This window comes from Rickettsia sp. Tenjiku01 (genome assembly GCF_001653015.1).
Taxonomy (GTDB): domain Bacteria; phylum Pseudomonadota; class Alphaproteobacteria; order Rickettsiales; family Rickettsiaceae; genus Rickettsia; species Rickettsia rickettsii.
This window is the reverse complement of sequence record NZ_BCMR01000008.1, coordinates 1-115,343: the sequence shown is the minus strand read 5'-3', so window position 1 is coordinate 115,343 and position 115,343 is coordinate 1. Positions and strand designations below refer to the sequence as shown.

Here is a 115,343-nt window from a genome sequence, read left to right as displayed (position 1 = left end):
ATATTTGGACGATTTACTCAGTATGTTCTGAATTGCTCCAACAATAATCGCTGCATATAGAAGATTAAAATCACCGAAACATTCTCCTATTTCTTCAATAAAAATTATAAAGATAAAAAACATCAAGCCGGTAATAGACAACATAATAGGAGTTAATAATGCAGAAATGAGCCAACCGAGTCTTCTAAGAATATTACTGCCTATTATCATGAAAGTAACGCATGATATCCCCATCCAAATATTAAACCTGCCCATAAAGTTAACATAGTCTATAGTGTTTGGATGTAATTCTTTTATTTTTGCTTTCCAAGGTCCTTCAACTATATTTATTAATAATCCATAACAGATTATTAATAAGGCAATACGACCTATATATTTTGAGTGAATTACTAATTTGATACTTTCAATTACCGAAAGTTTTGTTTGCATTTTAGCTGTAACTTTTTTTGCATCTAAAACATTTATGGAATCTGTTAAAATAAATCTATTTATTATTCTAAATAGAAGCATAGCAATTATTCCTGCAGTAACAATAATTGACATGATTGGCTGAAGCATTATAGCATTTCCGGCAGATGAATTAAAAGAATCTGGTAATAATTCTGAATCAATGACGTCCTGCCCGCTTGAGAAAAAGACAAGTACGTTGCCTGCTATTATAAGACCGATATTACCCACCATTCCAAGAACGGGATAGAATCTTTTAGCTTTAGAAGTATCAAAAATGTGATTGGCAAACTGCCAAAACATTAAGTTTATGATTACTGCACTCCATAATTCCGCGAAAATATACATCAGTGCATAACTCCATTGACTACCTATTTTAATAAACCATTTAAAATTAGGATATGAAGCAATTAATTTATTTATCATTTCATCATTAGGATGATAAATATCTTGATTTGGATAAATAATATAGGCAAATAATAAGAAAAATAGTAAAAAACTGCCGACTATAATGTAGAAAAGATATTCAAAATTTAAGTTATTACTAAGTTTAACATAAAGTACGGTAAAAATTACGCACGAGGGTAATACTAACCATAATTTTAAGAAGCTAATAATTTCAGCCCCCATAGAGGGTACTACTAAACTATCTTTGATAGATCTTAAAGCCCCAAAATTAAAAAGGATACATAACATCATTAAAGCCATAGGTATAAATAGCTTTAATTCTTTCCTTTCTATAGGCCACATTATTTCTTTAACTTTTTCAAAGAAAATTTTAGGCGGTAACATTTTTATTGTAACCTTACATATTAAAGTTAACTTTTAAATCTCTTAAGTGCTAAAGTCAATTAAAATAATTAATTTATACTACTCCAAGGTGTTATTTCTTTATATCGCCAATAATATTTTGTGATCTTATCTAATTTGTCCTGATTTGTCTTCCATAATTCCTGCTTATCGGTAATCCATGGCTTAGGTCCTGCATAGTGTAAAATGAAATAAGAAAAATAAGGGCTTTGAGTCTCAAAATATGTAAAACAGTTCCATCGCATCGATAAGATTTAATAAATCTTGGTTAGGAAAAGAAAAATCACATTTTGAATTTTGTAAAGTTTCTAAAAGCATATTTTTATCTTGCTTTTCTTGAATATTTTTTAAGTTTAAAAATACTACCCCGCTATTTTTATAAGAATGCGCTATATTTCTCTTACATTTTTTTGTCACTTTATGACTAATCTATGAGAGTTATTTGAAAACAGTGAACTTGAAAAAATACATATGGATTAATGATTATCAGTTAATTAATGTTCAAAATATTTCTGATGAAAAATTAAAAGAAAAAGCTTGGTCTGGAATCTTGCAGTTTTTTTAACATATCCACAAATGAGATTTATTATACACCTTGAATCAGATTAGGGAAAATGATAAAATAGAAATAGAAAAAATGCTTAAATCGCATTTAAACCCTGCATTAGGAGAAAACCTTATGAATAGCTTAGCTCATAGCTGGAAACAAGAAGGTATTGAAGAAGGTAGAAAAAAGAGAAAATTACTATGGCTAAAGAAATGAAAAAAGAAGGGCTTTCTTTAGAAACTATTATGAAAATAACAAAATTAGATAAGAAAGATATTGAGCAATTAAAATAACATTATTACATTACATGCCGCAAATAAACAGAAGACTCACATTTTTGCATATTAAGTCTATAGGAACTTAGAGCTAAAGGCATATATACTCGATCAACTTCAAAAATTGGCTATGTTGTCTCATAAGCTCTGCGGTGCTCACATATTAAGTATACGCTCCGCTCCTCGCCTTATAGACTCCTTGCTCTTTTTGAAGTTGATCTTCGTCTATCAATTCTTAATTTACTCGAAGTATATAAATTCATGTTAAATAACTCTCGTTTATGTATTATTTGGTTGTTTGGGCTTATTAGCGGTTTTAATCTAATGATTACCGGTAATACTTTAAATTATTGGCTTGCTACAGAAGATATAGCACTACAAACAATCGGTATATTATCATTCATAACGCTTCCCTACTCTATTAATTTCTTGTTAGCACCGATTTTTGATGCAGTGCAAATTAAATATTTAAACAAAATATTCGGTCATAGATTATCTTGGATTTGCTTAACTAGTAGTGCATTGATATTTCTTATATATATTTTCAGCTTTCTAGATCCTAGTACTAATCTAGTATTATTTGCTTTCACGGCTTTAATTATTTCTTTTTTTAGTGCTGCACAAGATACTATATTAAGTGCTTTAAGAACGGAAATAGTACCTAAAGAATCGCTTGGGTTTACTTCAGGAATATATATATTCGGTTATCGGGTCGGTATGCTTTTAGCCGGTTCTGGAGCTATTTATTTATCTATTTATTTAACATTTAATGAAATATATAAAATCTTTGCCGGTTTAGTATTTATTTATTTAATTTTATTGATTGTAGGAATTAAGTATTGTTATTTAAACGAGAACATACATATACAGATAATCAAGAATGATAAAAATAATCAAAATAAAAAAAACATAATAAATTTTATATATAATGCGTTAAAACCTATAGGTTCTGTTTATTTCATTATTCTTATATTAATTTTCCTAGTATTATATAGGTTACCGGATAACTTAATTAATGTTATGATTAATCCGTTTTTGCTTCATCTTGAGTATGATGCTTTTGAAATAGCAAGCGTTGGAAAGTTTTGTGGAGTTGTAGGAGCTATAATCGGTGGACTTGTCGGCGGGGTTATTATGAAACATAAAAATATATTAAATAGTATATTTTTATTTGGTATTATTCATGCTTTAGGACATATTTTGTTTATTTTTCTTGAAATAAACGGTAAAAATTCTTTATTATTATTTATTACGATAGGAATAGCAAGTATTACCGGCGGTATGACAATGACTGCTTATATCGCTTTTATTTCTGCACTCTGTCAAGGTAAATTTCGAGCTACTCAATATTCTTTTCTTTCATCGATGATGGGGATTTCGCGCTCAATTTTTCCTATAATTTCAGGCTATATGGTAGTAAATTTCGGTTGGCAAAATTTCTTTTTATTTACTACTATTATAACTATTCCGTCTTTATTAATTTTATTAAAAATAAAAACTAAATTACAATAACGAATGATATATATATTAAGTATAATATTTTTAATACCGTATTTTGCTATTTCTTCCATTATACCAAGTATTTTTATATTAAATCAAAGTGCAAAATATCGTAGCTTCAAAAAAGCTCTACCTAGTGTGATTGTTGCTTCGATTTCAATCATGATTTCTTCTTTATTTTTATGATTTGGTATATAGCAATACCTTTATTTACATGTTTATTTGTATATAGTTTTTATCATTGGCAATAATTGGTTATAATATTAGAAAATTAAATTGGGAGCAGTAACAATTTGGAGCATAGCTCTAGTATATAAAATGGCTATTTAAATGAATAATGATATATTAAGTGCTTTTTTACATGGCATCGTTTTAGCTCTCGGTTTAATAGTGCCGCTCGGAGTACAGAATATTTTTATATTCAATCAAGGAGCAACACAGCCAAAGTTTAGCAAGGCTTTACCTAGCATAATTGCAGCCTCAATATGTGATACTATGCTTATATGTATGGCAGTTCTTGGGATATCTTTGTTAATGCTTGAAATTTCTTGGTTAAAATTATCTATATTTATTGTTGGATTTATTTTCTTAATTTATATGGGATATAATACTTGGAATCAGCCGCCTATTGATCTTACAATGAATTCCGGGGCTTTTTCAGCTCAAAAACAAATTTTATTTGCTATATCGGTGTCAATATTAAATCCGCATGCAATTATGGATACGATTATAGTAATAGGTATTAGTGCTTTAAAGTATAGCGGTATTGCAAAAATTATATTTACCTTAACTTGCATACTTATATCTTGGATATGGTTTTTTTCTTTAGCAGTTGCAGGTTATAATATTAGAAAGCTAAATAAAAGTAGTACGATTTTAACTATAATTAATAAAATAGCTGCTATTATTATTTGGGCAGTTGCTTTTTATATTGGAGTACAAATATTGTATGAAATCGGTTTTATTAACTAGACATATTGAAGAAAATAATGAAACTATAAAGGAAATAAGTAAATATAATTTAGATTTACGTGATATTCATTGTCCTTTAATTAAATATAAAACTCTAGATTTTAATATCGATATTTTAGATAATTACTCACATATAATAATAACTAGTAAATATGCAGCAAGTATCTTAACCGGTCATAACTTAAAACAAGATATTTGGGTAGTAGGTAGTAAGTCAAAACGATTATTAGGCAAGAAAGTAATGTATACTGCTAAAAACGTGGAAGATTTGCTTAAGCATTTTCCTCCTGATTTATATGAGCAGACTATATATTTATCTTCAAATGAAATTACTAAAGATTTACCTAGCAAAATAGCTAGATATATCATTTATAATGTAGAATATTTGAATGAGCTGCCCGTATCTATTATAAAAGAATTTAAAAATAATATTGATTATATATTACTTTATTCTCAAAATAGTGCTAGGACTTTAGTAAAATTATTACTGCAAAATAATTTACTAGAGTACTTACAAGATAGTTTAGTTGTAGCCATAAGTTTGAAAGTTGCAAATATAGTTAGACCTTTTATAAAAAATGTGGTTTATTGTGATGATCAAAACCTTAACGATATAATCAAGTTATTATCTGAAAATGCACAAATTCGATAGTTTATTTAAAAGCAAAAACATCTTTTTTATAGCAATAGTAATATTTGTCTTATCTTCTTTTACTCTTTATCATAATAGATCCGATATTTTAAAACTGTTTAAAAGTGAAAATAAGGATTTAAGCCAAATTCCTGATCAAGTAGTAGAAAATAAAGAAAATACTACCCTGGAAGAAAAGGCAGCAGCTCCTCTATTATCTACCAAGTCGCTTTTAAATTACGTAAGTTCTTTAAAGTTTCCTGAAGCACCGACTAATGTAGTAGAACCAAAATTAGAAACTGTAGTCAATTCAGCTTCATTCGGATACAAGGCACAAGGAGCGAAGCCTATAACTAATAGGAGAGCGACGAGTGATGAGGTATGGGTATCACTTGACTATATTAATTACTTATTAAATGTAAATCTATTAGTATATAATTTCGTGCAAGATAAGGATTATAGTAAAGAACTAAGAATAGTAAAATCCCGCATGCTGCCTCAAGATATAAGGAATATTTTAAATAACTTAGAAGCATATAATAATTATCTTTTTTCTAAATCAAGTAGTACGGAAGTAATTTTTCCTACCAACCATAAGTGGCTGGAGAAGTTTATCAAAATTGAAAAAAAACCTTCTGCTATGATGATAAAAGAACAAGATAAACCTCTAATTTTAGAGAACTTAAACTATCTAATCGATTGTCTTTATTCAGAAAAATTTATACAGGAGTTTGTAAATAAAGATGTTTAGGTTATTATTAATATGTGCTACTTTTTTACTGCTTTATTTCGGGTTTACTTTTATAGAGAGCTTTGATTCAAAAGTTTTTATTAGTTTATATGATTATAATATAGAGACTACCTTGTTCTTTAGTCTTATTTTAGGCCTTTTATTACTAATTTCTTGTTTTATTGTCATTAGATTTCTAATATTAATTATCGATTTACCATCTAAAATACATAATATTTTTAGTAAACGAAAAATTAATCATGATAGATATGCTTTAATTTTAGCTTTTGCCGAATATATTATGAATAATAAAGCTAAATCTGCTTCTATTGCTCGCAAAAATTTATCTTCTGAAGATCTAACAGATTCACAAGAATTCCATAATTTAATCTTAGCCGTAACTGAAGAGGATGTAGATAGAAAAATTTCCTATTTTCAAAAACTTATTACATCTAAAGAATTTGTTTTTTACGGTAGCAAAAATCTAGCAAAACTTTATTATGATAAATCTTTTTATAAGAAAGCAGAAAATTACGCAACAAAGGCTTATAATTTCAATGAACTTGATCTTGACAATTTAATTACTTTAATGCGTTGTTATGCTAGAGTTTCTCTATGGACGAAATTTATTTTTATAACGAATAAGCTCGCAAAATTTCATAAACATGAGTCTATGCCGGAAATTGCTGAGTATTATTTATTAGCAGCGAAGCAAGAAGTAGAAAGTAATAATACGGCTAATGCTATAGATTATTTGGCAACGGCTGTAGATTTAAATTTTTATAACGACGCATTACTAGAATTTTACTTTAATTTAAATAATAAGCTTAATGTTAATAGAAAGATCAAAATATTAAAAGATGCTTTTCGTATTATCCCTTCTTTAAAATTAGTGCAGCTATTTAAAAAATTTACTTCTCTATCAGATAGACAAATTTATGAAGAATTAATTCAAGAGTTAGATGCTAAAAAAGATGAAATATTAATTTTAGCAATAGAAGCTTATTTAGAATTGTAGACATTGTGATATAGATTCTTTTATGTTATTCCCACGAGGTATTGTTGCGTGGTGATAAAAAAATTCTGTAAATCAGAATTTTTACTGGATTGCTTCGTCAATTGCTACGCAATTTCCTCGCTATGACGACTTGGGTACCTGCAACAATGCCTGCTCGCAATGACGGATAAGCCGAACCACACAACAAAAACTAATATAAAAATAATTTCTTTGGGTGCTTACTAATTTCTTCATTTACATTATTATTATGGTGATGATAATTAGATTGAATTGTTATTAAATAAGCATTTATTGCTTTAGAAAATTCTTCAGTTTTATAACGAAAGAAATGGTCAGCTCCATTGATAATTTTATAATCAACTTTAATATGGGATTGTTGCTTAGATAATCTATTTGCTAGGTCTTTTACATCATCTGCCGATACTATACTATCATTATCTCCCTGTAATATAAACCCTGGAATAGGACAAGGTGAGAGGAATGAGAAGTCATATTTATGAATTGTATTAACCGGCGGTGAAATAGCAATAAAATGATTTATTTCCGGACGTCGCATTACAAGTTGCATAGCTATCCATGCTCCGAAAGAAAATCCTAATATCAGATTAGACTGAGCATTTGGGTTATTCTGCTGTAACCAGTCGAGAGCTGCCCCCGCATCAACCACTTCACCAACTCCGTTATCAAATTTACCTTGTGATCCCCCTACTCCTCTAAAATTAATACGTAAGACGGTATAACCGTTATCTGCTAAAATTTTATAGGCATTATAAACTACTTTATTATTCATATTACCCTCATATAAAGGATGAGGATGAAGCACTAATGCAATAGGGGCATTAGGCGCGGTAGCTTTTGCATATCTTCCTTCAATTCGTCCTTCCGGGCCGTTAAAATAAATTTGTGGCATAATTATTCATAATATTTAATTTGTTCGATATGATATTTTACCACTTTTTCTTATTAGTGCAACTATTCTGAATTAAAATATGAGTGTATTGACGCATGCCGCCATATATACTAAAATGTAGTCAAATCAGTTGGATGTAATTACAAGAGCGAGAAGTGCAGCTTATAGATAATAGGAGAGCGACGAGAGACGATGTAAGTGAATTCAAATCATTTGACTATAGCGGATAATAATAACTGAATGGAGCTATATTATGCAGTAGATATTAGATTACGCGTTTCATAAACTTGAAGCAGCAGAAATATTTAAGCAAATGGGGATGACTATGTCAGAAGCCATGATGATATTTTTCTAACTCAATGTATAAATAGCGGCGGTTTGCCTTTCAAACCACATATTAAGATTCCTAATGACAAGACTATAAAAACTTTTGAGACAGATCAGCAAATTGGTTTAACTATCTCAAATAATACAAAAGAAATATTTAATAAGTTAGGCACCTAATTTGTATCATCATTACAAACGACTAAAAACCTTGTTGTACGACTTCTATGTCATTCCCGCGAAAGTGGGAGTCTAGAAAGGATCACCTTAATACTAGTATAAAAATTACAGATTATTGACAAAATAAACCTAAAAAAACAAGTTTTTTATAGGTTTTGCTGGATTCCCGGTTTCGCGGGAATGACATATAAAGATTATCTAAGAAAATACTGCTCGCTCCACTGCATCTACGCTATGTTGCACTAAATCCTTAGCAATTTCTTTAGTAATCATCTTTTTTAGACCGTTTTTAAGTTCTTGTCTAACACATCCAAGCATTTGCGGTTCTGCTACAATAATCAATTCCTTATATTTAGCTTGATCAGCAGTAGTTACTTTCTCTAAATGTTTAATAACGCTCCTTGCTGCTTCTTTATGTGCTATATCTTTTAGCGAAGTATGCGGCTCAAACAACGAAGCCGGTGTAGATTTATTTTGATAAAGGCTTTGTCTTTTTTCTCTATGGTGGTGATGCTCCTCTAAATCCAAAGATAATTTTAAAGGTGTATTAGTAGTAATTTTAACTCCTTGAGCGTCGTAAAGCATCATTTGCTTACTATCGATAACCGCAATTAATTTTAACGCTGTTGTCCTTACCATAAATACCTCCATAAGAACTAAGTTGTAATTTTATGATAATACTAATTATTTTTAAAACCTAATATTAATTTAATAATTTTTGCTTTTCACTGTTAATAATTTGCTCAACCTTGTCATTAAGTATACGTACGTCTGTTTGCTCTATTTCTTCTTTTTCTATTACACCTATAATCTTTATCTTTATAGTTCCAGGTTGCTTAAACCAAAAACCTCTAGGCCAAAATAAACCGGCATTATGAGCTATCATCACAATTGGAACTTTAGTAATTGAAGCAAGCTTTACGGCACTTGGTTTAAATTTTACCGTTCTATCAGGCGGAACTTTAGTTGATTCCGGAAATATTATTAACCATAATCCTTCTTTTATTTTTTCCTGACCTTCTCTTAAAATCTGAGCAACCGAGCTATTAGTACCACGGTCAACCGCAATAGGTTTAACCATCCGAAGTCCCCAACCAAGCAGGGGTATATTAAATAATTCACGCTTTAATACCCAAGAATGTTTAGGAATAATCAGTTGCATAAACATTTGATCCCAAAAGGATTGGTGATTAGACACGACGATTGAACTAGTCTTCGGTAATTTCTCAAGCCCCTCTACTTCATATTTTAAACCGCAACAAATTTTTGCAAGCCACACAAAAGCATAAGAAAAGATAATGGCAATTCTATATCTTATTTGATAGTTGACATTGAAAAATGTTACGGGTATGTAACATATAAGAAAAAAAATAAATGTAAATAACGATAATAATCCGTAAAATGATAAAATTCTTAAACGCCACAGCATAATTATTAAGATAATGATATTAATTAAAATGGTATTTATAACATAATTTTACAATGAGTAAAATAAAAAGGTATTAAATGAAAAAAACTGTTCTTTCCGGTGTGCAAGCAACCGGTTCTTTACATCTCGGTAACTATCTTGGTGCAATTAAAAACTGGGTTAAAATGCAGGATGAATATAATTGTTTTTTCTTCTTAGCAGATTTACATGCTATCACAGTTGATATTAAGCCATCAGAACTTAACAATTCAATTATGGAGGTGCTTGCTGTTTATTTAGCAGCAGGGCTTAACCCCGACAAAGTAACGATTTTTGCCCAAAGTATGGTGAAAGAGCATACTGAACTTGCTTGGCTACTAAATTGCGTTACACCGCTTGGATGGTTAAAGCGCATGACGCAATTTAAAGATAAAGCAGGTAGCGATCAAGAAAAGGCTTGTCTTGGGTTATTTTCCTATCCGGTACTTATGGCAGCGGATATCTTAATATATAAAGCCGATATAGTGCCTGTAGGTGAGGATCAGAAGCAGCATTTAGAGCTAACAAGAGATATTGCAGGGGTAATAAATAGAAAATTTAACAAAGAAATTCTAAAAGTTCCTGAGGTTTTAATTAGTGAAACAGGCACAAGAATCATGAGCTTACGGGATGGATTAAAGAAAATGAGTAAATCTGATATTTCGGATTTTTCCCGTATCAATTTAAAAGACGATAACGATCTTATTCATCAAAAAATAAAAAAAGCCAAAACCGATCATTTAAGTTTTGTTAGCTATGATCAAGAAACAAGACCGGAAATTAGTAATTTATTAGATATTTATAGCAGTTTATCCGAAGAAAGCTTGGAAAAAATAATCGGTAATTATCAAAACCAAGGTTTCGCAAAATTTAAAGAAGATTTGGCAGAAATTATTATTACAAATCTACAACCGATACGTGATAAATATTTAGAATTAATGAATGATAAAGAATATTTATTAAAAATACTGCACAAAGGAGCAGAAAAAGCAAGAATTAGAGCTTCTGAAACGGTTAATGAAGTGAAAGAACAATTCGGCTTTGTAATTTAGATGCATATATTGCAAGATTTCCCTTGAAATATATAATATTATTTGGTATGAATCTTCTTGGATAGGTGGCCGAGTGGTTTAAGGCACTAGTCTTGAAAACTGGCGTACGGGTAACCGTACCGTGGGTTCGAATCCCACCCTATCCGCCAGCTCAGTTTATAGTATAATACCCTTTTATTTGCTTTATAGTGTTTAGTATATTTATCTAGTAACATCCTAATCATTTTTTGATAAGGCACATGTGCAGTTGTTGCTTCTGATTTAAAAAATTCTACGCTCTCTTTACTTAAAGAAATGGTTACTTTTACTGAATCATCTTTTAATAAAAGTTCTCTAGGATATGGTAAGAAATCTTTTACTATTTTTACTTCCCCTATTTCCCCATCAGTGTATTTTATTCTCTTGCTCATAAATTCTCTTGCCTTTACGCCAGTATCCTGCTCCAAAAATTCTTATATGATTACCTCGGAACATAAAACGGACTGTTAAATATTACCATCAACTTTACCTAAACAAAAATATCTTTTTTCTGTAACACTATATGGTCTACATCTTGAAGGCTTATCCTTTTGATATCTAGAAAAGCTTTTTGAGCTTCATACAAGCTTACGTTATGCTACCAATATTAAGTTTATTTTTTTCTTCATCCCATTCAAAAGAAGAATGCATTTTTAGCCTTTCATCGATTAATTTAATAATACTTAGCTCTATACTAAATGTCCATATATGTAATTTAAAATCACTATCTTTACTAAATTCTAATAGACCTTCTAAATGATTTTTTTGTATAGAAGAAGCAATTTTAACTTCAAATGCATCATTATTTTGAAATATAAAATCAACCTCATATCCTTCTTTAGTACGCCAATAAAATAATTCATCTCTTTTGTCGTTTAAATATTTATAAGCTATTAATTCTAAGAATACATAATGCTCAAAAGATTTACCAGCATCAAACCCTGTCATTTCCTGATATTCATATTGCCTTAGGTAATTTGCTAAGTGTGGTATCAAAAAGGTAAAATTTAGGCATTTCCGTAATAATTTGCCTTTTACTAAGTGATCTATACGGATAAAGATGATATCCTAAATACATATCTTCTAATATTTCAAGATATGTTCTAACGGTTTTTGCATCAACACCGCAATCTCTTGCTATATTACTATAATTTATCATCTCATCGTTTGAAATGCCTATAATCTCTAGAAACCTTGCAAGTGCTTCGCGTTTTCTTAAATTTGCTTCACAAACTGTACTTCAGGTAAAATATAGTCATATAAATAGGACGCAAGATATTTATGAATCTTTTTTGATGCAATATAATGATCAGGTATTAGTCCATGATTAAAAATTTTATGCCAATCAAGCTCTTTTATCTCAGAATAGCATAGAGCAGCAAAAACATATATCTCCAAACTCTTCTGCCAAGTAAATTGCTACCTGTTGATTTTAAGCGCCTAGTACTGGAGCCGCAAAGGATAAATTGTAAAGATTTATTAGATTCTATTAAATAATGAACCTTATCTAACAGTAAGGGAATTTTTTGTACCTCATCAATAATAATAGTTGAGATGCCGTCTTTTGACTTAAACTCTTCTCTTAAACGTTCAGGATTTTGAAAGTAAACTTTATAGATATCAGCTTGTAATAAATCTATATATATCCGGAAAACGTTGTTTCAGATATGTTGACTTACCAGTTTTACGTGCTTCCCACAAAAAACAGGACTGTCCTTATAATATCTTGCAAATTTAGATATTTTAGGAGTATATTCCCTAAATATCTATTTATCTAGTTGATTTAAGAGGTTATCTGTAAATAAATTGTAATTAGCAAGTAAAGAGCTTTTTTAGCAAAAATTGATAAGATTTTTGATAGGGTGTTATTCATAATCGATTAAAATTATTTACAGATAGCTTCCAACATCATTTTAGCGGCTTTTATGCCTGCTTCTGTTGAAGTTTTTATATTGGTAGTTTCGGTATGGAAAGTTATTTTACTGCCATCAAGGTTACCGAGCATAAAATTGGTTTGTATATTAGACATCTTCCCAAACTCTACTTCTAGGGGTAATTTGTACGTCAATCCGGTACTCGCATCTATGCAATTGCTTTTGTACGCTGCGGTGGCAAGTGCTTCTGTGTTTCCTTCAAATACCTCCCTATAAGCGAGTTTGGAAAGATGTCTAGGATTTGCATCTAGATATTGTGAATAAGCAGCAATCGGGGTGCGGCAATTAGCATCTAGATACTCTAAAAATGCTCTTTCGGGTTTTATGAGTTCAAAAGTGGGAAGATGATTAATTTGGTTGCATATCTCAAGCATAGCATTATCATCTTTTCTAATCTCAACTGCAATGACTCCCTGCCCTATACACGGTAACATCTGTGAATACTCTATCAAATGGCAATACTCCGGATTAAACACCTCTAACCTTTTAAGACCTGTATATGCTAAAATTGTTGCGTCAACTTCGCCGGTCATTAGCTTTTTTATTCTTGAATCAACATTCCCTCTAAAAACCGTTACCTTTAAATCCGGTCTTATTTTTTGGATAAATGCTTTTCTTCGTACTGCCGAGCTACCTATTACGGCATTTTGCGGCAGCTCTTCTATAGATTTATATTTTAGACAAACAAAAACATCTCTGGGGTCTTCACGCTCTAAAACAGCAGCTATTACTAGCGGTTCAGGTATTCTACCCGGTACATCTTTTAAAGAATGAACAGCTAAGTCAATTTTTTTATCAAGCAAGGCTTGCTCTATTTCCTTTAAAAATAAAGCTTTACCGCCTATATCGTATAATGGTTTATTTTGGATTAAATCCCCGCTAGTAATAATCGGCACTATTTCACAATTGATATCAGGAAAAAATTGTTTGATTTGTTGAATAACTAAATTAGTGTGTATTAAAGCAAGTGGACTTTTTCTTGTACCTATTCTGATAGAATTTGTCATTTGTTTTCTACTATTTCAAAAGGGCTAGTAAAACTTAAAACATTACTGTTTATAATTACTTCATGATTCATAATAACTGGATGATTTACTTCTCCATGCCCTATGCCTACTGCTTTATAAGTGCCAATATTTTGAATATGATTTAAACAAAAACTTTTTATAGCTTGTTCTACAAACTCATCTCCTTTAGTAAAATCACCAAAGATTATTGCCTTTATGCATTCAAATATACCGGTATTTTTTAATTGAACTAGATTACGATGTACGGCATAGGCTTTTTCATTAACGTCTTCAAGCAATAGAATTTTATTGTCATCTCCGTGAAAACGGGGATCCAGTATTATTTTTTCTGGATTCCCGCTTCTGCGGGAATGACCTAAAGAAGCATAGGAATGAGAATGAATTTGCACACCAGTACTAATCAATTTAGTTAAAACCGTTAAATTCCCGCCTGTTATTGTACCTGTTATATTTTCCTCACTAATTTTCTTTATAGGTATAAGTTGTATTTCACTCTTTTCTCCTTTAAGAACATTTATTATAGGCATAATATCCTGATTGGTAGGCGGTAGTAACGAAGTTAACACTGAACCGTGAATAGTTGGGATATTATAATGGTTATTTAGTAATAAATGCAAAACGGTAATATCGCTATAGCCTATCAGGACTTTATCCCCTTTTTGTTCTATATTAAAACAATCTTCTACAAATTCACTGCATCCATATCCGCTGCGAAAAGCCCAAATTATTTTAACCTGTTCATTTTCCATAGCTTCTTTAAACATTCTCAACCTTTCCTCTTTAGAAGCAGCGAAAAAAGGCAATGCATCACCTGAAAAAATCTTATCATCTACTAAAGTTTTAAAACCATGCAACGCTAGTATTTTAATAGCTTCCTTTAATTTATCTTGTGCATCTAGACAGCTTGATGCCGGTGCTATTATTGATATAAAATCTCGTTGTTTATTAAAAATAATTTTTTTCATAATAATGTCATACCGTGGCCCTGCCACGGTATCCGATAAAAATGTTAAAAAATGCGTGTTATAAGTTGTTTTTTGGATACCGTGGCGGGGCACGGTATGACAGCAAACAGTACTGTATTCCTGTGATCAACGGAATGACATTTTCAATTACAAAGGCATCGTAAAAATCAAAGTAGTCTTTCCCTGTTTATCGTTTTCACTCCTCTACCTCCTGCCGTACGTGTTTTAGAGCTTACGACAAATACACCGAATATACTTTGCAATTCCTCTTTCAATACTCCTATTCCATCGTCTTTTATACTATAAAACAAGATATTATTTTCTTGCATGTGTAGATCAATTTTTATTATTCCCTCACTACAATAGCTGATAGCATTTATTATTAGATTATCGAATGTGTGTTTAATATAATGAGGATCACAGTTAAAATTGAAAAGAATATAATTATATTCTTTTCAATATCAGATACAAAATTTAAGATTTTGCTGTTTAGATATAATTTTTTACATATTTTAATCCTTTCATGTAGCAATTCGCTTAAGTTTATATCTTTTTTATTGAGTTCATCATTAAGACTGGATAATTTTGAAAAATCTAGAATATTATTTATCAAGCTATTTAATTTAATAGAGCTTTTAGCTATAATCTCTACTGCATTGCGATGCTGATCTTCATTAAATTTATCATAATTAGCTCATAAGGTTTCACCAAAGCTAATAATACCGGTTAGCGGCGTATTGATTTCATGGTTTATATTACGTAAGAACTCATGTTTCAAATCAAGTAACTTCTCTAATTCCTGCTCTCTATAATTAACTCTATTACATAAAGGAGTATTTTTTAGGTTAACTAATTTTTCTTGCTCCTGCCTTGGTTTTAAGCATACTATTAAAATTAAAAGGCTACTAAATAAGGTTAGAAATATACTACTTTAAATTGAAAATTATCTATGCTAATTAATAACTTCTCATCCATAAAATATTTATAAAACTCTATACTAGCAAACGTAACGGTCATAAGTAGTAAAGTAGCTTGCCACCTGAATATCGTTGCAATTATAAGTAAGTTAATTATCGAACACATTAATTGCAATTGATCAAAACTACTTGATATAACAAGTAAACTACCGAAAAATATTAATATAACGAAAGTAGCCACAAACCAAGATAAAGATATAATATAATTCTTTTGAAACTTTAAAGACCATAAAGGATAAGTAATTAATATTGCAGCAGTTATAAGTGTGGTATGGTAAATAATATTATATATCTCCAAACGGTTCATTATTCTGCTACCTGATGTGGTATATAAAGATGAGAACATCGATATTAAAATAAATATACCGACATAACTATAAGTAATTTCTTGATTTGGTAGGATACTTTCCCAATATTTAAAGATGTTAAAATTCTTAAGATCACGAAATAAAGTCAAACCTTTTCTTTCGCTCTCTTGCCTGATTATTTTAACGGTTAGCGGCTCTTTTAAAGAACTAAACCCTCCGGGTTGCTTTAAAATATAATGGCTTCCAAGGAAAAAGAGTAAATTTACAATAGTTGCGGGTAGTATCGGATAAATACCTAGAACTGCTCTTAAAGAAAATATTTGCCACAATATAATAGTTAATATTGCAGTAATCATACCGATAAAAAAACTTTTGGCACTTGATTTACCGTATATTAACAAAATTAACGTCAAAGTGATTAGCGGTAAATAGATGCTAGTCAATAATAAAAATAGATTTATTAAATCTTTAGTGTAGAGCGATATAATAAAACCTATTAATCCTATAGTAATTGCGGTTATATAATTATAATTTAATGAAGCTTTTTTAATGATGTCATTAGTAAAAGTTACCACTGCAACGTTAATATAAGAGTTCGTACTTGCGATTATCATTGCCATAATAACGCCGACTATTAACCCCTTAAATCCTATATAACTTTTAATGATCCGTAAAAACAATTCATTGGTGTTAACTACCGGATCTTGAGACAATAATAATATTGCAATCCAAATGAATAAAACAGATAAAAAAAGACAAATAACTGCCGAAATAAAAAATGTTCGTGATATTTGCCTTGTGTCTTTTGCCATCAATATTCTTTGAAAAATTGAAGGACCAAGTGACGGAATCACAAAATATATAAAAATATTTAAAGAAATCCAAAATTTAGGACTAGTATAGTGAAACAATCCTTGTAAATCAGTAAGACGAGTTTGTACATTTGAGTCTATAACTATATGCGGATCGCTAAAAACATTCCATACGACAATTCCTATTACTGGAATAATTGCACTATAAGTAAAAAACTGTACGGCTTCGGTAAAAGTAACCGATTTTACACCGCCAAAAGCAGAATAGCTTATTATTACAGTGGCAATACATAAATCTATGTAAAAATTTGAAATGTTAAAGAATAGCTGTAATATTAAACTTGCTACGTGGAATTGCATGGCAATCCTACCTATAGACATTAATATACTAACTATCGACGTAAGAATACGAACTTTGTTACCATACGCTTCCCCTATTATTTCTGCTGCCGATAAGCTACCCCAAAAATTCTCAAAACGAGGAGCTATAAAGTCACTAATTAATAACCAACTAACAACGCTACCGAATATACTAGGTAATAAGTACAATAATCCATCCGGATATATTCTTGAATTATCGATTAAAAAAGTACTAGTACCGATCCAAGTAGCAATAAGAGTTGTGACTATTGTACCTGTAGAAAAATTCCTTGTTCCTATCGCATATTCGCAAATATTTTTTATATTTAGAAGTCCAACTAGCAAATTAATCGCTAAAAAGCTAGTAAAAATAAGGAGATCTATATTTGGCATAGAGTGAAGTTATAGGGATTTTCTATGCAAATAATAATAAAGATAAAAAAAGAAACAAACAATATTTTTGTGGAGTTAAAAAAGTATGTCATTCCTACGAATACACATGGGTGTCATAAGACTCGATGTCATTCCCGCGTAGGCGGGAATCCAGTACTTCAAAACTTTTTAAAAGATTTTTTTAAAGCTCGCTTTATGCTGAAATTCCTGCTTCTGCAGGCATTAAACGAGCCATGCAATAAGGCCGCTTTTAGCTAGGAATGACATACAAGACTCATTTTTATTCATAAAGATTAAACTTCTACTGCCCTGACCTAATGATGCTACAGTATAATCGTTATTATACCAAGTTGTGTACTCATCAAGTGCATTATGACAATCATTGTCATCAACTATAGCTGTTTTTTGCTCTTCTAATACATCTGCTGCAGTGTTTATTACCTACCATCTTGATACTTGGACCAAACGGCGGCTTGTTTTCTTTATTTAATAATACTTTTAGAGTTGGCAGTTTTGGGTTGCTAGCATTATACTTTTGAATTGTTTAAAAATAATCTATGGCTAGGAGTAGCTGTATCTTGAGTACAGTGAAGATTTACATTACCGCCATTTTTTATTAAAGTTTCTACGATTTTAGTAGCGTTATAATCGCTATACCAATCAAGTGGTGTTTTACCACTCTTATCATAGAACTTTACATCAAGTTTTGTATGCATATTTTTATGCATTTTTCTAAGAATGCGGCTCCAAATTCACCGAACCATGCTATTGCATTAGAATTCAATTGATCCATAATGTTAGGATTAAATCCTTGCTGTTTTACTATTTTTTCTATTATAGGCTCAGCTAAAGATTTCAGTTCTTTAAAATTGTTGATTAACAATGTTTTTTCTTGACCGGATGTTTTTGCAATATCTTGTTTAATAGAGTCAGGGATGAGGATCATTTTGTTTAATATCTGTACAGCAATATTTTCTAAAACATTTTTAACATTCTGATCTTATTGTTGAGGTATGAAACTACAAAGAGCTTCAAAAATATTAAGTTTGTTGTTAACATTAGTTCTGTTTAATATAGCCGGTATTAATTGTATGTTTCCTGAAGTTAATAATTGAAAAGGTGTATACATAAAAGTCTCCAATTTATATTAATTTTTTATAAAAAATACCATGAAATATGGTTTGTGTCTTTTGCATCTACTTATAATTATTAAAAAATTAACTATTATTTAATACCAAGGTGCGAGAGATAAGTTGATTTTAATCCCTTTAACGGTAACATCAGCTTCTTTATCGGCAAGATATTTTTCTTCTCTGATTAAGGCGATTGCTTTATTGTGATAACTTGAGCATATTACGCCGATTTTATTGTTATCTGCGAGTATTTCTTCATCTTTAACTAATGAAGATAAATCTTCATCTGCTGTAATTTTATATATCTTTCTTCTTATAACTCCTTGATATTTAGCCCTTGAAATCAGTTCCTGCCCGACATAACAACCTTTATCAAAACTAATTGCATTTAACTCCTCAGCACCATACATATTTGGAATAGATTTATCTGTGATTAAATCTTCCACACCATCTATTATTGCAAAATTATATTTATCTTCTAGGTATATTGGATTCCCGTTTTCGCGGGGAGATGTTGTTGAGGGGGGCGGTTCCCCCTCTGTCACCCTGTGGCTTGACCACGGGGTCCAGTCTTTTTTAATTATTGTCTGGATACCGCACAGCGGTATGACATCGAGCTTATTTAGTGAGCGGAAACCAAGCTTAGCATAACGAGGATCACGAACCGTAATTAGCGAGTCTATATCTAATTTTTGAAGTGAGTAGATAACTTTATATTCGTCACTACAATCTATTACTTGTATTTTTGAGCGAAATTTATAGAAGTTTAAATACTCTATCAAAGCAGCTTTATTACTTTTATCAATATCAAGGTAAATTTCCTCAGGGTTATGAACATACACGAAAAAATCAAATAAATATCTTCCTTGATTATTAAGCAAATAAGTATAGCAATAATTATAGTCAATTGATTTGGACTCGCCTACTGCGTTACTCGTCGTCTCGCCTATTATTATAGGCTTCGCTCCTCGCTCCTTGTATCCGAATTCAACTGAATTGACTATACTCTTACAAATATCGTTAGTAATGAGATTTTGTAGGAACTTTACGGAATCGAAACCTATTATTTTGATAACTTCTCTATTACTTAATATTTCATACATAATTATAATATTATTGACTTTATAGGTTCCTAACTACTATACTCTAAATTTATATAAATTAAACTTAATAATCATGAGATGTTCATCTTACTGTACTTCTTCCGAATATAAGATGAGTGATCTAGTTACTAATTTAAAAAAGATTGGTCTTGAACCTCAACATTTTGATGATGTTTTATATATTCGGAAAGAGATAAATAAAGATTCTGATTTTATAGAGATATTTTTCTTTCCGTTTGGTTGTGTAACTATTTGGGGCGGCGATGAAATTCAAGAAAAAATAGTTTTAAGCGATACTGATTTAGTACCAGTAAATAAGCTTAAAGAGCTGGTATCCGATTATATTTATTTTGAATATAATACGGAAGTCAAGAAAACATTTATTGATGAAGAAAAAAATAAAATAATCTTAGCAGATAAATCAGTTTTTGTTAAACTTTCTATTTCCCATGCTCTTGCACAATCGGTTAAACTTAGCGTTCTTGAGCAATCTGTTAGTAACTTGATTGTTCAGACAACCCCTATACAACAGGAACTAGCTAGAACCGGTAGCGTATCGCTTTCTAAAAAGGAGATATTACAGCAAATAGGTATATTATTTAACGAGCGTTATTCAATCAGTTTGCATAGCGATATATTCGATACTCCAGAATTTTTTTGGCGTCGTCCGAGTTATGAGCCTCTATATCTCATGACAGCAGAGTTTCAAGACATAGAAATACGGCAAAATATAATGAATCATCGTCTTAATATGATTCACGAGCTTTTAGACATTCTTTCAAACGATCTTAATTATAAACATTCCACCAAACTTGAGTGGATTATTATTATTTTAATCGGTCTTGAAGTGGTTCTGTCGTTATCTCATACTAATCTTTTCTTAAAAATTATCGGAGCTTTATAAATAGCTTCTATGCAAATTATCGATAATCAAAAAACATTAGAAGAATTTTGTAACCGGTTAGCAAATAAGGCATGCTTAAGCATAGATACGGAATTTGAGCGTCGCTATACTTATTATGCTCAGCTTAGTATAATTCAAGTTAAAGCAGAAGAATATTGCGGAATAATTGATGCATTAAGCAATTTAGATCTGAATATTTTTAATAAGCTGCTTGCAGATAATAATATTACTAAAATATTTCATGCTCCTCGTGAAGATTTAGAGATTTTCTATAATTTATTTAAAACACTACCTGTTAATGTTTTTGATATACAAATTGCAGCAAATATTTGCGGATTCGGTAAACAGCTAAGCTATGATGACCTTTGCTATAAGCTAATCGGTATTATTATCGATAAAACCTACCAAAAATCTAATTGGCTAAAACGCCCTATTACTAGTGATATGTTAAATTATGCAATGTTAGACGTGGAGTATTTGTATAAGATATATAAAGAGTTAAATAATATAATTGTTAGAAATAATTTAACTAATAAATATCAAACTACTCTTAGTGCTTTATTAGATGTTAGAAATTATAAGGTTGAGCCGAAAGATGCTTGGAAAAAAATAAAATATGGAAGTGATGATAAGAGTTTTAATCACAAAATTCAAATGCTTGCAGCTTATCGTGAAGAGAATGCACAAACTATAAATATTCCTCGTAAGCATTTTATTTTAGATGAAGATTTAATAAAGCTTAGTAAATACCCGCCATTGAATCACAAGGATTTTAAAAATCTAAATTTAAAAAGCAAATATTTACACAAACAAAAATATAAAGATGAAATAATAAGTTTGTGTCATAACTTATAAGAAAAAAGCTATAAATCGAATAACTTGTAGCCTATTATGAATAGAAAAAAATTAGCCAACTAATGTAACTTGTATCTCACTATCTTGTACTACTTTGACATATTCGTTGTATACATCATCAGGCAAGTTACTAAATGCCTGGGCTATGATAAGTGTCCCTACTCCTACTAATGCTAATTGAAAGCAAATAGCTCCAGTCTGAGTATCGCCGGATATTTGTCCTGTTTCTAGCCAATCTCCAACTGCTTGTGCAAAAAAAGCAAAAGGTACACCGATCAATACGACAATTTTTTTATTATATCAACCATTTTACCCTAAGTTGATTTTTATCAAAAAAATATAAATTAATATTTTATACAATAAAAAAGTTAAGGTTATTATACCGAAATCATAAATTTAAGCTTACAATCATGAGATTCAATCAGAAAATTATCTATTAATTGTTCTTTTAAACAAACTCCGGCGGTTAATATATTTCGGTTATTATTAAGATATCGGTCAAAATGTCCTTGGCCGTATCCAAGTCTATAACCCTCCTTACTAAACGCAAGTCCTGGGATAATAACTAACTCAGGAATAAAAAAATCATTATTTATAGGTTCATAGGTTTTAAAAGCCCCTAAAGCCAATTGATCGTTATAATGATAAGAACAATATTTTATCTCATTTTTTATGATTTTCGGTAGGAAGAATCTTATTTCAGGATGTAAGTTTGTTATTTCAAGTAAGTTAATTTCGTATTTTAGAGGAAAGTAAAGTCCTACTGTCTTTACTTTTAACTCCTGTAATAACCAGCTAATTTTATTGATTAGAGAGTTTTTGACTAAATCGGAATTAATCTTATCTTGGTTTTTTATTAAAAATTCTTTGAAATAAAGACGCAGCTCTTGTTTGGTCATAAATATCCTTAAATTCGTCATTGCGAGCGACTGAAGGCCTTGTGGTATGGCTCACTTCATCTCTGTCATCCCACGACTTGTTCGTGGGATCTAGTTAAAAATACTAATAATATTAGTATATTGAGTGGTTTTACTAGATACCGTGGTCAAGCCACGGTATGACACACCGAACTGGTTTTTCAAGCCATGCAACAACGCCGCGACTGAAAGGAGCGTGGCAATCTCATAAAGCAGGACGCTTGAGATTGCTTTGTTAAAACTTACAGTTTTTCCTTGCAATGACGTAGAAATATATCACATATTAATAGTCCTCTTATCTACACTAAGTGCTGCCTCTTTTATAGCCTCGCTTAAAGTTGGGTGAGCGTGGCAGGTTCTTGCTATATCTTCTGAAGCTGCTCCGAATTCCATATAAGCCGTAAGCGCGGCAATTAATGTACCTGCATCAGCTCCTATAATATGAGCTCCTAAAACCCTATCGGTTTTACTATCGGCAAGGATCTTAACCATACCTTCCGTACTACCGATTGCTCTTGCTCTACTATTTGCTAAAAACGGAAACTTACCGACTTTATAATTAATGCCTTTTTCTTTTAGCTGTTCTTCCGTTTCACCGACGCTTGCTACTTCAGGATAAGTATATATTACGCTTGGAATTAAGTTATAGTTAACATGTCCTGCCTGCCCTGCCATAATTTCTACGGCAGCTACAGCCTCTTCCTCGGCTTTATGAGCAAGCATAGCTCCTTTTACCACATCACCGACTGCATAAATATTTGCAATTGCTGTTTGGAACCGGTCATTAATCTCAATGCTACCTTGCTTATCCGTAATAATACCGACAGACTCAAGTCCTAGATTTTGCGTATAGGCTTTTCTGCCTACCGCCATCAACACAACATCGCTTGTTACTACTGAACTCTTACCGTCCTCCTCTATTGTCAGATTTACTTTTCCTGACTTTACTTCAGCAGATAGCACTTTAGTATTCAGTTTAAACTCTATACCTTGTTTTTGCTGTAGTTTCATAAATTGTGTAGCAATTTCTTTATCAAGCATAGGTACAATGCTCGGTGCATACTCAATAACCGTTACTTTAGCTCCCAAACGACGCCAAACTGAACCAAGTTCTAAGCCTATATACCCTCCGCCGACTACTATTAAGTTCTCAGGTACTTTAGAAAGTTTCAAAGCACCGGTAGATGAAACAATAAATTCTTCGTCTATTTTGATATTCGGTATTTCTATGACGCTGGAACCTGTAGTAATTAGGATATTTTTGGCTTTAATTTGCTCTTTATTTATTTCAACGATATTACTAGAGCTAATTTTAGCTTCACCTTTTATCCTAGTAACTTTGTTTTTGACAAAGAGACTTTCTATACCTTTTGTAAGATCAAGCACTACTTTATCTTTATTAGCTAGCATTTTTTGTAAGTCTAGTTTTACATCCGCAGTAATACCTATATTCTCAAAATGTTTTAGAGCTGCTTCATATTTTTCGGAAGAATTAAGTAAAGCTTTCGATGGTATGCATCCTATATTTAAACAAGTGCCGCCAAGAGTATCGCTTTTCTCAATACACGCTACTTTCATACCAAGTTGAGCAGCCCTAATACTGCCTGTATAACCGGCTGGACCGCTCCCTATTACCACTAAATCAAATTCTTGCATATTTTGTTTGACCTTAATAAATTGTTGGATCGTCATTGCAAGCAGCCATAGGCTGCGTGGCAATCTTGTCAAATATCCTGAGATTGCTTTTGTCAATTACTTACATAATTTCCTCGCAATGATGTAATACTGCTAAAAATACACCACTATCACCTTTATAACAACTTTAATCTTATACTATTCTTATTTGGTGAAGCAATAAAACTAATTAAATTAATATTATCTTCAAAGCCGTTTGTATAATTTTGTAGTAAAGAAAACATCTTTTTAGAAATAGCATAATTATGACTAGCATTTAGTGAATTTGCCTCACCTATATTTTTTATTTCTCTCATTAAAGCTAAAGGATTATCAAATTTTAGCTCTATATTTTCATAGTCAACAATTACTTCGGCAAATCTTGCTTGCGAAAATAAAATCGGAACATGATCAAAATGAATAAAAGGAGCAATATGAGGAGAGTGTTTAAAATCACTTGCTATTTCGGCATCTATTAAGGATTTACGTAAATTCTTTAAGCTATTTCCTCCGACAAAATTACCGATAAAAATACCGTCAGACTTTAAAAAAATTCTTATATTAGATAAAAAGCGTTGTACATCATTTATCCAGTGTAACCCTAATGAATAAATAATTAAATCAAAAGAGTCTTTTGGCAATGCTAAATCTTCATCATCGATTAATAATTTATGATTATGCTCAAAAGAATCAAGCAATAAAGGTGACATATCTGTTACGGTAATATCGGCACTTCGATAAGCATTTTTTAGTAAGCTCGTAAGATAACCGCATTTAGCCGATATTTCTAGAATATCCGAAAAATCCTGATCAATCATCCCTAATCGACTTATTATATCATTAGCTGCATGCTTGATAAATAAGCTGTTACTTATCGCCTCTACTGCATTATTTCGGTGATTTTTTAGCTTTAGTCTGTTGAATATATACTCCTCTCCTATCTTGAATTTTCTCTCCTAAAATTGTTGGTGGCGGTCGAGAAATAAAACCCCCTAAAAATCTCCTAGCAAACTATTTTGAACAAGTTCTCTCTGTCTTGCAGTGCGAATATCATCCCCTTTAACTCTATCTAGCCCTTCAAAATTCTCCTGAATATCTACAATTATAGGTTTCGTATTGTTATTATTAGGTGATAAAGGTTCTAAACTCAACAGGCTTTTTTCTGTAGGATTTAAATCCGAAGTTAGATCAAAATGCTCTAAGTAGACAGGTTTTAGTTGTTTATCATTACTAGAAACTTTTTTGCTTTCTATCGCTGAAACATTGCTCTCGGTCTTATTAGATTCTCCTAGAGATTTATAACTACTTATACACAACAATACTAATATAAATTTCTTTAACATAAATAACCCTGTATATTAACAGTTAATATAAATTAAATAATATATGCATCAAGTACTGAAATAAATTAAGGGAATTATATACTTGTATAACCTATATTTGCTTTTTATTTACCCAAGATGTAAATTCAGACATACTAAACACTTCTATTAAATTACTGCCAGTTTGATCCTTGAAGCATTTCAAGGCTTCTTTTTTATATCCATCACCATCAATTATTATTATAGTATCATAAATTCCTTGTTTTTTTATGTTTAGCATAAGATAAGTATATTTTTCATCAACCGATCCTCCTGATTGTTGCCACTTAGATTCTATAACTAGGCAATTAGGGTGACGTTCTGGATGATATAATATAAAATCGCATTTCCATTTAGTATCATAAATATTTTTGCCAACTTCAAACTGTCTAGTATAAATAGGCTGCTTAAGGATCCTAGCTGCACTAAATCTTTTATTAGCTACAAAACAATATCCTTCTCTTTTTTTAGTCGATCATGTATACAAATCTCAAGTTCGTTTCCAGTTTTATTAGCTTGTAAAATTGCAATTTGTTTTACCATTGTACTAATAATTTCTTATTAAAACTTCATTAGCTCCTTGCCTACTGTCGGATTTACAATTTATGCTTCTTGGTGCATTTACTATATCTATAATAAAAAACTTGTATAAGTTCTTTATAAAATCGCTATCTGAATTTGAAATAAAATATACACCTTTCTTATTTAATGCTCTGCATTTTTCATAAAGCTTAACCTGATCTGCCTCTGTAAAGCCAAGCTTTTATATTTTGTAAATGAAGTATTATTAATAGGTTGATATGGCGGGCCTATATAAACGAAATCTTTAGGCTTAGGCGAAATATTGCTGAAATCCTGATATATTATTTCAGCATTTTGTAAAGCTTTACTACACGCAAGTATGTTATCCTTATCAAGAATATTAGGATTCATATAAGCTCCCATCGGGACGTTGCACTCTCCTTTGCTATTTACTCTATAAAGACCATTATAACAAGTCTTGTTAAGGTATATGAAACGTGTTGCTATCTCAATAGGGTTATCGCTATTTGCGTTCTTTCTAACAGCATAGTAATAATCTTGAGAGTGATTAGCTTTATGCTTAGCTAACAGCTCAATTAATGCTCGAGCTTCATCCTTAACTGCCTTGTATGAAATCTAAGTTTATATCTGATATAATAATAGCTTTGTCTGGAACGAGTGCAAAAAAAATGCTCCTCCTAAAGGCTCATAATGATTATTGTAACTAACAGGTAAGCGTAAGCACAACTCTTTGATCAGGCTTCTTTTTCCCCTGCCCATTTTATAAATGGTTTAGGGATTTTGTCTTCTGCAATCTCTGGAGCATTAATTTTTAACGGAGCTTGACCTATCATTGCTAAAACCTCATTATAAAGATAATTCTCCGTTTTTAACTACTTTGAGTTTCATACCGACCTACCAAGGCTTTATAAGATAAATAATTACCTATATTTAAAAGTATAGCATTAAACATATTGCTTACATTATAGTTTTTATGGTTGCACCTAAATACAAACGCGTTTAAATATCTCTCTCTATGTGTTTTTTGCTAATAGAATAAGAGTCCGATTATACCACGCTTAAACAACGCCCAAAAGCTTTCTATCGTGTTTGTGGACACAGATTATCTTATATATTTATCTAAGTCGTGATTTATATATTCATGATTATATAATTTTTCTAATACCTTGTAAGCTCCCCATTCATCAGATAAAATAGTTGAGCCTATTAGAATATTATTTATTGCAATTTTTTCTATGGTCTTTGAATTAACCTTTGTTATAACTTGAGCCTTACCGTTACCGTTTCTCTCTATCATGCCGATTACAACGGTTTTTGTCTTTGTGCTGCAACCTTGTGTACTTTTAGTTTTTTTATTTTGATGTTTGTTCTTTTCTTTACCACCAATATACGTCTCATCTATTTCTACAGTGCTTTTTAAAGGAATACTAAAACTTTCTAGTTTAGTCACTTCTCTAATCCTATGAAGCATAAACCATGCAGTTGTTTGGGTAACATTAATATCTCTTGAAAGCTGTAACGATGATAAACTTTTTTTTGCGTAGTAACTTGCAAAACTGCTGTAAACCATTTCTTTAAAGAAATCTTACTATTTTCAAAAATTGTGCCGACTTTGATACTAAAACGCTTTTTACATGCCGAACATTTGTGATTCGTTCCATCCGCATAATGAAAAATCTTTTGGTTGCCGCAATACGGACAATAAGCTCCGTTAGCCCAACGTATATCAGTAAAATAATTATGCACTTTTGTTCAGTAGGTAATTTTTCGAATAAATCAACAATACTAACACAACAATTTAGGTTATACAAGATATATAGTTGCCTTAATTAATTATTTCTAAAGATATTATCTTCGTATTTTTTTCTATAATATATTTTGTAATTCTCACTTCTTATATCATTAAACCACTGGTCTTGTTGTTTTTTAATATAATAATTTAGGGAATTAGATTTACTTTTACTAGTTTGAAAATTATCTTCACAAAATTTAAAAAAACCTGATATTAAAGTTTCTACTCCATTAGTCTCAGATTTTTTCTCAAGAAATTGCATAGAAAAATTAGTAGGATTATTATGTTTTAAATAAAATTGTTTATATTTCTCACGAATTTTATTTTCTTTTTTTATTTGTTGTTCTGAAAAAGATAATTTTTCCTCTAATAATTTATGAATTGCGGTACAATCGCTCCAAGGTAATTCTATTATTAATTGCTCTTCCTGATATTCAAAATTATCTTGAATATTGTTAAAATCGGCATTTACTTTTACCGCACTTACTAATATTAAAAAACATGTCATTAATTTAATATTCATAGAATTAATTAATTTTAGCAGGAACCGGTATCATAATACTACTTCTGTATCTTTTATTGCCACTAAAAAGTGATTTTTTTTGAACTTTGTTATTATTTACTGGAATTGTATCTTCTAAAGCCCCTTCATTATTATTTAGATAACTATGTAAGGATGCTTTATAAAGAGCCATATTACTTGCTATTTTAACTACATCTTGTTTATATTTAAACCCTAAAGAATGTGTAGCCGAATGATAATGAGCTATCGCCTTGTGCCAGCTCCCTAGCTGATCATATTTTGAACGCAAAAATTCTGCACCGTAACGAATGTTATTATTTGGATCAAATGCCTGTTCAAGGGAATTAAAAGCCCCTAAATGATGCCTTAAGTTAATCTGCATGCATCCGACATCAATACTCTCTCGCCCTTTTATAAGCTCTACTCTAACAAAACTTACGGCTTCTCTTTTTGTGTTAAAATAATAGCCTTTTCCTTCAACATTTACTGTCCAAGGCCATACTACTCTAATTTTACGGGTTGTATGTTTTTTCCCCGATTCTTTTAAAGCTATTGAATGTAACGTATTAGATGGGATATTAAATTTTTTCTCAAAGTAAGGAAAAAGTTTTGAACATTTAAAGGATTCAGCTATTTCAGGATCGGCAATAGCCGACTTAGAGAAGAGGATAAAGGATAATAATAGGAGTAGTATGGTTTTAACGTCATTGAGAGGAAAATTACGGAGTAATTGACGAAGCAGTCCAGTAAAAAATTCTGATTTACAGAATTTTTTTATTGTTTTGCTGGATTTCCATGCTCCTTGTAGTCGTTCGCAATGACAATTTTGGCATAATTCCCAAACCATACCGGCAACGCTAAAATAACTTGAGTTACAATAAGATAAACTAGCCTACCATAACTTATCTTATGAAGCAAGGGAAGTAATAGCATTTAAGAGGTGTAAGGATTTAATCTAAATCCCAAGCAGCATCATTAGTGTTTTGAGGATTACCTAATATATCGGGTACCATATCCAACAAATTATTAATATCGCCTCCTGTCGCTTGCAAAAGATTACGTACTTGTGTTACAAAGTCTTCAACAGTGCTACCTTGAGCATCTTGAGGATTAGTAGTCCCATCTAAAGCTTGAACTCCGGCATTAATTAATGTTACTAAATCCTTAGCTTGCATACCTAAAATAGTATCTTCTGTACCGCTCTCTCCTCTATTAGAACTAGTAGAAGGTTGTATATGTGGTATTGCCTCTCTGTTAGCGTGAGCAGTTGCTTGATGAACCAAAGCTGCAAGTTGTTGATCGTTAAGATTATTTTGTTCCTTTGACATTTCTGGAGATATAGTAGAATTATCCTCAGATAGATCAATTAGATCTTTTTCTTGCAATATAGAGCTTGTATCCACACTATAGCTTAAAGCTTGTAACATTGAAAAATCATCATCTTTAATTACGCTTTCATACCATTTTTTATATTCGTTAGCTGCATGTTTTGCATTTTCATTATTTTTATAATTATTTGGAATAGCGTATAAGCCGTATTCTCCTTTATCTGCTTCGTCTATTATGATTTTAGCTATCTTCAGTTCATCTATACTTAAGTCAATATTTTGTTTCACTTTGTTTAAAAGAAGTTTCAGTATCTGATCGCCTTGTGCTGCCCCTTTATTATTTTCCCAGCCTCTTATTAAACTACAATAATCTATACCTGATGTTTTAGCATGCTCTAATACTGCTTTTATAGCTTTCCATTGATTATTAGCTTTTGCATTTTCACCTTGCTGCTCATCTTTAATAGCATTCTCAGCCCATTTAGCAAGTTGAGCATATGATGCTAGCTCCCCTACTGCATTAAATATGGATACATGTTTACCTGGATAATCTATCAATCTACTTTTGTAATTATTTCAGATAGACAAATTTTTGAACTAATTTCGGTAATTCAACAAGAAATTCATCATAACATGGTTTGTTTAAACTCCATTCTCTTCCATTTTGCTTGATTTCATTTATAGTTTCTTGAGTAAAGTTATATAATGAATATTTATTCATAATTTGATCCCTTTGTAATTATTGGTTAAATTTATAGTTAAAAACCACGAAGCATGGTATTAAAAATGCTTTAAATTGTTAGGTCCTGTACACTTTTGATTAATGATTATAATTTTGAGATATTTTTTAGCAAAAATTAATAAGATTTTTGCAGAAAAAGTGATGCATATTTCAAAAAAATCTTATAATTTGCAACTAAAAATGGCCATAATTATGATTATTCTATTACAAGAGTACAGAACCTAATTGACTGATTAAATAAAAATGTTTATTATCAATCCAAATTAAATGTAAAAGTATATTTTATGAAAGTTGTTAGCTCATTAAAATCGTTAAAAAAACGTGATAAAGGTTGTCAGATCGTTAAAAGAAGAGGCAAAATTTTTGTAATAAATAAAAAGAATAAAAGATTTAAAGCCAAACAAGGTTAATTAATCGTTTTTGGAGAAAAAAAATATACTCGATGAACTTGAAAAATTAGCTACGTCGTCTTTGTAAGTCCTCGGGTGCTGAGTGTTTATTATATGCTCTGCTCCTCGGTTTGCAGACTCCTTGCTCTTTTTTCAGTTGATCTTTGTATATTACTTTTCATTTTACTTCAGAGTATATAATACTTCTTTTGAAAGAAAAGAAATAAATATGGCCGGTCATTCAAAGTTCAAAAATATTCAGCATCGTAAAGGGGCTCAAGATAAAAAAAGAGCAAAAGTTTTCACTAAATTAATTCGTGAAATAGTTACTGCAGCTAAAACCGGTTCTTCTAATAACCCTGAAAATAATCCACGTCTTAGAAATGCTTTAACCGCTGCACGTAGTCAAAATCTCCCTAAAGAAAGAATAGATAAAGCTATTAATAGTGCTAATGATTCTTCTAATAACGAAAATTATACGGAAATTAGATATGAAGGTTATGCACCGAATGGTATTGCTATAATAGTTGAAGCTTTAACCGATAATAAAAACCGCACTGCTGCAGAAGTACGCTCTAGTTTTACTAAATATGGTGGGAGTTTAGGCGAAACCGGTAGTGTCAATTATTTATTCAACCATTGCGGAGTTATTCAGTATCCAATAAATATAGCATCTAATGAAGATGTTTTAGAGGCAGTCATAGAAGCCGGGGGGCATGATATGATATCCGATGATACCACCCATATAATCTATACGGATATTGAAAATTTCTCTAAAGTTCTAGAATTTTTAACTGGCAAATACGGCATACCTGAAGATTCGTATATAGGCTGGATCCCATTAAATACAATAATTATAGATGATAAGGAAAAAGCTGAAAAATTACTAAAGCTTGTGGAAGTTTTAGAAGAAAGCGATGATGTGCAAAGAGTTTTTGGGAATTATGAGTTCTCTGATGATGTTTACGCAATAATACAAGGAGAACCATGACTTATAACGATGCAAATTATCAAATAATTATTTTAGCAGCCGGTAAAGGTACTAGAATGGAGTCCGATTTACCGAAAGTAATGCATAAAGTCGGTGAAGTTCCAATGCTTGAAACGGTATTAAAGAATTCGCTTAACGTTACAAATGATGTAATTATAGTGTATTCAGAAGAACTTAAAAAACATTTAACGCCCTATGAAAATATGTGTCGCTTTGTACTGCAAGAAGAACCTAAAGGCACAGCTCATGCTACTTATGCAGCAATAGATTTAATTAATAAAAATAAAACAATATTAGTTTTATACGCTGATCATCCTCTTATTACTCCAAAACTTATGCATGAATTAATAGCTTATTTAAGCCTTACTAATTCTGCATTAGTGACTTTAAGCTTTGAGAGAGCAAATCCGGTTCAATATGGGAGAATAGCTACTGATAAAAATGGTGAATTTTTAGAGATAATCGAACATAAAAATGCAAGCGCAGAAGAGAAAAACATAAAGCTTTGTAATTCAGGTATTATGGCTTTCAGTAGCGAAATTTTAAATAAATACTTACCTTTATTTGCTACTAATACTAACGGTCATAAGGAAGTTTATTTAACTGAAATAGTAAAAATATGTAAAAATCATGGTGAAAAAGTTTCATATTTATTATCTACTGATCATGATTTAATTGTTGGTGTTAATACTAAAAATGAGCTAGAAGAAGCTAATAATATTTTTTCTCAGAATAAGTCTTAGCTTTGTCGTATGGATCTCCGAGTCGTCATTGCAAGCGACTAAAGGCTTTGTGGCATAGATTGTTTTATGCCATTCCCGCGAGAAAGCGGGAATCCAGTAAAACCTATAAAAAACTTGTTTTGATAGGTTTATTTTTTGGGATCCTCGCTTCCGCTGGGATGATATCGAGTAGGCTTTTTACTCTATGCAACAACATCAATACCTTGTGAGAATGACATAGGAAGCCATACAGGCAATGCTAAAAATGTGGGAGAGATGGCCGAGCGGTTTAAGGCGCACGCCTGGAAAGCGTGTTCACGGCAACGTGTCGGGGGTTCGAATCCCCCTCTCTCCGCCAACTCAGTTTATGTTATACTCGCATGATTTCAAGAATTGAATTTGTTATCAAATGGTGAGTGTGTACAGTTTATACTTAATAAGTGAGTACGTGAATTCATGCAGATAACAAAGAGCAATTCTTAAAAGCAGCAGAGTATGTTATGCTCGTTTATTTTCTTTATAATACTTAGTATATTTATCTAGTAAAGACACATGTGCAGTTGTTGCTTCTGATTTAAAAAATTCTACGCTCTCTTTACTTAAAGAAATGGTTACTTTTACTGAATCATCTTTTAATAAAAGTTCTCTAGGGTGCGGCAAGAAATCTTTTACTATTTTTACTTCCCCTATTTCCCCATCAGTGTATTTTATTCTCTTGCTCATAAATTCTCTTACCTTTGCGCCAGTATCCTGCTCTAACAATTCTTATATGATTATCTCGGAACGTAAAACGGACTGTTAAAATATTACCATCAACTTTACCTAAACAAAAATATCTTTTTTCTGTAATACTAACTTACCACGCTCTAGTCTGGACAGTTAGCCAATTTTTATAGTTTATCGAACCGGCAAGCCAAATAGTAACCAAGGTTTCTACTGTCGAGTATTTAAAAGTTTCATATGCATTTGTTATTACATTTATAAAGTCTAAAAGCTTTTTACAAAGCTTGTCGTCTACTAATTACCTCATATTGATAGTCTTTTAATTTCTATTTTTACTTTTATAATAAAAATAGTTGATTTATATTATTTTTTTATTACAGCTGTAATTTTATAAGTTACAATTATATACCTAAGAATCAATTAATTTATATTAAGTTATGGCTCATAAAGATTTATCACATTTAACAGAAGAACAAATCAAAGATTTAATAAAACGTTATTATAACTATGAGAAAATAGCTAATTTATTAGAAGAATTTAATGTTAATGTATCTCCCAATAGTTTAGTTAGTTTATTTCCGCTTGTTACGCATCATAAATTATTCTGTAAATACTGCCGAGATACAAATTTAGTTATTAAGCTAAAGAGTAGAAATTATTATAGCTATGTTTATGGAGCAATGAGTTTTGCTCTATTGGGTCCTATATGTAATCATAACAAGAACTCTAGTTGTTCATGTGATAATTGTAAGAAATCTATAAAACAGCAAAAACACACTGAAGAAAAAGCAAAAAGACGTATTTTAATAGATACATTTTTGTATAAAAAAGCTCCGCCAATTGAAGAATTAACTCTAAAAGATGCTTTATATTTATTAAGTGTAGTAGAACATTCTGCTTCTGAAGACCTTGAATTTGTAAAGCCATATTTAAAAGGATATTCTGTACTGAGTTTAGCACCAGACAAAAATTTAAATGATCATATTGTAGGACATCTAGGTCGTAGAGACTTTGTATTAATTAATCCTTTAACAAACAGTCTTGATACCTTCAAATTCAATCAAGAAAAAGCATTAACAGACTATTATCCAAACAAAGTTTTATGGGATCTTTTGCCTAATATGGATATTGAAGAAAAAAAAAGAATATTTAAATTCTGTGCGAAATATAGTTAAAGGTGCATGGTCTTCATCATGGCAAAAAGAAGTCAGTGATATATGGCATCAAATTGCTAAATATGAATATATTATATCTCATTGAAAGACGATGAATATGATGCAGATAACATCGTTAGTATAATTATAAATAATATACATAAAAAAGTAAGTAAAGCACTTGAGGAGAAGTGGACAATAAAAAATTCTAAAATAGAGTATTGCCGTTTACAAAGTACAGTTAGCTCTACTTTTTTTGATTTGTTTTTAGGAATAAGGGATGAATATTTTGAGCGTATTATGCCACTTGAGTAAATAATAAATTTCTTAAAAATCTTAAAGAGATCATATTTGAGTGATAGTTTAATTCGTTGTATATCCTTTTAATTCTTCTGTAAAAATATTCCAATCCTCTTGCCCGTCTTCTAAACTAAGCGGCGATGGTAAAATCATTCTCGGCTTAATGGGACAATACGAGAGCTTAAACCCCCATTTGATACCGTTTATAACTTTTATTGTTTTATGCTCATGATCAATTTTAATGGCATAAACGTGACCGATCCAGTAAGATAAAGGTTTAGAGAAAAGTGTGTAGTACCATAAAGGAGAATCATAAAAATCTTGTTCTAAAGTGTAAAATGGGTAATTGAGTTTTATATCACCGTCTATAAACTCTTGTAATTCCTTATCCGAGCAAATCAGTGCGAACTATGTGAAGCCAAGTATTATGTTTTGCATCTGTTGTAGTATGAATAATAGGGAAAGATGGATTAAAACAGTCTTTTTCAGCATTTGGGGTATAGGAAATATTAAATGCTATTCCCATAGAATTAACCTGTAGGCTTTTATGAGCATTTTTATATAAACAAATTCCTATATCATCAGCTACTTCATTATTTACGTCGGGATTATGCCAATGCAAAGCAAAATTTACTCCGCATAAAGTAAGTAAAAATATACTAAGAAAGATTATTAATTTAAGAATGCTTTTAGGGTTAAACATTTTTAGTTATCTCTTTTGCTGCTTTCCAAAGCTTCAGCATAAATTCTACGGATTGTCCTTGCAGAGTTGACAGGTTATGCTTTTTGGTAAGCATTTTTATTGCTCTCATACGTTTTTCAAATTTTTCATTTGTCTTGCTAAGCGTTGTCTCAACATCCACCCCTGAAAAAATACACAACGAAATTGCCGTATGGAGCAAAGCCCCTATTGCTTCTTGTACTCTTTCCGGTGGTTCGGCATATCAATAGCTTCTTTTATCTCTCTCTACATTCATCTATTGCCTGCTCTAAAATCATCTCATGATCCGGCCAATCAAAACCATAGCCCCGTGCGTCTTGCTCAAACAGAATTAAATTTTGTAGAGGATTTTTAGATTCTAGATTCATTAACCATATACACCATATTAAATTCATAGTTTTGTGGCTTTAAATTAAATAATGGTTTAAAACCGCAAGCTTCATTTTATATTTACCGAATCCTTGGTTTTGATAAGGCCTATCTACTGCAAGTGACCTTAGTGCCAATTCATTTTCATTGAAAAATTCTATATGAACCGTTGCAACGATTTTAACTCTTTTATATAACACAAAATGATAATGATTCTCTGCCGTTATAGTTGGATGGTTAGAATCATATTTTACGTTTATAGTATTAAAAATTTGTTCAGCGCGTATGCGATGGTATTCTTTCCACTCGCTATAATGTGTGCAACGCATAAGCCTATTGAATTAAAGTAAATGACGAAATAGCAGGTTTTATATTGCTTAATAAGGTTGGAACGCATTATAAAATCGATTGGAATATGGGGTTTTATTATAGCAAGATTTCAAAATATAAGGAGTTGGTATGCAAGTAGCTAAGCAAATTTGGCAAATGCATAAAAGATTATGGGAAGTTGCGGTTATTCCTGAAAATAAGCCGGCATTAATATTTTGGCGGAAAGTCATTAACGAATTTACCAAAGGTAATTTATCTTGAGGAAATTAAACTTGTCCAAATGAGTGATTATAAGACCGAAAGAGTTATTTGTGAATTTGGTGCCAATATATTATGAATATAAATTTTACTACAACCTAATCTCTGCTTTTGCTAAATCTTTTAAAGTGCGTGATCCGGTGCATAGCATGGTAATTTTAAGCTGCTCGATTATCAATTGTATCTCTTCGGAAAGCAAGCTTTCAGAAGTATCTGCCGCTTTTAAAAATTGACCGGCAAGTCCAAAAATATTAGCTCCTATACGAATTGCTTTTGCACCGTCAATGCCGGATTTTAACCCGCCACTGGTAATAATCGGAATATCTTTTGAAACTTCCCGCACCATTTTTAGAGAATCTAAAGTCGGGATTCCCCAGTTAATAAAGCTACTAGCTATACGGTTTTGTAACGAATTTGTAGCACGATAAGCCTCTACTTGACTCCAAGATGTCCCACCGCTCCCTGCAATATCAAGAACCTTAACCCCTGCGTCAATAAGACTCTCAGCAACTTTTTTAGATAAACCGTATCCTACTTCCTTAACAATTACCGGAATAGAGAGGTAATTAACCACTGCTCTTATCTTAGGTAACAGCTTTTCCCAGTTTCTATTACCTTCCGGCTGAGTCAGTTCCTGTAACACGTTTAAGTGTAAAATTAAGGCATCGGCTTTAATAGCATCCACTAAATACTGACATTCTTTAGGTGTCACTCCGTAATTAAGCTGTACTGCACCGATATTGGCTAGTAAAGGGATATCGGGAGCTATATGCCTTACTGCAAATGTCTTGATTGTATCCGGTTCCGTTAACAAAACCCGCATAGAGCCAAGCCCCATAGCAATACCGGCTTTTTGAGCGACCTGTGCAAGTCTATAGTTAATCTCTCTAGCTCTAGTCGTGCCTCCGGTCATACTAGAAATTAGGATAGGTGCTTGTAAAGATTTTCCGAGGAAAGTAGTAGTTGTATTTACACTATCGTAGTTAATTTCCGGTAATGCATTGTGAATAAAGTGAATAGATTCAAAACCGCTTTTAAGTGTAGATTCAATGTTTTTCGTAAGATTAATTTCAATATGGTCTTGCTTTCTTTCTATATCTAAATTCTGATCTTTTAGCATTTTCTCACTAATTCCTTTTACACTTAATCTATATTAATATATCTAGGTTCTGTGAAGATTTCTAATTGATTTTTTATTTTGAAGTATTTTTTAGCGAAAATTAATAAGATTTTTGAAGGAATAGTTATTCATGTTTCAAAAAAACTTATAATTTGCAGCAAAAAAGAGTCATAATTATGATTATTCTATTAAATGTCCACAGAACCTAAGCATTAAAGAAATAATCAAGTGCTGCAAGTTTTGAAGGTAAGTTTATTAATGGGTCTGAACGCTCAAAATCATAAGCATTGTAAAGGAGTACAGTCTGCTTCTATAATGTAAGCGTGTATATTTTTAGGCTCATTATTTTCTAGCTTATACCCTATAACATAGCTTGAGTATTTTTGTTCGATCAATTCTAAACTCCATTCTATATCCTTATCCCACCATAGTTTTATATGTGGCATTTCTAGCCATTTTAAAAAAAGCAAAACATGAGAAGTAGAAAGTGGGGTAAAGCTTATGTTAATATATTTCTTATCATTAAATAATTTCCTTTAAAATGCCCCGCTTTGAGCTTTATATTCTCCGACCTGTTGTAATACCAATTAATTTAATTTCTGATAATTGTGTAATTACTTTATGCATTTTATAGCCTCTTATTAATTCACTAAGCAAGTTAAAACTAATCTAAAAAGGAATTATGATAAGATTTGAATATTATCTAACTTTTTTTGAAAAGCAAAAAGTCCTTAGTTTATGATATGTTTACTGTGTGAAGTATTTATAAATTGAAAGAGCAATAAGACATGGTGGAGCCAGGGGGAGTCGAACCCCCGACCTTTTGAATGCCATTCAAACACTCTACCAACTGAGCTATGACCCCAATATAGTCAATTGATTTGGACTCGCCTGCATCGTCATTCGTCGTTCTCCTATTAGTTAGGCTTAACTCCTCGCTTCTGGTGTGCAAATCCCACTGACTTGACTATAACAAATTAATTCTCTTATACTATAATAATAAAACTAAATCTATAAAATTTAATCTTTATTTTACTAACAATGCCATAGCATCTCTGGAAGACATTATATTATCTACTAATCCAAATTGTTTTGCTTCTTCCGGTGACATGAAATTATCACGTTCCATACTTTTTTCGATATGTTTTAACTCTTGTTCAGTATGTTTACTATACAATTCGTTAAGTAACCTTTTGATTTTTAGGGTTTCTTGAGCGTGGATTTCTATATCGGTAGCTTGCCCTTTATAACCTCCTGATGGTTGATGGATCATAATACGACTGTGAGGTAAACTATAACGCATCCCCTTCTCGCCCCCGCACAGTAAAAGTGAACCCATAGAACAAGCTTGACCTATGCATAATGTAGCCACTTTAGGTTTTATATATTGCATTGTGTCATAAATCGCAAGACCTGCGGTTACAACTCCTCCGGGGGAATTGATATACATATATATATCTTTTTTAGGATTTTCTGCTTCAAGAAACAATAATTGTGCAACAATTAAGTTTGCCATATGATCTTCAACAGTACTACATACAAAGATTATACGTTCTTTTAGCAATCTTGAATATATATCATAAGCACGTTCACCGCGTGATGTTGGTTCAATTACTATCGGTACATACGACATTAATATTTTCTCCTGAAATTGATTAATTAAATAGTTTGTTGTCATTACGAGGAGGTTATTTTAATAACCGACGTGGCAATCTCATGAAGTAGCATAGAACTCCTGAGATTGCTTCGTTGAAACTTACAGTTTCTCCTCGCAATGACTTATAGATTATTACTTCTTATCTTCTAAAGCATTAGCAAGTATATCTCCCATATTGGTAGTATTATCACTAGAACCATATTCTTTGAGAGCTTTTTGACGTTCTGCTATTTTATGAGCTTTTACCGATAATAAAATTCTACCGGTTGATTTCTCGATAGAAACAACTTTTGCTTCTATTTCTTTGTCTATTTGAAACATTTCAGGCTTCTGCTCGTCTTTTTCATCCGATAGTTCAGTTCTTTTAATAAAACCTGCTACTTTATCGTTTAATAATACTTCGAGTCCCTCATCTTTAATTTCTGTTATAAGGGCTTTAACTATGGTGCCTTTTTTATATTCATCACTGATTTCTTGATATGGATTCGGCGACAATTGTTTTATACCTAAACTAACTTGTTCTTTTTCAATATTAATGGCTAGAACTTTGCATTCTATTTCGTCACCTTTTTTGTATGATTTTAATAGATCCGTTCCTTTATCTTCCCAGCTAATATCACCTTCATGAATCATGCCGTCCATATTATTACCGAGTGCAACAAAAATACCGAAATCCGTAATATTTCTAATCGGTGCTTTAATTATAGTACCGACAGGATTATTTTCAGCGAACTTTGTTAAAGGATTTTCTTGGCATTGTTTAATACTTAAAGAAACACGATGCTTTTCAGTATCGACCTCTAAAACTACGAATTCTACTTCTTGCCCTATAGTTAGCGTTTTTCTAGGATTTTGATTAGATTTTAACCAACTAATTTCGCTTGAATGAACAAGTCCTTCAAGCCCGTCTTTTAATTCTATAAATACGCCGTAATCAGCAAAATTTGTAACTTTACCGGTCATTTGTTTACCGACGGGAAATTCTTCTTTAATTGCTTCCCATGGGTTAGAATCAAGTTGTTTTATACCGAGTGATATTCTTTTGGTTTTTTCATCAAACTTAATAACCATTACTTTAACCTTTTGGTTAAAGTCTAACACTTCTGAAGGATGGTTAACTCTGCCCCAAGAAATATCGGTTAAATGTAATAAACCGTCAACACTTCCAAGATCGATAAACGCACCGTAATCAGTAATATTTTTTACGGTTCCTTCTAATACCATGCCTTCTTTAATTTTAGATAGCATCTCATCTCTAGCTTCGGAACGTGATTCTTCTAAAATAGCTCTTCTTGAAACTACTATATTACCAAGCTTTTTATCCATACTTAAAATTTTAAACGGTTGCTTGATATTCATTATAGAAGTAGGATCTTTAATAGGTCTAACGTCAACTTGGCTTCCCGGTAAGAATGCTACTACACCAGATAAATCCACGGTAAAGCCTCCTTTTACACGACCGAAAATCGTACCGTCGACAAATTCACCCTTGGAACACATGATTTCTAGTTGTCCCCATAATTCTTCTTTAACTGCTTTTTCACGGCTCAATATTGTTCTGCCGTTACGTCCTTCAATTTTCTCGATGAAAACTTCAACTACGTCCCCAACTTCAGGTAAAGCTAAAAATTCAGACTTAGGTATTCTACCTTCATTTTTTAATCCAACGTCAACAATAATTATATCGTTTTTTATTTCGATTACTTGACCTTTAACTACCGTTTTTTCTTTTATATGACTTGTATCAACAGTTTCAAGCATTTTAGAGAAATCTTCTGCAAATTCGTGATTCATTGCTGCAAGTTGTGGAACAAATCGTTGTTTTAGTTTTATTGACATATTCTTCTCGTAATATTAGCTAAAGTGCCTAGACTAATAAAATTTTTTTGAAAGGTTAATAAAATTGGATGCTCTTGCATGGCTAGTATGTCATTCCCGCGTAGGCGGGAATCCAGAAAAAGCGAAATTGAGCTTTTAATATTAAAATTCAGTGTGTTTTTACCTTTTAGTTACTCTGCATTCCCGCCTACGCGGGAATGACATACTAGCCATGCAATAACGCCATCAAATGGAATAAAATAACCTAGCACTTTTTCAAGTTATTTTATTCTTTATATAATTTGTTACTTCTTCTACGACTTCCATAGCCGAAAGCTTTGAAGTATCGATAATTAAAGCATCTGAAGCCGGTAATAACGGTGCAGCTTTTCGCTCTTTATCTCTTTTATCTCGCAAAATTATTTGCCGTAAAATCTCATCGAGTATACATGTTTTTCCTTTTGCTTGCAACTGCTTATATCGTCTTTCAGCCCTAATTTGAGGATTTGCGGTTATAAAAATCTTTAAATCGGCGTCAGGTGCAACAACGGTGCCTATATCCCTACCCTCCATAATCATTCTAGGTGTTGTTTTTACTAGATTAATCAGGTATTTGTTTAGATTATTTCTAATTTCACTTATTACGGCAATTTGCGATGCTATATTTCCTATATTCTCATTCTCTAAGTCAAAATTATTGTCGAGTTTTAATTCTTTAGATAAAGCAATTACCGCATCTATATCAGTGACATCTACTTTTTGACTAATACAGTCAAACGCAAGTTGCCTATAAACAATACTTGACTGAAAATATTTAAGAGAAAATTGCTTGGCCAGTATTAAACCGATAGTCCCTTTACCTGAAGCAGCAGGACCGTCAAGAGCAATAGTGAAATTTTGAGAAATATCAAAGGCTTTAGTTTTTAAATCCACCATAAAATTATAGACTAAATAATAAAATATTATAAATAATGGAAATAAAGCTTGAAATCTAGTACATTAATGAATTTTTAAAAAAAACAAGGGTTAAAAACTACATATAGATTTAGTAGTACACCCTATGATGGGGTAATCAACAAATTAATTTTTTGATTTACAGCTTTAGCGTATTTTTGAAGGCTTAAAAAATTAGGAATATGATGTCCGCTTTCCATTCTTGCTATTTGCGCTTGAGAATTAGACATTTTTTTAGCAACATCCGCCTGAGTCATATTAGATGCAAGATGAACCTTTATTAAAGTGCTTGCTATCTCAAATTCCATTTTTCGTTCTTCATAAGCTTTTTTTACTTCGGGGTTTGATTTTTAGGAGTTTTTTCTGTTTTTTTAATAAATGTATGCAATATAACTATTTTTTATCAATATAATCTTTTTAACATATAACTTGAACTAATCAATTGACACTTATCTTAAGTGTAAATATTATAAGGTCCATAATTCTAAAGCCAAAACTACATAAAGATTAAACAAATTATAAGGGTGATTAGCTCAGTTGGTTAGAGCATTACGTTGACATCGTAAAGGTCGGTGGTTCGAGCCCACTATCACTCACCATTCTCCATTTTTCGGTATTGCTACAAAGGTATCAAACGGCGAACGCAGCATAAAGCAGAGGCTTTTCAGTGTTCAAAGAAGGTTAGAGAATATCAATGAGATAGGATAAAATTTATAAATCTTCGGTAGGGCAAATCTCCAAATGGTGACCGTTAATAAATACTTCAGCTTCTTTAGGGTTGGTCTCATAATCAAAATTTATTAATAACTCGTGTCTTGTGTTTTCATAAATTTTATCCGTTAATATACGTTTACCGGCGTTAATTTTTATTTCAACAGTATTCTCCTTCAAAAATTTAACTCCATTTATTCCATATGGATAATGTATTATTCCTTTCTCCATAGCTTTCTCAAACCGTAGCAGTAAAGAATCAACAGCTTTCTTTATTTTTTCATCAATAATACTATAACAATCTTGACCTTTATATTTACCTATATAAGTAGCTTCAGTATTTTTAATATACCCTTTCTCTGGAATATTCCATGAAGTGATATAATGAGTAATTTTATGACTTAATATATGAAGCTGTTGTTTTTTTTAAGCTGATAATACTGATGAATTTTTTTGCATCATATTGCTTAAATAATTGATCTAAATCCTCTGCGTCATTAACCTCTCCAAAATCATTTGTAAAAATTTCTTCTTGTTTTTCCTTACTTAATTGGTTTGCATATTCCTTAGCTTTATTTATGTCATTATTAAGTAAAGCAGCATTTATTCCAATTTCTAAAGTTTCTTCATTTTGAGGTGCATCTTCTAAAACTTTCTCTACATTTTGTAAAACGTTTTGAGAATTTTTAGAAACAAATTCTTTTGCATCTTCTGCCATTAGCGAGATGCTGGCACCATTAAGGACTTCTGTTATTTCTTCTTTTTTTAATGTATTTGTGCATTATAAATTATAGAATATGGATCAGGAAAAGCTGCTAAAGTAGATAAATTTAAACTTTTATAAATAGCAGTTGTTAGGAATGTTATTTAATATATTACGTGCTATATCCAATTGTTTTGTATAAATGGCAACCGAAAGTACAAGTAACTCATCAGTATTATTGACATCAGTTTTTTAAATTATTGTATTTAAATACTTTGCTAAACGTATTTTTTGTGCAATTTTTCTCTCATCTCTCATCTGAAAGAGCATTATATTTAGCAGTATATTTATAAAGCGCCAAACTTTGAACGTGGTAAGGTAATAAATTTTTAGAATTCATTGTCTCTAATTTTTCATTGGTGATATTATTTAAGTCTCGACCTAATTTTAGTAAAGCTTTAAGACTACCTTCAGGCATCTTATTTAGTAAATTTTCTATATTTTTTGAATCAGAGTGATAACCATAGATAGTCCATAAATTATATATGATTTCTTCCTCTTCAGGTAACCTATCTATTGCACTATTATAATATTTTATAGCTAGTTCTAACTGACCAGTTTTATAATAAATAACCCCTAAGTTATACTGACACCAACCTATATATCTTTGGCATTTACTTGATCATCTATAGTGATATTGCTAAGTGCTGCCGTAAGCAATTTTTTAGCTTCATCTAAGTGATTATTATTAATTAATATGGTAGAGCGCGTATATTGTAATAATACCTTATATGAGGCGTTAAATCTTTAATAATTTTATCTCCATACTCCATGATATAAACTGATTGACTAACTCAAATAAAGTATTGGTATAAGCTTTATGAATTTGAAATTCGTATTTTGACAATATATCTATAAATAATTTTTCTGCTACTTCCACATGGTTATTCATTATACTGCAATGTATAGCAGTGATCATCCCTTGAAGTTGAAGAAAACTATTTATAAAATAAATAGTTTTGGGTTCTTTATTTACAATAGGAGTACTATAAGTTTTGGGGCTTATAAAAATGCTAATTTCTTTATTCGCTTTTAATGCAACATAGATATTGGCTTAAGGCTTCTTTCAGTACTTTATGTTCTTGAATATATCAAATAAAGTTTTTAGTGTGTTAAGTGTTAGGCTTGTTACTTGTGGAATACCCAATTTTTTTGTTGTTTTGCTATCTAAAGAGTTTAAAAGAGTTGTTGCTATTTCTGCACTAGCATCTATAGAACTTTTTACATTTTTTAATGGTTCTATTCATTCCCCCGCTACAAAGCCTTTTGTGATTTAAACTCTATTATTTTATTTTATGACTATGCTATAGGATTAAATTTTGAGACTGCTAAAGATTTAGGATTTTTTATCATAATAAATACTTATTAATAAATAGGCATTTATTATAAAGTAAACCCACTATTTTGTAAAGAAAATACTAATTTTTAATTAAAGTTAATAACTTAAAGCATTTCTATTGGTATTTCACCCCTACTATGTTAACTCTTAATAAACACCAATTCGTTATCGGATGAGTGTTTAGTACTAAATGCATAACCTCAATATGAGAAATTCTTAAGTAGCTCAGGTGAGTCAATTAGGTTGTTAGCAATAACCTTGACCATCGCCCCTCGAGCTTTTTTAGCATTTATACCGATTGTTGATAATTTACCGTTCCTAGTTTCTTTAAAATGAACGTTAACTAATTGATATTTAAGTTTATTACAGATGAATATTCTTGTGATGCTAGGTTGAGTAAATATTTATTTGCCTGTTTAGCAAGAATTTTATTAATATAATTAGTGACTTCATCTTGCCAAAAGTTTGTTAAATTTATTTCATTTAATTTTGTTGCCATTTCTAATCTATAGTATCTAGCGGTTTTAAGACTCCGTAAAGTCCTGATATAATAAGCAAATGTGATTGCAAGAAATTTAATGCATGATTAGTTAATTTCTCTATATGTATATTATTAAAAACATCTCCTGCATAAGCAAAAATAGCCGCTTTACTCTCTTGATTATCAAAATCCTTAAATCTTTCTTTATTTACATGTGCAAGTTTTGCACTTATATTCATTATTTTCGATAATTGATTCTCAGAATAGCGTTGGAGTGTAGAAAGTAGTTGATTAGTTAACGTAAGGAACATTGGAATCGTCAGCTCCGTCTTGGGAGCTAACTTCTCGAAATTTAGAGTTTTAGCAGAAGAAATAATAGCAAGCATTTCTATCTAGCCGGAGTACTCGGAAGAGATGAAGTAGTGCTAGCGATATTTCTGTTAGTACTATCGATTGTTTGCATAATTGCATAGCTTGGATCACAGTCAAGCTCTACTACTTCTTTGGGTTTCGTAGTTTTTGGACCGGTACAGCCAATTAAAGCTATAGAAGCAAATAAAATTATTAAATACCTTATCATAAATACCCTGTTTTAATTTTACACTTAAGATAGCTGCCTATTATTATAATGTCAAGTGAGAGGAAAATTTTATTACCCTACCCTATAACCTTTCAGTAATAGTCTAAAGATTCTTCATAATATTTTAATTCTGCATAATTTAAATTAGGTTCATCTTTGCTTCTTTCTATTTCGGGTTCAGGTTTAAGCTGATCATAATTTTTTCTAGTTTTTAAATAATATTCTAAAGTTTCTTCATATTCCCATCTAGGTAGAGGGTGATTATCAGATTCTTTTTCTAAATATATCATTATTGATTATGTTTTTTCCTTTAAAGATTCATTACATAATTCTTCAACAATAGGATAATATTCTTTACTTATTCAGATACTAAAGGCATGATTGTTGGTGTACTATCATTTAAGTAATTATATAATGCTTCAAAAAAAGAATCATATTTCCCATTACCTATAATATCGTGATATATAAAAGAGTCTATATTAAGTGCTTGAATAATCAGCTTCCCATCTATCGATAATATTTTTTTGAAGAGTTCTAAATCTTCAGTATGAAGAGCCATGGAAATTTACTCCTTAAATAAATTTTTAGGCATTCTGTAATAAACCGTATTATAGAATTTTTCGCTTTCAGGAAATTTGCGTTTGCGGATAGAGAAATTACCGAAATTTCTGATTTCGATACGCTTTTGTTTTTTAAGAGATTCGTTTAAATAATCTAAAATTAAATCTACTGAATCTTTAACATCTTCTTTAGAAAGATAATTCAGCTTATCATGTATTTTATCTATTAAATAATTCTTAGTAATCATTATTAAAAAATCGCTTTGATTCCGTTAAAACTATTTTTAAAAAAACTAGGTGCTATACTATCAAAATCTTCAAGTATTATGTCCATTAATTTTGGTTTTGGTTTTAATTGATAATCTTTAACTAGTAGATTAACATTAATTTTCTGAACTTCCTGTAACCATTTTAATGCAGTATCTTCCGAGCCTATGGCATCCACAAGCTTTAACTTTAAAGCCTGACGACCTGAATATACTCGTCCGTCTGCGAGCTTTTTTACTTCTTCTATAGGAAGATTACGCCTCTCTGAAACAAGTTCAAGGAAGAAATTATAAGTATCTTCTATATTTTCCATAATGGCTACCCGCACTGCTTCCGTCAGTTTTTCGGTAGGATTTGGGACAGCTTTTAATTCACCCGATTTGAAATTATTAAACTTAATCCCCAATTTTTGAGCAAGCTCCGTTACCTCGGCTGTTTGTAGTATTACACCGATTGAACCCGTAATAGTTCCGTTATGGCTGATAATATAATCACCTCCAAGAGAGATTAAATAACCGCCGCTTGCAGCCATTGTTCCCATAACTATCACTACCGGCTTTTTTGCGGATATTTTACGCAGAATATTATAAATTTTTTCAGCGCCGACTACCGTACCGCCGGGAGAATTTACGTTAACTATTAACGCTTTAATATGAGAATCATCGATTATTTTTTTGAGTTTTTTGTCACGCTTTTCGTCTTCAAGAATTATTTCGTCTATTAATACGGAAGCTATATAGTCTTCATTACTATTAATAGGTAACACCTCTTTTGGAGCAAAATCTTTACCGACTAGTAAGAATACGATCGCAATTAAAATAATAGCTGCTAGCTTCCAAATTAACAAACGAGATTTTATTTGTCTTCTTTCAATTAAATAATCAGGTGTTATACTCATGATCTTATATACTTTTTTAGAATACTAAATACAGACCTATACTATGGACAGGCGTGAGGAGCAAAGCCTATAATATAATTAGGTGAGCCGACGCACAACGAAGCACAATATAGGTATCAATTGACTATAGACCGTTCTTAGGACGTTCAGGACTCTTCATCATCTCAAAAAACTCACCGTTAGTTTTAGTATTTTCAAGTTTTTTGAGTAAAAATTCTATTGCTTCACTGCTACCCATTGGATCGATAATACGACGAAGAACCCACATTTTATTTAATATTATTTTATCTACTAATAAATCTTCTTTTCTAGTGCCTGATCTAGTTATATCAATAGCCGGATAAATACGCTTATCGGCAATCTTACGATCTAGAACTATCTCGGAATTACCTGTACCTTTAAACTCCTCAAAAATTACCTCATCCATACGAGAACCGGTTTCAATTAAAGCCGTACCGATTATAGTAAGCGAACCGCCGTTTTCAATATTTCTTGCTGCTCCGAAAAATCTTTTAGGTCTCTGAAGAGCATTAGCATCAACACCGCCCGTTAATACTTTACCTGATGACGGCACTACGGTATTATAAGCACGAGCTAAACGTGTTATCGCATCTACTAAAATTACCACATCTTTTTTATGTTCTACTAAACGCTTTGCTTTTTTGATAACCATTTCTGCAAGCTGCACGTGCCTACTTGCCGGTTCATCGAAAGTAGAGCTAACAACCTCCCCACGCACGGAACGTTGCATATCGGTTACTTCTTCAGGTCTTTCGTCTATTAACAGTACTATTAAAAATACTTCCGGATTATTGGTTGTAATTGCATGTGCTATATTTTGTAATAATACGGTTTTACCTGTACGAGGCGGTGCTACTATTAATGCACGTTGTCCTTTACCCATAGGGGCCACAAGTTCAATAACCCGTGTACTAAAATCCTTATTATCTTTACTATTATTTTCAAGTTCTAATCCTAATTTTTCATCAGGATATAAGGGGGTTAAATTATCAAAATGAACACGATGATAAGCTTTAGAAGGGTCTTCAAAATTTACTCTATTGACTTTCAGTAAAGCAAAATAACGTTCTCCGGCTTTTGGAGCTCTGATCTGACCTTCTACAGTATCACCGGTACGCAAACCAAAGCGACGAATCTGACTAGGAGAAATATAAATATCATCAGGGCCTGCTAAGTAGTTTACTTCCGGCGAACGTAAAAAACCAAATCCGTCAGGTAGTACTTCAAGTACCCCCTCTCCCACTATTAAAACTCCCTGCTCTACGGATTTTTTCAAAATTGCAAAAACTAATTCTTGTTTAAGTAATGAATTAATATTTTCAATTTTTAATTCTTCTGCTTGAGCTTGTAGTTCCTCCGGTAATTTACGTTTTAATTGTTTTAAATTAATAATATTACCGTTCTCTGCAAAATTATTATAATTGTTATTGGATTCGGTATTGTTAAGTTCTGCTGTGGATTCTTTATTAGTTGTGTTCATTATTTTATTATTAATAGATTATAATTGAAAAGTTGAGTTAGCAATCAAGTTTAAAGGTAAGTAATATACTTTTTAAGTTAGGAATCAAATTAGATTTTTAGAAAGTTTTATTTATTCTTGCGGTTTAAAGAATTATTTATCTTGTTAGCTTATAAGAGCTGGCTATGTATGTAAAAGCATACTAACAACGTTAATAGCACATTGTCAACCCAAATCGTCATTGCGAGCAGGTAATCGGTAAATGGTCATTGCGAGAAAATTACGAAGCAATCTTGGGAGTTTATTATTATTGCATGAGATTGCTGCACAGCTTACGGCTGCATAGCTCATGACGCCCCTGGTAACCTCTTCTCGCAATGACGGATGAATCAATCCACGTAACTCTAGCAATCCTTTGATTTTAACAATAACACATTTGTATTAAGTAATGGCATGCATACGTTTTTAACTTCATTTAATAAGGCCTCATTGCTTATTTCTTGGTTTAATTCGTTGCGTACCGCATCAAATATTTCTCTTAAACTTTTCTCTTCTACCATATATTTAAAAATATATTTAGTGCTTCTAAATATCGACATTGAGATATTAACATTATTTAATATCCCATTATTAATAGTAAAATTAATAACATTATTTACTACTGAAGGATTAGATTCCAAATGCTCATAAATTTGTTTAGCAAAATTGGCAATATTATGGAAGTACGGTATATTATCAAGGTCATCAAGAGAGGCTACACTATCTTTTTGATTTGATACGTAAAATGAATGTTTAATAATATTACCGGTAAGTATTTCGGAAATTGCTTCTCTAGTTACTTTATCCATCTTTTTAACTTTTTGTAGAAGTGAAAAATCTTTTATATAATTTTCCGGTCTTAATAACATTTTCTCTAAAGGATCAAGATAATCAACAAAATTTAAGCTTGCTTTTTCTACGAATTCATATAACTCAGGAACGGAATAGGCTCTATCCTGTTTGTGCAGGAACATATCATAAACTCCGACATCACCGAAATTTTGGTAATCTGAAAATAACTCCCAACCTCTTTTATACCAGTTAGTAGCAGGCAAATTATCTAGAATTAGCTTCCCGTTCATTACTTCTTCGATACGGCTTTTAGTATCTTTATTTATCATTTTCATTAAATCCTGAATTTGATAAACACCGGTACGTCCGTATTTAGCATATACCATTAAACCCATACCGCCGGTCGGCTTTAAAGAATCTTTTAAAGTTTTTAAACCTTCATCAGGATTTGCTAAATGATGAAGCACGCCGGTACAATTTATATAATCGAATTTTCCAAGTTTTAGATTAGGTATATTTAATATTGAATCATTAATCCATTTAATATTTTTAAGACCTCGTACTTCTGCACGTTTTTGTGCTACTTCCATGCTAGGCTTGCTGAAATCTAGATATATTATTTCGGCATTTTTATCTTTTAACTGCTCGGCAAGATAAATAGTCGAATCACCGGTGCCGCCGCCTGCTATTAAGCATCTAAAATTATTATTAAAATTTTCTTTTCCTTGATATAGAAAATGGTTTAATGCTCCTAAGAACTCACCGCATGTTGCAAGTAAATATTCTTTTTCTTGATTTGGGTCTCTGAAAGGATAAGGATAATCTTGATAATGCTCTTGTACTTCTGCTAAATCTTTAGCAATTGTAGTATTTTTTGTTTTCTTTAAATTTCTCATAAATTATTATTTTTTAAGTTGTTATTATATATACTTAGTCTATCTACTCTTTTAGAAGAATATCTTTTATAATTAATTGAATAGTATAATTATCTTGCCAATTATTAGTTTTTAACGTTCCTATTGCGGCAATATTTTTTGCTTTAGGGCTTAATAAAACATCTTCAAATGCAGTTCCTACCGAATTAAAAGCAATAGCAGATAAGGCTTTATTACCAAAGCCTCGCTTATTTGGAACAAGCATACATTTAATATGCTTACTTCCAACGATATCCGCTTTTAATACAAATAAATCATCAAATTTAAATATAGGCTCATGATTTCCTTGACCGAAAGGCTCTAAAGTGTTTAATTCCTCCATTAAAGGGAAATTCACACTATTAACCGTTAAATCAATATCATATTCCGCATGCTTATAATTTTCTAGTTTAGTTATACTAATTCTAAAAGCATTATTAAAAAAATTCTGCAATTCTTGTAATTTTTCAGCCGTTACGGTAAAACCTGCCGCCATAGCATGACCTCCGCCTGCTATTAGCAAATCTTTGCTTTTAGCATTGATAATTTCAGCACCAAAATCAATACCTAAAATAGAACGGCATGAAGCTTTACCAATCCCGTCATTTAAAGCTATAACTGCCACCGGCTTATCAAATTTTTCTTTTAATTTGCCGGCAACGATTCCTATAACGCCTGGATGCCATCCTTCTTTTACGATAAATAATAAACTACTATCTTGTTGTGTCAAAGCAATGTCCATCGCTTCTTCTATCATTAATAACTCAATTACTTTACGCTCATTATTGTGTTTTTCAAGTTCTTTAGCTAATGTATTTGCTTCATTAGAACAACTAGTAGATAGGAGATGAGCCCCTAAACTTGACTTTCCTACTCTACCGCCTGCATTGATACGCGGACCTAGAATAAACCCTAAATGATAACATTTTGGTATTTCATACAGCCCTGCCATATCATATAATGTTTTAATCCCTATATTTTGCCTTTGTTGCATTACTTTCAATCCGCTTGCAACAAATGCACGATTTAAGCCTGTTAGTTTCATCATATCGCAAACAGTACCAAGAGCCACTAAATCTAGATACTGCATTAGATTAGGCTGCAGCATTGTTTGCGTGAAATAATTTTGCTTCTTTAAATTCGATAATATTGCAGTTGCAAATAAGAAAGCAACTCCTACGGCTGCCAAATGTTTATATTCGCTTTTTTCATCAATACGATTTGGATTTACTATAGCTACTGCATCCGGTAATATTTCCGTAGCTATATGATGATCGATTACTATAACATCAAGGTTAACGTCTTTTGCGTATTTTAGGGCTTCATGTGCCATAGCACCGCAATCAACCGTAATTAATAATTCTGTGCCGTTATCTTTAATTTTTTGCATAGCAAAAGGAGTTGGACCGTATCCTTCAGCTATACGATCAGGAACATAAATATCACATAGTATCTTTAAATCTCTAAAAATATTTTTAAGTAAAGCGGCTGAAGTAGCACCGTCTACATCATAATCGGCAAAGATACATATTTTTTGGTTATTTAAAATAGCTGTAATGGTTCTATCTACAGCCTTTTCCATATCAAGTAGATGAAAAGGATCAGGTAATAAATTTTTGATTTTCGGTCTCAAGAAATTTTCTACTTCCTCTAGATTATTTACTCTTAATGATACTATCCTAGCAAGTAAATCACTAATTTTGAAACTACGACATAACTCGGTGACTATATCTTCGTTAATCAGTTTCTGCTGCCAGATTTTACCGTTTATAGATGCTTGTGGTTTCATTTGTTTATTAGGCTGTATTTTTGCTGTATATCTCCAAAAGTTTTTTAGCTTCATCATCTGCAATTAACGCTTCAACAAACTCATCTAATTGTCCGTTTTTAACTACTTCGTCTATCTTATAAAGTGTTAAGTTGATTCTATGGTCGGATACTCTTCCCTGTGGGAAATTATAAGTACGTATCCGCTCCGAACGATCTCCCGAACCTACCTGCTCTCTTCTGCTATCGGCTCTTTCTTGTTCCTTTTTACGTCGTTCTTCTTCATAAATTCTAGCACGTAGAATTTTTAACGCCTTTGCTTTATTTTTATGCTGTGACTTCTCATCTTGCAAGGCTACGGTAATACCGGTAGGGATATGAGTGATACGTACGGCAGAATCGGTAGTATTAACGTGCTGTCCACCAGCCCCTGAAGCTCTATAAGTATCGATTCTTAAGTCTTTATCTTCAATTTTAATATCAACCTCTTCAGCCTCAGGAAGTACTGCAACCGTTGCTGCCGAAGTATGAATACGTCCTTGTGATTCCGTTTCCGGTACCCTCTGTACTCTATGAACGCCTGACTCAAATTTGAGCTTAGAGAATACATCTTTGCCTTTTATTGACGCCGATGCTTCTTTATAACCGCCTATTCCGGTATCGGAAATTGCTAATATCTCAAAACGCCATCCTTTTAACTCAGCATATCTTTGATACATATTAAAAAGTACGGCAGCAAAAAGTGCCGCTTCTTCTCCGCCGCTTCCTGCTCTAACTTCAATAATAGCACTTTTACTATCCGCATCATCTTTTGGTAATAAAGCAATTTTTACGGCTCTTTCAAGTTTTGGTAACGAATTTTCAAGAGTGTATATTTCGTCTTCAATCATTTCTAAAGTGGCATTATCAAGTCCCACTTCTAGCTTAAAATTATTTGCTTCTTCAAGCTCAGATTTAGCCTTATTATATTCTTTAATTTTTGCTACAACATCTTCAAGTTCTGCATATTCTTTAGATGCATTAACAAACTCGTCTCCCATAATGCCGGAAGATAGTTTGTTGCCTAAATTTTCGTATTTGTCTAAAATTTTTGCTAAATTATCTAAAAAACGCATGTTATTTTATTGTGATTTGTTTATGGGTGAGATTTCAACGTTATTATGAGAAGCAACTGAAAATTGCGACGAAGCAATCTCAGGATATTTGACGAGATTGCCACGCAGCCTATGGCTGCTCGTAATGACAACTTATATCAACATCAAAGCGGGACTCTCTATAAACTTTTTAAATGCTGCCAAGAACTCAGCACCGACTGCTCCGTCTACTACTCGGTGATCGGCAGAAAGAGTTACGTCCATAATTGCTGCTATAGTTATTTGATCATTCTTGACTATAGCACGTTTTGCACTAGCTCCGACGCCCATTATACAACTTTGCGGTGGGTTAATTATAGCATTGAAATTCTTAATACCGTACATACCGAGGTTAGAAATGGTAAACCCTCCGCCCTGAAATTCTTCAGGGGTTAATTTATTATCTTTTGCTTTCTTTATTAATGCTTTCATTTCACAAGATAGTTCTAGAATGTTTTTTTGATTGGCATTTTTAACTATCGGTGTAACAAGCCCGTTCTCAATCGCTACCGCTACTGAAATATCGACATTATTGTAATATCTAATTGCATCTTCTCCCCAGCTAGCATTGGCATTTGGCACTTCTTGTAAAGCTTTGGCTACTGCTAAAATAATAAAATCATTAACCGATATCCTTGTTGATTTATCTTCAGAAAAAGATTTATTAATGTCTTCTCTTATATCTAACAATTTATCGACATTACATTCTATAGATAAATAAAAATGTGGAACTGTTTGTTTAGATTCAAGCAGACGCTTGGCTATAATCTTGCGGATATTATTATTTGGGACTAAACGATATTCTTCAGGATTTCTGCTAACTATTTTATTATGAGCAGTGCTAGGAGTATATGATAAGATATCTTGTTTGACTATTCTACCGTGTGGACCGCTACCTTTCACGCTCTCAAACCTAATATTTCCCATTTTTGCAAGTCTTTTTGCAAGCGGTGAGGCGAATATTTTACTAGCATCATGTTTTATAACTGTTACCTGTTCTTCTACATTAGCTATATTCTCGTGGGGTTTCGGAAGATTAGCATCTGTTTTCGGTAACGGTGATACACTATTATTTTTTGCAATAAACGCATCAATGTCTGTTTTTTCTTCTCCCTCTTCACTTAACACGGCAATTAAAGAGTTAACAGATACATTTTGACTATTTTGTGGGATAACTATTTTGGCCAGTATACCTTCGTCTACTGCTTCTAATTCCATCGTTGCTTTATCGGTTTCAATTTCAGCAATTACTTCTCCAGGATTAACTTTGTCCCCTTCTTTTTTTAACCACCTAGCTAGATTTCCTTCCGTCATAGTTGGAGATAAAGCAGGCATTAAAATTTTAATTGGCATAACTTATTTAGATTTGACCTTTTATTGTTGTTATTACACGTCATTGCGAGGAGAGGCCAAGCCTCGACGCGGCAACCTCATGCAACAGTAACATTCCTGAGATTGCCACACCTCTCTACGTTCGCGCGCAATGACGATTTGAGTAGCTATTGCACCTTAATATCAGGGCTAACGATCATTATCATCTGTTTACCTTCCATTTTAGCATGCTGATCGATTTTAACGAGTCCTTCGAGCCCTACTTCTATACGTTTAAATAGTTCTTGACCGACCTCTTTATGAAGAATCTCTCGTCCCTTAAACCATAAAGAAATTTTTACTTTATCTCCGTCTTTTAAAAATTCTTTTATTTTTCTTAACTTAGTTTCAAAATCACCTATACTAATATTAGGTTTAAATTTCATTTCTTTAAGTACGACGATTTTTTGTTTTTTGCGTGCTTCATGCAAACGTTTTTTGCTTTCGTACTTAAACTTACCAAAATCTAGAATTTTACAGACAGGGGGTACAGCATTCGGTGATATCTCGACTAAGTCAAGACCGACTCTTTCCGCCATATCTAATGCTTCTCTAATATTTACGACACCGTGCATTGCGCCATTTTCGCCTACTAAACGCACTTCTTTAGCTCTGATTTCTCTATTAGCCTTAGGAAAATTATTTTTAGAAATAAAATGTCTCCGTATTATGTTTATAAATAAATATATATTGCATTTAACTTATTTTATTTAAAATTACAAGTAAATACAATATTTTATCTTTAATTTTATTTAGAAAGTTTTAAAAAAAATTGAAACTACAAGACAAATTCCAAATATTAATAAACAGATTCGTGTTAATTTAGCGACTCTTGCCTGTATTTTCAAGTTTTTTAGGTCTATAGCATGCTTATGAGCTTGCTCTTGTTGTGCCATATGCATTAATGCCTGTAAAGTACCGGGATAAATACTCTCATACTCACTGATTAAATCAATTGGCGGTAATATATGTTCAAATTTTTTACGGTAAAAATTATTATCAGGTTCGTTTACACTAAAAGTCTTAGCATAACCTTTATTTAATCTATTATTTTTGTTAAAAAAACGTTTAGTCTCTTTCATATCCCTGTTTTATTTTTTGAAATGTATATAATATATTACTTTCAACTATTTTAAAATAATCAATTAATTGCGTTTCTTTTTTTTGCTGTTGTTTGGAGCTTTTCATATTTATTATATTCTGTAGCTCTGCATATACTAGTTTTATAAAACTTTGTTTCATTGATTATACTAAATTTATAAAATCTGTTTTTGGTATTAGCGGTTCGCCCCTAAAATTTATAGCATTATTAAATTTATTGCAACAGGTTATAAAATTTTTATCACATCCGGCAGTAATTTTTACTGCCTCGGCATCTTTAACATAATCCGGTATAATATCCTCTAATATAATCAAATCACCGAAATTGCTTAGAACTTTACTGTTAAAACGATTTTGCTGAATATAATTTGACCGCCGTTATAATAGCCGTTTTCTTTATCTAAATCCAGTATTCTTAAACTGTCCTTGAGCATTTCTTTAACCTTATACATGCCACTATATAAAGCTTTATCTATTTTACATTGACTATCTCCGAAAACTGCTCTACATGCTTTACTATATCGATTAATTATAGTCTGATTATATTTTACCGTTTCGGATTTTAAATGTATTTAAAAGTTAAAATCGTATTTTGTATATAAAGTGCAATAATCATGATCGCTATTTGTTAAGTTTAATTCCTCACCGCTAGCTCGCTTAATTTGAAAACAATAAACAAAATTCGTAAGCTTTGTAATTACCTCTTCAATCGCAATACTCATATAATCACCTCCACTAACTCTATGTTGTATCACGCTATAGAACCGTCATTACAATAAGAATATTCAAAACTATCTATACTAAATCTAACTGCTACGTCCAAAGTAAAATCAGCAGTTAAAATTACATCTTGACCTAAGGGACTTGGTAAGGTCACTATACCATCGTTGTAATCTACAATGCCCATAGTTCTTACATTATTAATGTATAGAATGACACTATTATTAACCGGTTTAGTGATAACTCTCGTAAGGAGCAATAGGATCGCCATATACCTTCCTTAGCTGAAATTTATTTAAATTACCGTCCCCTTTAGCAATAACTTCGTTAATTCCTCTATAATCTGCATCATTCCTAAATCTCAAAGCACCATTACTTCCACATCTTGCTTTAAAAAAGCTATTAAATTGCTCAAATTCCGTACTGCTTAACCTTGCATTTTTGATTAAATATTTCTGACTCGTTAATTGCGAAAGGATCTTCACTATTTTGCTGTTGACATATTTCAATAGTTTTTACGTGAGTAACAACACTTGGTTTGAGAAATTTTTCATTAATATTTACTGACAATAAGGAGGTATTTATACATTGTTCATGCTTAAGTTCTCTTCCGACTAAGACCATAATATCTTTAAATTGTGTTATATTTATATTTTGAAGTTCATAATTAGGCATTTTTTATTACTTCGTCATATAATTCTACTAAACCTTCACATGCGTTATTATTACACGTAAATAGTGTACATTTAAAAGCTTTTTCAATTTTATAAAATCTTGCATTAATGTACGAATGTTATTAGAAGAAAGTTTTTTAAATTCGTTTAATTGCTCATATGCATTTATTAAAAATGCTTGAGACAGATAACTTGGGTTGTTATTCTCTTGGGGCATATATTTATTACCTTGTTAAATTGGAGCTTAAGTAGAAGTTAACAAAAATTAAATCTACAATTTAAATTTAGTAATATTTTTGCTAAAAAAAAGTTCGGCAGTGGAAAAAGAGATTATTTTTTTGGACGGTAGTTGCAATATTATTCTGCCGGTATTATCGATATCTTTAAAAAGACCGGTTACTATATCATTTTGATATTTAACGCTAATATTTTCATATAACTTATAAGCATGTTCTAACCATTTTTTTCTAATAAAAGGAAAACCGTTATTATGCCAAATTTGATAATATTCTTCAAAATTTTCTATTAATATCTCAAGTAAAGCTTGCGGTTCTATAGGTGGTAGATTTTCGCTTATTAAGCTAGTAGTAGGCTGGTCGATATTATCAGGGTGATAGGTAATATTAATGCCGATACCGATAATAAGGTAATAATTATTTTCTACTTTAACAGATTCAAGAAGTATACCGGCAATTTTCCGACTGTTAATTAATACATCATTGGGCCATTTTAGTTGTATAATGTTATTTTCGTTCCTTATGTCATTCCCGCTTTCGCGGGAATGACATAGAGAACTATGGGAGTGACATAAAGAGGTTATACTCTCATAAACGCTCAGTGCCGTAACAAAAGATAATTGCGGCAATAATTCTAGCTCTTTATCAGGCTTTATTAGTAAACTTACATGTAAGTTACCTGACCTAGACTGCCAGTTTTTGCCGCTTCTACCACGTCCATTAGTTTGAGATTTGGCAAGTACTGCATAGTTTGAATCAACTTTAGCATTCTGAGCCATTTTCATAGCCTCAGAGTTTGTACTGTCTAGTTTGTCAAAAACAATTAGTTTAAATTTACCGATATTCATTTTTTTTTGAGTAGCCGTCATTGCGAGAAAAGGCGAGCTTTGTTGCATGGCTTGAAAAACCCGCTCGATGTCATTCCCGCTTTCGCAGGAATGACATAAAAACACCTAACTCGCCCCCTACTGACATGACTTGTAGCTACACTATGTTTGCTTTGAATTTTTGGTGCTTCGCTTTTACTCTTAGTTATAAAGCTTTCTAAATCTTGTTTAGTAAATTTAAACTTAGCAATATTTTCATCAAAGGTTTTAGTTTTATCAAATCTTACATCTTTATTTTTATCTATTCCAAGTACCTCAATGACACTATCTTTTATTTTACTTGAAGCAGCAGTATCATTTAAGGTATACAATAAAACGTTCAATGAGTTTGTATCGGCTTTTAGTGTATTATTACGACTAGTTGCAGCAATAATTACATATTCTTTAAGCTTTGCATTTAATTCTTTTGCGTTTAATGCTCCGGTTTTACAAAATGATAATAACATCTTTGCTTTATCATCATGATTTTCAATAACTCCTTCTTGCCATTTAGAAGTATTATTTTCTTTTGACTGAATAAACATTTCTAACAATTTAGTGCCAAATGTTTTATGTAGATTTTTAGTATCATAAACTTCATAAACATTTAGTAGAAATTTTTGATGGTCAAATATTTTATCTGCTTCTTTGCCAAGGTCATGATTATTCAAATGTTCTCTAGTTTGACAATATCCTTTAATATGCAAATAATTAGAATATTTTTGTGCATCTTTGAAATCCAAAGTATCTATTCCGGCAGTATCTAAAACAGCAGTGTTTAAAGCATTTTCACGTAACTGTTCATTAGTTGCTCTTAGAGTTTCAGTATATTTAAATTTTCCTCCTACTTTTGCAAGTGTCTTAAATAATATATCAGCTAAAAACTTTACAGATATCACTTGGGCTTTCAAATTTTTTTGCATTTACACTAAATATAATATTTGCATCAGCTTCCATACCCGTACCAAAAGCAATAGCTAGAGTTCTACCTTGTTTTTTAGCTAAGGTAATCTCCTCCATATTATCAGTTATTGCTTTTGTATCAAATTCCAGTTCATTGCCTTTAAAATATTTTGTCGGTATATTATCTCTATATCCGCCGTCTATATATTTTGTACTGTCAATTTCTACCGGCTTAAAAACAAGCGGTATAGAAGCAGAAGCACAGCAAGCTAAAGTAATTTCAACATTTGGCGTATCAAAGCTATTGAAAATAGTTAGTTCACTTGTCTCTTGCTGAGTTGCCATAATTACTAAATCTTTATACTGCACTGGATTGTATTTTCGCAGTAACGCTATATCCTTAAAATATATTTTACCGTCTTTTGGTTGTATCTTTCTCTTAATTCATCAAGCGCTTTATCATATTTAACATTTACTATATATCTGAGCTCTGTAAAAAATTTCCTATATTTTCTTTAATAACAAGTTCTAATAGAGCATATAAAGGTTTACCGTCTTTATTTAACTGTACTATATCCGTAGAAAATCCTTTTTTTCCAAGTAAAGTTTGCAGATTTGTATTTTTAGAAATTTCTTCAAATCGCTCAGGCGGGTGTCCCAAGAGCTACCACTGTGGCAGTTATAGCACCAGCGGAAGAACCTGCGACCGCCTTGACATTATCTAAAATACCAGCTTTTTTTGCTGTCTCATAAGCTCCGGAATATATTACTCCCTTAGCTCCGCCACTAAAAGCTATATATTCGATAGGAGCTTTCTGTGCTTGCTCTAACTCCTGCAATGTTTTTGTTTGATTGCTAGAAGATTGTTGAATTTTTTTAGGTCTTTTAACTCCTCTAATATATCAGATTGCTCATTAACTACAGGAGTTTGTGACTCTTGCTTCAGATTATTAATAATAGGATGTTTTCTTACCTTTATATCAGCCATAGTTTTATTTTATTAAGTTATCTTCTACAAACTTCCAGTTAATCATATGCTTAATAAATATGTCAACATAATCAGGTCGTTTGTTACGATAATCAATATAATAAGCATGTTCCCATACATCACATGCAAGAAGCGGCTTCATACCGTGTGCTATAGGTGTACCGGCATTAGCGGTTTTTATAATTTGTAACCTATTATCGTGATATACAAGCCATGCCCAGCCGCTACCGAATTGCCCTACTGCCTCTTGCTTAAACTGTTCGCAAAACTCTTCAAAACTACCGAAATCTTTATTAATTTGTTCTAATATTTTACCGCTTGGCTTACCTCCGCCCTGCGGCTTTATTGAATGCCAAAAAAAGGTATGATTCCATATTTGGGCTGCGTTATTAAAAATAGCCGCATTTGAGTTTTGTGATGACCATTCTATTATTTCTTCTAAATCTTTTTTTTGTAATGCTTCTTTATCTTTGAGTAAATTGTTTAGATTTTGTACATAAGTATTATGATGCTTACCATGATGATAATCAAAAGTCTCGAGAGTAAAATGTGGTTTAAAACTTTCTTTCTCATAAGGTAAATCAGGTAAGATAAAAGGATATGAGGTTTGATTAGATTTGTTGCAATAGGTCATGTTATTTTCTCCTATGTTGGTTTTTATATATTTATAATAGCGGGAATCAATACGTCATTGCGAGGAAAAATTGAAAATTTTGACGAAGCAATCTCAGGAGTCCTACTTTATGAGATTGCCACGCTCCTTGCAGTTGCTTGCAATGACGATTTAGTATCCACGCAGACATGACATCATAGTAACTTATAAAAATCGGAAGCTAAATAAAGCGATCCGGTTATTATAATATTTGCTTTATTATCGCCGTTTATCTTCTTTATATCACTAATCGCTTCTTCGAGTGAGTCACTTTCGCTAAAATCAATACCACTCTTTCTGCCTTCCAAATTTATTGTTTCTGCACTATGACTTAGCGGTTCGGATAAAACTTTAACGCCGTAACCTTTAATTGTCAAATCCTTAAAGTAAGAGCAAAATTCCTCAATATTCCTATTTTTAGTCATACCGAGTATTAAATATATCGATGATTTTAAATTATCACGCATCCAATTTGCCAAAACTTGAGCTCCGCTATTATTGTGAGCTACGTCTATCCAAATTTGAACATTATCACCTATTAATTTAGAATATTTTTTCGGTTCTATTTTTTCGATTCTAGCAGGCCAAATAGTATTTTGTAATCCTTTAGCAATAACCTCATTATTAATATTAAATTGTTTGTTAATAAGGCTTATTAAGGCAATAACGCTTGCAGCATTTATTAATTGATGATCACCAAGTAGCGAAGGAGTCGGAAACTCATAGGTAAAATTTCGTGATGAATAAATAAATCCGTTGTCCGTCTTTTTAATACCGAAATCATATTCATAACAGAAACTCGGTACTTCTAACTCTTCAGCCTTGGCAAATAATGTTTCATAAACTTCCAAAACTTGCATACTTATAACGCAAGGAACGCAAGACTTCATAATACCAGCTTTCTCAACTGCTATTAGGGGTAATGTATTACCCAGCATATGCATATGATCATATGAAATAGGTGTAATTAAAGTAATTAACGGTTGTTCTACTATATTTGTTGCGTCTAACCGACCGCCTAGTCCCGTCTCTAAAATTAATATATCGGCTTTTGTTTTCTCAAATGCTAGAAACGCTGCTGCCGTAGTACCTTCAAAGAAGCTAGGTTCAATATTAAATTTTTCGCTTGCTATCCTCACCTGCTCACAAACCTGCCATAATTCATTATCCGAGATTTTCTCACCTGCTACTACGATTCGTTCATTAAATTCTAATAAATGAGGAGATGTATAGCAATGTACCTTATAACCGGCAAGCGTAAAGATGCTTTTAAGCATAGCACTACTTGAACCTTTACCGTTTGTACCTGCTATATGTATGACGGGAGGAAGCCTTAAATGAGAGTTACCTAAGGCTCTTAAAAGTCTTGCTATATTTTCAAGATCATATTTAATGTTATTTTTCCAGGTCGGCACCGGAAAATGCGGCATTAGCATTGTTATTGATTTTTTTCATGAATGATAGAGTTATACCATATTTGTTGTCAACTTAAAGATCGATGCCATTCCTGCAAAGGTGGTGTTTTTGCATGGCTCGAAAAACCTACTCGGTGTCATTCCCGCACAATCGGGAATCCAGGGTAAAGCGAGATAAATCAAGCTTTTAGAAAGCTTAAAAGTAGCGGATTCCCGTTTGCGCGGAAATGACATCGAAACTTTAGATCAACTGTTTTTAGGCAATACTGCAGTTCATCGAGTTTTTGGTTTTACTGCATTGATAAGTCCAATTAATAATACTGATTTAATTATTCCCGGTATTATAAAAGGTAATACGCCGCCGTAAAAGGCACCGCTTACTCCTAAGAGTGTAGAGAGCCACATCCAGCCTAAACTCATAATAATTATATTACCGATCAAACATAAAGATATCTGATTTAACCATTGATTAGAAGTAAAAATTTTATCTTTTAAGCTAACCATAACATATACGGCAATTACAAAACCTGCTAGATATCCTCCGGTAGGACCGAATAATATTCGTACACCGCTGGAAAATTCTCCGAACACAGGGATTCCCATTGCTCCAAGAGTTATGAAAGATAATATTGTTAAAGGTGCGGTAGTCTTATTATATGTAAGTCCGATGAATATCACTGCAACGGTTTGCAATGAAATAAATATAGGCTTTATAGGTATTACTATTTGTGAACAAATAGTAAGTAATGCCACTCCTAAAACTATTTCTATTGCTTGCCTTGTGGTTAACGGTAGTGAGATTGAATTAAGTTGCATAAAATTACCGCATGATTTATTTTTAAGTAATTACACTAAATAGAATTATATAATGTCCTTGTCAAGAATATAAAAATGAAAATAAAAATTTATAATGATCTAGGAGTTTCAAAAGAAAGTATTAAGCATTGCGTGCATACCTTAAGACTTTATGCTCCAAAGTATAACGTAGATTATATTACTGCACAAGAAATTATACACGAAAAGTGGGTTCAAAACACCTTATTACTTATTTTACTCGGTGGAAGAGATTTATACTATGTACAAAAATTGCAAGGCAAAGGAAATGCTAATATAAAGAATTATATTAAAAACGGTGGTAATTTTCTTGGGATATGTGCAGGCAGTTACTACAGCGGTAACTATGTAGAATTCGCTAAAGGAACAAATATAGAGGTTATAAGTAAAAGAGAATTAAAGATTTTCAATGGAACGGTTAGAGGACCATTGCTTGCTCCTTATTATTACAACTCACATAAAGGAGCAAGAGCCGCTTATCTCAAAATAAATCCAACACTTAATTTAAATATTAAGAATTGTTATGCTTTTTATAATGGCGGTGGATATTTTATTGATGCAGAAAATACCAAAGATACTGAAATAATAGCAAGTTATGAGGATTCTCAGGCTGCAATAATAAAATGTACTTACGGCGACGGGACAGCTATTTTAAGTGGAGTTCATCTTGAATATGAGCCTGCACTCATAAAAAATCAATCTCTTAATAAGATTCATAAAATACTAAAAGCTCATGATACGGAAAGAATCAAATTATTAAATTATATATTAGACTTCTTTGGAAACACGCTTATAGAGAGGAATTTGTAGGAAACACGCAGCACAACAGAACCGCAGCGTACGTAGAAGTACGTGAGAAGGATGCGAGCAGCGAATTGACGCACAAATTACCTCTAGAAGTAGAGTTGCCGAAGAAGTCTATTCAAAAATCTAAATCTGTATAATAGTTTGGAGGGGTAAAGCCAGGGATTCTATCTTGTAGTAATAACCTAAAAGCTGGTCTTGATTTAATTAGTGAATACCAATGTTTGATAAGCGTCCATTTATCCCAATAAATCTCACCGAAATAATCGAGTACCGATAAGTGACAACTTGCGGCAATATCGGCAATAGTTAGTGAATCCGATACAAGATAACTTCTTTTTTCTAGTAAAGAAGTTATATATTCTAAGTGATAATTTAAATTCTTTTTTGCAACACGTAAAAACTCGGTTCGTGGGCTGCTCATTTTAGCAATTGATCTTATAACTTTTTCATCGATAATAATCTTAGTCACTTCACGATAAAATTTATCGTTAAACCAAAAGAATAATCGTCTAATTTCGCAACAAATATCAATATCTTCATCTAAAAAATTAAAATTCGGATATTTGCTATTAAGATATTCAACAAAAGGATAAATACCTACCACAAATAAGCCGTATGATTCTGCTAAAATAGGTAAAGTTCCGGCAGGATTTATGTTTAAGAAATCTTTATTGAATTGCCAATAATCTTCTTTAATCGTAGTAAATTCTATATCTAATTCTTTTAAGAAGACACGGGCTTGTCTTGAAAGAGGACAAATAGGATTATGATATAACTTTTTCATTAAATTGTGTTACAGTCCTAGTCATTCCGCGACTTGATCGCAGGATCTATCAATATTTGTTAAGCTATTTTCTAAGCTCCCGCGATCAAGTCGCGGGATGACAATAAGGTCTATAAGCCGGATTCTGTATGAATATAAATTCATTGCAGTTATTTATCTAGGATAAACGTTACCGTTTACCTCAAGCGATCTACCCGCATTACAAGCCGGCTAGAGATAACCCGGGAACTTGATAAGTTCTGTAACGCCTATTTGATCTTGCTCTTGGTGGGGTTTACCATGCGTAATTTGTTACCAACTTACCGGTACGCTCTTACCGTACCTTTTCACCCTTACCAAAAATACTTGATCAACTGCAAAAATTGGCTGCGTCATTTCACAAGTACTACGGTACTCACGTATTAAGTATACGCTCCGTTCCTCGTCTTGTGAACTCCTAGCTCTTTTTGAAGTTGATCTTCGTATTCATACTTGGCGGTGTATTTTCTGTGGTACTGTCCCTAAAGTAATAATACTCTGCCGGAGGTTAACCGGCACCATACCTCTATAGAGTCCGGACTTTCCTCGTGATCTATAGCTTTGCTATATCATCACGCAACTGCACGACCATTTAGTATTATGGTCAATTTTCTTAAATTAGTCAATAACATTTAGAATAAGTTCAATTAACTTATTAGGTTCTGTGAAGGTTTCTAATTGATTTGCTATTTTGAGATATTTTTTAGCGAAAATTAATAAGATTTTTTTAATTTGACTTTTGTACACAGAATATAATTAAATTAATAAGTATAATAACAATTTAAAATTTCAACTATTTTATTAAAGATATTCTTAATTTAACGTTGCTACTATTTTTTTCATACTGTATAAATATGTATTTAATGCTTCTAAACACATAAATTGTTAGCAAATTTTGATATATGATATGAAAAAATTAATTTATTATTTTGGCAGTAATGGTAGTGATGGAAACGCTAGCATGAAAAATATACTTGGTAACAAAGGTGCTGGTCTTGCCGAAATGTCCAACCTAAAACTACCTATTCCTGATGGTTTTACAATAACTACAGAGCTATGTAATTATTTTTATACCCACAATAATAACTTTCCTAAAAACTTTCAAAGCGACTTAAAAAAAGCTATCACTGAACTTGAAATAATTACCGGTAAAATTTTCGGCAGTACAAGCAATCCTTTATTGTTATCGGTGCGTTCGGGCTCTACGATTTCAATGCCTGGAATGATGGATACTATCCTTAATCTTGGAATGAATAACGAAGTATGTAATGCTCTTGCGGATTCCTGCGGTGATAAACGATTTGCTCTTGATAGTTACAAAAGATTTTTAGAAATGTACGGTTCAACGGTATTATCTATACCTAGTGATCTATTTGAACAAATTTACGAAAAGCACAAGATGCAAGCCGATATTCATAAAGATAGAGATATTACCGTAGAATTATTAGAAAAAATTATTGATGATTTCAAACGGTTGCATATTAAGTATACTAAGCAACTAATTAATGATCCTTATGAACAGTTAGAATCGGCAATTAAAGCGGTGCTACATTCTTGGATGAGTAATAGAGCGGTTATATATAGAAAAATCAATAATATTTCGGAGGATTTCGGTACGGCTATTAATATCCAAGCAATGGTTTTCGGTAATTTAGGTAAAACTTCAGCTACGGGAGTTGCTTTTACTAGATCACCTTCTACAGGAGAAAAAAAGCTCTTTGGAGAGTTTTTAATAAATGCTCAAGGTGAAGACATAGTATCGGGAACTAGAACACCCATGCCTATTATTGCAAATGATTCAAATTCTATGCAAGCAATGATGCCGGAAGTGTTTAAGGAGTTATCACAAATTGCACAAAAGCTTGAAGCACATTACTTAGATATGCAGGATATAGAATTCACTATAGAAAATAATAAGCTATATATTTTGCAAACACGTACTGCAAAAAGAACAGCCATCGCTGCTATTAATATTGCCGTACAAATGGTAGAAGAAAAGCTTATTTCTAAAGAACAAGCCTTAATGCGAATCGATCCGGAATCATTAAATCAATTATTACATACAAGAATTGATTACAGTAAGGGGCTTACTTCTATTGCTGAGGGGCTACCTGCTTCTCCTGGGGCTGCAACAGGTATTGCAGTATTCTCACCTTATGATGCTGAAAAATTATCTCATCATCATAAAGTAATTTTAGTACGCCATGATACTAGTCCTGAGGATATTAACGGAATGCATGTTTCTTCAGGTATTTTAACTATTAGAGGGGGAATGACTTCACATGCTGCAGTTGTGGCAAGAGGTATGGGGAAGCCTTGTGTTTGCGGTACAAGTAATTTATCTATAGATGAGAAAAAGCAAATATTAACAGCAGGCGACATAGTTATTAAACAAGGTGATATTATAACGATTGACGGAGGTAGTGGTAAAATCTTCTTAGGTGAAATGCCGTTAATTCAACCTACTTTCAGTGAGGAATCAAAATTAATTTTAGATTGGGCAGACGAGATTAGTAGCTTAAAAGTTCGTGCAAATGCTGAAACAGTTAACGATGCTTTAGTATCTGTAAAGTTTGGAGCTCAAGGTGTAGGTTTATGTCGTAGCGAACATATGTTTTTTGATAAAAATAAAATTCCTTTAGTAAGAGACATGATTATTGCTCCTGATATAGAACGGAGAAAGCTTGCTGTGCAGAAATTATTACCTCTGCAAACTGAGGATTTTAAAGCTTTATTCAGAGTAATGAAAGATAAACCGGTAAATATTAGATTACTTGATCCGCCGTTACATGAGTTTTTACCTACCACCGAAGAAGATAAAAAGAATTTGGCCAATAGCTTAAATCTACCTTTATCCATGATTAATCAACGTCTTCATGCTATGCATGAAGTAAATCCTATGCTCGGTCACCGTGGATGTAGACTTGGTATATGTTCGCCGGAAATTTACCAAATGCAAATTGAAGCAATTTTTACAGCTATTTTTGAGCTACATAAAAAAGAACATATAGAATGTAACTTAGAATTAATGATCCCTTTAATTAGCAATGTATGTGAAATAAAAAAGCTTAAAATGGATATTTATGCGGTAATAGAGGAATTAGAGCAACGTTATAGATATAAGTTTTCCTTTACGCTCGGTACTATGATAGAACTACCCAGGGCAGCACTCGGCAGTAAGAAAATAGCTAAGGAAGTTGACTATTTTAGTTTTGGTACTAATGATTTAACTCAGACTACATATGGAATTTCTAGAGATGATATTGCATCTTTTCTTCCATATTATTTAGAAGAAAAGATTTTTGAATCCGATCCATTTACTACTCTCGATGAAGAAGGAGTAGGAGAATTAATTGAAATTGCTATAAAACGCGGAAAAAGCAGTAATGCTAATTTGAAACTCGGAGCTTGCGGAGAACATGCAGGGAACCCTGCCTCTATAGAATTTTTTCATAGAATGAATTTAAACTATATTTCTTGTTCTCCATACCGGATCCCTATAGCAAGAATCGCCGCAGCACAAGCTAAAATTAAACACGGGTGATAAAGGCGTTGTTGCGAGCGGGTATTGGATACCTATAGTACCGGACATTTTCGTTCTATATCATTTCCGCGTGGCCTTGTTGCGTGAATCAATTTCACCTCTGTCATCCCGTGGCTTGACCACGGGATCCAGTTAAAAATACTAAAATTATTAGTATTTTTTATTGTTTTTTGGACCCCGTGGTTAAGCCACAGGGTGACACAGTGGGTTTTACCGGTTCACGCAATGACCAAAAAATTATTTACAAATTAATATGATCATAATACCAATATTAAGCATTTTTGGGTTTTCATCTTTTTTTGCCAAATATTTCAAAACAAAATTGACTTTCGCTATTCCCATAACAATCAGCATATTAGTACCGATTTTATATTGTTTTGCTATGTTAAAGCTATTACCGGCTGCAACATATATATATTATTTCATCGGTATATTTTTAGCTTTCATGTCATTCCTGCATTTTATAGGCGTTGTTGTAGGGGGTGGCTCCGCTCCTGTCATCCCGCAACTTGATCGCGGGATCCAGTTAAAAATGTTTAGTATTTTTAAGTTATATTTTTGGATACCGTGGTCAAACCACGGTATGACACCGCACGCATTTCTTGATCTACGCAATAATACCTTGTTCATGTCATTTCTGTGGAAGCAGGAATCTAGAAAAAATATAATTGAAATCATTGTATTTACTTTATTGATTCTTTTGTTTTTTCTTTATACCAGAGATGCATCGCTGCATTCTTATGATGATTTCTCACATTGGGGAATATTTACTAAAGAATTGTTATATTTCGGTGTTTTTGAAAATCAGTCTTCGTTAACTTCCATTATTACTACTCATGCCCATTATCCAAGAGGAGCTGCCGTTTATCATTATTTTATGCTGCTACTTTCAGGTTATTCGGACGGTAACGTCTTATTTGCTCATTTCTTATTACATTTAGCATTTCTAGCTCCTTTAGCCGCAAATAAGAAATTGTGGCAAACCGGAATGTTGTTTTCACTTTTACTTTGCGGCGTAGTATTATATACGACCGGAATTCGTTCAATATATAACGATAGTACTATTGGCTTAATGTTCGGAGCTATTTTTGCAATTTATATCCTTGCAAAAGACAAGAAAAAAGCATTATTGCTTATTTTACCTATTACGATATTACTTGCCTCTTTCCGAGAAATTGGAACATGGCTTGCTAGTTTTGCTTCGATAATTCTTATAGCTCATAATACAATTTTTTATAAAAAGCCTAAAAAATCAAGTGATTATATTACGTATCTGATGTTACTTACTTTACCTATTTTGTGTAATTTTATTTGGATGAGTTATTTTAAAAACACCCATGATTTTTTTGACAGATGCGAACATAGTTTTAGCAATTTAGTATATATTGCTGAAAATTTTAATGAACAGCATAGATCATTATTACTAAATTACGGTAAATTTCTCTTGTTATTCTTATTAAAAGAAGGAAGTTTAGTTGTATATACTATTTGTATAGCCGCATGGTACGGAATTCGTAAATATAAACCGGATTTGCTGAAAGAATATAAATTTTTCCTGATAAGTACATTTGCGTGTTTTATAATTTTTGCTTTGTGGCGGTTATATTTATATTTCTTTAACTTTAGTTATGAAGAGGCAATGAGAGGGGCATCGTTACTTCGATATCTTGGATGTTATGTTATAGCTATCGGAATGATTGCAGCTTCGTATGTTAAAAATAGTATTTTCTTACACAAGCAAAGTAATAAAGAGTTATTTATATTCCTTCTGCTTCTTGCTGTTTCTACGTTTTCCGTAGTAAAAAATATACTAAGAATCAAACACTTAAACTTAGAACAAAAGAATTTTATCCAGCAAACAACAGAAGTTAAAAAGCTATTGGAGCAAGGCAATAAAATTGAATTTAACTTTAGCGGTAAGAAAGATAATTTACAATGTTATATATTAAATTATAATCTAGTACCGTATTTAGGTAAGAAATCCTTACAAGAATGCATAAAAGCTCCTAAAGAAGCGATTATAGAAACAAAGGAAGAAGCGGTATACGCTCCTTTTAAATAGCGTTGAGGATTTGTTGCACAGCTCCTATGTCATTCCTGTGTGGCCTTGTTGTGTAGATATTACCCCATCATTGCGAGCAGTTGTAGTACTTGCGTGGCAATCTCATAAAATAATAACAGACTTCTGAGATTGCTTCATCAATTGCTATGCAATTTCCGTAGCTCAGATGGGAAAGCTGATTCACGCAACAACATCACGCGAGAATAACATAAAACCAATATAGATTTTAACAATTATGGATATAAAATATAATTTAGCTGCCGCTTACCGAATAATGGCGTATTTATCGCTGGATGATCATACTTATACGCATCTATCCGCAAGACCTAAAAATGCCGTTTTCTACTATATTTATCCTTTTGGACTAAGATTTGAAGAAGTAACTACAGAGAATCTTTTAAAAGTTAGTTTAGACGGACAAATTTTAGAAGGAGAAGAATATCAATATAATAAAACCGGTTACTTTATTCATGGTAGTATTTATAAAACACGCCCTGATATTTCTGCTATTTTTCATTATCATACTCCTGCAGCTATTGCCGTTTCTGCTTTAAAATGCGGGCTTTTACCGATCAGTCAATGGGCATTACATTTTTACGACAGAATATCATATCATAATTATAATTCTCTAGTACTAGATGCCGACAAACAGAGTAGTAGACTTGTTACTGACCTCAAACAGAATTATGTGATGTTACTTCGTAATCACGGTGCTATTACCTGCGGAAAAACTATTCATGAAGCTATGTTTTATACTTACCATTTAGAACAAGCGTGTAAAACGCAATGCCTACTAAATTCTACAAAAAAACAAGAGCTTATAATCCCTTCCGTAGAAATATGTAAGCAGACGGTAAAAGACTTATTATCGTTTGAAGAAGATTTAGGCAAACGTGACTGGGCAGCCTGGCTACGACTTGTGAAGATGTGATCACAATACTACGACCCCAGCGGCTTTACTTGTTTGTTTTACGGATTTATTGTTGCTTATTGGTAAACCCCACAGCGTAATACTAGCTCTAAATAACTAGCATCATAAAGTGTTAATCCATATTGTACGGCTAAATCCATTGTCTCAAACCAATATATGTTCCAATGTTATTTGATCAATTTTGATGTAAAGATCCTTTAAAGTATAAATTGCTTGGTGACGTTGATTTGCAGTAAGACGTTTTGCACGCTCTGCACCTAATAATACATTTCCAAGCTCAAGTCCCCAAATAGCAGGGACAATTGCTCCTTCTGTTATGGTGTTATCTAGTATATCCAAGCTTGCTACTTCATCAGGCATAAGCCATGATAAAGCAATTGAAGAATCTAAAACAAAAGAGACCATTTTTTACTTCTTACCCTCATTTTTGTAATTTAGCCATACTTTTAAACCCGATGGTTGTAAATTAATTTCTTTTGCAAGTTTTCGAAGTCTAAGAGCTGCAATCTTTGCTATTTCAATATTATTATGAGAATCAATAGGAACAATTTTTGCAGCAGCTTTTCCTCTTTTAGTAATTAAAATTTCTTCACCTTTACTAACTCGGTCTAATAAATGTCTAATGCCTACAACCGCTACCGTGAATATGTGGAGGATGGAGTTTTATATGCTTTAGCATCTTTTTAAGTAGTGTATCACGCTTAAGTTTTGATAAATAATCTAAGAAAGTTTTGCCGTTTAAATAATCTATTTCATGCTGAATTACAGTTGCTAAAAAGCCTTCTGCTGCTAGTTCTTGCTTATTACCGTTATAATCAAGATATTTTACCTTGATTGCTTTTGATCGTGTAATAGATGCTTCAATGCCTGGAAACGATAAAGAACCCTCAATAAAAGTTTGTTTTTCTTCTGAAAAATAAGTTATGTCCGGATTAATAAAAACTATAGGCGATGATTTATTATTTTCATGTAGGTCAACTACCGCTATACGCTTTAATATTCCTACCATATTAGCACCCAAGCCCACTGCCCTTTCTATATGTAAATTCTGAAGCATTTTATCGACAATAGTACGAATATTATCATCAACAATGTCTATATATTCTGCTTGTTTTTTAAAAATATCGTTTGGTGCATAAACTATTTGATAGTAAGGTTTATCTTGATTCATTAATATACTCCGATAAATGAAGAGTTATTTTTGCATTGCTAAATAAAGATCGATATCGTTATTGCGAGCGAGCATTGTTGCGTAGACCGGTTTTCCCGTCATTACAAGGAAATTACAAAGTAATTGACGAAGCAATCCAGTAAAAAATTCTCATTTACAGAATTTTTTAATTATTTTCTAGATTGCCACGCAGCCTACGGCTGCTCACAATGATGACTCAGTGTCCATGCAACAACACCTCCTTGCAATGGTGTAGCTTTTTCACACCATCAATATTTATTTAGCAATACCATTATTTCATTACGATAGCTGATAATATATTCTGATTATAAGGTTCTTGCAAATGATATGAGCGTCTTTTACTTGGATATTTTAACGGATTTGTGTAAGTATCTTCAGCAATATTTTTTATATCTTTGACGCCTGCTTCTTTAAGTTTTAACTCTACAAACGCCGGTAAATCAAACATATAATGATTTTCTTTTATAGAGTTTATAAAAAACTGTTTATTGTTAATATCCTTACTTAAGAAAGCTTTATAATATTCATCATCAACTTCATATGAACTTTGAGCTATAGCAGGACCTATCACTGCTATTAAATTCTTTGCTCCTTTTTCTGTTATTTTAGTAACTATCTTACTAATAATATTATTTATACTTCCTTTCCAACCTGCATGTGCCGCTCCGATTATTTTACCGTCGCCGCTTGCAAGTAATACCGGTACACAATCTGCTGATTGTACCGCTAATACTAAATTTTTCTTAGTTGTAATGCTGCCATCTGCTTCAGGTACGGCAATTATGGACTCATCAGCATTAACAATTTGATTGCCATGTACTTGGTTTAAAATTAAAATATCTTGTGCTTTAAAATAAGTAGTAATAGATTTTTTATTTTCAACTATTTCTGTTTCATTTATAGAGTTATTGTTTTTTATATATCTATGACTAGAATTATTGAATGTTTTATCAAAAATTTTATAATAAACTGATCCGTTTATTAATCCTTCCATGAAAATATCCCATATTAATTATAATAATTTTATTAATACTTTATCCGGTCGTTTACAAAAAAATAAACAGCTAGAAAAAATAATAGCACAATTTCATCAAGACTATAACCTAATCCCTATTATTGGCGTAGAAATAGAGTTTTATTTAAGTCACAATATTGATATAGCTAAATTTGAAATACTTTCAAGAAAATACTTAGCTAGATTTAACATTGCTAAAATAAAAAAAGAAAAAGGCAATAACCAATTTGAAATAGATCTTCCCCCTTCTGTAAACTTAATACAATATATAAAAAATATATTAGAGGTTAAAACTATTTTAAAAAAAATGGCACAGCAGTTAAACGGTTATATAGATTTTTCGCCTAAGCCGTTTTTGGATGATTATGGTAATAGTATGCATTTTCATATTAATTTTAATTCCGAGTTCAATGATGATTATATAATTTTAGCAGCACAAGGGCTATGTCACTATATGTTAGACACCCTACTCGCTTTTATGCCTACTACTCTAGATTATTCACGGATAAATAAAAAATTTATGGCCCCTACGCATATATCGTACGGTGGAAATAATAGAAGCGTAGCCGTACGCACTCCAAATGCTTTGCCCAAACGTTTAGAACATCGCTTATCTTCCCCCGAAACCGATCCATATATAGCAATTTTTACTATTTTAAAGTCAATATTGTTGGCTTTAAAATCTCCAAGTTCGCTCCAAACAATAGAAAAAATTTATGGGAATGCTTTCGATTCACAATATAATTTAACTCCATTACCGACATCATCTCAGGCGAGCTTTATGTTATTTAAACCGGATTTTTTTAAATAATTTGTATTTTGTTCACAAAACCTAAAAACTAAACAATAATTGTTTTTTACAACTAAAATAAAGATTGATATAAAATATTAAATATAAAACTGCCGAAATTGTTTCAATTAAGTATTTTATTTTTTTGATGAAGTGCTTTAAGCTGCACTTCACTCTATATTTTCATAATTTTTCATTAGATAATTAAATTCCGCACCATAGATAAATATCATATTTATAATATAGAAGAATATTAATGTAACTATTATACTACCAAGTGAACCATACATTAGATTTAATTGATTATAGTAGACTATATAAGTTGAAAGCAAATAGCCGCTTATTATCCATAATATCACAGTTAATAAAGCCCCTGGAAATACATCAATAAAATTTAGTTTTATATTAGGTAATATATAATACAAAGATGAGGCACCTAAAAATAATAAAATTAAAATTAAAAAATATCTTATAAAATTTAAAATGATCTTATATTTTTCAATGGTCTCTAATATTATCGGAATTTTTGTAAATAATATTGGAATCACCACTAAAAGAAACATAGTAAAGGTAATCAAGGCACTAATTATAAGAAACTGTATAATACTAAGTAATCTTCTTCTTATATAATGGGGTGGAGATTTTATTTGATATACACGATTTAAAATAGTCCTTAAACATTCTACAAAAGAAGAAGCAGTCCAAATACTGCCTACTATGGCAAGATTCATTAAACTTTGAGGAGGAGCACTTAGTAATTCGCGTATTCTTTTTTCTATTGATTCCGTTGCTTGTTCCGGAAGACTCTCTAGAAAAATTTGTATAAAATTTTGACCAAGTTCTGAAGCTCCTAAAAAGCTTGTTAAAGCTAATAAGAATACTAGGAAAGGGAAAATAGATAAAAGTATCATGAATGACATATATCCCGAATGTTCAACGCCATCATCTTCTATTGTTCTAAATAAGGCTACGTAAAGACAATTAAAAATTTTTCTCATTATAAAAGCTAAGTTGTTATTATTAATTTTATATTTAATCTTAAATAAGTTCGCTGTAAATAATTAATTTATAATTAAAATGAAACTATACTTTATCCTTGATTTGCAATATTAATATAGAAATGAAATTTTTTCCTTGCATTAATTTTATATTTTTCTATAATGATGCACCAAAATTTTACAGTAAATAAGTTTTTAAAACATAAGGTATTCATATTTTAAAAATAATTTTAAAGTTCTTATGATATTTTTATTTGATAAGAAATAATTTTATTCTTTAATAATTATTTACCAAATGATTACAAAAAACTTAAAAAATGTTATTTTATAGTTGCCTATAATATTAATTTATGGTATTATTTCTACTTACACTTGGATAAGTTTAACGGTATTAAATTATTAATAACCACATGTTTTATAATAATATAGGATAATATCATTTTTGTTCAAAGAAAATTTTTAAATATAGATATAATTAGTAACCAAGGAGAGGATAATGGGTAGAAAAAACGATATTATACAAAAAATCGATAGTTTTATCGGCAAGAAAATTTATTCTTTAAGACTCGCTAAGGGGTTGTCTCGTCAACAACTGGCTGAAGTAATTGATGTTACGCATCAACAATTACAAAAATACGAAAAAGCAATTAATAGAATTTCTGTAGGAAGGCTAGTACTAATCGCAGAAGCTTTAGATAGGAATATTGATTATTTCTTTGAAGGTTTAGAAGAAGCTAATAAACCGCAGCCCGTACATACTCAACATCAACGTATGTGCATTGAAGTTTCAAGAAATTTTATGAAAATTAATAGCACAGAAGAACAACAAGCCGTTAATAATTTAGTAAAATGTTTAGCTGGCAAGAAAAACTAAAAACTAATGCATAACGGTAAGCTGCTATCCTGATTACGTTGTGATATAATTTATATCCTCCCCGCAGAAGCGGGAATAACATTGCTTGCCTTGATAATATACAGAATACAAATATTGATCAGCGTTGTGGAGGGGAAGACTCTCTTTTAATAGGTGTTGATTTATTTAAATTTTCCGACTGAATGATATCTCTTGCATTCATTAATGCTCCCATAATTTTTATATTCCCTTTGATATTAACTCTATCTCTTCCTACTACCATTTTAGCTTTTTCAATATCTGGATTATCTTTACTTATAGGTTTTAATTTAGACTTTCCTGATACTACCCTTACATCTTCCGTTTTAACACTAGGGTTTTCAATTGCTTCTGCTCGTTTTTGTTCTTGTAATAACTTATCTATAGCTTGTAAACGTACCTCTTTAGATAAAGTTTTATCATCAATTAAATTAGCTTTAATGAAACTTTGCTGTTCTTCAGTAGAAGATTTAGTACCAAATGCCTTTACCAGCTCATCTACTTTTTTTATTGATTCCTCTTTTTTTTCTTCAAGAGTTTTAAGGTTACCATTTGGAGAAAGCATAGTACGAAAATTATTGACTTTCTCAACTGCAAGCTTAGAGATATTATTTAATATACTAGAAGTTTCTTGTACAATTCTTTCTTCTGCCGACACTACCGGGTCTTTAGATTTTTCTAATGCTTCTATAACAGGATTAACAGCGTTAATTACTTCTCGAGCTTTGTTATATATATCATCGTGAGGCTTGTGTTCTTCTATATTCTGTCCTTTTAACCCTTCAGTTAAATTTTGAGTGTCTCTATCTAAAGCTGCCTCACTCGCTGCATCTTTAGCTTTTTTAAGTGCCTCTTTCTCAGAGTCATTAATATTACTATTATCGATCCCGCTAGAAACTGCCTTAGTTATTTCAGGACCTCCTTTGCCTTCATAAATACCGTCTACTAACCCTTTAGTCATTAGCTCTCTATCAGGTAAATTGGTCTGACTTTCTGCAATACCTTTTTCCGCTGATGCCATAATAAGTGCTTTATTAGGTAAGGATAAAGAGGTATCACTATGAGTAGCTATAGTCTCGCCTATCCCTTTAACAATCGCTGCTTTGTCTTGAGCTTCAAGCGAGCTTCCTGCAACTATGTTAGTAATTTCTTGAATTATTTCGCCTTTTACTTCTGCTGTAGCCGGACCATCTAAAACATTAGACGTAATGGCTTGTATGTTTGTTGTTTTTAATTCAGTATTACTTAGAGGATCAAACAAAATATCATTTACTTTTTTTATTGTATCTTTTTTAGTTTGTTCTGCCGTAATCTTATCTAAATACTGCTGCATCAATTGTTGTTGTGCCAGACTGAGAACTTGGGCTTCTACACCTTTCTTTAATACAGAACCTAATAATTTTTGTTTTGCCGCATTGCTTAATTCAGAGACATTAACCTTATCACCTACTGCTATAAGCATTGTATCTTCAGTAGAAAGGTTACTTGTTATTACAATATCCTTAATACCATCAATTGTTGCAGCTCTACTTGCATCATCTTTAAGACTTAAACCGACGTCTACTGCCTTTTCTAACATCTGCTGTTTTTGCTTCGGCTCAAGATTCTCTGAATTTAAAACGATAGCTACTGTAGCTTCAAGCATTTTTGATTTTTCTAGGTCTGGGGTATTCTGATCATTTTTTATGGTTTCTAATACTGCATTGACTCCAGCTACTTTTGCATCCGGTTTGAGGTTTTTATTATTGACCGTATTTTCAGCTAAAGCAATGATATTAGCCTGCTTTTCCGCAATATCACTTTTCTCATTATTAAGAATTGCCGTGGCTGCTTCTTTAATTAAATCAATTTGTTTATTGCTATCAATTTCTTTTGTTAAACCTGTATTTACATAATTTAATAAATCTTGCATGCTGCCTGATAAAGCCGTAGCTGCATTAAGAAGATTTGGATTCACTTGTTGCGACTGTGGCATTTGTGAAGTCTCAGGTTGCAGTGGTTGGTTAGTAGGAGTAATTGGTGGTACTTGTTGTTTATACTGAGGTGGTTCAACCGATGAACTTGTTGTTTGCTGTGGAGTTATTAGCGGTTGTTCCTTACTTTGTCCTTGTCCTATTATAATATCTTCAGCTTGCGATAAATCAACGCTCTGCCCTTGATTTAGTTCTACCTCCTTCATCATTTCTTTATATTTACCGCGTGTTACCGCAAGTGTATAAATTTCTCCACCATGCTCTATATAAGCTATTGCGTCATCTCCGGTTCCGGCAAATTTTAAAGGTTTTGGTGAGCTTATTTCTTTAAGTTGAGGTTTACCATTTGGTCCTTCTTCGTAGTGGGCAGTGAAATATACGGCTTTATCTTTGAAGGGCTTTGTGCCATCAGCTTTTAATGCTACCATCGATAAATGCATTGACCCATCGGCTTTATCAAGTTTTATAGGAAAATCTATTTCCCTATATGAGCTGATCTGAACCTGAGTACCGTCTTGTTTAGCTAAAGTAAAAGGCTTAGTTTTAACAGTTGTTTCATTTAAGGTACAGAGTTCATCACCTGCATCATTTTTAACTACTGTTGCTCTAAGATCGCTTGCACTTACGTGATTTTCCCACTGTACCGGTTTAAATCCACCAGGGTATCCACTAGCGGCACTAAATGTATTATGCACATTTTTATAGCCGGCTATTTCTATTGATTCTAATTTCTTTTTAAGCTCAGGATTTTCTAAAGCCTTATCAATAAATGCTCTATTAGCCGGATTACCGAAAAAAGTACTTAATGTTTTATCTTTTTCTTCTTCTATTTCTTTTCTTTTTTGTTCAGCTAAATCACGGTCTGTAAGGGCTGCCAGGTCTTTTAATATTTGTTCTATTAAATTATCTTTTTGCGGTTGTATAATTGTTTCTCTTACAGCCTTGGTTATTGGGTCTGATGTCTGACTGTCAGGAGAGATATTGTCCGATAAAGCACTAATTGAAGGGGTAGATTGAGCAGAAGATGCAGAAGTAACGATAAAACCATCGTCAGCTTCTAGTTCTGGGGTTGTAGTTTGAGATAAAAATTCTTTTTGCTCTTGTTCTAATGTTTGCTTTTGTGCTTCTGTATATTCCTTATTTGCTAAAGGATCAAATTCACTTGTATCTAGGTTACCGTCTTTACTCATAAAACCTCTCATTTAACCAAAAATTAATTAGCATAAACTGTAAGTGATGCGTAGTCAAGCCGATATTGTTACATTGATCTTTACCCTCTATGTCATTCCCGCCTAGGCGGGAATGACATAACATATCCTTTTTCACAGTTTGAGTTATACTGTCAAAGATAGTATATAGAGATTTTAGTAATATCAAGAAAAAACTAATATTATTGAGAAAATTTAATAGAATTTTTATATTCTTTATTGAGTGCTTTAGTTGCCCAAAGCCAGGTTAAGCAAGTAATTATAAATATAATCATTAAACAGATGGAAATAGATTGATAACTAGCGGAAGGTAATATTATAAATACCAATGATTGTAAAAATGCACTACCAGATTTACCGAGTTTTGTACCTATCACGTCGGCAGCAGCTTTGCCTTTTATTTTTATTTCCGGATCTAAAGGAACATAGGCCATTTCTTTTGTGGAATCAAATAAGGTATATTTGCTTGATTTACTAAGCACATTTTGAATAGCACCTATTGTTATAGCAATTAAAGCAGGATCGGTTAGAATAAAATTTGCTATTATTAAGCCGGCAAATCTTTCAAAATTATTAACGGCAAAAAATAATATACCGGTAATAAAAACTATTAAAGGGGTGATAACAGCCGCCGTAAACCAGCCAAGTCTTCTAACTATATTTGAGCCAAGTACGACAAATAAAATAGTAAATACTCCGGTATAGCTCAAATAACTTCCTATAAAGGCTGCATATTCGGTTGGAGTTTTATAAATTTTAGTAGCTGCTGCTTTCCAAGGACCTTCTACTAAATTAATGGCAATGCCATAGCAGATAAGCAAAGTTGCAATTAATCTAATATGTCTTGACGATAGAAGCATCTGAAAACTTTCGACAATAGTCATAGATTTTTTCTTTGCTTTAAACCTGAGTAACGCCATATGCTCTTTGTCTAGTACTTTATGATTAAGCAACCAAAAAGTTTTAATGGCTATTATTCCTAAAATTAATACTATAGTTAGTATAATTTGTATAGAAAGTGTATGAAAAGACGATTGCAATGCAAATTTATTAGTTACGTAATCATTAATATTACTTAGATTTTCTAAAAACTGCCCTGCTAAATAAATACCTGTTTGACTAAGTAAACCGAATAACGGATAAAATCTTTTAGATTCTTCTACTGTAGTAATATTATTAACAAACTGCCAAAAAAGTAATGCGAAAACTACGTTTGGCCATAATTCGGCTATTATATAAAATAACGAAAAACACCATTTTGATAAAAGCAATATAAACCATTTTAAATTAGGTAAACTTGCCGTTAAATTTTGAACGGTTACAGGACTGAAATGCAGCATTTCATGATTTGGGAAAATAACGTAAGCAAAAAGAGCAAAGAATGTTAAAAATATTGATATAATAAGATAAAATATATTTTCTGCTTTCATCTTATTAACAAGCTTTACATATATAGCAGTCATTAAAAAAGCTGACGGCATCACTCCCCAAAACTTCAAAAACGAGATAATCTCGGCACCGATCATAGTAGTAACAATACTATCTTTTAAAGCTCTGATTAGATTTTGGATAAATAAAATACAGAACATTAATAAAGTGATGAATAAAAATTTAGAAACTTCATGGCGTTTTATAGGCCAGATATAATCGGTAAGTTTAGAAAAATAGCTATTGATTTTAGAGGAAGAATTTTCTATATTACTGGGGTTAATCGTCATTATTTGGTCTAACCTATCTTGCTATTGGCTAGAGTTATATATTAAAGATTGTCTAAATTTAAGTCAAGTTAAAATCAAATTAAAATGAGTAATTATTGGTTAAATATTTATAAACCAAGAGGTATAAGTTCTGCTCAACTTGTTAGCATAGTAAAAAAAATACTCGGTAAAACCAAGATAGGACATGCTGGTACTTTAGACGTAGAAGCGGAAGGAATATTACCGCTTGCCGTAGGTGAAGCTACAAAACTGATACATCTGCTAATTAATGCTAGAAAAACCTATATTTTTACCGTAAAATTCGGAATGCAAACCAATAGCGGCGATTATGCCGGTAAAGTAACAGCAACGAAAGATTGTGTCCCTTCTCAAGAAGAAGCTTATGCAGTATGTTCTAAATTCATCGGTAACGTAACACAAATACCGCCGGCTTTTTCAGCTCTTAAAGTTAACGGTGTAAGAGCTTATAAATTGGCTAGAGAAGAAAAAAAAGTAGAATTAAAGCCACGAAATATAACTATTTATGATCTAAAATGTTTAAATTTTGATGAGAAAAATGCTACCGCTACATACTATACGGAATGCTCAAAAGGTACTTATATAAGGACTTTAGCAGAAGATTTGGCATTGTCCTTGCAAAGTTTAGGATTTGTGATAGGATTACGCCGTACTCAGGTTGGAATATTTAAAGAAGAAAATGCTATCCGAATTAAATCGCCTGACGAAATTACCAAAAATTCCCTAGAGGAAAGAAGTATAAAGATAGAAGCAATACTGGACGACATCCTGGTTCTTGATGCAACTGACAGCCAAGCACAGCAAATTAAATATGGACAGAAATGTTTATTTAATTATGAAAAAGACTTTAGACATCTTGCCAAATTTGCTTATAGAGAGGAATTTAAAGGCAACACGGAACGCAGCACCACAGCGTACACTTTAGTACGTGAGGATGCGAGTACCGGATTGATGTACAAATTACCTCTAGAAGTAGAGTTTGGCAAGATGTCTGTTGATCTTTTGTGGGTTCGCTATAAAGGCACTTTGCTTGCAATAGGTAGCTTAAACAAGAGTTGCTTTAATTCTTTACGAGTATTTAATTTAACACAAGACTTCTTTTAAAACTGGAAGTCTATATATTTAAGGAGAAATTATCGATGTCGATTACTACAGAACGTAAACAACAATTAATTAAAGAATATGCTATAACGGAAAATGATACCGGTTCAAGTGCAGTGCAATGTGCTATCTTAACTGAAAGAATCAATAATTTAACCGAGCATTTTAAATCTAACCATAAAGATCATACTTCAAGACGCGGATTATTAATTTTAGTCGGGCGCCGCCGTAGATTACTTAACTATATTAAAAAGAATAATGTTAGCAAATATTTAGATTTAATAAGTAAGCTAGGAATTAGAAAGATTAAGTAGTTGGATAATCGTCATTGCGAGCAGCCGTAGGCTGCGTGGCAATCTCGTCAAATATCCTGAGATTACTTCGTAATTTTCCTTGCAATGACGTGGTAGAATACAATAAAATATAAATTATGAAATGAGATAAATAGATGTTTAACGAAATAACTAAGAGTGTTACATGGAACGGGCAAGTTCTTGAGCTTAGTACAGGTAAAATAGCAAGGCAAGCTGACGGGGCAGTTACGGTAAAAATGGGTAATTCCGTTTTATTATGTACGGCAGTAGTAGCTAACAAAGCAAAAGAGGGCATAGGTTTTCTTCCTTTAACAATTAATTATAGAGAAATGGCATATGCTGCCGGTAAGATACCAGGGGGATTTTTTAAACATGAGGGAAAAGCATCAGATAGAGAAGTTTTAGTATCTCGTTTAATAGATAGACCGATTAGACCATTATTTCATCCGGCTTTTGTGAATGAAACGCATGTAACTTGCAGTGTTCTTTCATATGATCCTGAAACTCCGGTAGATATACTTGCAATTATCGGTGCATCGGCTGCACTTAGCCTATCCCCTGCTCCTTATCTAGAAATAGTTGCGGCAAGTAAAGTAGGTTTAATCAATGGTGAATTTGTTTTAAATCCGACACTTGCATTATTAAAAACAAGTCAGCTTGATTTAGTAGTTGCAGGAACATCAGATTCAGTAATGATGGTTGAATCGGAAGCTCATTTACTTTCTGAAGAACAAATGTTAGAAGCCGTAAAATTTGGATTTGAAAGCTTTCAGCCGGTAATAAAGATAATTAAAGAACTAGCAGAAGAAGCTAAAAAACCAAAACTTGAAATGCAAGCTTTATATCCTGCTTCATTAAAGAAAGAAATTGAGAAGTTATTTGTAAAAGAAATTGAACAAGCTTTTGCAATGAAATCTAAACAAGAACGTAGCACTAATTTAGATTTAATACCTGAAAAAGTTCTTACACATTTTGTAAGCGACATAGAAAATAAAAAATATAGTAATTATCAAATCGAATCAGCTTTAAAAGCTATTGAATCAGATATATTACGTAACGAGATTTTAGAAAAAAATAGACGTATCGATGGAAGAAGTACCACGGATATAAGACAAATTGCTTGTGAAATAGGTTTACTACCTTCCGCACATGGTTCAGCTTTATTTACTAGAGGTGAAACGCAAAGCTTAGTTAGTACTACATTCGGTACTAGTTTAGATGAGCAGATAGTTGACAGTTTAGAGGGTGAGTATAAAGAGCGTTTTATGCTCAATTACATCTTTCCGCCCTACTCTGTAAATGAAGCAATGCCGATGAAAGCACCTAGTCGTCGTGAAGTCGGACACGGTAAACTCGCATGGCGTGCTATCAATCCAATATTACCTAATAAAGTACAATTTCCTTATTCTATTAGAGTAGTTGCCGAAACTACGGAATCTAACGGTTCTTCTTCAATGGCAACTGTTTGCGGTAGTTCTCTTGCTTTAATGTATGCCGGCGTACCGATAAAAGCACCGGTTGCGGGTATTGCTATGGGACTTGTTAAGGAAGGTAAAAATTTTGCCGTATTATCGGATATTCTCGGCGATGAAGATTATTTCGGTGATATGGACTTTAAGGTTGCAGGAACTAGTGAAGGGATTACTGCATTACAAATGGATATCAAAATATCCGGAGTAGATTTTAAAATAATGAAAGTAGCTTTAGAGCAAGCACGACTCGGTCGTTTACATATACTGGAGCAAATGAATAAAGTTATCAGTAAACCAAATAACGAACTAAGTAAAAATGTTCCTTCTACTACTACTATAAAAATAGATAAGGATAAAATTAGAGATATTATAGGACCGGGCGGTAAAGTAATAAAGGAAATTTGTGAAACTAGCGGTACTAAAATAGATATAAGCGATGACGGTACGGTGTCTGTTTATGCTTCAGATAGAGATAAGCTAAAAGTTGCCTTAGATAAAATTAAAGCTATTGTCGTTGAACCTGAAATCGGTGAAATATTTAACGGTACGGTAGTGAAAGTCTTAGATTCCGGTGCTTTTATTAATTATGTAGGTAATAAAGACGGCTTTGTTCATATTAGTGAAGTATCAGGAGAAAGAATAGAAACGGTTAGCAGTGTTTTAAAACAAGGCGATATAGTAAAAGTTAAGCTAATAGGCTTTGATAATAAAGGCAAAGCAAAATTAACTATTAAAAATGCCGATAAAGATAAATCTTCAAATAATACAAAGCCAAAAACTAATGTTAATAATACTCAGGACAATTCAGAACCTGAGCAGCGACGTAATTCTAGTAAAAAACGAGCTTGGAATGAAGATAATAATGCTGAAACTGCTGAAGTAATTACAGAACGTAAGTATTTTAATTGATATGAAGCTTAATCGTCATTGCGAGGAAATTACGAAGTAATTGACAAAGCAATCTCAGGAGTTTGTTATTATTTCATGAGATTGCCGTGCAGCATACGGCTGCTCGCAATGACGGTTCGGGTATCCACAAAAATAGCTCATAATACTATAATTTGCTGGATACAATGAGTAAATAAATGACCAACACAAATAATTACCGAATCATCGCAAAGAGGGTTATTTCTAGTGAAGCAAGTGCTTTAGAAAAATTATCCGAAAATATCCCTGAAGACTTTAACAGAATTATAGAATTTTTACTATCTTTCAAAGGACGGATAATCCTAACCGGCATAGGCAAAAGCGGTTATATTGCAAGAAAAATAGCTGCTAGCTTTTCTGCAACCGGTATGCCTGCTTTTTATTTACATCCGGCAGAAGCAAGTCACGGCGATTTAGGTATGGTGACGAGAAATGATCTAGTAATCATGTTATCTAATTCCGGCGCAACTAAAGAACTATTTAATATAATTGAATATTGCAAGAACTCTTCCATAAAAATCGCTGCAATGACAATGAATAAAAATTCTACTTTAGCTAAAAGAAGCGATTTTTTATTAAAAGTACCTGAATACCCGGAAGCTTCTGTAATTGGCGTTCCTACTATATCATCTTTAATCATGCTATCACTCGGTGATGCTTTAATGACTGTTATACATGAAAAACGAGGCTTTACTAAAGATGATTTTAAAATTTATCATCCGGGAGGTACAATCGGCGCTAATTTAACAAAAATTAAAAACCTAATGCGTAGCGGTGATGAAATACCTTTAGTATATGAAGATACTTCCTTTGCCGAAACTATAATTATTATGAATAAAAAACGTTTAGGTTGTACGCTTGTAACAGATAAAAACCAAAATTTGGTGGGAATTATAACCGATGGGGATTTACGTCGTCATATTAACGATCAAATCCACTTAAAAACAGCATCAAGCATTATGACCAAAAACCCTATTCATATCTCATCGGAAATATTTGCAAAAGAGGCTTTAAATTTAATGAAAGCCAAGAATATCACTAATATACCGATTGTTGATGATAATATTATTATAGGCATTATTCATATTCATGATTTACTACGCATAGGGGTTAGCTAAAATCTATGCTCTCTTCTTATAAACGGCGAAAAAAAATTTGGAAATCTGTATCTCTTTTAATAACAGTTGGAATTTTATATATAGGATATATATTAATTAAAAGCGGTTATATTAATACAAAAAACGATATTAACGTTACAAAAAAAAGTTTAAAAGATAATAAAAATTTTGATTTAAAGTATAATATTATATTGAAAGATTCAATTTTTGAAGGAGTAAATAAAAATTTAAATGCGTATAAGATTAAAACTGAACGAGCTATAAAAGAGTCGAATAACAAATATAAACTAGATATAATAAATGCTATTTATAACGTAAATCAAGACCAAACTCTTATTATCAATGCGAAAGAAGGCTTTTTAGATGAAGAATCAAACATATTAGATTTAAAAAACGATGTAAAACTTTTTTTTGATGAGATCATATTTAACACTAACGATGCAAGGATTGATTTAGTAAATAAGAATATAACCGGTCATTCCCCTGCTAAGTTACTTTACAAAAACTCTTCAATTACTGCGGATAGTTTTAATACAAAAGCTGAAAATAATATTATAATTTTTAAAGGCAATGTCTCTACAATCATTGATTTATCGGATTAGACATCTTGCCAAACCAGCTTATAGAGAGGGCATTTAAAGGAGACATGGAATGTAGCACCACAGCGTACAAAGAAGTACTTGAGGATACGAGTACCGATTCAACGTCTGAATTACCTCTAGAAGCGCAGTTTGGAAAGATGTCTATTATTAAACTTGTTTTACTTCTTATAATTAGTACTATAATATATGCTAATGATAAAAATATTTCAAATTTACATATCACATCTGATAGTTTAATTATTGATAGAACCAAACAAAAAGCAGCATATCTTGGAAATGTTATTGTTTACTTCGATAATGCGATACTTAGAACGGAAGAATTATATATTTTTTATAAAACAATAGATGAAAAGCAAACTATTGATCATATAGTTGTCCCTACTAAATTGACTGTAGAAAGAAAAATAAATAATGAATTATTACTTGCAGATAGTGCTAAATATTTTTGCGATAATAAACAACTTATTCTACTTGGTAATGTAATATTACAGCGTGACGATAATGTTTTAAAAACTAATAAACTAATCTACTATGTAGATATTATTAAAAAATAGAGCTATTTACCGTTGGTACGTCATTGCAAGCGATTGCAAGAAGTGTGACAATCCAGAAAATAATTAAAAAAAATGCTAAAGATTAATATTTTTAACTGGATTGCTTCGTCAATTACTTACGTAATTTTCTCGCAATGACGTTGAAAATTAATCCACGCAACAAAATCTTAACAAATAAAAAAGATGGACAGCTTACACGTTAAAAATATATCAAAATCCTACAAAAAAAGGAATATATTAACTGATATATCTCTGAATATAAAACAAGGAGAGATAGTTGGTTTATTCGGTCCGAATGGAGCCGGTAAAACCACTTGCTTTAACATTATTATCGGTTTAATGAAACTGGACTCAGGACAATTACTTTTAAATGATATAAATATTACCAACTTGCCTATTTATTTACGAGCAAGGCTTGGACTCGGCTATCTTCTTCAAGAACCTTCGATATTTCGGGAATTGTCGGTTGAAGATAATATTAAGGCTGTAGTTGAGATATCTAACAATGATAAAGAAGTAATTGAACAAAAAACCCATAATTTGTTAGAGAAGTTTTCGATAGTTCATTTAAAAGATTTATCCGCTGCTAGCTTATCAGGCGGTGAAAGGCGTAGGCTTGAGATTGCACGTGCACTTGCAATAGAGCCTAAATTTATCATGCTTGATGAACCGCTTGCCGGTATTGACCCGCTTGCTATTTCCGATATTAAAAATCTAATTACTTATTTACGTGAATTTAATATAGGTATATTAATTACCGACCATAATGTACGTGATACTCTAGATATAGTCGACCGTGCTTATGTTATTTTTGAAGGTAAAGTATTATTAGAAGGCAGTGCTAAGGAAATAGCAAATAGCAAGAAAGTTAAGGAAGTGTATTTAGGTGAGAGCTTTAGTTTCTAGACTATGCAAATTCATCATTGCAAGCGACTTGCAGGTGTTGTTGCATGGATTATTTTATGTCATTCCCAGCCTACGCGGGGATAACATCGAGTAGGTTTTCCGAGCCATGCAACAAGGCTCTTTTGTAGGAATGACATAAGAGCCATGTAATAATATTCAAAACAGTTTTCTATGCAAATTAACAAAGAAATTTTTAGGGCTTATGATATAAGAGGCAATAGCCTTAAAGATTTAACGGAAGAAGTAGCTTATACAATCGGCTTTGGTTTTGCCGAGATGACTATAACGAAAGATAACGATAAAATCTGTGTCGGTTTAGACGGTCGGCTTAGCTCCCCTACCCTTTGTAAAGCTTTAGAACTAGGATTAACTAATGCAGGGGCTGAAATCATCAATATTGGTGTAGTTCCAACACCAGTTTTATATTTTGCCGATAAACACTTTACGCCCGCCGGTAGTATTATGGTCACGGGGTCACACAATCCTCGTGACGATAACGGCTTTAAAATACTACAAAACGGTAAACCTTTTTTCGGTGATCAGATACAGGAGTTATTGACTAAGATTTTGGATAACTACTCCAATACCACACCAGCATCCCCTTATGTCATTCCTGCGAAAGCAGGAATCCATAATATACAATCTAAATACCTAAAACGTATTTTAGATGGAATAAACATTAATCCAAAATTAAAAGTGGCTTGGGATTGCGGCAATGGAGCAACCGGCGATATTGTTGAAGCACTTAAAAAGCATCTCTCAAACAAGAATATAATCATACATAGTAAGATTGACGGAAATTTTCCAAGCCATCATCCTGATCCTACAAATCCTGCTAATTTGCAGGAGTTAATAAAAGTGGTTAAAGAACAAAATTGTGACCTTGGTATAGCTTTTGACGGTGACGGTGATAGAATCGGCATTATAAGCTCAAGCGGTAAAATATTATTAGGTGATCAAATTTTATGCATTTTTGCTGAGGATATTTTAAAGGAAAATCCAAACGCAACTATAATAGTTGATGTAAAAGTCAGCCAATTTATAGTCGCTAAAATAAAATCATATGGAGGACATCCTATAATATGGCGAACAGGTCATCCTTTTATTAAAAGCAAAATGCTTGAGACAAAGGCTTTACTCGCTGGCGAAATGAGCGGGCATATATTCTTTGCCGATAAATATTTTGGTTTTGACGATGCAATTTATGCAGCTCTTAGATTTTTAGATTTACTTAGTAGATCAAGTAAAACTCTAGATGAGATAATAGAAGATGTACCGAAAAGCTATAGTACACCGGAAATTAAAATTTCTGTTCCTTCAGAGTTAAAATTACAAATTATTAAAGAGATTAAAGAAAAATCATTAGAAGAAAAAATAGAGTTTAATGATATAGACGGTATACGGGTAAATACTGCACATGGTTGGTGGCTCTTACGTAGCTCTAATACCGAATCTATTATAGTTGCAAGGGCTGAATCAGATAGTAAGAATGGTTTAGAGGAAACAATCACTATAATTAATAAATATCTTGAAAAATACGGGTTATTAATTAATTATTAAAACATTAATGCTTTCTAAAATATTATTTTATATATTTTTCTTACATTAAATTAATATAAAGAAAAATAATATGTTAAAAATCCCAAATATCAATCACTCATTTGTTAATACTAAATTAGTTACAATAGGTGCAAATACATTAAATATTAACATTGAGGCACCATTAGTAATAAAACATAAAGACCTTGAGCCTACTGATAATCCTCTTAACAATGACGTAGCCGCATCTAACGGTTTAAATAGTCTGACTATTGACTACAGTGATGCAGGCTTATTTAGTGGTCAAACTATTAGTTATGACAACAAACTTGGTACAATAACATTTAGTGGACCAGCAGATAGTAATGCTAATACTGACACTTTAGGAAATACTAATGAAACCGTTTAAGGGTATGAGGTCATTCCTGCTAGGCGTTGTTACATGGATAGGTTTTTCCGTCATTGCGAGGAGTTGCGTTAGCAACGACGCGGCAATCTCATAAGATAATATAAAAAAAACTCCTGAGCTTGCCACGCCAGCATAAATGCTGGCTTGCAATGACGATACAAGTTTGTATTTATTAGTTAATCAAGTGACAAAGAAAGAAATATACTCAAATGATTTGGAGAATGGGAATGTAAAACGAGGAGCGAGTATGCACAGCCTATATTTAATAGGTGATCCGAAGTTTTGCAGAAACAATTCTTCAAAGCAGAAGAGTATAGTTATATTATGCGGGCCGACTGCTAGCGGGAAGTCTTATTTAGGTCATGAACTGGCTAAAGCTTATAACGGCGAAATCATTAATATCGACTCAATGCAGGTTTATAAGGAAATTCCTATTATTACCGCCTCCCCTCCGAAAAGCTACAAAACTGAAATCTTATATCACTTATATAACTTCTTATCAATGACAGAAGATTTCTCGGTAATAAAATATCTAAAACTTGCGACAGAAAAAATAAAAGAAATAACCGACAGGGGTAAGCTACCTATATTAATAGGTGGAACGGGTTTATATATTAATTCTTTAGTTTTTGGCTATAATAATATTCCTGATATATCAGAAGATTTACAAGAACAGGTAAGAAATTTACATGTTAAAATAGGCAATATAGAATTATGGGGTAAATTAGAGAAGTTTGACCCGCTTGCTGCTTCTAAAATAAACCAAAATGATACTCAGCGTTTAATTAGAGCTTATGAAGTATTCATGCAAACCGGTAAATCTATTTTTTCTTTTCACACTTTGCCAAAAGAACAAATCTTATCTGATTTTAATTTCAAAATTATTTTCTTAAATCCTGAGCGAAAGTTTTTATATCAAACATGTGATGAGCGTTTAGATAAGATATTTAAAGAAGGGGCAATTGACGAAATAGCTTTAATAAAAAAGCAATTTGCTCCTAAAGATTATACGAATTTGAAAGCTGTAGGGATAAAAGAAATTTTAGCTTATTTAAACGGCAATCTCACTTTAGATGAGGCTTTAAATGCAGCTCAAATACGAACCCGTCAGTATGCTAAAAGACAAGTTACTTGGTTTAAAAATCAGATACAAGATAAAATCACATTGGAATATGCTAACCAAGAAGAATTTACTCAAACTTTAAAAAACCCTTTTAAAACTATATAGCTTATCTACGTATTGCTTCTTTCTTTTTATTATTGGGAAATAGGAGTAATGGAAAGTGTATTTGTCTTAGGTCCTACAATATTAATCTTACTATTTAAATTTGAGACGATACTTTGTGCTTCTTTTAATACATCAACCGGAACTTTATTTTCTAATTCTGGTTTCTTATCAGATTTTTGATTAAAATAACCAACTCCCGCTTTAACAACATTTAGTATTTGTTTAATAATATTCAGTGCTTGTCCTTCTTTCCAAACTAAACTACCTATACTAGTAGCAACATTAATATATTTTTTATTTTCAATATTTTCTAAGATTTGAATCAGCTTATCCGGTTGATTGAGCATAGGTGTTAGTATACTATATAATTCTTTCTTATCGAGCTTATTTATACCGGGTACATCTTTTAAAGTTTTATCTAAAATACCTGTAAATATTTCTCGTTTAAATATTTTTCGATCTCGGGATTATCTTTAGTTAACATTACCAATTCTTTAGCTATTCCCGTATAATCACCTTTAACAAATCCATCAAAAACCTTTTGTAATTATTCAGGATTATCAAGTAATATAGGCATTACATTCGTAAGTTTTGTAGTATCTTTTGTTTCTAGTCCATAATTTTCAAGCTGCTGTTTATAGTTTGGCTATTTTTTTCATCTTGCTCTAAAATGCCTTTAATTAAATTATCGAATAAACCCTCTTTACTTTGCTCTACTAATATATTTTAACTTAAATGAAGGTTCGTAAAAGCAGTAATTACACGGCTTGTTACGGTCATATCATCGCCTTTATTTATATCTGTAATAATAGCATGTGCAATTTCCGGTTTTGACATTACTTCACCTACTATACTAAGCATTTGTTTATCGAAATTATATTCTTGCGTTATGCTTTGTATATTCGGAGTATTTTCAATAATAGCTGCGGCAATATCTGGTAAGACTGTTTTATTATCAGCAAAAAAACTTTTTAATTTATCGTCACCCGCTACCATTTCTAAAGATTTCTCACGAGCCACCATTACTCCTTGATTTGCATTCAGAGTATCAAAAATCTCTGTTGTTTCAGGCATTTTATTTAATAAAGTAGGAATAGTATCTACATCAACTTTATAGCTTTCAAAATATTCTTTTAAGAAAGGTTTAGCTTGTTCTTTAGTTTCTATTAAGAAACCTTCTATAATTATTTATTTTTCAGAAGATAATTTATTAAACCTTTTTAGAGCATTAGGATTGTTTATATTTTCAGCCAGCTCTTGTTTAAACTCAGGATGTTCATTAAATATTTTTATAACTTTTGCATATGTGTCATTTACTTTGAGGTTTTTGTAATATAGCATCAAAAGCTTTTATATAGTTGCTTGGAAGTATTTCAGTTATGTAATTCGCAATATCGTTACCTTTTTCATTAAAAAATTTTCAGCAATTTTTATCCGTGGATAACATTCCTAATGTTTTAGAAGTTACTTTATTATAGTCCGGTACTTCTTGCTTTATCTCAAGTGCACTTTCTTGAAGGCTTTTAAGTACAGCATCATTTTTAAAACATTCTTGTAATGTTGTAAGACGCTTGTGATCTAGAAAACTACCTTCTTGAAATTCTCTAAAACCTGCTTTTGCTAAGATTTGTCCTATTTTTGGTAAATCATCGGCATGCTTTTTTAGAAAATCCTATATTTCGGATTTTTCAAGAACAGATTTTTGAAACTTTGAATCAAGATATATATCAGAGGAGCTTGCAAGTTTAACAAGATTATAACTATTTACGGGATTAGTGAAGGCAAACTTCGCACCTTTTAATAATGCTCCTATACTAACTGGTAATATTTTTTCTTTGGAGATGCAAGGTCATAAATAAAGCTTGTCAATGCCTTTCTGCATCAGTAGAAGATAATGTCCTTTTAACCGTTTTATTAAAATTCTTTAATTTAATATCTTTAATGGAATTTGTAACTGCCGTAAAAATAATGCAATATATTTATTACATAAATATTAAATTATCTTAAAATTGATTCAAAGACATAAATTAAGCACTACTTAAATATTTTAATTTATATTACATAATATGGTAATTAAATCAATTTGATCTAAGATTTATGGAGTTATCTGTGTATTTGTTTACTTTTTGTAGGTAATGATGCGTAATGTGATTTATCGTGATTATCTACTACATGCACTTTACTATCTAAATTTGAAACTATATTTTTTGCTTCTTTTAAAAGATTTAATTTATTAATATTTTCGAACTCATTTTTAAAGTTATCTTTTAACTGTTCATTGAAGATTTCTTTTGGTAAATAAATTCCACCGGTAATAGTGCCTACCCCAGTATATTTAGATTTAGAATATAAAGTAGAGGCAATATTACTTGCTAACTTTTCTAGATTTTTTGGCTCTAAAAAATTATTTATATTATCAGGATTTTCTTTAGAATATTCAGAAACGATAGATTTTAGCATCTGATTCATCATGTAAAAATCTTCACCTCTATTATCACCTTTATCAAAAAGTTTTTGTGATATTTTCTCGCTTAAAATATTTGCCAATAAATTACTCTTAATATTTTGTTTATTTGCAATATTTTCATATAAAGGGTTCAATATTTGTAATGGAGAATTTACATGATTTGTAATATGTTTATATTGATTTGTTCTAGGAGTAGCTAGGTTAGTAACCATATTCATAGGTAGTGAATTTAGTTTTTCTATAATATAGTCTTTAATCGTTTGATTTTCTTCATATAATCTTTTTACTTGTTGAGCAAATTTTTTTTTACTAAGTACATTTCTTTTGCCTTCAGCTTGTATTTGTAAAAATACTTTATCAATTGCCTTATCAATTAATTTTGCTTGTTGTTCTTTAATTAGTTTAGGTACTAAAGGAGGGATAGCCTTATCAAGATTGTAAGTATCAGTAAGTAACATTAAATTATCAGGTAATTTAGCCTCTGCTAAATTAATATTTTTAAAATTACAATCTTTTAAAGAAGTGACTTTAGTTAAATCTGCATTTTTTAATGATACGCCTGAGAAGTCGATATTAGATAAATCACCTACTAATATAGCTCCCTCTAAGCTGAATTTTCCATTTTGTATTTTATGTAAATTATTTCTAAGAGTAATTGCATCTATAGTTTTATCTTTAAAATCTTGTGATGGACTAAGTACGTCTTTGAGTTTTTCAGTAGCATAGCTAAAACCTGCTTTTATAATATTCGGCAATTGCCCTTCCAAATAATTTGTTTTTTGAGCTAGATTATATATAGCACTAGCAGCCTCACGATAATTACTTTTTTCCACTTCTTCTATAACTTTAACTAATTCATTAGGATGGTTTAACATTGATGGAAGTACATTATATAATTCTTTCTTATCAAGGTTATTTATACCTGGTATTTCTACTAAAGTTTTATCTAAAATACTTGCAAATATTTCTCTATTATTGTTTAAATATTTTTTAATTTCAGGATTGTCTTTAGTTAAAGCTATTAACTCTTTTGCCATTCCCATATAATTACCTTGAATAAAATCTCGAAAAACCTTTTTTAATGATTCAGATTTATCAAGTAATATAGGCATTATGCTCGTTAGCTTTGTAACATCACTCGCTTCCAGACCATAATTTATAAGTTGTTGTTTTATAGTTTGGCTATTTTTTGCATCTTGTTCTAAAACTCCTGTAATTAAATTATCAAATAGACCTTCTTTACTTTGCTCTACTAATATATCTTTTAATTTAAATGAAGGATCATTAAGGGCGGAGATTATATTACCGGTTAAACTCATATAATCGCCTTTATTTAAGTCTGCAATAATCTCATGAGCAACTTCCGGTTTTGACATAACTTCGCCTACAATACTCAGCATTTGTTTATCAAAATTATATTCTTTTGTTACGCTTTGTACGCTAGGAGTATTTTCAATAATACCTAAAGCAATATTTGGTAAGATTGTTTTATTATTAGCAAAAAAACTTTTTAATTTATCATCACCAGCTACCATTTCTAAGGATTTCTCAAGAGATATCATTACACCTTGATTTGGAGCATTAAGAGTATCAAAAATCTCTTTTGTCTCAGGCATTTTATTTAAAAAAGTAGGAATAATATCTAAAATTTTAAGATCAATTTTGTAGGTTTCAAAATGTTCTTTTAAGAAAGGTTTAGCTTGTTCTTTTGCTTCGTCTAAGAAATTTTCAATAATTATTTGTTTTTCAGGAGATAACTTATTAAATCTTTTTAGAGTATTAGGATTGTTTATATTTTTAGCCAGTTCTTGCTTAAAATCAGGATGTTCATTAAATATTTTTAATAAATTTTTCTTTTCGGGTTTTTGTAATATATCATCAAAAGTTTTTATATAATCGCTTGGAAGTATTTCAGTTGCTCCTGTACGTATGTATTGCGTAATATCTTCACTCTTTTCGTTAAAGAATTTTTGGAAGTTTTTATCGGTAACTAGCATATCTAAAGTGCTAGAAGTCACTTTATTCCAGTCCGGTAGCTCTTGCTTTACTTCAACTGCAATTTCTTGAAGTTTTTTAAGTACTTGTTCATTTTTAAAACATTCTTTTAGTATTTCGAGTCCCTTTTTATCTAAAGCACTCTTATCTTGAAATTCTCTAAAGCCCGCATTTGCTAAGATTTGACCTATTTTAGGCAAATCATCCGAATGTTTTTTTAAAAATTCCCATATTGGAGATTTTTTAAGAAGTGATTTTTGAAATTCCGGATCAAGATATATCTTAGAAGAGTTAGCAAGCTTAATAAGATTATAAGTATTTACAGGATTAGTTAAAATAAATCTTGCTCCGAGCAATATCGTTCTTAAGCTTATACTCTTTGAAGATGATAAGTCCTGAATTGCACTCTGTAGTACTTTATTAGCTTTAGAAGAAGATAAAACTTTTTCTACAACTTTTTGATAGTTTTTATTATTTATAACAGCCATAAAATCACTCGCAATGTTTAAATATTCTAAATCTATTTTAAAAAATTTTAAAAATAAAGATCAGATATTTTTAATTTTTTGTTATTGTTGTTGTTGTTAATATGTACACTTCGACACAACATGTTCAGCATCCGAGGATTTACAAAGACATGGTTGCCAATTTTTCAAGTGCTATCTGAGTATATTATTTAGCCTCCACTTTGGCGTCCATCTCAGTGAATACTTCTTCCCATGAACCGGTAGTCGCTGCTTTTGAATATTCAGTTGTTCTATTTTCAAAAAAGTTCGTATGTTCGACTCCGTTTAGCATTTCATCAAGCCAAGGAAGGGGATTATGATTTACCAAATATACATCTTTGAGTCCTAGCTGCATTAAACGACGGTCGGCAATATAACGAATATATTGTCTTACTTCATATGCCGTTAATCCCTCAATACCGCCAACTTCAAAAGCAAGTTCAATAAAGGCATCTTCAAAATGCACAATAGTCGTACAAGCTTCATAAATACGTTTACGTAAAGTTTCTGTCCAAACTTCAGGGTTTTCTCTTACAAAAGTCTTAAACAGAGTAATAATTGAGTTAGTATGAAGTGTTTCATCACGCACTGACCAAGCAATAATCTGTCCCATACCTTTCATTTTATTAAAACGAGGGAAATTAAGCATGATCGCAAAAGAAGCAAATAGCTGTAATCCTTCAGTAAAAGCTCCAAATACTGCGAGTGTAGTTGCTATATCTTCTTTGGCCTCCACTCCGAATTGCTGCATATAATCATACTTGTCTTTCATTTCCTTATATTTAAGAAATGCTGAATATTCTACTTCCGGCATACCTACCGTATCAAGTAAATGTGAATATGCTGCGATATGTACCGTTTCCATATTAGAAAATGCTGATAACATCATTAATATTTCAGTCGGTTTAAATACTCTTGAATAATGCTTCATATAGCAATTATTCACTTCAATATCTGCCTGTGTAAAAAAACGAAATATTTGCGTTAATAGATGTTTTTCCCCTGGAGTTAAGTTATATTTCCAATCTTTAACATCGTCGGCAAGCGGTACTTCTTCCGGTAGCCAATGAATTTTTTGTTGAGTGTGCCAAGCTTCATATGCCCATGGATATGAAAACGGTTTATAAATTGGACTTGCATCAAGTAGTGACATAATTTTTCTTCTTTTATTTCTTCTTTTGAAAGCTTAGTATATTTAATTATTTTCTCTATCGACTCATTATCCGCTAACATTTCTTTTGCTATTTCCGTATTTCTTCTAGTTGCTCCAATTTCAATACCCTCAGCTTTCCCCTCATTATATTTACTTTTTTGATTTAACTCTTCCGTTTGAGTAGCAAGGCATCGCTTTAATATAATTATTATATTCTGCTTCGCTCCAGTTAAATTATTCAATAGTTTTATAAACTGATAATGCTATTGTCATCTTTTGTATGTTGGGTTCTTGTGCTCTATCGAATTTAGCCATCATACATAACCAATCATCTTCTAAGCTTTCTAACTCATCTGCTTCTTTGGTAAATTTGTCTAATTCAACAAATACGCAAGCATTTAAGTTGATGCTTACCGTTGCCGACATTAAGTTTGATGATAGCTAATACATTCTTTTTCCTTGGGCAATGCCTGAAATCCAGAAATAATTACTACCATTACTACAGGAGCTAGATCAACATATTCTTTTCCTCTTTTTAATTGCGAAGAAAATGCTATACAACTGTAAAATGGTACTCTTGCTAAAAAAGCATCGGCATAGCCGTTTTGCATCTCAACAATATAAATATTGCCCGAGTTATCTCGAACTTTTACATCTACTATACTCCTGGTATTCTGCCCTAAATCCAACGCTTGTTCGTTTGAAATATATTCAAGGTTGATAATCCTTAACTCTGCAGGTAACCTCATAATATTATTGAGAAAGCCTAGTCACCTTGTTTTATCCGTAAACAATTTTTGAAATGCTACATCATTTGTTGGGTCTAAATATCTTGGCATAGTTATACTTACTGACAAGCTAAACATTCTTCGTAGTTAGCGGCTTCTGCTAACTTATCGTTTTGTTCCTCTAAATCTTTAAAATCGGCCTTTAATACGTCATGCGAGACCTTATCGGCTCGCTGTATTGATGTCGATCTACAGTAATATAAACTTTTTACTCCTTTTGTCCAGGCTTTAAAATGAATATTATTTAAATATTTCTTACTAACATTCCCCGGTAAAAAGATGTTTAAAGATTGTGCTTGCGTAATGTAAGGAGTACGATCGCTTGCCAGTTCAATTAGCCAATTCTGATCAATTTCGTAAGCGGTTTTGAAAACCTGTTTTTCTTCTTCGGATAAAAATGTTAAATGTTGTACTGATCCTTCATGTGTTGCAATCGAAGACCAAACTTGATCATTATTAAATCCTTTCTCCTCTAATAACTTTTCTAAATGTTTGTTACGCACGTTAAAAGAACCGGTTAAAGTCTTTTGTACAAAGCTATTAGCGGCAAACGGCTCTATTCCGGGTGAGGCATTACCTGCTATTACCGAAATTGAGGCAGTAGGTGCTATTGCGGTTTTATTGCTAAATCGTTCATTACTTCCTGCATCTAGAGCATCAGGACATGCTCCTTTTTCTTTACCGATTTCTATTGAGGCTTTATCAGTTTCAGCAGATATATATTCAAATACTTTTTTATTCCAAACTTTTGCCATAACCGATTCTATCGGTACTTTTTTCATTTGCAAAAATGAGTGGAAGCCCATTACACCAAGTCCAACGCTTCGCTCACGTAAAGCCGAATATTTAGCTCTTGCCATAGTATCCGGTGCTTTATTAATAAAGTCTTCTAAAACATTATCAAGGAACAACATAATAGAATGGATAAATTCTTTATCGTCTTTCCACTCTTCGTAATACTCTAAATTTAAAGAGGAAAGGCAGCAAACAGCAGTTCTTGACTTTCCTAGATGGTCAATTCCCGTCGGCAATGTAATTTCGCTACAAAGATTCGACATTTTAACTTGAAGCCCTAATTTTTTATGATGCTCAGGGATAGATTTATTAACACTATCGATAAATAACAAGTAAGGCTCACCTGTTTCTATTCTAGTAGTTAATAACTTAACCCATAAATCTCTTGCTCTAACTTTATTTACGACTTTTTTGGTAGCAGGACTAACAAGATCAAAATCCGTATTGTTTTCAACTGCTTTCATAAATTCATCGGTTATAGCTATACCGTGATGAATATTAAGAGCTTTACGGTTAACATCCCCACCTGTCGGACGTCTTATATCGATAAATTCTTCAATTTCAGGGTGATTAATAGGCAAATATACAGCCGATGAACCTCGTCTAATAGAACCTTGCGAAATAGCAAGAGTCATAGAATCCATTACTTTAATAAACGGTATAATACCAGATGAATGACCTTTATCACGAATCCCTTCATTAATAGCACGAACATTACCCCAATAACTGCCAATCCCACCACCACGTGCAGCAAGCCAAACATTTTCTGTCCATAAATTTACTATATCGTCTAAGCTATCATCGGTCTCATTCAAGAAGCATGAAATAGGAAGCCCCCTATCCGTTCCGCCGTTACTTAAGATTGGTGTTGCTGGCATAAACCACATTTTACTCATATATTCATATAACTTCTGAGCATGCTGTTTATTTTCGGCATAATAACTAGAAACTCTTGCAAATAAATCTTGAAAATCCTCACCTTTCATAAGATATCGATCTCGCAGAATAGCTTTACCGAAAGGAGTAAGTAAATTGTTATGGTTGTTGTTTATAGTGATTTGAAATTTATTTTTTTTAAACGTGTTCATTATAGGTACTAATGGGGTTGTAGGATTTATAATGCTTATTTTGAAAAAATGACACCATATTCAGTGTATAGAATCTTTACTTAAGTAGACACGAGAATAATAATTTATTCAATATAAATATTTATTTTTTTTTAGATTTTTGACTTGACACAAATCACTCTTGATTACTATATAGAATAGTTTGTACAAATATTATACTTTCTTAAGGCACAAACAGTCTTATCCTGCGGAAGTAGGGCAACGTTGCGTGGTTCCCGGTTGCATTTTCTCACGATCAAGTCACAGCGTAACAGAAAGAAAACCGATCCATGCAACAAGACCTTATCTATACGGGAATAACATTAAATACATTCTCCATCATTCGTATTAAGAGACCTATCGGTGTAACCTCATCCTTATATTCAACAATAAACAATGCAACAAACGTGGTGTGTCGGCTACTATCCAATCAACTTCTACAACATAATATCCTGGCTCTCTATCTGAAAAAGTTACTTCAATCATTTTAGAAGGAGCTAATGTATGATCCCAGTAAGGAAATTTATCAGAAAATTCACTATAAATTTCTTTTAAATCAGCATGTTTCAGTCTATTTTCAAAGGTAACCTCTGCTTTTGGCATTTGCACTATATAACCGCAAGTTTTATGTGATGCTTACTATACCGTTAATTGCTATTTTCTTCTCCTGTTCTGATAAAGCGTTATATTTTTCATATGCTGTTTTACCTAGAACATCCTCTAACCAGTCAGGATTTTTTCTTATAGCATCTATTAAATCCCATTCATATCCTACTCCATTTCCTCCGTTAGTAGTAATATTAAGCGGTATTAAGTGTTTTTGTTTACTCTTATCAGTAAAATGCAAATCTACATTTTTCGTTTCTTTATTTATAATTAAATCACAACTAATACAACAAAATTTAGACAATCCTATGTATTATATTTCTGCACTTAATTGATTATCACGATCTGGAAGTTGTGCTTTTATATACTGTATTATTCTCATTTCAGCATGAGCTTTATCGCTAAGTGGACCATCTAATACAATTTTATATGGTTGTTTTATAGCTTCAATAATTGAATGGACAAATTTTTTACTTGCATCAATAGTATCAGGGTTTAATGCATCTTCTCATTTCATCAAATCTCTTCTAGCTCTAGCTACTGCCTTCACTACTTTTGGACTTACACTGGTTACATTACAGACTTTTTGTTGAACCTCTTGATTGTTATTCGGCTACTTTTCTAGCTCTTGCAAAATACGTGGTAATATATCCTTATGGTCACTATTATTTTTATAATAATATTGTACAACATCTAGAAGTAGTGCTTTTCGTTGAGTAGATAGATTTTGTTGTTGTAGAAAATTTTTTCTGTAGGTAAAGCTGTGTAAGTAGCATAATCTTGTAAATATTTAAAAACTTTTGTGGTATGTGTCTCAATTTGTTCAACTTTATTTGTGTTCACACTAGAATTATGTAATTCGTTGAACGCTACTAAAATTTGTTTGCCGTCAAAACATACGGCACTACATTGGCTATTATATTGAATTAACCTACCTAAGGCATCAAAGCGTCTATTTTGTAAAGGAGTATCATGTTCTTTTATAATCTTTGAGTTAAGTCTAGTACGGAAAGCATATACAAAATTCTGCAGATTTGAGTTGTTGTTGTCATTGAATAGCCCGTGGGTAGGATTCTCGTCAGCAAATCCAACATGAATACCATATAAGGAACAAGTTGTTTTGGAATAATCTTTTCTGTTTTACTTGCTAAAACCTCTAGAACTGCTAATTTTTCCAAACTTTCATCCAGGGCTTCACTATTATTTTTGTGTATTTTCCTATAGTGTTCAGTAAGGATTTTTAAGGCAGATATAGATTCGTTTAATATAATACTTTTTAATAAAGCCTCTCTCGATTTTTATCTCTTATGATTCCTCTACTGTCTGGCTATCTACATATTTAACAAACTCTACTGTTAACCTTTCTTTCTGTGCATTTGTTAGATTTGCCATATAAATATTATTTTATAATTTTAATTATTTTCTCCTAAAGCCTCAACGCTTTTCTCAAATATTGAATTATCAATATCATTACCGTCTACTAAAATCGTCATGTTACCTGAAATGCTTTTTAAGCTTTTCGCACCCAAATTGGTTATGTTATTATCTCTTAGATCTCCTAATTTAATGTTCATAAGCGCTAATTTTTTTAGAGAATTGTTTTTTGTAGCATGTTCGCTATTGCTTCAAAACCTAGATCTCCTATTTCAATATTATTGCTTATTAGTAAAGTTTCTAACGCTTTATTTTCGGTTAATGCAGTAGTAAATTCTTTTATATTATTATGGGTTAAATTATTGTTATTAAGATTTAGAGTTTTTAACCATGGATTTAATTTTAAAGCAGATGCTATATATTTCATCTCCTAAGTTATTTGTTTTAAATCTAAAGTATCAATAGATATTGAGGTTAAAAAACCTTCAATTACTTCTGCACTGTTTTCGGAGATTCTTGTTTCATTTAATATTAATTCTTTAATATATTGATTAGCCATTAAAACATGTAGTAATTTTATGACTCCCTCGTTTCTAAGGTTATTATACCTTAAATTTAACGACATTAATTTTGCACTGCTAATATTATTTGCGATAACGTCTATCCCTTCGGCAGTAATATTCATTTGTCCTATATCTAAGGATTTTAACGGTAGTTTTGAATGAAACAACTCACGAACAATTGCTGCTCCTTTATTTCCTACTTCACTACTACCTAATGCTAAAGAACTTAAATTAGGGTGGTTTTTAATAGCATCTATTAATATTCTTAAATCTTCTATTTTCAGCGCAATAGAATTTAAAGATAAATATTCAAGAGAGGTATTATCTGCTAAAGCATCAATAAGAATTTTTATTTTTTCACTATCTAAAGAAGTAGAATGCAGGTTTAAATGTGATATTTGATTTAACTTTACAATTTTACTTAGATTGTTTATATCATCGTTACTAAGGTTGCTGCCATATAAATCAATTTCTTTTACTACAGTATTTTTCTCTAAAGTTTTAATTACAATTGACAAAAAACTACTATCTTCTTCATAAGGTAGTTCTACACGAACCATTTCAGGATCATTATTCTTAATTTTCTGCAACAATAAATCATTTCAACTGAGGTCAATTTTTTGTCTTTTGGGAGACTCATCTTTCTTAACATCATCTATGCTAAACAAGATATAGACATTGAAAAAGGTGGTAGTAATAATTGTTGTTTTACATCCTATAGCGTCTCCTATCCAACCAAATATTAAAAAGCTCCAAAAGGTCTTAATAAATATGTTGAACAAAAAGCAGATGCAGAATAAATAAAAACTACTTTTGGATCAGCCTTTGGAAAAAACAATTCATTAAATACTACTACCATATGTACATAAAGCATAAGGTCAAAATATTCAAGAAATGTACCAACAGATAATAAACCTATTGCTTCTTTTTGATTACGATTTAAGCTGCTTTGTTCTGTCTCATAGCCGAGCATAATGTCTTTATAAAAAATTAAATTGTAAAGAAACTTATACTGTTTTATATAAAAGTCAATAGGGAATTTCGCTTTATACGATAAATAAGGAAACGAAGTGCAACTTAACTCACTTCATATACTAATGCGTTGATCTTATATGAAATGGCATAACCTCACTGATAGTGGAAAACTAAAACCTATTAAGAACCAAGTTAAATAAAACTTATATCCCAAATATTGTTTGAATAGAAATTAATATATGCACTCAAAGCTACTGAAGCGACAATGATAGCTAAATTAATAAAACGATTTAATTTTGATTGAGGAAAATCAAAATATTTATAAAACAGCCCCCCAGAAATAGTACACCCGAGTAATCCCCAAAATACCGTCCATACCCAAGCAAGACAATTCACGTCAATACCGTAAAATACTACGCCGCTACTCATATGACCGCTAGGGAAAGTAAAACCTTTAATATTTAGAGCAAGATTCAAAGGTACTGCAAATGTATATTTGAACGATATATTTAAAATTGTAATGAAAAGTAATACACAAATAGCTTGTGCAAATAGTTGCCTCCTAATATAGTAAATCCGAGTATTATGATAATCTCAATCTCATAACACTCTTCTTGTCCAAATAACAAAAAAATTTTTGCTAAATATTGAAAAAAATATCCTTATTCATTACTTTACTTAATTTTATTTATATATAATTGAAGTTATCATAAATAACAAGCTATAGATATGAAAAATATTTTCCGCACATTTGTATTTACTATTTTCGTATGTTTAATAAATTTACAACTAATTGCTGCAAGCTTTAACGAAAAAATACCTTTATATTTTAAATTAACTAACGAAAATCTGTTAGCAGGACAAAATGCGTTAAATATTGACCTTTGCGACTCTAGAATTAAAGAATGGTGTACAAAGCCACAAAGAGAGCTAGGGCTTAACGGGAAAAAAATAAATGATTACATATCTATTTCACCTGATATTAAAGGAGAATGGCGATTTGGCTGGTGGTATAACATAAATTTTACTCCAGAAAGCAGTTTTGTAGCTCATCAAACTTATAAGATTACTATCGAAGATTATATATTCCCTAATTTTGTCGGTTTAAAAAGTAATAATATAAGTTTCACGACTTTACCACTACTTCCTATTATTAAAGAAATGAATTATCTACAGGATAATATCGATATTTCCAAAAAATTCGTTCAAACTAAAATAGCTTTTAACTATCCTATCGATCCTAAAACTCTAGAGGAAAGAATAGAGTTTATAAAATCTTCAACTAAAGAAAAATTACCGTTTTCTATCAAATTCAATACCAATAATACGGAAGCTACGATTATTACTAATATACCGCCGCTTACAGATAAAGAAGATACAGTTTCCGTAATTATAAAAGACGGTGTTAAACCTCTACATGGCGGAGAAGTTTTCACATATAAAAATGTAAAAGCTCAAAATAATAAGACGCCAAATAACATAAGATATTCTTATAAAGAAAATGTATTAATTCCAAGTCTATCCTCATATTTAAAAATCACTAATAGTACTGCTACAATTGTTAAAGATGATAAACTAAAACCGGAACAGATAATTATAATTACCACAAATACACCAGTGTCGGGTGAGGAAATAAAAAAACATTTAGAGTTATTTTTATTACCACAGGATAAGCCGGCTTTCTTAGGAGTTGCAGGCCAAAAAAACTATAAATGGCAAAATCCGAAAGAAATAACCGATGATATTCTTAAATCGAGTGAAAAAATAAATTTTGAGCTTTTATCTTCCGTCCCAAACATTACTACTATGCATAGTTTTAAAGTAGATACGTTTGCCTCAAGAACTTTGCTTGTTAAAGTAAATCAAGGTGTTAAAACATCGGATAATTTAACACTCGGCTCAGATTATTTTCAAATCGTACAAATACCGGGTAACCCTAAAGAAGTTAAGCTAATGTCCGACGGTTCTATTCTTTCATTAGCCGGCGAAAGAAAGCTTCCCGTATATTCACTTGGCATAGATAAATTATATTTAGAAATCGATAAGATTAATCAGCAAGAAGTTAATCATTTAATCAGCCAAACAAATAGATATAATATTTTCCAAAACCCAACTTTTATAAATGAATATACCTTTAATGAGTATAATATTTCCGAGGTATTTCAAGAGGAAGTAATAGTGAACTCTCAAAATTTAAATTTACCTCATTATACCGATTTAGATTTCAGTAAATATTTTAATTTAGAAGAAGCAGGCAGCTATTCCAAGGGATTATTTCTAGCAAAAGTTTATGCTAAAGACAATAATAACATTATTATATCTCAAGATAAAAGATTAATTTTAGTTACCGATCTTGGTTGTATAGTAAAAACCGATAAAACCGGGACGCATCATATCTTTGTTTCTTATATCAGTAACGGTAAACCGGCTGGCGGCGTAAAAGCAGATATTATAGGACTTAACGGTGAGGTGTTAGTAAGCAGCAAAACCGATAGTAAAGGACATGCCGTTTTATCAAATATAAATGATTTTGCAAAAGAAAAAACTCCAGTGGCTTATATATTAACTACTAAGGATGATTTTTCATTTATGCCGTATAGTAGAAGTGATAGACAAGTTAATTATTCTCGGTTTGATGTAGCAGGAGCCGTTAGTTCTGATCAAGGGTTAAAAGCTTATTTATTTTCCGATCGTGGCATCTATAGACCAAGCGAGCAAGGTCACATAGGCATTATGCTCAAACAAACCAACTGGCAAGGAAAATTTGACGGCTTACCTTTAGAAATACAAGTAACTAACCCTAGAGGAAAAGTAATAGATAAAAGTAAAATAGCTCTAGATGCAGAAGGATTCGGCGAATATTTATTCTCAACGCTTGATGATGCCTTAACCGGCTTATACAATATAAGCTTATATTTAGTAGGAGATAAAGGCAGCAATAACTATCTTAATAGCGTATCTGTCAGGGTGGGTGATTTTCAGCCTGACCGCATGAAAATCAACATAAACTTCAATAACTCACAAGATGAGCTATGGACGAATCCAAAAGATCTTAAAGCAACCGTTAATCTCATAAATCTTTACGGCACTCCTGCAGAAAATAGAAAAGTCAGCGGCTTTATTGATATTAGACCTACCGAGTTTTTCGTACCTAGATTTAAAGAATATAAATTTTATAGTAGCAAAGGAAATAAAGAGTTTTTTAACGAACATTTAGGAGATATTACTACCGACTCTAAAGGTACGGCCAACTTTGACCTTAACCTTGAGAAATATTATAACGCTACTTTTAATCTAACATTTTCAGCAGAAGGATTTGAGCCTGATGCAGGAAGAAGCGTAAACGCAAGCAAATCGCTTATAGTGTCACCTCTGCCTTATATTATAGGATTTAGAAGCGATAGCGATCTAAAATATATTAAGACAAAAACAAGCGCGGCAATAGAATTCATAGCCATATCAAATAAAGCAGAAAAAGTAGCTGCACCTAATTTAACTCTTAACTTAAAAAAGATTAATTATGTAAATAACTTAGTAGCAGATAGTAACGGTAATTATTCTTACAGTTCAGTACCTATTGAGACTAATATATCTTCTGACAAAATTAATATCACGGCAAACGAAAGTTATATTTATAAAGTGCCTACTAAAGAAGCAGGCGATTACGTTATTTACTTAACCGATAAAGAAGATACAATCTTTGCCCAAGCTGAATTTTCGGTAATAGGTGAAGGAAATGTTACGGCTCATTTAACAGACAAAGCAAATTTAAAAGTTAAACTTGATAAAGATGATTATAAAGCCGGCGATACTATTCTTTTAAATATTATAACTCCTTATACAGGTTATGGGTTAATTACTATCGAGACCGATAAAGTACATAATTTTGAATGGTTTAAAGCTGATGAAAATAATAGCATTCAAGAAATAAAAATTCCTGACGGCTTTGAGGGTAAAGGATATGTAAATGTACAATTTATAAGAGACATAGAAGCTACGGAAATCTTTATATCACCGTTTAGCTATGCAGTAGTACCGTTTACTGCGGGTATTTATAAGCATAAACAAGATATTGGATTAACACTTCCTGCAAAAATCAAATCGGGAGAAAAGCTAGCAATTCGTTACCGTACTACAAATCCCGGTAAAATAATAATATTTGCTGTTGATGCAGGGATATTATCATTTGCTGGTTATCAGACTCCCGACCCGCTTAATTACTTTATTAACGATAAAGCCTTGGAAGTCCGAACATCACAAATCATGGATTTAATATTACCTGAGCGTCCTTTATTAATGAAAGCTTATATGGCGGCTCCTGCCGGAGACGGTTTTATAAATGTCGCTCGAAACCTTAATCCGTTTAAAAGAAAAAGCCAACCTCCCGTAGCATTTTGGTCAGGAATTTTAGAAGCAGATCTTGATGAGAGAGAAGTCACACTTGATATACCAAGCTATTTTAACGGCACTTTAAGAGTTATAGGGGTAGCCTCAAGCCTTGACTCTATAGGAACTTCCCAAGCTGATTTATTAGTCCAATCCGATCTTATTATCAATCCAAATTTACCTTTATTTGTAGCTCCAAATGATGAATTTACAGTACCGGTAACAATATTTAATAACCTAAAAGATTCAGGAAATGCTCAGGTTTTTCTAAATATTGAAACAAGTGAAGGACTTAAAATATTAGATTATCCTAAAGAGATCCCGATAGACGAAAATAAGGAAGCTACTATTAATGTTAAATTAAAAGCAACTGATCAACTCGGTTCGGCAGATTTAAAGGTTGTGGCTTCTATAAATCACCTAAAGCCGGATATAATATCTATGGCAGTAGTACATAGCTCCGAATTAACTAGTACTACGAGCGTTCGCCCTGCTAGTCCGAGCGTTACAACAGTTAATACAGGCTTTATTACAAACAACAAGGCTAATTTAAAAATCTTACGGGATGTATATCCTGAATTTGCTAAATTACAAATTTCCGCTTCTAAATCACCGCTAGCTATTATTTCTGGCTTTAAAGATTTCCTAGATAATTATCCTTATGGTTGCACTGAACAATTAATAAGCCAAAATTTTGCCAATATTTTATTATATAATGAACAAGAGCTAGTTCAGATTCTTAAAACTGATCGTAAAAAAATGGATGAATCATTATCAAAAATATTCCAAACTTTATCAGAACGTCAAAATTATGACGGTGGATTTAGATATTGGAACAATTTTAATGACGATTCCGATCCATTTATTTCCGTTTATGCTATGCATTTCTTAAGCGAGGGAGCAACTAGATATTTAGCCGTTCCAAGTGATACATTTAATCAAGGTATTTACTATTTAGAGAATATGGCTAACAGATCAATAAACTCCTTAGATGAAGCAAGAGAAAAGGCATATGCGGTTTATATCCTGACGCAAAACAGCGTTATTACTACAAGCTATATTGCAAATATTTTAAAATATTTAGACGAGTACCATAAAAATACATGGCAAGATGATTTGACTAGCGTTTATTTAGCAGCTAGCTATAAAATGCTGCAAATGAATGAAGAAGCGGAGAAATTATTAGACAGATTTACTCTAAATAAACCTATATCAAAAACAGACTATCAGTATTACAATACTCTAATAAAATATAGTCAGTATTTATACTTAATTTCTATGCATTTTCCAGAACGGTTAAAAGACTTTGACCCAAAAATTGTACAGGATATCGCTCTTTTTGCTAAAGATAACTATAATAGCCTATCCGCAAGCTATGCTATTATGGCAAGTCTTGCCTATGCCGATAAAATAAATCATGTAGATGAGGCTACTATTAAAGTAACCTCTACAGATAAAGAAGTTACTTTAACAGGCAATAAAGTGATGATTGCTGAGCTGTCGGTAGAAAATAAGAATATCAACTTAACATCCTCAAGTAACGGCTTTTTCTATCAGCTTTTAACTTCAGGCTATGATAAGCAATTAACAGAAAATAAAGAGATAGTTAAAGGCATAGAAATAACAAAAAAATATCTCGATGAAAATAATAAAGAGGTTAGCAAAGTAAAATTAGGTGATAATATTACGGTGGAAATCACCATGCGTTCAGGTAGTAATAAAACCTTGAGCAATATGGTGCTACTTGATTTATTACCGGCAGGCTTCGAGCTTTTACCGGATAACAACCACATAAATATATTAGAACGCACGCAGGAAGTAATGATATGGAAACCGATATATATAAATAATCGTGATGATAGAGTTATGATTTTCGGTACTATTTCTGATCAAAAAATGACGTATCAGTATAAAATCAAAGCAGTTAATAAGGGCATATTCTCTACTCCTGCTATTTACAGTGAAGCTATGTACGACCCTCAAACTTACTATCGTGGTGTTATAGGCAATATTATTGTGGAGTAGCATTACCCGCACGGTTTTTATGTCATTCCCGTGAGCATTTTTGCGTGGACCGGTAAACTCCTACTATGTCATTCCTGCGAAAGCGGGAATCCAGTAAAACCTACAAAAAACTTGTTTTGTTAGGTTTATTTTGTTAATATTAAGACTACTTTTTCTGGATTCCTGCTTTCGCAGGAATGACATAGTAGGAGTTTATCCCACAATTACTTTCAACTTCTCTATAGTTTTTGGATCTTTTGCAAGTTCTAAAAATATTTCCTACTCATAGGCAAGTAGCTTTTCTTCATTTGTTTCATTATGTGTATCAATAATATCTTGAAATTTGCTAAGCACCTTATTTTATAGATCGTTATATTTTGATGTATCTATTGCTGTTGCTAAATTTATTTTAGGCAAAGTAATTTTATGCGGAATCGGTACTATCTTTTTAGGTAGGTTTAATTTTAAAGCTTCCTCTAAAATATAATGCTTGTTCATATTTACGTGCATATTCTCTACATCATAATCTGCTTTAAAGTAATCCGGCTGAACTTGTTTTATTCTGCTCTATAATATTGCTGATATTTCTAATTAGTTTAGTTTTATTACCATTACTTCGAGCAAACATTTCGGTAACACCGCCCCACCCGGGTATTAAACCAACACCAAGTTCTACAAGCCCTGCGTTAAGTTCTTGATTTCCTATAATAAAGCTTGAGTGCAATAACAGCTCATATCCACCTCCAAGTGCCACACCAAGACCACAAGCTAATAACATGTACAGAGGAATATTTTAAGTGGAGCATGGTTTGCTGTCCCAGCTTTAGTAAATTCTCTAGATCGTGAAAATTCTTATCTTCAATATAAGAAAGAAGAAGTTTTAAATCAGCACCGGCAGAAAAATTATTTCCTTGCGGATAAATATAAAGATTTTTACCGTCATTTTCGGCTTTACTTGCTGCTTCTTGTAGTAAATAAAACACCTCATGATTTAAACAATTCATTTTTATAGTAATAACAAAAATCAAAACATCTTGATAAAGTATTAATTTTGCCGAGCTATTCTCTAATACTATCTGACTTTCTTGTAAAATATCTTTGTGAGAATTAAATTTTTATTTATCGATTTTTTGATATTCTTTATTGGCTAAATATTGCGGAAGTGGGATATGCATTAAATCGGCATTTTTAATTACCGAATTCCAACCGTTTTTAGCCGCTATAGTCAATAATTCAAATGGACCATATTTCCAGCTGTAACCAAACTTCATAGCAGCATCGATATCATAAATATTATCCGTAACCGACGGAACTAGACCTGCTAAATAAACATAAAATTCCGTGATAATTTCAGTAAAAAATTTACCGTAAACCGAATCACTTACAAGAAGCGCATCAAGATTAAAATATCTACTTTTTGAACAGGACTATATGATAAGTCGTTTATATTTATAACTTCTTTAATCTTTTTGCCATTTGATACCGATAAACGATAAAATCCACCGTCACCTTTATGTCCAATTAACTGCTTCTCTATCATCTTATCAAAAACAGGGGTCTTTACATATGATTTTATGATAAGCATCATTTGCAGAAAGAGAGGCAAGTAATGAACTTGAAATTCACTTCATTACGTCATACCCGATTAGATCATAAGCCCCAAAAATGTAGTAAATATTTTATCTATAGTAGCAACATCAAGCTTCTGACTTATCACTTTACGGGCTACTAATTCAAGTAAAAAATACCCTACTCTATTAGCAATAAAACCAGGCGTATCATTACATTTTACTATAATTTTACCAAGCGTTTTCGTTAAGAACTCTGATACTCTTTCTATTACTTCAGCCTTTATCATAGGGTCTATAATTAACTCAAGCAGTTCCATATTATCTTGGCGGATTGAAGAAGTGCGTAATAACGAACCTAGACTTAATATTATCTGGTAAATTCTCTTTGCGTCTTTCAAGTGGTAATGTAGAGGTATTAGAAGCAATAATTGCATCTTCTTTAAGATAAGGAATAATTTTATTATATAATTGGTGTTTGATTTCTCACTTCTCAACAATAACTTCAATCACTAAATCACATTCTTTAATTAAATCTAAATCATATTCTAAATTACCGATGGTAATGAAATTTGCTTTATCAGGAAAAGATAAAGGTGGAGGTGGAGGTTTTTGTTTATGCAAATTTTCTTTAGCGGTGTTAACTATTTTATTAGGATCATCGGAATCTTTAGCGATAATATCAAGCAGCACTACTTTATAAGAAGAATTAGCAATTAACGCTGCAATCCCTGAACCCATTACTCCCGCACCGATAACACAAACTTTTTTTATTTCATTTTGCATAAGTTACCTTCTGTGTTACCCCGTGGCTTGACCATGGGGTCCAGCCACGGGATGACATCGAGTGTGTTTTTCGATACACAAAACCATGTCCCTTTGCAATAACATTATGTTATAGCAATACCGACGCCACCCCCGGCTTGTCGTACAATTTTAGTACATTCATTTATAGTAACAGCAGTGGTAACGACATCATCGACTAATAAGATTTTTTTACTTACAATATTATACTTTGTGTTAAATTTGATACTACCCTTTATATTATTTTTGTGTTGTTTTCGTGAGAGAAAAGTCTGAGACTTAGTCCATGTTGCTTTAGTTAAAAGCTCAGCTTTTAACATTTTATCGGTAACTTTTGCAATTTCCATAGCTAAAGCGATAACTTTACTGCCCTCCTGTACCACTTCGATTGCTACTCCACTTGCAGCGATTCCAACACGAGCAACTCTAGCAACGTAAAGTGCCGTATCCTCTTGCAGCGTGCTTTTTCCTGCTGGCTTATTTTACGATTGCCGTTCTCCTGTGGAGGCTCAGAAGCTTTTGTTTGTGCTGCTTCTAAAAGCGCTACTCTTTCAGGGGTATTTATTGAAGATTTAAGCTTATTATCTTTTGCTGCATTTTTTATTCCTTCTTCAGGAGTATTAATAGATGATTTACTGCTTAAATTTTCTTTACTCATGCATATCTCATAAAATTATGTTCTATATTATTTCACATTCTATGTCATTCCCGTGAAAGCGGGAATCCATCTTTTAAAAAGTATAAACAAACAATGCTTTTATCGATTCTTGATTACTGGATTCCCACTTTCGCGGGAATGACATCAGAACTAGCTAGAAATGATACAAAAGAACACTCACCTCTTCCCCATCGCATAGCTAGTAATCAAGTTTTTTACAGGTTTAAAATTATTTATCACCTTAAATCCTATTTGTCTTAAACATCTTAAATTTTTGGAATAATTTGAAAAAATATTATTTAACTCATCAGTCAGCTTATACATAATAAAATTATCCTCTTGCCTTAGCTTTTGATATTCTTGTAATGTGCCATTATTACTAACTATCATACTCAAAATCTCTATATCCTTTATGCCCTGATTAAGCCCTTGTCCGGCGAGCGGATGTACTGTGTGGGCAGTGTCGGCAATAAGCACTATACGGTTATGAAAATATCTATTTGCTATACAGGCTTTTAGTGGAAAGCTACTAATCTCACTATCAATAGTAATTTTACCTAGGGAATTACCGGCATTTCTTTGAGTTAAAAACCTAACTTCTTCTACAGGCAAATTAACAATTAAAGCAGCCTGATCAGAAGAAGTTGACCATATTACGGATGAAGCATATTGATCTTTTAAAGGCAGCAAAGCAAAAGGACCAAGCGGCAGGAAATGTTCCATAGCACAATTTTCATGCGGCTTTTCATGCTTAATATTAAATGTAAGAGCAGTTTGATAAGGTTTCTCAATTTCATTAGCAAAGTAATGAGACCTCACTTTTGAATTTGCTCCATCACATATAATTAATAAATTACACTTAATTTGGTTATCATCAAATTTTATAATCGAGTAGTCATTATGGCTTATAACCTCTTGATATTGATTATTATCAATTAATGTTATCAACGGATTATTAGTTATTTTTGACAATAGCATTTTTTTAAAGTCGCTATTCTTAACCACATATCCAAGTACAGCGTCAGCGTCATTTCGTAAGTCTAATATCTCTGAAGCCTTATTATCTACTACATATATGTCTTGCATTTCTGCTACAAACTTCTCAAGCTCTTCCCATATATCAATAGAGAATAAGAAATTTTTAGAATGCGGCGTTAAAGCAGTAGTTCTTATATCTTTAAAAAACTCTAGGCTTTTTACCGATTTACTCTCGAATATAGTAGTTTTTATACCCTTTTGTGCAAAAGAAAGCGCCGTTAACATGCCGCTAAGACCGCATCCTAAAATTACCGTATTAGACATCTTCCCAAACTCTACTTCTAGAGGTAATTTGTGCGTCGATCCGATACTCGCATCCTCACGTACGCTTGTGTACGCTGCGGTGCTGCGTTTCGTGTCTCCTACAAATTCCTCTCTATAAGCGAATTTGGCAAGATGTCTATCAATCTGTTTTGTTTTCATTCGATTCATTTATGAAATATTTTAAATATCCGTTTGTTGCTATAAAGCTTAGAAGAAAATAAATAATTGCTATATCCAAATATGAACTATTGCCTGAGTATAAACCTAAACAACAAATCAATAAACTCACTAAAGTCGTGAAGCTATTTAAAATCAATAAATTTGTAAAAATATCCGTTTTACTGATAAATAGGTAGGTTATTAAGCAAATAAATAATGCAATAATAATTAAAAAGATGTTAAGCATAATTTTTAAAATCGGTTTTACTGTTGGATACACAATCGTCATCGTCATTGCGAGGACATTACGAAGTAATTGACGAAGCAATCTCAGGAGCTTGTTATTATTTCATGAGATTGCCACGCTCCCTACGGTCGCTTGCAATGACGACTTGGATATCCTACCCCTCTCATTATATATAATCATTTATAACACTACAAACTGCAAATAAAATTCCTTAAATAATTTTAATATTATGTAATCTTAGCCAACCTTTACATTATAAATAGC

The 115,343-nt window shown here is 31.9% G+C and carries 110 protein-coding genes, 4 tRNA genes, 1 other RNA gene and 16 pseudogenes (1 of these 131 running past the window's edge); 38 read left to right on the top strand and 93 right to left on the bottom strand.

The window, feature by feature from the left end; all coding sequences use genetic code 11:
• Both tlc3 and TENJIKU01_RS10645 read right to left on the bottom strand, forming a co-directional pair.
• Positions 1 to 1,239, bottom strand: the 5' portion of a protein-coding gene (gene tlc3 / locus TENJIKU01_RS03215) for a nucleotide exchange transporter Tlc3 (RefSeq protein ID WP_064429176.1). Its footprint begins 267 nt before the window's first position; the window shows 1,239 of its 1,506 coding nt (coding positions 1–1,239); it begins with the start codon at positions 1,237 to 1,239; its stop codon lies off the left edge, out of view.
• Between the two features lie 68 nt (positions 1,240 to 1,307).
• Positions 1,308 to 1,680, bottom strand: a pseudogene (locus TENJIKU01_RS10645) (glycosyltransferase family 8 protein); the annotation flags it as partial.
• 172 nt (positions 1,681 to 1,852) lie between these two features.
• On the opposite strand from TENJIKU01_RS10645, the pseudogene TENJIKU01_RS07435 reads away from it, so the two are divergent.
• From TENJIKU01_RS07435 to TENJIKU01_RS03185, 6 genes and pseudogenes are all read left to right on the top strand, one after another.
• Positions 1,853 to 2,097 (top strand): annotated as a pseudogene (locus TENJIKU01_RS07435) (transposase).
• Positions 2,098 to 2,340: 243 nt separating this feature from the next.
• A complete protein-coding gene (locus TENJIKU01_RS03205) occupies positions 2,341 to 3,591 on the top strand; it encodes an AmpG family muropeptide MFS transporter (protein WP_064429174.1) in 1,251 nt (416 codons plus the stop codon).
• Between the two features lie 318 nt (positions 3,592 to 3,909).
• Positions 3,910 to 4,551: a LysE/ArgO family amino acid transporter gene (locus tag TENJIKU01_RS03200; RefSeq protein ID WP_064429173.1), complete on the top strand. Its 642-nt coding sequence runs from the start codon at positions 3,910 to 3,912 to the stop codon at positions 4,549 to 4,551.
• Entirely contained in the window at positions 4,529 to 5,203 is a 675-nt protein-coding gene (locus TENJIKU01_RS03195; RefSeq protein ID WP_064429172.1) for a uroporphyrinogen-III synthase, read from the top strand. The genes TENJIKU01_RS03200 and TENJIKU01_RS03195 overlap by 23 nt, the downstream gene beginning before the upstream one ends.
• A complete protein-coding gene (locus TENJIKU01_RS03190) occupies positions 5,187 to 5,933 on the top strand; it encodes a palindromic element RPE2 domain-containing protein (protein WP_064429171.1) in 747 nt (248 codons plus the stop codon). Before TENJIKU01_RS03195 ends, TENJIKU01_RS03190 begins: the two co-directional genes overlap by 17 nt.
• Positions 5,926 to 6,930 (top strand): tetratricopeptide repeat protein, encoded by a 1,005-nt coding sequence (locus TENJIKU01_RS03185; protein ID WP_064429170.1) that lies wholly within the window; start codon positions 5,926 to 5,928, stop codon positions 6,928 to 6,930. Before TENJIKU01_RS03190 ends, TENJIKU01_RS03185 begins: the two co-directional genes overlap by 8 nt.
• Positions 6,931 to 7,120: 190 nt before the next feature.
• Here TENJIKU01_RS03185 and TENJIKU01_RS03180 read toward each other — a convergent pair whose 3' ends face one another.
• Positions 7,121 to 7,840, bottom strand: coding sequence for an alpha/beta hydrolase (locus TENJIKU01_RS03180; protein WP_012736801.1), 720 nt, complete (start codon positions 7,838 to 7,840; stop codon positions 7,121 to 7,123).
• A gap of 378 nt (positions 7,841 to 8,218) precedes the next feature.
• Here TENJIKU01_RS03180 and TENJIKU01_RS10640 point away from each other — a divergent pair, with 378 nt between their 5' ends.
• Entirely contained in the window at positions 8,219 to 8,344 is a 126-nt protein-coding gene (locus TENJIKU01_RS10640; protein ID WP_172795032.1) for a damage-inducible protein J, read from the top strand.
• 198 nt (positions 8,345 to 8,542) lie between these two features.
• On the opposite strand, the gene TENJIKU01_RS03175 is transcribed toward TENJIKU01_RS10640, so the two are convergent.
• Positions 8,543 to 8,983 carry a host attachment protein gene (locus tag TENJIKU01_RS03175; RefSeq protein ID WP_004998294.1) on the bottom strand — a complete coding sequence of 147 codons (441 nt, stop codon included), beginning with the start codon at positions 8,981 to 8,983 and terminating at the stop codon, positions 8,543 to 8,545.
• 64 nt (positions 8,984 to 9,047) lie between these two features.
• A complete protein-coding gene (locus tag TENJIKU01_RS03170) occupies positions 9,048 to 9,773 on the bottom strand; it encodes a lysophospholipid acyltransferase family protein (protein ID WP_064429169.1) in 726 nt (241 codons plus the stop codon).
• Between the two features lie 77 nt (positions 9,774 to 9,850).
• On the opposite strand from TENJIKU01_RS03170, the gene trpS reads away from it, so the two are divergent.
• Together trpS and TENJIKU01_RS03160 are read left to right on the top strand one after the other, a co-directional pair.
• A complete protein-coding gene (gene trpS / locus TENJIKU01_RS03165) occupies positions 9,851 to 10,843 on the top strand; it encodes a tryptophan--tRNA ligase (RefSeq protein WP_064429168.1) in 993 nt (330 codons plus the stop codon).
• Positions 10,844 to 10,902: 59 nt separating this feature from the next.
• Positions 10,903 to 10,992: transfer RNA gene (locus TENJIKU01_RS03160), tRNA-Ser, on the top strand.
• Between the two features lie 21 nt (positions 10,993 to 11,013).
• Here the strand turns inward: TENJIKU01_RS03160 and TENJIKU01_RS10635 are convergent.
• The 10 genes and pseudogenes from TENJIKU01_RS10635 to TENJIKU01_RS03105 all read right to left on the bottom strand — a co-directional run.
• Positions 11,014 to 11,253 (bottom strand): annotated as a pseudogene (locus TENJIKU01_RS10635) (CopG family transcriptional regulator); the annotation flags it as partial.
• 196 nt (positions 11,254 to 11,449) lie between these two features.
• A complete protein-coding gene (locus tag TENJIKU01_RS08380; RefSeq protein ID WP_227779902.1) occupies positions 11,450 to 11,809 on the bottom strand; it encodes a DUF4143 domain-containing protein in 360 nt (119 codons plus the stop codon).
• A gap of 10 nt (positions 11,810 to 11,819) precedes the next feature.
• On the bottom strand, positions 11,820 to 12,035 hold the full coding sequence (locus TENJIKU01_RS08375) for a DUF4143 domain-containing protein (RefSeq protein ID WP_371440160.1): 216 nt from the start codon (positions 12,033 to 12,035) through the stop codon (positions 11,820 to 11,822).
• Positions 12,036 to 12,216: 181 nt separating this feature from the next.
• A complete protein-coding gene (locus TENJIKU01_RS08365; protein ID WP_255374195.1) occupies positions 12,217 to 12,480 on the bottom strand; it encodes an AAA family ATPase in 264 nt (87 codons plus the stop codon).
• A 266-nt stretch (positions 12,481 to 12,746) separates the two neighbouring features.
• Entirely contained in the window at positions 12,747 to 13,802 is a 1,056-nt protein-coding gene (gene hemC, locus TENJIKU01_RS03135; protein ID WP_064429166.1) for a hydroxymethylbilane synthase, read from the bottom strand.
• Positions 13,799 to 14,788 (bottom strand): LD-carboxypeptidase, encoded by a 990-nt coding sequence (locus tag TENJIKU01_RS03130; RefSeq protein WP_064429165.1) that lies wholly within the window; start codon positions 14,786 to 14,788, stop codon positions 13,799 to 13,801. The genes hemC and TENJIKU01_RS03130 overlap by 4 nt, the downstream gene beginning before the upstream one ends.
• Positions 14,789 to 14,935: 147 nt before the next feature.
• Positions 14,936 to 17,638, bottom strand: a pseudogene (locus TENJIKU01_RS03120) (sodium:solute symporter family transporter).
• A gap of 527 nt (positions 17,639 to 18,165) precedes the next feature.
• A complete protein-coding gene (locus TENJIKU01_RS09595) occupies positions 18,166 to 18,354 on the bottom strand; it encodes an ankyrin repeat domain-containing protein (RefSeq protein ID WP_227779900.1) in 189 nt (62 codons plus the stop codon).
• Positions 18,333 to 18,584, bottom strand: a complete 252-nt coding sequence (locus TENJIKU01_RS09590) for a hypothetical protein (protein WP_227779898.1) — start codon at positions 18,582 to 18,584, stop codon at positions 18,333 to 18,335. Before TENJIKU01_RS09590 ends, TENJIKU01_RS09595 begins: the two co-directional genes overlap by 22 nt.
• A gap of 282 nt (positions 18,585 to 18,866) precedes the next feature.
• Positions 18,867 to 19,874, bottom strand: coding sequence for a YgfZ/GcvT domain-containing protein (locus TENJIKU01_RS03105; RefSeq protein WP_064429160.1), 1,008 nt, complete (start codon positions 19,872 to 19,874; stop codon positions 18,867 to 18,869).
• Between the two features lie 112 nt (positions 19,875 to 19,986).
• On the opposite strand from TENJIKU01_RS03105, the gene TENJIKU01_RS03100 reads away from it, so the two are divergent.
• Complete coding sequence (locus tag TENJIKU01_RS03100; RefSeq protein ID WP_057700027.1) at positions 19,987 to 20,778, top strand: RMD1 family protein; 792 nt, start codon at positions 19,987 to 19,989, stop codon at positions 20,776 to 20,778.
• Positions 20,779 to 20,787: 9 nt separating this feature from the next.
• A complete protein-coding gene (locus tag TENJIKU01_RS03095) occupies positions 20,788 to 21,633 on the top strand; it encodes a ribonuclease D (RefSeq protein ID WP_064429159.1) in 846 nt (281 codons plus the stop codon).
• 51 nt (positions 21,634 to 21,684) lie between these two features.
• On the opposite strand, the gene TENJIKU01_RS03090 is transcribed toward TENJIKU01_RS03095, so the two are convergent.
• The 12 genes and pseudogenes from TENJIKU01_RS03090 to TENJIKU01_RS10620 all read right to left on the bottom strand — a co-directional run bounded on the left by TENJIKU01_RS03090 (position 21,685) and on the right by TENJIKU01_RS10620 (position 29,870).
• Positions 21,685 to 21,912, bottom strand: a complete 228-nt coding sequence (locus tag TENJIKU01_RS03090; RefSeq protein ID WP_064429158.1) for a hypothetical protein — start codon at positions 21,910 to 21,912, stop codon at positions 21,685 to 21,687.
• 98 nt (positions 21,913 to 22,010) lie between these two features.
• Positions 22,011 to 22,532 carry a 5-formyltetrahydrofolate cyclo-ligase gene (locus TENJIKU01_RS03085; protein ID WP_064429157.1) on the bottom strand — a complete coding sequence of 174 codons (522 nt, stop codon included), beginning with the start codon at positions 22,530 to 22,532 and terminating at the stop codon, positions 22,011 to 22,013.
• Positions 22,533 to 22,826: 294 nt separating this feature from the next.
• On the bottom strand, positions 22,827 to 24,206 hold the full coding sequence (lpdA, locus tag TENJIKU01_RS03080) for a dihydrolipoyl dehydrogenase (protein WP_064429156.1): 1,380 nt from the start codon (positions 24,204 to 24,206) through the stop codon (positions 22,827 to 22,829).
• Between the two features lie 155 nt (positions 24,207 to 24,361).
• The gene (locus TENJIKU01_RS03075) at positions 24,362 to 25,081 is read right to left on the bottom strand and encodes a methyltransferase domain-containing protein (protein WP_255374193.1); all 720 of its coding nucleotides are present in this window, start codon (positions 25,079 to 25,081) and stop codon (positions 24,362 to 24,364) included.
• 31 nt (positions 25,082 to 25,112) lie between these two features.
• Positions 25,113 to 25,567 (bottom strand): annotated as a pseudogene (locus TENJIKU01_RS03070) (hypothetical protein).
• 91 nt (positions 25,568 to 25,658) lie between these two features.
• Positions 25,659 to 25,985 (bottom strand): PD-(D/E)XK nuclease superfamily protein, encoded by a 327-nt coding sequence (locus tag TENJIKU01_RS10630; protein WP_371440159.1) that lies wholly within the window; start codon positions 25,983 to 25,985, stop codon positions 25,659 to 25,661.
• Between the two features lie 305 nt (positions 25,986 to 26,290).
• Positions 26,291 to 26,698 (bottom strand): Dam family site-specific DNA-(adenine-N6)-methyltransferase, encoded by a 408-nt coding sequence (locus TENJIKU01_RS07405; RefSeq protein WP_255374192.1) that lies wholly within the window; start codon positions 26,696 to 26,698, stop codon positions 26,291 to 26,293.
• Between the two features lie 532 nt (positions 26,699 to 27,230).
• Positions 27,231 to 27,698 (bottom strand): IS1595 family transposase, encoded by a 468-nt coding sequence (locus tag TENJIKU01_RS03045; RefSeq protein WP_153019861.1) that lies wholly within the window; start codon positions 27,696 to 27,698, stop codon positions 27,231 to 27,233.
• Between the two features lie 110 nt (positions 27,699 to 27,808).
• Positions 27,809 to 27,874 (bottom strand): annotated as a pseudogene (locus TENJIKU01_RS10625) (hypothetical protein); the annotation flags it as partial.
• A gap of 83 nt (positions 27,875 to 27,957) precedes the next feature.
• Positions 27,958 to 28,443, bottom strand: coding sequence for a DUF2532 domain-containing protein (locus tag TENJIKU01_RS03040; RefSeq protein WP_064429154.1), 486 nt, complete (start codon positions 28,441 to 28,443; stop codon positions 27,958 to 27,960).
• A 4-nt stretch (positions 28,444 to 28,447) separates the two neighbouring features.
• Positions 28,448 to 29,290, bottom strand: coding sequence for a lytic transglycosylase domain-containing protein (locus TENJIKU01_RS03035; protein WP_064429153.1), 843 nt, complete (start codon positions 29,288 to 29,290; stop codon positions 28,448 to 28,450).
• Positions 29,291 to 29,393: 103 nt separating this feature from the next.
• Complete coding sequence (locus TENJIKU01_RS10620; RefSeq protein ID WP_064429195.1) at positions 29,394 to 29,870, bottom strand: hypothetical protein; 477 nt, start codon at positions 29,868 to 29,870, stop codon at positions 29,394 to 29,396.
• 927 nt (positions 29,871 to 30,797) lie between these two features.
• On the opposite strand from TENJIKU01_RS10620, the gene ykgO reads away from it, so the two are divergent.
• The 4 genes from ykgO to TENJIKU01_RS03005 all read left to right on the top strand — a co-directional run bounded on the left by ykgO (position 30,798) and on the right by TENJIKU01_RS03005 (position 32,973).
• Entirely contained in the window at positions 30,798 to 30,923 is a 126-nt protein-coding gene (gene ykgO / locus TENJIKU01_RS03020) for a type B 50S ribosomal protein L36 (protein ID WP_064429152.1), read from the top strand.
• Positions 30,924 to 31,131: 208 nt separating this feature from the next.
• Complete coding sequence (locus tag TENJIKU01_RS03015) at positions 31,132 to 31,893, top strand: YebC/PmpR family DNA-binding transcriptional regulator (protein WP_064429151.1); 762 nt, start codon at positions 31,132 to 31,134, stop codon at positions 31,891 to 31,893.
• The gene (locus tag TENJIKU01_RS03010) at positions 31,890 to 32,636 is read left to right on the top strand and encodes a sugar phosphate nucleotidyltransferase (RefSeq protein ID WP_064429150.1); all 747 of its coding nucleotides are present in this window, start codon (positions 31,890 to 31,892) and stop codon (positions 32,634 to 32,636) included. The genes TENJIKU01_RS03015 and TENJIKU01_RS03010 overlap by 4 nt, the downstream gene beginning before the upstream one ends.
• 249 nt (positions 32,637 to 32,885) lie before the next feature.
• Positions 32,886 to 32,973, top strand: a tRNA-Ser gene (locus TENJIKU01_RS03005).
• 140 nt (positions 32,974 to 33,113) lie between these two features.
• On the opposite strand, the gene TENJIKU01_RS03000 is transcribed toward TENJIKU01_RS03005, so the two are convergent.
• Positions 33,114 to 33,338 carry a hypothetical protein gene (locus TENJIKU01_RS03000; RefSeq protein ID WP_064429149.1) on the bottom strand — a complete coding sequence of 75 codons (225 nt, stop codon included), beginning with the start codon at positions 33,336 to 33,338 and terminating at the stop codon, positions 33,114 to 33,116.
• A 437-nt stretch (positions 33,339 to 33,775) separates the two neighbouring features.
• On the opposite strand from TENJIKU01_RS03000, the gene TENJIKU01_RS09570 reads away from it, so the two are divergent.
• Both TENJIKU01_RS09570 and TENJIKU01_RS02980 read left to right on the top strand, forming a co-directional pair.
• Positions 33,776 to 34,513 (top strand): hypothetical protein, encoded by a 738-nt coding sequence (locus tag TENJIKU01_RS09570; protein WP_227779892.1) that lies wholly within the window; start codon positions 33,776 to 33,778, stop codon positions 34,511 to 34,513.
• Between the two features lie 81 nt (positions 34,514 to 34,594).
• On the top strand, positions 34,595 to 34,807 hold the full coding sequence (locus tag TENJIKU01_RS02980) for a hypothetical protein (RefSeq protein WP_064429148.1): 213 nt from the start codon (positions 34,595 to 34,597) through the stop codon (positions 34,805 to 34,807).
• Positions 34,808 to 35,177: 370 nt separating this feature from the next.
• On the opposite strand, the gene TENJIKU01_RS02975 is transcribed toward TENJIKU01_RS02980, so the two are convergent.
• The 3 genes and pseudogenes from TENJIKU01_RS02975 to TENJIKU01_RS02965 form a co-directional block, all read right to left on the bottom strand.
• Complete coding sequence (locus TENJIKU01_RS02975; RefSeq protein WP_064429147.1) at positions 35,178 to 35,495, bottom strand: hypothetical protein; 318 nt, start codon at positions 35,493 to 35,495, stop codon at positions 35,178 to 35,180.
• Positions 35,488 to 35,791: pseudogene (locus TENJIKU01_RS02970) on the bottom strand (nucleotide pyrophosphohydrolase). The gene TENJIKU01_RS02975 and the pseudogene TENJIKU01_RS02970 overlap by 8 nt, the downstream one beginning before the upstream one ends.
• A gap of 129 nt (positions 35,792 to 35,920) precedes the next feature.
• The gene (locus TENJIKU01_RS02965; protein WP_064429146.1) at positions 35,921 to 36,211 is read right to left on the bottom strand and encodes a GNAT family N-acetyltransferase; all 291 of its coding nucleotides are present in this window, start codon (positions 36,209 to 36,211) and stop codon (positions 35,921 to 35,923) included.
• 130 nt (positions 36,212 to 36,341) lie between these two features.
• Here TENJIKU01_RS02965 and TENJIKU01_RS09565 point away from each other — a divergent pair, with 130 nt between their 5' ends.
• Positions 36,342 to 36,473 (top strand): acetyltransferase, encoded by a 132-nt coding sequence (locus TENJIKU01_RS09565; protein ID WP_227779888.1) that lies wholly within the window; start codon positions 36,342 to 36,344, stop codon positions 36,471 to 36,473.
• Between the two features lie 88 nt (positions 36,474 to 36,561).
• On the opposite strand, the gene fni is transcribed toward TENJIKU01_RS09565, so the two are convergent.
• From fni to TENJIKU01_RS02930, 7 genes are all read right to left on the bottom strand, one after another.
• Positions 36,562 to 37,590, bottom strand: a complete 1,029-nt coding sequence (gene fni, locus TENJIKU01_RS02955) for a type 2 isopentenyl-diphosphate Delta-isomerase (RefSeq protein ID WP_064429145.1) — start codon at positions 37,588 to 37,590, stop codon at positions 36,562 to 36,564.
• Positions 37,591 to 37,868: 278 nt separating this feature from the next.
• Positions 37,869 to 38,036, bottom strand: a complete 168-nt coding sequence (locus tag TENJIKU01_RS08895; RefSeq protein ID WP_012736638.1) for a hypothetical protein — start codon at positions 38,034 to 38,036, stop codon at positions 37,869 to 37,871.
• 343 nt (positions 38,037 to 38,379) lie between these two features.
• A tRNA-Ala gene (locus TENJIKU01_RS02950) sits at positions 38,380 to 38,455 on the bottom strand.
• A 162-nt stretch (positions 38,456 to 38,617) separates the two neighbouring features.
• Complete coding sequence (clpP, locus tag TENJIKU01_RS02945; RefSeq protein WP_064429144.1) at positions 38,618 to 39,223, bottom strand: ATP-dependent Clp endopeptidase proteolytic subunit ClpP; 606 nt, start codon at positions 39,221 to 39,223, stop codon at positions 38,618 to 38,620.
• 156 nt (positions 39,224 to 39,379) lie between these two features.
• A complete protein-coding gene (locus TENJIKU01_RS02940; RefSeq protein ID WP_064429143.1) occupies positions 39,380 to 41,086 on the bottom strand; it encodes a 30S ribosomal protein S1 in 1,707 nt (568 codons plus the stop codon).
• Between the two features lie 255 nt (positions 41,087 to 41,341).
• Positions 41,342 to 42,001 (bottom strand): (d)CMP kinase, encoded by a 660-nt coding sequence (gene cmk, locus TENJIKU01_RS02935; protein WP_064429142.1) that lies wholly within the window; start codon positions 41,999 to 42,001, stop codon positions 41,342 to 41,344.
• A gap of 122 nt (positions 42,002 to 42,123) precedes the next feature.
• The gene (locus tag TENJIKU01_RS02930; RefSeq protein WP_064429141.1) at positions 42,124 to 42,327 is read right to left on the bottom strand and encodes a helix-turn-helix transcriptional regulator; all 204 of its coding nucleotides are present in this window, start codon (positions 42,325 to 42,327) and stop codon (positions 42,124 to 42,126) included.
• A gap of 214 nt (positions 42,328 to 42,541) precedes the next feature.
• On the opposite strand from TENJIKU01_RS02930, the gene TENJIKU01_RS02925 reads away from it, so the two are divergent.
• Positions 42,542 to 42,618, top strand: a tRNA-Val gene (locus TENJIKU01_RS02925).
• A 112-nt stretch (positions 42,619 to 42,730) separates the two neighbouring features.
• Here TENJIKU01_RS02925 and TENJIKU01_RS08350 read toward each other — a convergent pair.
• The 4 genes from TENJIKU01_RS08350 to TENJIKU01_RS08335 form a co-directional block, all read right to left on the bottom strand.
• A complete protein-coding gene (locus TENJIKU01_RS08350; protein ID WP_227779886.1) occupies positions 42,731 to 42,910 on the bottom strand; it encodes a hypothetical protein in 180 nt (59 codons plus the stop codon).
• 214 nt (positions 42,911 to 43,124) lie between these two features.
• Positions 43,125 to 43,448 carry a hypothetical protein gene (locus tag TENJIKU01_RS08345; RefSeq protein ID WP_016830816.1) on the bottom strand — a complete coding sequence of 108 codons (324 nt, stop codon included), beginning with the start codon at positions 43,446 to 43,448 and terminating at the stop codon, positions 43,125 to 43,127.
• 292 nt (positions 43,449 to 43,740) lie between these two features.
• The gene (locus TENJIKU01_RS08890) at positions 43,741 to 43,911 is read right to left on the bottom strand and encodes a hypothetical protein (protein ID WP_172795031.1); all 171 of its coding nucleotides are present in this window, start codon (positions 43,909 to 43,911) and stop codon (positions 43,741 to 43,743) included.
• A gap of 321 nt (positions 43,912 to 44,232) precedes the next feature.
• Positions 44,233 to 44,385 (bottom strand): hypothetical protein, encoded by a 153-nt coding sequence (locus tag TENJIKU01_RS08335; protein WP_172795030.1) that lies wholly within the window; start codon positions 44,383 to 44,385, stop codon positions 44,233 to 44,235.
• 268 nt (positions 44,386 to 44,653) lie between these two features.
• Between TENJIKU01_RS08335 and TENJIKU01_RS10615 the strand changes: the two are divergent.
• Positions 44,654 to 44,862 (top strand): annotated as a pseudogene (locus TENJIKU01_RS10615) (hypothetical protein).
• A gap of 236 nt (positions 44,863 to 45,098) precedes the next feature.
• On the opposite strand, the pseudogene TENJIKU01_RS02905 reads toward TENJIKU01_RS10615, so the two are convergent.
• The 23 genes and pseudogenes from TENJIKU01_RS02905 to TENJIKU01_RS02790 form a co-directional block, all read right to left on the bottom strand.
• Positions 45,099 to 45,699, bottom strand: a pseudogene (locus TENJIKU01_RS02905) (YaaA family protein); the annotation flags it as partial.
• Between the two features lie 2 nt (positions 45,700 to 45,701).
• Positions 45,702 to 45,893 carry a hypothetical protein gene (locus TENJIKU01_RS02900; RefSeq protein ID WP_064429139.1) on the bottom strand — a complete coding sequence of 64 codons (192 nt, stop codon included), beginning with the start codon at positions 45,891 to 45,893 and terminating at the stop codon, positions 45,702 to 45,704.
• Between the two features lie 92 nt (positions 45,894 to 45,985).
• Positions 45,986 to 46,183, bottom strand: coding sequence for a hypothetical protein (locus tag TENJIKU01_RS02895; RefSeq protein WP_064429138.1), 198 nt, complete (start codon positions 46,181 to 46,183; stop codon positions 45,986 to 45,988).
• 68 nt (positions 46,184 to 46,251) lie between these two features.
• Positions 46,252 to 46,452: a hypothetical protein gene (locus TENJIKU01_RS02890; protein ID WP_004998378.1), complete on the bottom strand. Its 201-nt coding sequence runs from the start codon at positions 46,450 to 46,452 to the stop codon at positions 46,252 to 46,254.
• A gap of 6 nt (positions 46,453 to 46,458) precedes the next feature.
• The gene (locus tag TENJIKU01_RS02885) at positions 46,459 to 46,701 is read right to left on the bottom strand and encodes an HU family DNA-binding protein (protein ID WP_004998379.1); all 243 of its coding nucleotides are present in this window, start codon (positions 46,699 to 46,701) and stop codon (positions 46,459 to 46,461) included.
• A gap of 2 nt (positions 46,702 to 46,703) precedes the next feature.
• Entirely contained in the window at positions 46,704 to 47,618 is a 915-nt protein-coding gene (gene sppA, locus TENJIKU01_RS02880; protein ID WP_064429137.1) for a signal peptide peptidase SppA, read from the bottom strand.
• 124 nt (positions 47,619 to 47,742) lie between these two features.
• Complete coding sequence (rho, locus tag TENJIKU01_RS02875) at positions 47,743 to 49,119, bottom strand: transcription termination factor Rho (protein WP_064429136.1); 1,377 nt, start codon at positions 49,117 to 49,119, stop codon at positions 47,743 to 47,745.
• A 383-nt stretch (positions 49,120 to 49,502) separates the two neighbouring features.
• Positions 49,503 to 50,825, bottom strand: coding sequence for a class I SAM-dependent methyltransferase (locus TENJIKU01_RS02870; protein ID WP_064429135.1), 1,323 nt, complete (start codon positions 50,823 to 50,825; stop codon positions 49,503 to 49,505).
• A gap of 43 nt (positions 50,826 to 50,868) precedes the next feature.
• Positions 50,869 to 52,632, bottom strand: coding sequence for a single-stranded-DNA-specific exonuclease RecJ (gene recJ / locus TENJIKU01_RS02865; RefSeq protein ID WP_064429193.1), 1,764 nt, complete (start codon positions 52,630 to 52,632; stop codon positions 50,869 to 50,871).
• Positions 52,633 to 52,639: 7 nt separating this feature from the next.
• Positions 52,640 to 53,725: a peptide chain release factor 1 gene (gene prfA / locus TENJIKU01_RS02860; RefSeq protein WP_064429134.1), complete on the bottom strand. Its 1,086-nt coding sequence runs from the start codon at positions 53,723 to 53,725 to the stop codon at positions 52,640 to 52,642.
• Positions 53,726 to 53,857: 132 nt separating this feature from the next.
• On the bottom strand, positions 53,858 to 55,096 hold the full coding sequence (locus TENJIKU01_RS02855; RefSeq protein ID WP_064429133.1) for a pyruvate dehydrogenase complex dihydrolipoamide acetyltransferase: 1,239 nt from the start codon (positions 55,094 to 55,096) through the stop codon (positions 53,858 to 53,860).
• A gap of 146 nt (positions 55,097 to 55,242) precedes the next feature.
• Positions 55,243 to 55,803 carry a translation initiation factor IF-3 gene (infC, locus tag TENJIKU01_RS02850; protein WP_082894485.1) on the bottom strand — a complete coding sequence of 187 codons (561 nt, stop codon included), beginning with the start codon at positions 55,801 to 55,803 and terminating at the stop codon, positions 55,243 to 55,245.
• Between the two features lie 63 nt (positions 55,804 to 55,866).
• Entirely contained in the window at positions 55,867 to 56,196 is a 330-nt protein-coding gene (locus TENJIKU01_RS02845) for a DUF2335 domain-containing protein (protein WP_064429132.1), read from the bottom strand.
• Positions 56,183 to 56,356 carry a hypothetical protein gene (locus TENJIKU01_RS08885; protein WP_010977382.1) on the bottom strand — a complete coding sequence of 58 codons (174 nt, stop codon included), beginning with the start codon at positions 56,354 to 56,356 and terminating at the stop codon, positions 56,183 to 56,185. Before TENJIKU01_RS08885 ends, TENJIKU01_RS02845 begins: the two co-directional genes overlap by 14 nt.
• 3 nt (positions 56,357 to 56,359) lie before the next feature.
• Positions 56,360 to 56,530: a phage BR0599 family protein gene (locus TENJIKU01_RS07375; RefSeq protein ID WP_082894484.1), complete on the bottom strand. Its 171-nt coding sequence runs from the start codon at positions 56,528 to 56,530 to the stop codon at positions 56,360 to 56,362.
• Between the two features lie 257 nt (positions 56,531 to 56,787).
• The gene (locus TENJIKU01_RS08880) at positions 56,788 to 56,937 is read right to left on the bottom strand and encodes a hypothetical protein (RefSeq protein WP_172795029.1); all 150 of its coding nucleotides are present in this window, start codon (positions 56,935 to 56,937) and stop codon (positions 56,788 to 56,790) included.
• Between the two features lie 29 nt (positions 56,938 to 56,966).
• Positions 56,967 to 57,420: pseudogene (locus TENJIKU01_RS10610) on the bottom strand (TIGR02217 family protein).
• Positions 57,347 to 57,610 (bottom strand): hypothetical protein, encoded by a 264-nt coding sequence (locus tag TENJIKU01_RS02835; RefSeq protein ID WP_064429131.1) that lies wholly within the window; start codon positions 57,608 to 57,610, stop codon positions 57,347 to 57,349. The pseudogene TENJIKU01_RS10610 and the gene TENJIKU01_RS02835 overlap by 74 nt, the downstream one beginning before the upstream one ends.
• A 270-nt stretch (positions 57,611 to 57,880) precedes the next feature.
• Entirely contained in the window at positions 57,881 to 58,693 is an 813-nt protein-coding gene (locus TENJIKU01_RS02830) for a biotin--[acetyl-CoA-carboxylase] ligase (protein ID WP_064429190.1), read from the bottom strand.
• Positions 58,694 to 58,806: 113 nt separating this feature from the next.
• Positions 58,807 to 60,602, bottom strand: a pseudogene (locus tag TENJIKU01_RS10605) (patatin-like phospholipase family protein); the annotation flags it as partial.
• A gap of 4 nt (positions 60,603 to 60,606) precedes the next feature.
• Complete coding sequence (locus TENJIKU01_RS02805; RefSeq protein ID WP_064429128.1) at positions 60,607 to 61,236, bottom strand: superoxide dismutase; 630 nt, start codon at positions 61,234 to 61,236, stop codon at positions 60,607 to 60,609.
• 173 nt (positions 61,237 to 61,409) lie between these two features.
• On the bottom strand, positions 61,410 to 62,690 hold the full coding sequence (locus tag TENJIKU01_RS02795; RefSeq protein ID WP_064429126.1) for a folylpolyglutamate synthase/dihydrofolate synthase family protein: 1,281 nt from the start codon (positions 62,688 to 62,690) through the stop codon (positions 61,410 to 61,412).
• Positions 62,691 to 62,942: 252 nt separating this feature from the next.
• The gene (locus TENJIKU01_RS02790) at positions 62,943 to 63,485 is read right to left on the bottom strand and encodes a biotin transporter BioY (protein WP_064429125.1); all 543 of its coding nucleotides are present in this window, start codon (positions 63,483 to 63,485) and stop codon (positions 62,943 to 62,945) included.
• Between the two features lie 75 nt (positions 63,486 to 63,560).
• On the opposite strand from TENJIKU01_RS02790, the gene TENJIKU01_RS02785 reads away from it, so the two are divergent.
• Entirely contained in the window at positions 63,561 to 64,313 is a 753-nt protein-coding gene (locus TENJIKU01_RS02785) for a BPL-N domain-containing protein (protein ID WP_064429124.1), read from the top strand.
• Positions 64,256 to 64,438: pseudogene (locus TENJIKU01_RS07355) on the top strand (palindromic element RPE1 domain-containing protein); the annotation flags it as partial. The gene TENJIKU01_RS02785 and the pseudogene TENJIKU01_RS07355, both read left to right, overlap by 58 nt.
• Here TENJIKU01_RS07355 and TENJIKU01_RS02780 read toward each other — a convergent pair.
• Complete coding sequence (locus tag TENJIKU01_RS02780; protein WP_064429123.1) at positions 64,426 to 65,094, bottom strand: glutathione S-transferase family protein; 669 nt, start codon at positions 65,092 to 65,094, stop codon at positions 64,426 to 64,428. The pseudogene TENJIKU01_RS07355 and the gene TENJIKU01_RS02780 overlap by 13 nt on opposite strands.
• A 97-nt stretch (positions 65,095 to 65,191) precedes the next feature.
• Positions 65,192 to 65,708: RNase P RNA component class A (gene rnpB, locus TENJIKU01_RS02775), an RNA gene on the bottom strand.
• Between the two features lie 311 nt (positions 65,709 to 66,019).
• On the opposite strand from rnpB, the gene ppdK reads away from it, so the two are divergent.
• Positions 66,020 to 68,656 (top strand): pyruvate, phosphate dikinase, encoded by a 2,637-nt coding sequence (gene ppdK / locus TENJIKU01_RS02770; protein WP_064429122.1) that lies wholly within the window; start codon positions 66,020 to 66,022, stop codon positions 68,654 to 68,656.
• Between the two features lie 237 nt (positions 68,657 to 68,893).
• Here the strand turns inward: ppdK and TENJIKU01_RS10600 are convergent, their stop codons facing one another.
• Positions 68,894 to 69,010, bottom strand: a complete 117-nt coding sequence (locus TENJIKU01_RS10600) for a hypothetical protein (RefSeq protein ID WP_014273508.1) — start codon at positions 69,008 to 69,010, stop codon at positions 68,894 to 68,896.
• A gap of 28 nt (positions 69,011 to 69,038) precedes the next feature.
• Here TENJIKU01_RS10600 and TENJIKU01_RS10180 point away from each other — a divergent pair, with 28 nt between their 5' ends.
• Complete coding sequence (locus tag TENJIKU01_RS10180) at positions 69,039 to 70,718, top strand: hypothetical protein (protein ID WP_410528024.1); 1,680 nt, start codon at positions 69,039 to 69,041, stop codon at positions 70,716 to 70,718.
• Between the two features lie 235 nt (positions 70,719 to 70,953).
• The gene (locus TENJIKU01_RS02760; protein ID WP_064429120.1) at positions 70,954 to 71,649 is read left to right on the top strand and encodes a class II aldolase/adducin family protein; all 696 of its coding nucleotides are present in this window, start codon (positions 70,954 to 70,956) and stop codon (positions 71,647 to 71,649) included.
• 144 nt (positions 71,650 to 71,793) lie between these two features.
• Here TENJIKU01_RS02760 and TENJIKU01_RS02755 read toward each other — a convergent pair whose 3' ends face one another.
• The 4 genes from TENJIKU01_RS02755 to pgeF form a co-directional block, all read right to left on the bottom strand.
• A complete protein-coding gene (locus TENJIKU01_RS02755; RefSeq protein ID WP_064429119.1) occupies positions 71,794 to 72,054 on the bottom strand; it encodes a type II toxin-antitoxin system VapC family toxin in 261 nt (86 codons plus the stop codon).
• A 3-nt stretch (positions 72,055 to 72,057) separates the two neighbouring features.
• Positions 72,058 to 72,306, bottom strand: a complete 249-nt coding sequence (locus TENJIKU01_RS07350) for a type II toxin-antitoxin system Phd/YefM family antitoxin (protein WP_082894493.1) — start codon at positions 72,304 to 72,306, stop codon at positions 72,058 to 72,060.
• Positions 72,269 to 72,820 (bottom strand): peptide deformylase, encoded by a 552-nt coding sequence (gene def, locus TENJIKU01_RS02750; RefSeq protein WP_064429118.1) that lies wholly within the window; start codon positions 72,818 to 72,820, stop codon positions 72,269 to 72,271. The genes TENJIKU01_RS07350 and def overlap by 38 nt, the downstream gene beginning before the upstream one ends.
• A 292-nt stretch (positions 72,821 to 73,112) precedes the next feature.
• Positions 73,113 to 73,835, bottom strand: a complete 723-nt coding sequence (gene pgeF / locus TENJIKU01_RS02745; RefSeq protein ID WP_064429117.1) for a peptidoglycan editing factor PgeF — start codon at positions 73,833 to 73,835, stop codon at positions 73,113 to 73,115.
• Between pgeF and TENJIKU01_RS02740 the strand changes: the two genes are divergently transcribed.
• Positions 73,834 to 74,667, top strand: coding sequence for a glutamine synthetase family protein (locus tag TENJIKU01_RS02740; RefSeq protein ID WP_064429116.1), 834 nt, complete (start codon positions 73,834 to 73,836; stop codon positions 74,665 to 74,667). The two genes, pgeF and TENJIKU01_RS02740, sit on opposite strands and share 2 nt — an antisense overlap.
• Positions 74,668 to 74,816: 149 nt before the next feature.
• Here TENJIKU01_RS02740 and TENJIKU01_RS02735 read toward each other — a convergent pair whose 3' ends face one another.
• The gene (locus TENJIKU01_RS02735) at positions 74,817 to 75,644 is read right to left on the bottom strand and encodes a YihY/virulence factor BrkB family protein (RefSeq protein ID WP_064429115.1); all 828 of its coding nucleotides are present in this window, start codon (positions 75,642 to 75,644) and stop codon (positions 74,817 to 74,819) included.
• Positions 75,645 to 76,140: 496 nt separating this feature from the next.
• Between TENJIKU01_RS02735 and TENJIKU01_RS02730 the strand changes: the two genes are divergently transcribed.
• Positions 76,141 to 76,518, top strand: coding sequence for a helix-turn-helix domain-containing protein (locus tag TENJIKU01_RS02730; protein WP_010977292.1), 378 nt, complete (start codon positions 76,141 to 76,143; stop codon positions 76,516 to 76,518).
• Between the two features lie 118 nt (positions 76,519 to 76,636).
• Here the strand turns inward: TENJIKU01_RS02730 and TENJIKU01_RS02725 are convergent, their stop codons facing one another.
• Both TENJIKU01_RS02725 and tlc4 read right to left on the bottom strand, forming a co-directional pair.
• Positions 76,637 to 79,699: a Sca4 family spreading effector gene (locus tag TENJIKU01_RS02725; protein ID WP_082894492.1), complete on the bottom strand. Its 3,063-nt coding sequence runs from the start codon at positions 79,697 to 79,699 to the stop codon at positions 76,637 to 76,639.
• A 200-nt stretch (positions 79,700 to 79,899) separates the two neighbouring features.
• Complete coding sequence (gene tlc4, locus TENJIKU01_RS02720; RefSeq protein ID WP_064429113.1) at positions 79,900 to 81,435, bottom strand: NTP/NDP exchange transporter Tlc4; 1,536 nt, start codon at positions 81,433 to 81,435, stop codon at positions 79,900 to 79,902.
• Between the two features lie 84 nt (positions 81,436 to 81,519).
• Between tlc4 and truB the strand changes: the two genes are divergently transcribed.
• The 10 genes from truB to miaA all read left to right on the top strand — a co-directional run bounded on the left by truB (position 81,520) and on the right by miaA (position 91,623).
• Positions 81,520 to 82,557 carry a tRNA pseudouridine(55) synthase TruB gene (truB, locus tag TENJIKU01_RS02715; RefSeq protein WP_064429112.1) on the top strand — a complete coding sequence of 346 codons (1,038 nt, stop codon included), beginning with the start codon at positions 81,520 to 81,522 and terminating at the stop codon, positions 82,555 to 82,557.
• Between the two features lie 35 nt (positions 82,558 to 82,592).
• Positions 82,593 to 82,868, top strand: coding sequence for a 30S ribosomal protein S15 (gene rpsO / locus TENJIKU01_RS02710; protein WP_004995678.1), 276 nt, complete (start codon positions 82,593 to 82,595; stop codon positions 82,866 to 82,868).
• 134 nt (positions 82,869 to 83,002) lie between these two features.
• On the top strand, positions 83,003 to 85,249 hold the full coding sequence (gene pnp, locus TENJIKU01_RS02705; protein WP_064429111.1) for a polyribonucleotide nucleotidyltransferase: 2,247 nt from the start codon (positions 83,003 to 83,005) through the stop codon (positions 85,247 to 85,249).
• A gap of 176 nt (positions 85,250 to 85,425) precedes the next feature.
• The gene (locus TENJIKU01_RS02700) at positions 85,426 to 86,385 is read left to right on the top strand and encodes an SIS domain-containing protein (protein ID WP_064429110.1); all 960 of its coding nucleotides are present in this window, start codon (positions 85,426 to 85,428) and stop codon (positions 86,383 to 86,385) included.
• Positions 86,386 to 86,390: 5 nt separating this feature from the next.
• Positions 86,391 to 86,987 (top strand): LPS export ABC transporter periplasmic protein LptC, encoded by a 597-nt coding sequence (gene lptC, locus TENJIKU01_RS02695; RefSeq protein ID WP_064429109.1) that lies wholly within the window; start codon positions 86,391 to 86,393, stop codon positions 86,985 to 86,987.
• 137 nt (positions 86,988 to 87,124) lie between these two features.
• On the top strand, positions 87,125 to 87,541 hold the full coding sequence (locus tag TENJIKU01_RS02690) for an LptA/OstA family protein (protein ID WP_410528025.1): 417 nt from the start codon (positions 87,125 to 87,127) through the stop codon (positions 87,539 to 87,541).
• A 183-nt stretch (positions 87,542 to 87,724) separates the two neighbouring features.
• Entirely contained in the window at positions 87,725 to 88,447 is a 723-nt protein-coding gene (gene lptB / locus TENJIKU01_RS02685) for an LPS export ABC transporter ATP-binding protein (protein ID WP_004995684.1), read from the top strand.
• 171 nt (positions 88,448 to 88,618) lie between these two features.
• Positions 88,619 to 90,007, top strand: coding sequence for a phosphomannomutase/phosphoglucomutase (locus TENJIKU01_RS02680; protein ID WP_064429108.1), 1,389 nt, complete (start codon positions 88,619 to 88,621; stop codon positions 90,005 to 90,007).
• 70 nt (positions 90,008 to 90,077) lie between these two features.
• The gene (locus TENJIKU01_RS02675) at positions 90,078 to 90,395 is read left to right on the top strand and encodes a hypothetical protein (RefSeq protein ID WP_064429107.1); all 318 of its coding nucleotides are present in this window, start codon (positions 90,078 to 90,080) and stop codon (positions 90,393 to 90,395) included.
• A 136-nt stretch (positions 90,396 to 90,531) separates the two neighbouring features.
• On the top strand, positions 90,532 to 91,623 hold the full coding sequence (gene miaA, locus TENJIKU01_RS02670; RefSeq protein ID WP_064429106.1) for a tRNA (adenosine(37)-N6)-dimethylallyltransferase MiaA: 1,092 nt from the start codon (positions 90,532 to 90,534) through the stop codon (positions 91,621 to 91,623).
• Positions 91,624 to 91,796: 173 nt separating this feature from the next.
• Here miaA and TENJIKU01_RS09555 read toward each other — a convergent pair.
• The 13 genes and pseudogenes from TENJIKU01_RS09555 to TENJIKU01_RS07325 form a co-directional block, all read right to left on the bottom strand.
• A pseudogene (locus TENJIKU01_RS09555) lies at positions 91,797 to 93,566 on the bottom strand (hypothetical protein); the annotation flags it as partial.
• A 160-nt stretch (positions 93,567 to 93,726) separates the two neighbouring features.
• Complete coding sequence (locus TENJIKU01_RS02655) at positions 93,727 to 96,573, bottom strand: pentapeptide repeat-containing protein (RefSeq protein WP_064429105.1); 2,847 nt, start codon at positions 96,571 to 96,573, stop codon at positions 93,727 to 93,729.
• Between the two features lie 184 nt (positions 96,574 to 96,757).
• Positions 96,758 to 97,744, bottom strand: a complete 987-nt coding sequence (locus TENJIKU01_RS02650; RefSeq protein ID WP_064429104.1) for a ribonucleotide-diphosphate reductase subunit beta — start codon at positions 97,742 to 97,744, stop codon at positions 96,758 to 96,760.
• A gap of 234 nt (positions 97,745 to 97,978) precedes the next feature.
• Complete coding sequence (locus TENJIKU01_RS08865; protein ID WP_172795025.1) at positions 97,979 to 98,170, bottom strand: hypothetical protein; 192 nt, start codon at positions 98,168 to 98,170, stop codon at positions 97,979 to 97,981.
• Entirely contained in the window at positions 98,170 to 98,493 is a 324-nt protein-coding gene (locus tag TENJIKU01_RS08860; RefSeq protein WP_064429103.1) for a PD-(D/E)XK nuclease family transposase, read from the bottom strand. Before TENJIKU01_RS08860 ends, TENJIKU01_RS08865 begins: the two co-directional genes overlap by 1 nt.
• Positions 98,494 to 98,591: 98 nt before the next feature.
• Positions 98,592 to 100,415, bottom strand: coding sequence for a ribonucleoside-diphosphate reductase subunit alpha (locus TENJIKU01_RS02640; RefSeq protein ID WP_064429102.1), 1,824 nt, complete (start codon positions 100,413 to 100,415; stop codon positions 98,592 to 98,594).
• A gap of 375 nt (positions 100,416 to 100,790) precedes the next feature.
• Positions 100,791 to 101,036: a hypothetical protein gene (locus TENJIKU01_RS02635; RefSeq protein ID WP_064429188.1), complete on the bottom strand. Its 246-nt coding sequence runs from the start codon at positions 101,034 to 101,036 to the stop codon at positions 100,791 to 100,793.
• Between the two features lie 34 nt (positions 101,037 to 101,070).
• Positions 101,071 to 101,343: pseudogene (locus tag TENJIKU01_RS02630) on the bottom strand (hypothetical protein); the annotation flags it as partial.
• 1,108 nt (positions 101,344 to 102,451) lie between these two features.
• Entirely contained in the window at positions 102,452 to 102,613 is a 162-nt protein-coding gene (locus TENJIKU01_RS08855; RefSeq protein WP_172795027.1) for a hypothetical protein, read from the bottom strand.
• 14 nt (positions 102,614 to 102,627) lie between these two features.
• Positions 102,628 to 102,840, bottom strand: coding sequence for a hypothetical protein (locus TENJIKU01_RS08850; protein WP_064429101.1), 213 nt, complete (start codon positions 102,838 to 102,840; stop codon positions 102,628 to 102,630).
• Positions 102,841 to 102,843: 3 nt separating this feature from the next.
• On the bottom strand, positions 102,844 to 103,569 hold the full coding sequence (locus TENJIKU01_RS02620; protein ID WP_064429100.1) for a hypothetical protein: 726 nt from the start codon (positions 103,567 to 103,569) through the stop codon (positions 102,844 to 102,846).
• Between the two features lie 149 nt (positions 103,570 to 103,718).
• Positions 103,719 to 103,949 (bottom strand): hypothetical protein, encoded by a 231-nt coding sequence (locus TENJIKU01_RS02615; protein ID WP_064429099.1) that lies wholly within the window; start codon positions 103,947 to 103,949, stop codon positions 103,719 to 103,721.
• Between the two features lie 194 nt (positions 103,950 to 104,143).
• Positions 104,144 to 104,428, bottom strand: a complete 285-nt coding sequence (locus tag TENJIKU01_RS07325) for a hypothetical protein (RefSeq protein WP_227779885.1) — start codon at positions 104,426 to 104,428, stop codon at positions 104,144 to 104,146.
• Positions 104,429 to 104,680: 252 nt separating this feature from the next.
• On the opposite strand from TENJIKU01_RS07325, the gene TENJIKU01_RS02605 reads away from it, so the two are divergent.
• Positions 104,681 to 110,362, top strand: coding sequence for an alpha-2-macroglobulin family protein (locus TENJIKU01_RS02605; protein WP_064429098.1), 5,682 nt, complete (start codon positions 104,681 to 104,683; stop codon positions 110,360 to 110,362).
• A gap of 192 nt (positions 110,363 to 110,554) precedes the next feature.
• Here the strand turns inward: TENJIKU01_RS02605 and TENJIKU01_RS10595 are convergent.
• The 5 genes and pseudogenes from TENJIKU01_RS10595 to TENJIKU01_RS02565 form a co-directional block, all read right to left on the bottom strand.
• Positions 110,555 to 112,695 (bottom strand): annotated as a pseudogene (locus TENJIKU01_RS10595) (3-hydroxyacyl-CoA dehydrogenase/enoyl-CoA hydratase family protein).
• 15 nt (positions 112,696 to 112,710) lie between these two features.
• Positions 112,711 to 113,060: pseudogene (locus tag TENJIKU01_RS02580) on the bottom strand (ComF family protein).
• 44 nt (positions 113,061 to 113,104) lie between these two features.
• Positions 113,105 to 113,371: a hypothetical protein gene (locus TENJIKU01_RS02575; protein WP_064429096.1), complete on the bottom strand. Its 267-nt coding sequence runs from the start codon at positions 113,369 to 113,371 to the stop codon at positions 113,105 to 113,107.
• A gap of 177 nt (positions 113,372 to 113,548) precedes the next feature.
• Positions 113,549 to 114,832 carry a 2-octaprenyl-6-methoxyphenyl hydroxylase gene (gene ubiH / locus TENJIKU01_RS02570; RefSeq protein WP_064429095.1) on the bottom strand — a complete coding sequence of 428 codons (1,284 nt, stop codon included), beginning with the start codon at positions 114,830 to 114,832 and terminating at the stop codon, positions 113,549 to 113,551.
• The gene (locus tag TENJIKU01_RS02565; RefSeq protein WP_014014489.1) at positions 114,813 to 115,079 is read right to left on the bottom strand and encodes a monovalent cation/H+ antiporter complex subunit F; all 267 of its coding nucleotides are present in this window, start codon (positions 115,077 to 115,079) and stop codon (positions 114,813 to 114,815) included. Before TENJIKU01_RS02565 ends, ubiH begins: the two co-directional genes overlap by 20 nt.
• Positions 115,080 to 115,343 lie beyond the last annotated feature (264 nt).

Bases quoted from the DNA above. Each gene is read 5' to 3' on its own strand.
- TENJIKU01_RS02575 (WP_064429096.1), bottom strand. From the start codon at position 113,371: ATGAGTAAAGAAAATTTAAGCAGTAAATCATCTATTAATACTCCTGAA.
- fni (WP_064429145.1), bottom strand. From the start codon at position 37,590: ATGCTAAAAGATCAGAATTTAGATATAGAAAGAAAGCAAGACCATATT.
- TENJIKU01_RS08850 (WP_064429101.1), bottom strand. From the start codon at position 102,840: ATGAAATATATAGCATCTGCTTTAAAATTAAATCCATGGTTAAAAACT.
- TENJIKU01_RS02760 (WP_064429120.1), top strand. From the start codon at position 70,954: ATGGATATAAAATATAATTTAGCTGCCGCTTACCGAATAATGGCGTAT.
- lptC (WP_064429109.1), top strand. From the start codon at position 86,391: ATGCTCTCTTCTTATAAACGGCGAAAAAAAATTTGGAAATCTGTATCT.
- TENJIKU01_RS08885 (WP_010977382.1), bottom strand. From the start codon at position 56,356: ATGAAACAAAGTTTTATAAAACTAGTATATGCAGAGCTACAGAATATA.
- TENJIKU01_RS08855 (WP_172795027.1), bottom strand. From the start codon at position 102,613: ATGAACATTAAATTAGGAGATCTAAGAGATAATAACATAACCAATTTG.
- TENJIKU01_RS10600 (WP_014273508.1), bottom strand. From the start codon at position 69,010: ATGCTGATTGTTATGGGAATAGCGAAAGTCAATTTTGTTTTGAAATAT.
- pnp (WP_064429111.1), top strand. From the start codon at position 83,003: ATGTTTAACGAAATAACTAAGAGTGTTACATGGAACGGGCAAGTTCTT.
- TENJIKU01_RS02565 (WP_014014489.1), bottom strand. From the start codon at position 115,079: ATGCTTAACATCTTTTTAATTATTATTGCATTATTTATTTGCTTAATA.
- TENJIKU01_RS03015 (WP_064429151.1), top strand. From the start codon at position 31,132: ATGGCCGGTCATTCAAAGTTCAAAAATATTCAGCATCGTAAAGGGGCT.
- tlc4 (WP_064429113.1), bottom strand. From the start codon at position 81,435: ATGACGATTAACCCCAGTAATATAGAAAATTCTTCCTCTAAAATCAAT.
- TENJIKU01_RS03175 (WP_004998294.1), bottom strand. From the start codon at position 8,983: ATGGTAAGGACAACAGCGTTAAAATTAATTGCGGTTATCGATAGTAAG.
- TENJIKU01_RS03205 (WP_064429174.1), top strand. From the start codon at position 2,341: ATGTTAAATAACTCTCGTTTATGTATTATTTGGTTGTTTGGGCTTATT.
- TENJIKU01_RS02975 (WP_064429147.1), bottom strand. From the start codon at position 35,495: ATGTTTAACCCTAAAAGCATTCTTAAATTAATAATCTTTCTTAGTATA.
- TENJIKU01_RS02795 (WP_064429126.1), bottom strand. From the start codon at position 62,690: ATGCTAATGCCGCATTTTCCGGTGCCGACCTGGAAAAATAACATTAAA.
- TENJIKU01_RS03010 (WP_064429150.1), top strand. From the start codon at position 31,890: ATGACTTATAACGATGCAAATTATCAAATAATTATTTTAGCAGCCGGT.
- TENJIKU01_RS03095 (WP_064429159.1), top strand. From the start codon at position 20,788: ATGCAAATTATCGATAATCAAAAAACATTAGAAGAATTTTGTAACCGG.
- rho (WP_064429136.1), bottom strand. From the start codon at position 49,119: ATGAACACAACTAATAAAGAATCCACAGCAGAACTTAACAATACCGAA.
- TENJIKU01_RS02700 (WP_064429110.1), top strand. From the start codon at position 85,426: ATGACCAACACAAATAATTACCGAATCATCGCAAAGAGGGTTATTTCT.
- TENJIKU01_RS02680 (WP_064429108.1), top strand. From the start codon at position 88,619: ATGCAAATTAACAAAGAAATTTTTAGGGCTTATGATATAAGAGGCAAT.
- TENJIKU01_RS08880 (WP_172795029.1), bottom strand. From the start codon at position 56,937: ATGAGTATTGCGATTGAAGAGGTAATTACAAAGCTTACGAATTTTGTT.
- TENJIKU01_RS02755 (WP_064429119.1), bottom strand. From the start codon at position 72,054: ATGGTCTCTTTTGTTTTAGATTCTTCAATTGCTTTATCATGGCTTATG.
- TENJIKU01_RS02640 (WP_064429102.1), bottom strand. From the start codon at position 100,415: ATGAACACGTTTAAAAAAAATAAATTTCAAATCACTATAAACAACAAC.
- TENJIKU01_RS03130 (WP_064429165.1), bottom strand. From the start codon at position 14,788: ATGAAAAAAATTATTTTTAATAAACAACGAGATTTTATATCAATAATA.
- TENJIKU01_RS02845 (WP_064429132.1), bottom strand. From the start codon at position 56,196: ATGAAAGAGACTAAACGTTTTTTTAACAAAAATAATAGATTAAATAAA.
- TENJIKU01_RS03045 (WP_153019861.1), bottom strand. From the start codon at position 27,698: ATGGTTTACAGCAGTTTTGCAAGTTACTACGCAAAAAAAAGTTTATCA.
- TENJIKU01_RS03185 (WP_064429170.1), top strand. From the start codon at position 5,926: ATGTTTAGGTTATTATTAATATGTGCTACTTTTTTACTGCTTTATTTC.
- ubiH (WP_064429095.1), bottom strand. From the start codon at position 114,832: ATGAAAACAAAACAGATTGATAGACATCTTGCCAAATTCGCTTATAGA.
- TENJIKU01_RS03200 (WP_064429173.1), top strand. From the start codon at position 3,910: ATGAATAATGATATATTAAGTGCTTTTTTACATGGCATCGTTTTAGCT.
- TENJIKU01_RS08890 (WP_172795031.1), bottom strand. From the start codon at position 43,911: ATGCCTGAAGGTAGTCTTAAAGCTTTACTAAAATTAGGTCGAGACTTA.
- TENJIKU01_RS03170 (WP_064429169.1), bottom strand. From the start codon at position 9,773: ATGCTGTGGCGTTTAAGAATTTTATCATTTTACGGATTATTATCGTTA.
- TENJIKU01_RS10620 (WP_064429195.1), bottom strand. From the start codon at position 29,870: ATGTTACAAGCTTTAAGCTATAGTGTGGATACAAGCTCTATATTGCAA.
- TENJIKU01_RS02605 (WP_064429098.1), top strand. From the start codon at position 104,681: ATGAAAAATATTTTCCGCACATTTGTATTTACTATTTTCGTATGTTTA.
- TENJIKU01_RS09595 (WP_227779900.1), bottom strand. From the start codon at position 18,354: ATGCATACAAAACTTGATGTAAAGTTCTATGATAAGAGTGGTAAAACA.
- TENJIKU01_RS09570 (WP_227779892.1), top strand. From the start codon at position 33,776: ATGGCTCATAAAGATTTATCACATTTAACAGAAGAACAAATCAAAGAT.
- TENJIKU01_RS03180 (WP_012736801.1), bottom strand. From the start codon at position 7,840: ATGCCACAAATTTATTTTAACGGCCCGGAAGGACGAATTGAAGGAAGA.
- TENJIKU01_RS02740 (WP_064429116.1), top strand. From the start codon at position 73,834: ATGAAAATATCCCATATTAATTATAATAATTTTATTAATACTTTATCC.
- sppA (WP_064429137.1), bottom strand. From the start codon at position 47,618: ATGAGTATAACACCTGATTATTTAATTGAAAGAAGACAAATAAAATCT.
- def (WP_064429118.1), bottom strand. From the start codon at position 72,820: ATGAATCAAGATAAACCTTACTATCAAATAGTTTATGCACCAAACGAT.
- truB (WP_064429112.1), top strand. From the start codon at position 81,520: ATGAGTAATTATTGGTTAAATATTTATAAACCAAGAGGTATAAGTTCT.
- TENJIKU01_RS02780 (WP_064429123.1), bottom strand. From the start codon at position 65,094: ATGAAAAAGTTATATCATAATCCTATTTGTCCTCTTTCAAGACAAGCC.
- TENJIKU01_RS02855 (WP_064429133.1), bottom strand. From the start codon at position 55,096: ATGCCAATTAAAATTTTAATGCCTGCTTTATCTCCAACTATGACGGAA.
- TENJIKU01_RS02805 (WP_064429128.1), bottom strand. From the start codon at position 61,236: ATGACCTATTGCAACAAATCTAATCAAACCTCATATCCTTTTATCTTA.
- miaA (WP_064429106.1), top strand. From the start codon at position 90,532: ATGCTGGCTTGCAATGACGATACAAGTTTGTATTTATTAGTTAATCAA.
- TENJIKU01_RS02655 (WP_064429105.1), bottom strand. From the start codon at position 96,573: ATGGCTGTTATAAATAATAAAAACTATCAAAAAGTTGTAGAAAAAGTT.
- TENJIKU01_RS02930 (WP_064429141.1), bottom strand. From the start codon at position 42,327: ATGGAATTTGAGATAGCAAGCACTTTAATAAAGGTTCATCTTGCATCT.
- TENJIKU01_RS03000 (WP_064429149.1), bottom strand. From the start codon at position 33,338: ATGAGCAAGAGAATAAAATACACTGATGGGGAAATAGGGGAAGTAAAA.
- TENJIKU01_RS02725 (WP_082894492.1), bottom strand. From the start codon at position 79,699: ATGAGTAAAGACGGTAACCTAGATACAAGTGAATTTGATCCTTTAGCA.
- TENJIKU01_RS02675 (WP_064429107.1), top strand. From the start codon at position 90,078: ATGTTAAAAATCCCAAATATCAATCACTCATTTGTTAATACTAAATTA.
- TENJIKU01_RS02835 (WP_064429131.1), bottom strand. From the start codon at position 57,610: ATGCCTAATTATGAACTTCAAAATATAAATATAACACAATTTAAAGAT.
- TENJIKU01_RS02830 (WP_064429190.1), bottom strand. From the start codon at position 58,693: ATGAATATCGGTAAATTTAAACTAATTGTTTTTGACAAACTAGACAGT.
- TENJIKU01_RS08335 (WP_172795030.1), bottom strand. From the start codon at position 44,385: ATGAATAACCATGTGGAAGTAGCAGAAAAATTATTTATAGATATATTG.
- cmk (WP_064429142.1), bottom strand. From the start codon at position 42,001: ATGGTGGATTTAAAAACTAAAGCCTTTGATATTTCTCAAAATTTCACT.
- hemC (WP_064429166.1), bottom strand. From the start codon at position 13,802: ATGACAAATTCTATCAGAATAGGTACAAGAAAAAGTCCACTTGCTTTA.
- TENJIKU01_RS02785 (WP_064429124.1), top strand. From the start codon at position 63,561: ATGAAAATAAAAATTTATAATGATCTAGGAGTTTCAAAAGAAAGTATT.
- pgeF (WP_064429117.1), bottom strand. From the start codon at position 73,835: ATGGAAGGATTAATAAACGGATCAGTTTATTATAAAATTTTTGATAAA.
- TENJIKU01_RS02635 (WP_064429188.1), bottom strand. From the start codon at position 101,036: ATGCCAAAAGCAGAGGTTACCTTTGAAAATAGACTGAAACATGCTGAT.
- ppdK (WP_064429122.1), top strand. From the start codon at position 66,020: ATGAAAAAATTAATTTATTATTTTGGCAGTAATGGTAGTGATGGAAAC.
- TENJIKU01_RS08380 (WP_227779902.1), bottom strand. From the start codon at position 11,809: ATGACAGGGTTTGATGCTGGTAAATCTTTTGAGCATTATGTATTCTTA.
- TENJIKU01_RS02895 (WP_064429138.1), bottom strand. From the start codon at position 46,183: ATGATATATTTAGAAAAAGAATCTGATAATCACCCTCTACCTAGATGG.
- TENJIKU01_RS03085 (WP_064429157.1), bottom strand. From the start codon at position 22,532: ATGACCAAACAAGAGCTGCGTCTTTATTTCAAAGAATTTTTAATAAAA.
- TENJIKU01_RS02870 (WP_064429135.1), bottom strand. From the start codon at position 50,825: ATGAGAAATTTAAAGAAAACAAAAAATACTACAATTGCTAAAGATTTA.
- TENJIKU01_RS02735 (WP_064429115.1), bottom strand. From the start codon at position 75,644: ATGAGAAAAATTTTTAATTGTCTTTACGTAGCCTTATTTAGAACAATA.
- TENJIKU01_RS02965 (WP_064429146.1), bottom strand. From the start codon at position 36,211: ATGCGTTGCACACATTATAGCGAGTGGAAAGAATACCATCGCATACGC.
- clpP (WP_064429144.1), bottom strand. From the start codon at position 39,223: ATGTCGTATGTACCGATAGTAATTGAACCAACATCACGCGGTGAACGT.
- TENJIKU01_RS02615 (WP_064429099.1), bottom strand. From the start codon at position 103,949: ATGCTCGGCTATGAGACAGAACAAAGCAGCTTAAATCGTAATCAAAAA.
- TENJIKU01_RS02890 (WP_004998378.1), bottom strand. From the start codon at position 46,452: ATGGCTCTTCATACTGAAGATTTAGAACTCTTCAAAAAAATATTATCG.
- TENJIKU01_RS08345 (WP_016830816.1), bottom strand. From the start codon at position 43,448: ATGGCAGAAGATGCAAAAGAATTTGTTTCTAAAAATTCTCAAAACGTT.
- TENJIKU01_RS03100 (WP_057700027.1), top strand. From the start codon at position 19,987: ATGAGTGATCTAGTTACTAATTTAAAAAAGATTGGTCTTGAACCTCAA.
- TENJIKU01_RS03040 (WP_064429154.1), bottom strand. From the start codon at position 28,443: ATGAATATTAAATTAATGACATGTTTTTTAATATTAGTAAGTGCGGTA.
- lptB (WP_004995684.1), top strand. From the start codon at position 87,725: ATGGACAGCTTACACGTTAAAAATATATCAAAATCCTACAAAAAAAGG.
- TENJIKU01_RS02900 (WP_064429139.1), bottom strand. From the start codon at position 45,893: ATGATAAGGTATTTAATAATTTTATTTGCTTCTATAGCTTTAATTGGC.
- TENJIKU01_RS03035 (WP_064429153.1), bottom strand. From the start codon at position 29,290: ATGGTTTGGGAATTATGCCAAAATTGTCATTGCGAACGACTACAAGGA.
- TENJIKU01_RS02690 (WP_410528025.1), top strand. From the start codon at position 87,125: ATGTCTATTATTAAACTTGTTTTACTTCTTATAATTAGTACTATAATA.
- lpdA (WP_064429156.1), bottom strand. From the start codon at position 24,206: ATGCAAGAATTTGATTTAGTGGTAATAGGGAGCGGTCCAGCCGGTTAT.
- TENJIKU01_RS08895 (WP_012736638.1), bottom strand. From the start codon at position 38,036: ATGCCACATATAAAACTATGGTGGGATAAGGATATAGAATGGAGTTTA.
- TENJIKU01_RS03105 (WP_064429160.1), bottom strand. From the start codon at position 19,874: ATGTATGAAATATTAAGTAATAGAGAAGTTATCAAAATAATAGGTTTC.
- TENJIKU01_RS02650 (WP_064429104.1), bottom strand. From the start codon at position 97,744: ATGTCACTACTTGATGCAAGTCCAATTTATAAACCGTTTTCATATCCA.
- rpsO (WP_004995678.1), top strand. From the start codon at position 82,593: ATGTCGATTACTACAGAACGTAAACAACAATTAATTAAAGAATATGCT.
- TENJIKU01_RS03195 (WP_064429172.1), top strand. From the start codon at position 4,529: ATGAAATCGGTTTTATTAACTAGACATATTGAAGAAAATAATGAAACT.
- TENJIKU01_RS02790 (WP_064429125.1), bottom strand. From the start codon at position 63,485: ATGCAACTTAATTCAATCTCACTACCGTTAACCACAAGGCAAGCAATA.
- recJ (WP_064429193.1), bottom strand. From the start codon at position 52,632: ATGAAACCACAAGCATCTATAAACGGTAAAATCTGGCAGCAGAAACTG.
- prfA (WP_064429134.1), bottom strand. From the start codon at position 53,725: ATGCGTTTTTTAGATAATTTAGCAAAAATTTTAGACAAATACGAAAAT.
- ykgO (WP_064429152.1), top strand. From the start codon at position 30,798: ATGAAAGTTGTTAGCTCATTAAAATCGTTAAAAAAACGTGATAAAGGT.
- TENJIKU01_RS08860 (WP_064429103.1), bottom strand. From the start codon at position 98,493: ATGAGGTTACCTGCAGAGTTAAGGATTATCAACCTTGAATATATTTCA.
- TENJIKU01_RS03190 (WP_064429171.1), top strand. From the start codon at position 5,187: ATGCACAAATTCGATAGTTTATTTAAAAGCAAAAACATCTTTTTTATA.
- trpS (WP_064429168.1), top strand. From the start codon at position 9,851: ATGAAAAAAACTGTTCTTTCCGGTGTGCAAGCAACCGGTTCTTTACAT.
- TENJIKU01_RS02885 (WP_004998379.1), bottom strand. From the start codon at position 46,701: ATGATTACTAAGAATTATTTAATAGATAAAATACATGATAAGCTGAAT.
- TENJIKU01_RS10180 (WP_410528024.1), top strand. From the start codon at position 69,039: ATGTTAAAGCTATTACCGGCTGCAACATATATATATTATTTCATCGGT.
- TENJIKU01_RS02730 (WP_010977292.1), top strand. From the start codon at position 76,141: ATGGGTAGAAAAAACGATATTATACAAAAAATCGATAGTTTTATCGGC.
- TENJIKU01_RS09565 (WP_227779888.1), top strand. From the start codon at position 36,342: ATGCAAGTAGCTAAGCAAATTTGGCAAATGCATAAAAGATTATGGGAA.
- TENJIKU01_RS02940 (WP_064429143.1), bottom strand. From the start codon at position 41,086: ATGTCAATAAAACTAAAACAACGATTTGTTCCACAACTTGCAGCAATG.
- TENJIKU01_RS08865 (WP_172795025.1), bottom strand. From the start codon at position 98,170: ATGTCGGCAACGGTAAGCATCAACTTAAATGCTTGCGTATTTGTTGAA.
- TENJIKU01_RS09590 (WP_227779898.1), bottom strand. From the start codon at position 18,584: ATGATCCTCATCCCTGACTCTATTAAACAAGATATTGCAAAAACATCC.